General features: G+C 72.8%; 76 protein-coding genes, 1 tRNA gene and 1 other RNA gene (1 of these 78 cut by a window edge). 32 read left to right on the top strand and 46 right to left on the bottom strand.

From position 1 onward, the window contains the following. Positions 1-386: 386 nt before the first annotated feature. On the bottom strand, positions 387-731 hold the full coding sequence (locus AB0M79_RS21220) for a helix-turn-helix domain-containing protein (protein WP_357533601.1): 345 nt from the start codon (positions 729-731) through the stop codon (positions 387-389). A 105-nt stretch (positions 732-836) separates the two neighbouring features. On the opposite strand from AB0M79_RS21220, the gene AB0M79_RS21215 reads away from it, so the two are divergent. The 6 genes from AB0M79_RS21215 (at position 837) to AB0M79_RS21190 (ending at position 5,159) form a co-directional block, all read left to right on the top strand. Continuing rightward, on the top strand, positions 837-1,478 hold the full coding sequence (locus tag AB0M79_RS21215; RefSeq protein ID WP_364216199.1) for an NAD(P)H-dependent oxidoreductase: 642 nt from the start codon (positions 837-839) through the stop codon (positions 1,476-1,478). Positions 1,479-1,566: 88 nt separating this feature from the next. Beyond that, the gene (locus AB0M79_RS21210) at positions 1,567-1,869 is read left to right on the top strand and encodes a metalloregulator ArsR/SmtB family transcription factor (protein ID WP_364216196.1); all 303 of its coding nucleotides are present in this window, start codon (positions 1,567-1,569) and stop codon (positions 1,867-1,869) included. Then, positions 1,870-2,427 carry an SRPBCC family protein gene (locus AB0M79_RS21205; protein ID WP_364216193.1) on the top strand — a complete coding sequence of 186 codons (558 nt, stop codon included), beginning with the start codon at positions 1,870-1,872 and terminating at the stop codon, positions 2,425-2,427. A gap of 226 nt (positions 2,428-2,653) precedes the next feature. Continuing rightward, positions 2,654-2,959 (top strand): ankyrin repeat domain-containing protein, encoded by a 306-nt coding sequence (locus tag AB0M79_RS21200; RefSeq protein ID WP_364216190.1) that lies wholly within the window; start codon positions 2,654-2,656, stop codon positions 2,957-2,959. Positions 2,960-3,111: 152 nt separating this feature from the next. Then, entirely contained in the window at positions 3,112-3,768 is a 657-nt protein-coding gene (locus tag AB0M79_RS21195; RefSeq protein WP_364216187.1) for a response regulator transcription factor, read from the top strand. A gap of 5 nt (positions 3,769-3,773) precedes the next feature. After that, complete coding sequence (locus tag AB0M79_RS21190; protein WP_364216184.1) at positions 3,774-5,159, top strand: HAMP domain-containing sensor histidine kinase; 1,386 nt, start codon at positions 3,774-3,776, stop codon at positions 5,157-5,159. Here the strand turns inward: AB0M79_RS21190 and AB0M79_RS21185 are convergent. Together AB0M79_RS21185 and AB0M79_RS21180 are read right to left on the bottom strand one after the other, a co-directional pair. Continuing rightward, positions 5,149-6,120 (bottom strand): TAXI family TRAP transporter solute-binding subunit, encoded by a 972-nt coding sequence (locus AB0M79_RS21185; RefSeq protein ID WP_364216181.1) that lies wholly within the window; start codon positions 6,118-6,120, stop codon positions 5,149-5,151. The genes AB0M79_RS21190 and AB0M79_RS21185 overlap by 11 nt on opposite strands. 90 nt (positions 6,121-6,210) lie before the next feature. After that, a complete protein-coding gene (locus tag AB0M79_RS21180) occupies positions 6,211-6,918 on the bottom strand; it encodes a hypothetical protein (protein WP_364216178.1) in 708 nt (235 codons plus the stop codon). Between the two features lie 333 nt (positions 6,919-7,251). Here AB0M79_RS21180 and AB0M79_RS21175 point away from each other — a divergent pair, with 333 nt between their 5' ends. Next, entirely contained in the window at positions 7,252-8,220 is a 969-nt protein-coding gene (locus AB0M79_RS21175) for a hypothetical protein (protein ID WP_364216175.1), read from the top strand. Positions 8,221-8,276: 56 nt separating this feature from the next. On the opposite strand, the gene AB0M79_RS21170 is transcribed toward AB0M79_RS21175, so the two are convergent. Next, on the bottom strand, positions 8,277-10,751 hold the full coding sequence (locus AB0M79_RS21170; protein WP_364216172.1) for a hypothetical protein: 2,475 nt from the start codon (positions 10,749-10,751) through the stop codon (positions 8,277-8,279). Between the two features lie 112 nt (positions 10,752-10,863). Between AB0M79_RS21170 and AB0M79_RS21165 the strand changes: the two genes are divergently transcribed. Next, positions 10,864-12,099, top strand: coding sequence for a hypothetical protein (locus tag AB0M79_RS21165; RefSeq protein ID WP_364216170.1), 1,236 nt, complete (start codon positions 10,864-10,866; stop codon positions 12,097-12,099). Positions 12,100-12,106: 7 nt separating this feature from the next. Here AB0M79_RS21165 and AB0M79_RS21160 read toward each other — a convergent pair whose 3' ends face one another. The 5 genes from AB0M79_RS21160 to AB0M79_RS21140 all read right to left on the bottom strand — a co-directional run bounded on the left by AB0M79_RS21160 (position 12,107) and on the right by AB0M79_RS21140 (position 17,435). Continuing rightward, positions 12,107-12,994: a carbohydrate ABC transporter permease gene (locus tag AB0M79_RS21160; RefSeq protein ID WP_364216168.1), complete on the bottom strand. Its 888-nt coding sequence runs from the start codon at positions 12,992-12,994 to the stop codon at positions 12,107-12,109. Beyond that, entirely contained in the window at positions 12,991-13,914 is a 924-nt protein-coding gene (locus AB0M79_RS21155) for a sugar ABC transporter permease (RefSeq protein WP_364216166.1), read from the bottom strand. Before AB0M79_RS21155 ends, AB0M79_RS21160 begins: the two co-directional genes overlap by 4 nt. A 71-nt stretch (positions 13,915-13,985) precedes the next feature. After that, positions 13,986-15,242 (bottom strand): extracellular solute-binding protein, encoded by a 1,257-nt coding sequence (locus tag AB0M79_RS21150; RefSeq protein ID WP_364216164.1) that lies wholly within the window; start codon positions 15,240-15,242, stop codon positions 13,986-13,988. A gap of 94 nt (positions 15,243-15,336) precedes the next feature. Next, positions 15,337-16,359, bottom strand: a complete 1,023-nt coding sequence (locus AB0M79_RS21145; protein WP_364216161.1) for a dihydrodipicolinate synthase family protein — start codon at positions 16,357-16,359, stop codon at positions 15,337-15,339. A gap of 35 nt (positions 16,360-16,394) precedes the next feature. After that, entirely contained in the window at positions 16,395-17,435 is a 1,041-nt protein-coding gene (locus AB0M79_RS21140; RefSeq protein WP_364216158.1) for an NAD-dependent epimerase/dehydratase family protein, read from the bottom strand. 121 nt (positions 17,436-17,556) lie between these two features. On the opposite strand from AB0M79_RS21140, the gene AB0M79_RS21135 reads away from it, so the two are divergent. Beyond that, positions 17,557-18,330 (top strand): NAD(P)-dependent oxidoreductase, encoded by a 774-nt coding sequence (locus AB0M79_RS21135; protein WP_364216155.1) that lies wholly within the window; start codon positions 17,557-17,559, stop codon positions 18,328-18,330. After that, a complete protein-coding gene (locus AB0M79_RS21130; protein ID WP_364216152.1) occupies positions 18,327-19,310 on the top strand; it encodes an acetylxylan esterase in 984 nt (327 codons plus the stop codon). Before AB0M79_RS21135 ends, AB0M79_RS21130 begins: the two co-directional genes overlap by 4 nt. Here the strand turns inward: AB0M79_RS21130 and AB0M79_RS21125 are convergent. Further along, on the bottom strand, positions 19,273-20,217 hold the full coding sequence (locus AB0M79_RS21125; RefSeq protein WP_364216149.1) for a Gfo/Idh/MocA family oxidoreductase: 945 nt from the start codon (positions 20,215-20,217) through the stop codon (positions 19,273-19,275). The genes AB0M79_RS21130 and AB0M79_RS21125 overlap by 38 nt on opposite strands. Positions 20,218-20,543: 326 nt before the next feature. On the opposite strand from AB0M79_RS21125, the gene AB0M79_RS21120 reads away from it, so the two are divergent. The 3 genes from AB0M79_RS21120 to AB0M79_RS21110 are packed head-to-tail and all read left to right on the top strand — an operon-like array spanning position 20,544 to position 25,406. Continuing rightward, positions 20,544-22,139 (top strand): family 16 glycoside hydrolase, encoded by a 1,596-nt coding sequence (locus tag AB0M79_RS21120; RefSeq protein WP_364216146.1) that lies wholly within the window; start codon positions 20,544-20,546, stop codon positions 22,137-22,139. Then, positions 22,136-23,779, top strand: coding sequence for a pectate lyase (locus AB0M79_RS21115; RefSeq protein WP_364216143.1), 1,644 nt, complete (start codon positions 22,136-22,138; stop codon positions 23,777-23,779). Before AB0M79_RS21120 ends, AB0M79_RS21115 begins: the two co-directional genes overlap by 4 nt. Before the next feature lie 4 nt (positions 23,780-23,783). Beyond that, entirely contained in the window at positions 23,784-25,406 is a 1,623-nt protein-coding gene (locus AB0M79_RS21110; protein WP_364216140.1) for a LamG-like jellyroll fold domain-containing protein, read from the top strand. 102 nt (positions 25,407-25,508) lie between these two features. On the opposite strand, the gene AB0M79_RS21105 is transcribed toward AB0M79_RS21110, so the two are convergent. The 4 genes from AB0M79_RS21105 to AB0M79_RS21090 form a co-directional block, all read right to left on the bottom strand. Continuing rightward, the gene (locus AB0M79_RS21105) at positions 25,509-25,739 is read right to left on the bottom strand and encodes a hypothetical protein (RefSeq protein ID WP_364216137.1); all 231 of its coding nucleotides are present in this window, start codon (positions 25,737-25,739) and stop codon (positions 25,509-25,511) included. Next, positions 25,736-26,005 carry a hypothetical protein gene (locus AB0M79_RS21100; RefSeq protein ID WP_357533645.1) on the bottom strand — a complete coding sequence of 90 codons (270 nt, stop codon included), beginning with the start codon at positions 26,003-26,005 and terminating at the stop codon, positions 25,736-25,738. The genes AB0M79_RS21105 and AB0M79_RS21100 overlap by 4 nt, the downstream gene beginning before the upstream one ends. A gap of 244 nt (positions 26,006-26,249) precedes the next feature. Next, positions 26,250-26,322 (bottom strand) — tRNA-Ala (locus AB0M79_RS21095). Positions 26,323-26,532: 210 nt separating this feature from the next. Next, complete coding sequence (locus AB0M79_RS21090; RefSeq protein ID WP_364216133.1) at positions 26,533-27,123, bottom strand: YqgE/AlgH family protein; 591 nt, start codon at positions 27,121-27,123, stop codon at positions 26,533-26,535. Between the two features lie 173 nt (positions 27,124-27,296). On the opposite strand from AB0M79_RS21090, the gene AB0M79_RS21085 reads away from it, so the two are divergent. Beyond that, the gene (locus AB0M79_RS21085; RefSeq protein WP_364216130.1) at positions 27,297-28,100 is read left to right on the top strand and encodes an S-methyl-5'-thioadenosine phosphorylase; all 804 of its coding nucleotides are present in this window, start codon (positions 27,297-27,299) and stop codon (positions 28,098-28,100) included. Between the two features lie 42 nt (positions 28,101-28,142). On the opposite strand, the gene AB0M79_RS21080 is transcribed toward AB0M79_RS21085, so the two are convergent. From AB0M79_RS21080 to AB0M79_RS21040, 9 genes are all read right to left on the bottom strand, one after another. Next, a complete protein-coding gene (locus tag AB0M79_RS21080; RefSeq protein WP_364216127.1) occupies positions 28,143-29,078 on the bottom strand; it encodes a hypothetical protein in 936 nt (311 codons plus the stop codon). Positions 29,079-29,171: 93 nt separating this feature from the next. After that, positions 29,172-29,544: a transfer-messenger RNA gene (gene ssrA / locus AB0M79_RS21075) on the bottom strand. A 130-nt stretch (positions 29,545-29,674) separates the two neighbouring features. Then, positions 29,675-30,154, bottom strand: a complete 480-nt coding sequence (gene smpB, locus AB0M79_RS21070; protein ID WP_364216124.1) for an SsrA-binding protein SmpB — start codon at positions 30,152-30,154, stop codon at positions 29,675-29,677. Between the two features lie 166 nt (positions 30,155-30,320). Next, positions 30,321-31,589, bottom strand: coding sequence for a M23 family metallopeptidase (locus tag AB0M79_RS21065; RefSeq protein ID WP_364216121.1), 1,269 nt, complete (start codon positions 31,587-31,589; stop codon positions 30,321-30,323). A 304-nt stretch (positions 31,590-31,893) separates the two neighbouring features. Then, positions 31,894-32,769, bottom strand: coding sequence for a permease-like cell division protein FtsX (ftsX, locus tag AB0M79_RS21060; protein WP_357533698.1), 876 nt, complete (start codon positions 32,767-32,769; stop codon positions 31,894-31,896). A 74-nt stretch (positions 32,770-32,843) separates the two neighbouring features. Continuing rightward, complete coding sequence (gene ftsE, locus AB0M79_RS21055) at positions 32,844-33,524, bottom strand: cell division ATP-binding protein FtsE (RefSeq protein ID WP_364216118.1); 681 nt, start codon at positions 33,522-33,524, stop codon at positions 32,844-32,846. A gap of 105 nt (positions 33,525-33,629) precedes the next feature. Then, complete coding sequence (prfB, locus tag AB0M79_RS21050; RefSeq protein ID WP_357533702.1) at positions 33,630-34,751, bottom strand: peptide chain release factor 2; 1,122 nt, start codon at positions 34,749-34,751, stop codon at positions 33,630-33,632. Positions 34,752-34,817: 66 nt separating this feature from the next. Continuing rightward, the gene (locus AB0M79_RS21045) at positions 34,818-35,333 is read right to left on the bottom strand and encodes a PadR family transcriptional regulator (RefSeq protein WP_364216113.1); all 516 of its coding nucleotides are present in this window, start codon (positions 35,331-35,333) and stop codon (positions 34,818-34,820) included. A 166-nt stretch (positions 35,334-35,499) separates the two neighbouring features. After that, positions 35,500-37,077 carry a protein kinase gene (locus AB0M79_RS21040; RefSeq protein WP_364216110.1) on the bottom strand — a complete coding sequence of 526 codons (1,578 nt, stop codon included), beginning with the start codon at positions 37,075-37,077 and terminating at the stop codon, positions 35,500-35,502. Between the two features lie 163 nt (positions 37,078-37,240). Here AB0M79_RS21040 and AB0M79_RS21035 point away from each other — a divergent pair, with 163 nt between their 5' ends. Beyond that, a complete protein-coding gene (locus AB0M79_RS21035; protein WP_364216107.1) occupies positions 37,241-39,796 on the top strand; it encodes a helicase-associated domain-containing protein in 2,556 nt (851 codons plus the stop codon). A gap of 196 nt (positions 39,797-39,992) precedes the next feature. On the opposite strand, the gene pruA is transcribed toward AB0M79_RS21035, so the two are convergent. Next, positions 39,993-41,621: an L-glutamate gamma-semialdehyde dehydrogenase gene (pruA, locus tag AB0M79_RS21030; RefSeq protein WP_364216104.1), complete on the bottom strand. Its 1,629-nt coding sequence runs from the start codon at positions 41,619-41,621 to the stop codon at positions 39,993-39,995. A 330-nt stretch (positions 41,622-41,951) separates the two neighbouring features. On the opposite strand from pruA, the gene AB0M79_RS21025 reads away from it, so the two are divergent. Continuing rightward, entirely contained in the window at positions 41,952-43,058 is a 1,107-nt protein-coding gene (locus tag AB0M79_RS21025) for a hypothetical protein (protein ID WP_364216101.1), read from the top strand. Positions 43,059-43,076: 18 nt separating this feature from the next. Here the strand turns inward: AB0M79_RS21025 and AB0M79_RS21020 are convergent, their stop codons facing one another. Beyond that, the gene (locus AB0M79_RS21020; RefSeq protein WP_357533713.1) at positions 43,077-43,583 is read right to left on the bottom strand and encodes a hypothetical protein; all 507 of its coding nucleotides are present in this window, start codon (positions 43,581-43,583) and stop codon (positions 43,077-43,079) included. Between the two features lie 118 nt (positions 43,584-43,701). Then, positions 43,702-44,160, bottom strand: coding sequence for a rhodanese-like domain-containing protein (locus AB0M79_RS21015; RefSeq protein ID WP_364216098.1), 459 nt, complete (start codon positions 44,158-44,160; stop codon positions 43,702-43,704). A 92-nt stretch (positions 44,161-44,252) separates the two neighbouring features. On the opposite strand from AB0M79_RS21015, the gene AB0M79_RS21010 reads away from it, so the two are divergent. The 3 genes from AB0M79_RS21010 (at position 44,253) to AB0M79_RS21000 (ending at position 45,928) form a co-directional block, all read left to right on the top strand. After that, entirely contained in the window at positions 44,253-44,738 is a 486-nt protein-coding gene (locus AB0M79_RS21010) for an Lrp/AsnC family transcriptional regulator (protein WP_364216095.1), read from the top strand. A 66-nt stretch (positions 44,739-44,804) separates the two neighbouring features. Then, positions 44,805-45,032: a helix-turn-helix domain-containing protein gene (locus tag AB0M79_RS21005; RefSeq protein ID WP_357533719.1), complete on the top strand. Its 228-nt coding sequence runs from the start codon at positions 44,805-44,807 to the stop codon at positions 45,030-45,032. 155 nt (positions 45,033-45,187) lie between these two features. Further along, a complete protein-coding gene (locus tag AB0M79_RS21000; RefSeq protein ID WP_364216091.1) occupies positions 45,188-45,928 on the top strand; it encodes an Rv3235 family protein in 741 nt (246 codons plus the stop codon). 184 nt (positions 45,929-46,112) lie between these two features. Here AB0M79_RS21000 and secA read toward each other — a convergent pair whose 3' ends face one another. Next, complete coding sequence (gene secA / locus AB0M79_RS20995; protein WP_364216089.1) at positions 46,113-48,983, bottom strand: preprotein translocase subunit SecA; 2,871 nt, start codon at positions 48,981-48,983, stop codon at positions 46,113-46,115. A gap of 154 nt (positions 48,984-49,137) precedes the next feature. On the opposite strand from secA, the gene AB0M79_RS20990 reads away from it, so the two are divergent. Together AB0M79_RS20990 and AB0M79_RS20985 are read left to right on the top strand one after the other, a co-directional pair. Next, a complete protein-coding gene (locus AB0M79_RS20990; protein WP_364216086.1) occupies positions 49,138-50,304 on the top strand; it encodes a GNAT family N-acetyltransferase in 1,167 nt (388 codons plus the stop codon). Beyond that, positions 50,304-51,425 carry a GNAT family N-acetyltransferase gene (locus AB0M79_RS20985; protein WP_364216083.1) on the top strand — a complete coding sequence of 374 codons (1,122 nt, stop codon included), beginning with the start codon at positions 50,304-50,306 and terminating at the stop codon, positions 51,423-51,425. Before AB0M79_RS20990 ends, AB0M79_RS20985 begins: the two co-directional genes overlap by 1 nt. 96 nt (positions 51,426-51,521) lie before the next feature. Here the strand turns inward: AB0M79_RS20985 and raiA are convergent, their stop codons facing one another. The 5 genes from raiA to mtrA form a co-directional block, all read right to left on the bottom strand. Next, the gene (gene raiA, locus AB0M79_RS20980) at positions 51,522-52,139 is read right to left on the bottom strand and encodes a ribosome-associated translation inhibitor RaiA (RefSeq protein ID WP_357533726.1); all 618 of its coding nucleotides are present in this window, start codon (positions 52,137-52,139) and stop codon (positions 51,522-51,524) included. A gap of 295 nt (positions 52,140-52,434) precedes the next feature. Beyond that, entirely contained in the window at positions 52,435-53,136 is a 702-nt protein-coding gene (locus AB0M79_RS20975) for a phosphoribosyltransferase family protein (RefSeq protein ID WP_364216080.1), read from the bottom strand. 8 nt (positions 53,137-53,144) lie between these two features. Further along, positions 53,145-54,971 (bottom strand): hypothetical protein, encoded by a 1,827-nt coding sequence (locus AB0M79_RS20970; protein WP_364216077.1) that lies wholly within the window; start codon positions 54,969-54,971, stop codon positions 53,145-53,147. Beyond that, complete coding sequence (mtrB, locus tag AB0M79_RS20965) at positions 54,968-56,662, bottom strand: MtrAB system histidine kinase MtrB (RefSeq protein WP_364216226.1); 1,695 nt, start codon at positions 56,660-56,662, stop codon at positions 54,968-54,970. The genes AB0M79_RS20970 and mtrB overlap by 4 nt, the downstream gene beginning before the upstream one ends. Before the next feature lie 124 nt (positions 56,663-56,786). Next, positions 56,787-57,476, bottom strand: a complete 690-nt coding sequence (mtrA, locus tag AB0M79_RS20960; protein ID WP_212822558.1) for an MtrAB system response regulator MtrA — start codon at positions 57,474-57,476, stop codon at positions 56,787-56,789. A 199-nt stretch (positions 57,477-57,675) separates the two neighbouring features. Here mtrA and AB0M79_RS20955 point away from each other — a divergent pair, with 199 nt between their 5' ends. The 6 genes from AB0M79_RS20955 to AB0M79_RS20930 all read left to right on the top strand — a co-directional run bounded on the left by AB0M79_RS20955 (position 57,676) and on the right by AB0M79_RS20930 (position 64,068). Next, entirely contained in the window at positions 57,676-58,521 is an 846-nt protein-coding gene (locus AB0M79_RS20955) for a hypothetical protein (RefSeq protein ID WP_364216073.1), read from the top strand. Beyond that, the gene (locus AB0M79_RS20950) at positions 58,518-59,216 is read left to right on the top strand and encodes a DUF4129 domain-containing protein (RefSeq protein ID WP_364216071.1); all 699 of its coding nucleotides are present in this window, start codon (positions 58,518-58,520) and stop codon (positions 59,214-59,216) included. Before AB0M79_RS20955 ends, AB0M79_RS20950 begins: the two co-directional genes overlap by 4 nt. Beyond that, the gene (locus tag AB0M79_RS20945) at positions 59,213-60,694 is read left to right on the top strand and encodes a DUF4350 domain-containing protein (protein WP_364216069.1); all 1,482 of its coding nucleotides are present in this window, start codon (positions 59,213-59,215) and stop codon (positions 60,692-60,694) included. Before AB0M79_RS20950 ends, AB0M79_RS20945 begins: the two co-directional genes overlap by 4 nt. Next, positions 60,691-61,683 carry a MoxR family ATPase gene (locus AB0M79_RS20940; RefSeq protein WP_364216066.1) on the top strand — a complete coding sequence of 331 codons (993 nt, stop codon included), beginning with the start codon at positions 60,691-60,693 and terminating at the stop codon, positions 61,681-61,683. Before AB0M79_RS20945 ends, AB0M79_RS20940 begins: the two co-directional genes overlap by 4 nt. 5 nt (positions 61,684-61,688) lie before the next feature. Further along, positions 61,689-63,008 (top strand): DUF58 domain-containing protein, encoded by a 1,320-nt coding sequence (locus tag AB0M79_RS20935; RefSeq protein WP_364216063.1) that lies wholly within the window; start codon positions 61,689-61,691, stop codon positions 63,006-63,008. 202 nt (positions 63,009-63,210) lie between these two features. Continuing rightward, entirely contained in the window at positions 63,211-64,068 is an 858-nt protein-coding gene (locus tag AB0M79_RS20930) for a type IV toxin-antitoxin system AbiEi family antitoxin domain-containing protein (RefSeq protein WP_364216060.1), read from the top strand. A 70-nt stretch (positions 64,069-64,138) separates the two neighbouring features. Here the strand turns inward: AB0M79_RS20930 and AB0M79_RS20925 are convergent, their stop codons facing one another. Then, positions 64,139-65,125, bottom strand: coding sequence for a stage II sporulation protein M (locus tag AB0M79_RS20925; RefSeq protein WP_364216057.1), 987 nt, complete (start codon positions 65,123-65,125; stop codon positions 64,139-64,141). 16 nt (positions 65,126-65,141) lie between these two features. On the opposite strand from AB0M79_RS20925, the gene AB0M79_RS20920 reads away from it, so the two are divergent. After that, a complete protein-coding gene (locus tag AB0M79_RS20920; protein ID WP_364216054.1) occupies positions 65,142-66,251 on the top strand; it encodes an RDD family protein in 1,110 nt (369 codons plus the stop codon). Positions 66,252-66,311: 60 nt separating this feature from the next. Here the strand turns inward: AB0M79_RS20920 and AB0M79_RS20915 are convergent, their stop codons facing one another. Both AB0M79_RS20915 and AB0M79_RS20910 read right to left on the bottom strand, forming a co-directional pair. Then, complete coding sequence (locus AB0M79_RS20915; RefSeq protein WP_364216051.1) at positions 66,312-66,521, bottom strand: DUF397 domain-containing protein; 210 nt, start codon at positions 66,519-66,521, stop codon at positions 66,312-66,314. A gap of 31 nt (positions 66,522-66,552) precedes the next feature. After that, positions 66,553-67,410: a helix-turn-helix transcriptional regulator gene (locus AB0M79_RS20910; RefSeq protein ID WP_357533748.1), complete on the bottom strand. Its 858-nt coding sequence runs from the start codon at positions 67,408-67,410 to the stop codon at positions 66,553-66,555. A gap of 155 nt (positions 67,411-67,565) precedes the next feature. Here AB0M79_RS20910 and AB0M79_RS20905 point away from each other — a divergent pair, with 155 nt between their 5' ends. Both AB0M79_RS20905 and AB0M79_RS20900 read left to right on the top strand, forming a co-directional pair. Then, complete coding sequence (locus AB0M79_RS20905) at positions 67,566-67,880, top strand: hypothetical protein (RefSeq protein ID WP_364216048.1); 315 nt, start codon at positions 67,566-67,568, stop codon at positions 67,878-67,880. A 104-nt stretch (positions 67,881-67,984) separates the two neighbouring features. Next, positions 67,985-68,137 (top strand): hypothetical protein, encoded by a 153-nt coding sequence (locus AB0M79_RS20900; RefSeq protein WP_364216045.1) that lies wholly within the window; start codon positions 67,985-67,987, stop codon positions 68,135-68,137. A 66-nt stretch (positions 68,138-68,203) separates the two neighbouring features. Here the strand turns inward: AB0M79_RS20900 and ahcY are convergent, their stop codons facing one another. The 10 genes from ahcY to AB0M79_RS20850 all read right to left on the bottom strand — a co-directional run bounded on the left by ahcY (position 68,204) and on the right by AB0M79_RS20850 (position 80,338). Further along, positions 68,204-69,691 carry an adenosylhomocysteinase gene (ahcY, locus tag AB0M79_RS20895; RefSeq protein WP_357533755.1) on the bottom strand — a complete coding sequence of 496 codons (1,488 nt, stop codon included), beginning with the start codon at positions 69,689-69,691 and terminating at the stop codon, positions 68,204-68,206. Positions 69,692-70,048: 357 nt separating this feature from the next. After that, complete coding sequence (manA, locus tag AB0M79_RS20890; RefSeq protein ID WP_364216042.1) at positions 70,049-71,263, bottom strand: mannose-6-phosphate isomerase, class I; 1,215 nt, start codon at positions 71,261-71,263, stop codon at positions 70,049-70,051. Between the two features lie 360 nt (positions 71,264-71,623). After that, complete coding sequence (locus AB0M79_RS20885) at positions 71,624-72,826, bottom strand: SIS domain-containing protein (protein ID WP_364216039.1); 1,203 nt, start codon at positions 72,824-72,826, stop codon at positions 71,624-71,626. Further along, the gene (locus AB0M79_RS20880) at positions 72,826-73,017 is read right to left on the bottom strand and encodes a Trm112 family protein (protein ID WP_357513781.1); all 192 of its coding nucleotides are present in this window, start codon (positions 73,015-73,017) and stop codon (positions 72,826-72,828) included. The genes AB0M79_RS20885 and AB0M79_RS20880 overlap by 1 nt, the downstream gene beginning before the upstream one ends. Positions 73,018-73,109: 92 nt before the next feature. Continuing rightward, the gene (locus tag AB0M79_RS20875; protein ID WP_364216035.1) at positions 73,110-74,495 is read right to left on the bottom strand and encodes a phosphomannomutase/phosphoglucomutase; all 1,386 of its coding nucleotides are present in this window, start codon (positions 74,493-74,495) and stop codon (positions 73,110-73,112) included. 147 nt (positions 74,496-74,642) lie between these two features. Next, complete coding sequence (locus tag AB0M79_RS20870; protein ID WP_364216032.1) at positions 74,643-75,503, bottom strand: hypothetical protein; 861 nt, start codon at positions 75,501-75,503, stop codon at positions 74,643-74,645. Between the two features lie 208 nt (positions 75,504-75,711). Further along, positions 75,712-76,398, bottom strand: coding sequence for an endonuclease V (locus tag AB0M79_RS20865; protein ID WP_364216029.1), 687 nt, complete (start codon positions 76,396-76,398; stop codon positions 75,712-75,714). Then, the gene (locus AB0M79_RS20860) at positions 76,395-79,571 is read right to left on the bottom strand and encodes a toxin glutamine deamidase domain-containing protein (RefSeq protein WP_364216026.1); all 3,177 of its coding nucleotides are present in this window, start codon (positions 79,569-79,571) and stop codon (positions 76,395-76,397) included. Before AB0M79_RS20860 ends, AB0M79_RS20865 begins: the two co-directional genes overlap by 4 nt. 22 nt (positions 79,572-79,593) lie before the next feature. Further along, complete coding sequence (locus tag AB0M79_RS20855) at positions 79,594-79,923, bottom strand: hypothetical protein (protein ID WP_364216023.1); 330 nt, start codon at positions 79,921-79,923, stop codon at positions 79,594-79,596. Beyond that, positions 79,913-80,338, bottom strand: coding sequence for a YbaB/EbfC family nucleoid-associated protein (locus AB0M79_RS20850; RefSeq protein WP_364216020.1), 426 nt, complete (start codon positions 80,336-80,338; stop codon positions 79,913-79,915). Before AB0M79_RS20850 ends, AB0M79_RS20855 begins: the two co-directional genes overlap by 11 nt. A 173-nt stretch (positions 80,339-80,511) precedes the next feature. On the opposite strand from AB0M79_RS20850, the gene AB0M79_RS20845 reads away from it, so the two are divergent. Beyond that, the gene (locus AB0M79_RS20845; RefSeq protein ID WP_364216017.1) at positions 80,512-81,744 is read left to right on the top strand and encodes an SUKH-3 domain-containing protein; all 1,233 of its coding nucleotides are present in this window, start codon (positions 80,512-80,514) and stop codon (positions 81,742-81,744) included. 7 nt (positions 81,745-81,751) lie between these two features. Here the strand turns inward: AB0M79_RS20845 and AB0M79_RS20840 are convergent, their stop codons facing one another. Next, a complete protein-coding gene (locus AB0M79_RS20840; RefSeq protein WP_364216014.1) occupies positions 81,752-83,191 on the bottom strand; it encodes an aldehyde dehydrogenase family protein in 1,440 nt (479 codons plus the stop codon). A 144-nt stretch (positions 83,192-83,335) separates the two neighbouring features. On the opposite strand from AB0M79_RS20840, the gene AB0M79_RS20835 reads away from it, so the two are divergent. Next, positions 83,336-84,587: the 5' portion of a GAF domain-containing protein gene (locus AB0M79_RS20835; protein WP_364216011.1), read on the top strand. It continues 86 nt past the right edge of the window; the window shows 1,252 of its 1,338 coding nt (coding positions 1-1,252); its start codon is at positions 83,336-83,338; its stop codon lies beyond the right edge, outside the window.

Genomic DNA, 84,587 nt, shown 5'->3' with positions numbered 1-84,587 from the left:
GCCTCTCACGCGGGGCAAAACCTTCACGGACGTGGCGCGGGGGGTGCTGCTCACGTCCGGACCGGGTGTAACGCACCGCCGGCCCGGGCCATTCCAGCCCGCAGGCGGGGCGCCGGGCGGCTGGCAGAGTGCTGCCACCTCGGCCCCGGTCATGCACAACGCCCCCGACCCGGCGGCCATTCCACCCGGCAGCCGGCCGACAGACGTCACGATCGGCCCGCGAACCGCCCAGATGTCCGGATCGGCTGCTGCGGCCGAGGGGCAACCTCGTTGATCTGGGCGTCAGGGACGTTATCCGCCGGGGATAGGGTCTCTGACGCCCAGATCGTCGGAACGGGTGGCGTGGGCGCGGGCCAGATCGTCGAAGCGGGTGGCCTGGGCGCGGGTCAGGCGTCCGGCAGGTGCTCCTCGGCCCAGCCGGCAAGCTCGTCGAGCACGAGCACGAGCGCGTCACCGGCCGGGGTCAACGCGTAGCTGACGGCGGGTGGGCGGGTGTCGACCACCGTACGGATCACGAGGTCCACCCGGGCCAGCTCGCTGAGCCGGTCGGAGAGCACGGAGTCGCTGATGCCGGTGACCGAGCGGGCGATCTCGGAAAAGCTCGCCGGACCGGATTTCAGGGTGGCGAGGATGACGCCGTTCCAGCGTTTGCCAAGGATCTCGAAGACCCGGACCAGGGCGCCGGCACACCGCAACTCACCCTTTGCCGCATCGTGCTGCCCTGCCCGCATGTGTTCATGTTAACGGCCTGCGAACTAGCTCTTCCGAGGATGCTAGCTTTTAGCTAGTACCACGCGGGCGGCTAGTGCTCCCGCGTCCGTTACCTAAGGAGCGCCATGTCCCTGTTCCGCCTGGACGCCAGCATCCGGATCGACGGTTCGCACAGCCGCGAGATCGCCGACACCGTCGAGTCCGCCTGGCGCGAGACCAATCCGGACGCCCCGGTCACCCGCCGGCACATCGGACTCGAGCCGGTCCCGGCCACCGCATGGGCCGACGCGGTCAGCGCGGGACAGACCCCCACCGAGAAGTGGAGCGACGGCCAGCGTTCGGCCAAGGCGCTCGCCACGGCCATCGTCGACGAACTCGTCGCCGCCGACGCGCTGCTGTTCGCCGTACCGCTCTACAACTACGGGGTGTCCCAGCACTTCAAGACGTACACGGACCTGGCGATCACCGACCCCCGGCTGGCCGCCGGAGTTCCGCCGGCGATCGCCGGCAAGCCCGCGGTGCTGGTGACGGTCCGCGGCGGCGGGTACGGAGCCGGGACCCCGCGCGAGGGCTGGGACCACGCGACGCCGTACACCCGGCGGGTCCTCGCCGACCTGTGGCAGCTCGACCTGAAGGTGGTCGAGGCCGAACTCACCCTGGCCGGCGAGAACCCGGCGCTCGCCGACTTCCGCGACCTCGCCGCACAGCTGCGGGCCGACGCCGAGTCGTCGGCGCGCGAGCACGGCCGCGCGCTGAGCCGGGTCTGACGGCATTGGTGCCCCGCGGCGACCGTCCGGCCGCGGGGCACCAACACATGCCTTGAAATTCATATAACCTCTGAGGCATGATTCACTGGTGGACGGTTTCACCCTCATCGCGGACCCGACCCGGCGCCGCATCCTCGACCTGCTACGGGCCGAGGAGTACGACGTCGGCGGGCTCATCACCGCTCTCGGGCTGCCCCAGCCGCTGGTCTCCAAACACCTGCGGGTGCTGCGCGAGGCGGGCGCGGTGACCGCGACAGTCGCCGGCCGGCGCCGGGTCTACCGGCTGGCCGTCGACCCGCTTCCCGACGTGCTGGCCTGGGTGACGCCGTACCGCCGGATGTGGAGTGCCAGCTTCGACCGGCTGGCGCGCGACCTCGACGAGGAGAAGTAAGTGAGTGAACGCGAACGGCCCATGGCGCCCGCGACCGACCCGACGGTGACCGCACGGATCGACGACGACGCCACCGGCGCCACGCTGGCCGAGGTCGCCGGGCGCTGGGTGCTGACGATGACCAGGGCACTGCCGCACCCGGTCGACCGGGTCTGGCCGAAACTCACCGAGCCCGACCAGTTGCGCACCTGGTCGCCCGTCGGGCCGGACCGACCGCTCGACTCCGTCGGGCCGGCCACCAGCCGGGAGACGCCGCAGGACGACCCCGAGGACGCCGAGGTGCTGGTCTGCGACCCGCCGCGCGAACTCGTCCACCGCTGGGGCAGCCACCTGCTGCGCTGGACCCTCGCCCCGACCCCGGACGGATCGCTGCTGACCCTCGAGCACACCTTCGACGAGCACCCGGGCCGCGGAATGTACGCCGCCGGCTGGCACGTCGCGCTCGCCGTACTCGCCACGGTGTTCGACGGCCACGAGGTGGACCGGGTGGTCGGCGAGGCCGCCCGGGAGTACGGCTGGTCGACGCTGCGGCAGCGCTACGACGAGTCCCTGGGCTGATCCGCCCACGCGACCACCTGGCCGGGGCGTCCGGTGCCCGACGACCCGGGGGCCGCGTCTACGTATGCTCCCGGCATCGACAACAGGCGGCGGAAGAAGTACGCACGGCGGCTGGTCGAGGCGGCCCTGACCGCCGAGCCCCGGACCGTGGCGCGGCTCCTGCGTGCCGGCGCCGATCCGGACGCACCGGATCGGGACGGCACCACACCGCTGTACGCGGCCGCCGTTGCAGAATTCCGGCGAAGCTGTCCGCCTGCTCCTCATGGCCGGCGCCGCACCGGACCTGGAGAGCGGCCATGGGGATCAGGGCACTCCCCTGTGCGCCGCCGCGAGTTGGGGACATGCCGACGTCGTACGTGAACTCCTCGCCCACGGCGCCGACCCGGACCGGCGCGAGGACCACGGCACCGGCCGCTCTCCGCTGGACTGGGCGGTACGCGGCGGGCACACCGAGGTGGCCGACCTGCTGCTCGCCGCCCGTCCCGGAATGTCCGGCGCAACGGCCACCGACGGCCGGCCCGGCCACGGCTGATCAGCCTGCCGTCCGGGCCGCCGTTGCCGTCGGTGTTGACAATTGTCACCAGCGAGTGGCGATCATTGACGCTGGAGTGTGCTGTCCGGGTGCGGGCCGCGCCACGATCAAGGTCGCCCGTTGGCCCGGCGCACCGCCCGAGGAGTTGACGCATGCGGATTCTGCTGGTCGAGGACGACAGGCGGGTCGCCACCGCGTTGAACTCGGCGCTGACCCGCCGGGGCTACGACGTCGAGCACGCGGCGACCGCCGCCGCGGCGTTGAGTGCCGCGCCCTGCGACCTGGTGCTGCTCGACCTGTCGCTGCCCGACGGGGACGGCCTCGACGTGTGTCGTACCCTGCGGGGACGCAGTGCCCGGCTCGGGATCATCGCGGTGACGGCCCGGGGCGAGGAACGTGACCGGGTCGTCGGCCTGCGCGTCGGTGCCGACGACTACATGGTGAAGCCGTTCTCCATGGACGAGTTGCAGGCCCGGATCGAGGCGGTGCTGCGGCGCGCGTCGTACGCCGCTCCGGAACCGGAGGTGATCGCCACCGGCCGGCTGCGGATCGACGTCGCGGCCCGGACGGTGACGGTCGACGACCGCCCGGTCACGCTCACCCGCAAGGAGTTCGACATCCTGCTCTCCCTCGGCCGCCAGCCCGGACTGGTGATCACCCGCGACCGCATCCAACTCGACGTGTGGCAGACCACCTGGGTGGCCCGGCACACCGTCGAGGTGCACATCGGTTCGCTGCGTACGAAGCTCGGCGACGCCCGGCTGATCGAGTCGGTGCGGGGCGTCGGCTACCGGCTGCGCGGCGAATAGCCCCCGTGCGTCGCCGACTCGCGCTCAGCTATCTGCTGCTGCTCGCCCTGGTGCTGCTGGCGCTGGAGATCCCGCTGGCGTTCACGCTGGTCAGCCGGGAGACCCAACTGCTGCGGGCGGACCGGCTCGCCGACGCGACGAGGTTCGCCGCGCTGGCCCGGCCGGCGCTGCGTACGGAGGCGTTCGGCACCATCACCGCCGAGTTGCGCCGCTACGACGAGTTGTACGGGATCGGCGCGGCCGTCGTCGACCGGGAGGGCCGTACGGCGGTGCGGTCGGGCAGCCGGCGACCGCACACCGGGCAACTCGACGCCGCGATGCGGGTCACCCTGGCCGGGCAGCAGTACGCGTCCGAGGAGCAGCTGTGGCCGTGGAGCGACGACCCCCTGGTCGTCGCGGTGCCGATCAGCGACGGCGGCGAGGTGCTCGGCATGGTGATCACCGTGTCGCCGACCGACCGGCGCCGCGAGGCGGTGATGCTGTGGCTGCTGGTCTTCACCGGCTTCGGTCTGCTCGCCGCCGTGGCCTGCGTGGTCACCGCCTGGGGCATGGCCAACTGGGTGCTGCGGCCGGTGACGGTGCTCGACGCGATGACCCTGGAGATCGCGGCGGGTGACGGCCGGACCCAGATCTCCGACCGGGCCGGCCCGCCCGAGCTGCGCCGCCTGGCCCGCAGCTTCAACGACATGTCGGGCGCGGTGTCGGACGCGATGGAGCGCCAGCGGGCCTTCGTCGCCCACGCCAGCCACCAGCTCCGCAATCCGCTGACGGCGCTGCGGCTGCGGGTCGAGGAACTGGGGCCGAGCCTGACCGACGACTACGGCCGGCAGGAGCACCAGCTCGCGCTGGAGGAGACCGACCGGCTCGCCAAGGTGCTCGACGGGCTGCTGACGCTGGCCCGTGCCGAGCGCGGCCAGCGGCGGCTGGTCACCGTCGACGCGGTCGCCGTCGCCGAGTCGCGGGTGGCGGCCTGGGAGCCGCTGGCGCGTCGTACCGGGATCAGGTTGACGCTGCTTCCGGCGCCACCGGTGGCGCTGGTCCAGGCGGTGCCGACGGCGCTCGACCAGAGCCTGGACGCGCTCATCGACAACGCGGTCAAGTTCGGCGGCCCGGACGGGTCGATCGAGGTGTCGGTCGTCCCGACCGAGGGCGGGGTCGCGGTGCAGGTCCGCGACGACGGGCCGGGGCTCGGCGACGCGCAGCTCGAGCAGGCCACCGAACGGTTCTGGCGGGCACCGGACGCGCAGAACATCGACGGCTCGGGGTTGGGTCTGGCCATCGTCGCGGTGCTGGCCGACGCGTCCGGGGGGCGGCTCACCATGCGCCGGGCGGACGGTGGCGGGCTCGAGGCCCGGCTGTGGTTCCAGTCCGCCGAGCCGGTCAGGGCTTGACCGACTGGTAGTAGCGGGCCGCGCCCGGATGCAGCGCCAGTGGCGCGGTGGCGATCGCCGACTGCAGGTTCATCCGCCCGGCCGCCGGGTGGGCGATCCCGAGTTCGTCGCGGTGCTGCATCAGCAGCCGGGTCAGCTCGTACACCAGGTCTTCCGGGACGGACGGACCGACGACCAGGTAGTTGGGGTCGGCGACGGTGCTGATCGGCTCGATGCCGTACGCGGTCGCCGGGATGTCGCGCCCGACGTAGACCTCGCTGTAGCGCTCGCGCAGCGGCTCGGTCCACATCTCCAGGTCGACCAGGCGCACCGGCATGGCGGCGACGAGTTGCTCGACCGCCTTGACCGGTGGCCCGCCGGAGAAGAAGAACGCGTCGATCTCCCCGTCGCGCAGTGCCTCCGCCGACGCGTCGAGGTTGAGGTAGGCGAGCCGTACGGGCTGCCGGTCGCCCGGCCGGTCGGCCAGTCCGGCGACGTCGAGCAGGCGGTTGGCGGTGATCTCGGTGCCCGAGCCGGAGGCGCCGACGGAGACGCGCTGCCCACGCAGGTCCTCCAGCCGCCGGATCGGCCCGTCGGAGCGGGTCACCAGGTGCAGCAGGTCGTCGTAGACGCGGGCGACGGCGACGACCTCGTTTCCGGTCGGCGGCAGGATGTCGGCCTGGGTGAAGCCCAACTGGGCCCGGCCGCTGCCGACCAGCGCGACGTTCTCGGCCGAGGCGGTCGTCACGACGACGTCGGCCCGCACGTGCGGCAGTTCCCGGTTGATGACGGCCGCGAACGCCTGGCCGAACACGTAGTAGACGCCGGCCCGGCTGCCGGTGGCGATGTCCAGCCGGATCGGCTCGGTGGCGGCGTCGGTGCAGCCGGCCAGGCCGAGCAGGGTGGTGGCGGCGAGCACGGCGGCCAGGCCGGCGCGGCACCGGCCCGGCCGAGGCCGGCGCCGTGGCCAACATCGGCTCATCGGTCGCCCCTTCCCGCCTGGCCGACCGGGGTGTCGGCACGGCAGTGCTGCCGAACCTACGGCAGTTCGGCAAGCAGGGCGACCTCGGTCCTACGGCTGGCGGCCTCCGGCGGTCGATTCGGGCACCGTGGCGTCGCAGAGCTGGGCACCGCGCAGCAGCCGGCCGGCGGCGGGGCCGTTCGGCACGCTGATGAGGAAGGAGCCGCCCCGGCGGACGAGCGACGCGTGGGCGTCGAGCAGTTGCGCGCCGCGTACGAGGACCGTGGCGAGGTCCTGGTCGGTGACCCGTACGCCGAGGATGTGCTTGCGCATGTGCCGCCCGGCGGTGAGCAGGACGCCGCGCCAGGCCGCGCCGGCCATCCGCAGCCGCCAGGTGTTGGCGGGTGCGGTCGTACCGAGCGCGACGGTGCTCAGGATCGAGGTCCGGCCCTGCTGCCAGGCGACGCCGACGAGGGTGGAGTAGGCGGTCCGGTGCGCCTCCGGGACGATGATCCGGTACAGCTCGTAGCGCCGGCGCAGTCCGGCGACGGAGGCCTCCTGGTACGCCGGCACGTCGAGGTAGCGCAGCAGTTGGGCGGTACGGCGGGCGGCGGCCTCGACGTTGAACTCGACGACGCCCGGATCGGGCCCGAACCACGGCGAGCGGATCGTCCGGGTCGCCGACGGCCGGGTCAGCGCGGTGGCCCGGACCAGGCAGGCCAGTTCGAACGCGCCGGCCAGCCGGGGCCGGTCGAGCGGCACGGCGGCCGCCGGCGCCGTGCCCGGTGGCGCGGGTGGCGGTTCAAGGATCGCTCTCATGGCCAGCTCCCGGATGCCGCTCGACTGCGTGGTGGTGCCCATCACGGTGTCCCGCCGGCCGGCCGCAGCGGAACCCTCTCCGCCCAGCATTGAGAAGAAATTGCGTTTGCCGGCGGCCGATGCCGGGCCGGACCTTCGCGGGAGCGCTTTCCGGGGCCCGCTCGACACCGACGGCGACCGGACCGTGACGCTGGCGGACGCACCGGCGCCCCGGCGCCTCCGCCCGGCCGGCACCGGCTTGAGGAAGGCCGGCACGACCGTGGACAATTCCCCATCGTCCCAGGTCAGGGGGAGGATGGGTGGTTGACCGGTACGGTCGGCGGAGGCGGATCCATGTTGAACGATGATCAGACGAACGGTGGTTCCGGTGCGGGCGGCGGGACCGGCGCGCCGCCGGCCGGGTTTCCGGTACCCGCCCCGCTCATCGCGGCCGTGCTCACCCCGACGACGGCCCGCGGGGCGACCGACCCCGACGTGACCTCGGCGTACTTCCGTGGCGTGGTCGCCGACGGCGCCGACGGGCTGGCCGTCGCGGTCCACACCGGCCGGGGCGACCGGCTGCCGCTGCCGGCGCGGGCCGCGCTGGTCGGGGCGGCCCGGGCGCTCACCCCGACCGTGGTGACCGCCGTGTGGCCGCACGACGACCTGGACCGCTGGGGCCGGCTCGCCGCGGACGCGGGCGCGACGGCGCTGCTCGTCGCCCCGGCCGCCCGCGACGACCCCGGGGTGGAGTTGCGCCGGCTCGACCGGTTGAGCCGGGCGAGCGGGCTCGACCTGATCGCCTTCGACCTCTACACCGGCCCGTACGCCCCGGCGACGCTCGCGGCGGTGCTGGGCCACCCGGCGGTCACCGCGTACAAGCCGGCCCACCTCTCCGACGCCATCGCCTGCCAGGCGGGCATCTGGTCGGCGGTGGCGGCCGGGGTCACGGTGCTGACCGGCGAGGACCGGATGTTCGTGCCGTCGCTGCTGTGGGGTGCGCGGGGGGCGCTGGTCGGGCTGGCCGCCGCCGCGACGCCGTTGACCCGTACGGCGTTCCGGGCCGCGCACGAGCCGGGTGCCGAACTGTTCGCGCCGTCGCGGATTCTCGACGGGTTCGCGGCGGCCACCTTCCGCCCGCCCTACGACGGGTACGTGCAGCGGATGTCGTGGATCGCCGCCGACGAGGGGCGGATCCCCGTCGAGTTCGCGGTCGACCCGGGGCGGCCGGCCGGGCTGGGCGACGCCGAGCGGGCCCCACTGCTGGCGCTCACCCGGCGGCTGCTCGACGAGGTCGAGGCGGCCGGGATTCCGCCCCGCTGAACGGTCGGTCCGCCCCACCGCCCGGGGAGGGGCGGCGGGGCGGACTGACCGGTCGGTCACAGTGCCGCGCACTGCCCCGTACGCGGGCCGGACACCGTGTTGGCGACGCCGGCGTTGGCCGGTGTCGTCGTGTTCGCGGTGCAGGCGAGCGGGCCGCCGACCGTCGTGGCGGTCACGGTCACCTCGCCGCCACGGTTGGCGGTGAGGGTCACCGGGCCGCGTACGGTCGACGAGTCGACGCGTACCGGGCCGGTCGAGGCGCTGACGCTCAGCGGGCCGCGTACCTCGGTGTCGAAGGTGCTGAGGTGACTGGCGCCGGTCGCGGTGACCGGCCCGTCGACCCGGGCCCCGTCGAGGACGAGACCGGCACCGGGGCGGACCGTGACCGGCCCGCTGACCTGACCACCGATCACACAGGTGACGCCGCGCGACACCTGGAGCGGACCACGGTGCCCGCCGGTGATCGTCTCGGTGCACGCGGGCGGCGCCGCGACCGGGTCGAAGACCCAGCGGTAGAGGGTGAAGCCGCGGGTGTAGTACAGGCTGCCGTCGACCCCGGCCACCAGGTGCTCGGCCCCGGAACCGGCGAGCACCCGCGCCTTCCACGTCACCGGGTTGACCGACCAGAGCCGGCCGCCGTAGGTGGCGTAGATCATGCCGTCGCGGAACGCGAGCGCCCGGTCCTGCCCGTACATGGTGCGGGCGAGGCCGAACAGGTTCTCCGCCCGCAGTACGTCGATCGTGCCGGTGGCCGGGTCGACCTCGGCGGCGAAGAGCGTGCCGTCGGCGATGCCCCACAGGACACCCTCGTCGTCGAAGCGCAGTCCGTTGATCGACTGTGCGCCGGGGACCACGACCCGGGACCCGCGTACGGTCCCGGTCGTGACGTCGTAGACGAACAGTTCGGCCTGTGACGCGACCGGGTCGATCCCGAACCCGCCGTTGATCGAGGTGCCGCCGACGACGAGGTCGCCCCGGGCGGCGAGCGACACGACGCTCTGGTTCGCGACGATGTCGCGCCGCACGGTGATCTCGCCGGTGTCCGGCTTCCAGACGCTGAGCGCGCCGCCGAGCCGGCCGGAGATCGGCACGCTGCCGACGACGACCCGGTCACCGACCTGGACGAGTGCCTGCGGGCGGTCCTGTTCCTGGCCGATCGTCACCGGCTCGCCGGGGTTGGTCCCCATCGACCAGGCCCGGGCCGGGTCGTAGCGGTAGAGGGTGCCACCGGGGTAGCGGCCGTAGACGAGGTCGTCGCCGAACTGGCCGAAGCCCTCGACCTGGCCGCCGCCGTTCAGCAGGCGGAATGCCTTGGTGTCGGGGTTGTAGGCCGAGATGCCGGGCGGGGTGAGGAACCCTCCGGAGTAGACGGTGCCGGCCCGGTCGACGCCGAGCGCCTGCAGCGGGGTCGGCGCGCCCTGGAGTCCGGCCTCGCTGATGTACCTGTTCCTCTTGGTCTGCAGGTTGTAGACGTAGACGCGGCCGTTGTAGAACGTCATCGACAGCGACAGGCCCGGGAAGTCGGGTGACCGCATGTCGATCCAGGCCCAGGTGCCGGGGATGGCGTTGGGGCGCCAGCCGAGCGGCGTCTCCTCGAACGTCTCCAGGTTGAGCTGCACGATGCCCTGGCTGACCCGGCGGTAGTAGACGTACGGCCCGGTGGGGTCGAGTCCGGAGATGGCCCGGCCGTCGATCGCCGGCACCACGTGCACGAGCTGTGCGGTGGCGGTGTCGAAGACGAGCAGGTCGTTGACCTTCTGTACGCGGGCGAGCAGGTAGCCGCCGGCGAGCGTCATGTCGTAGACGGCTTCCTCGTTGGCGTACCTGGCCGGCAGCGGCATCTGGAGCACCTCGCCGGTCGCCCGGTCGAAGCGGGCCAGTTTGGCGCGCGGCTGGGTGCCGAAGTAGACGTGGTCGTCGTCGATGGCGAGTGCCCGGCCGTACGTCTCGCCGGGGATGATCTGGCCGTGGTCGGTGAACCGCGCGGTCGCCGGGTCGTAGGCGAACAGCCGGCCACCGGGGTACGTCCCGCCGTAGATGATCCCGTCGGGTGCCGCGGCCAGCCGCCAGATCCCCTCCCCGGGGTACGGGAACGGGATGGCGGTGACGCTCTGGTCGCCGGGCGTCCAGGTGTAGAAGAAGCCCTCGGTCGTGGCGAAGTAGACCGCGCCCTCGGCCGGCGAGAACGTGTTCGCCCAACTGTTGACGCCGCGGGGCAGCCGTTCGGCGAACACGATCCGGCCGGTGCGGACGTCGGTGGCCTGGAACATCGCGGTCGTCTCGTCGTTGCCGGCGGTCACCCAGTAGACCTGGGGGTTTCCGGCGGCGTCGACGCCCTGGGACTGGTCCTGGGAAAGGATCTTGTCGGGCATGGTCTGCCCGAGGTTCTCCTCGTGCCCCGGCTGGACGGAGGTGCGCGGCGGCGCGGGGGCCGGCGGCTCGGCCAGGGCGGGCGTGCCGGACAGCGTCATGGCGGCCACGGCGGTGAGTGCTGTGGCGAGAAGGAGCCGTCGGTGTCGGGAAAGTCTCATCGATTCTCCGCTCGACTTTAGGTCTGGACCGTAATTGACGCCCTAGGCTAGCGGGACCGGGGAACAGGCGCAATCGTGTGCGACGATGAATCCCCCGGCGGAAGGGAGCGGATTGTCCACCATCGTTGGCATCGTCGGCCCGGTCGACCTCGTCGACAGCGTCGCCGCACTCTGCGAGCAGTCCCCCGGCGTCAGCGTCGTCCGCTGCCCGTACGCCCACGAGACCGACGCCCCCGCCCTCGTACGCGACCACTCCGCACAGGTCGACGCGTGGCTCTTCACCGGCATCGTGCCCTACACGCTGGCCGGCAACGCCTCACCGCGACCGTCCGCCTTCGTCGACTACACCCGGGAGACGGTGCTCGAAGCCTGGGTCCGGCTGGCCAGCGCCGGCCGCGACATCGCCCGTACGTCGATCGACACGGTCCGCACCACCGAGATCCGCGACCTGTCGACCGCCGTCGGGATCGACCCGGCGGCGATCCGGTCCGTCGCCTACCGGCCCGACATCGACTCGGCCCAGCTCATCGCCTTCCACCGGGCCAACCCCGACCCGACCTGGTCGGCCATCACCTGCGTGTCGAGCGTCCACGAGGCCCTGCGCGACGAGATGACCATCATCCGGCTGGCACCGTCGCCGCACGCGGTCCGCACCGCCCTGCACCAACTCCTGCTCGCGACCACCAACCAGATCCACGAGGACGCCCAGGTCGTCCTCGGCCTGGTCGACGCGGCCGGGGCCGCCGACAGCGCCGTCACCGAACGGCTGGCGGCCGAGGTCTCCGCGCTCGCCGGCACGCTCTCGCGGACCGGTGACGGCACCTACCTGCTCGTCACGACACGCGGCGCGCTCGCGGGCGCCACCAACGACTTCACCGACGCGCCGTTCCTGCGCCGCTTCGAGGAGGCGTCGATCGACGCGTACGTCGGGTTCGGGCTCGGCCGCACCGCCGCCGAAGCCGAGCGGCTGGCCCGCCGGGCGCTCAACCGCGCGCACGCGCACAAGGGGCCGGCCGCCGTCGCCGCCTTCCGCAACGACATCGACCTGCTGCTCGCCTCCGGTGGCCGGCAGCCCGGCGGCGACGAGACCGGCCCGCCCGCCATCGGCGTCATCGCCGCCCGGGTCGGCCTGTCCGCCGCCACGCTGGGCCGGCTCCAGCAGCTCTGGGAGGGCGGCACCGGCGCCCCGATCACGTCCCGGGTCGTCGCCGCCGAGCTGGGCGTGCAACTGCGCACCGCGCGGCGGATGCTGCAACGGCTGGAGTACGCCGGTTACGCCGAGCGGGCCGGGATCGAGACGACCGGCAGCACCGGCCGTCCCCGCACGCAATACCTCCTGCGGTTGTGAGCCGCACTCACCCCTTGATCCCGCTCGACGCGACACTGCTGACGATGTAACGCTGCAACACCGCGAAGATCACCAGACACGGGATGACGGTGACGGCGGCGGCCGCCATCAGCCGTGCGTCGGAGACCGACTCCGAGTTGAGCGAGGCGAGGCCGACGGTGAGCGTACGCATCTCGTCGGTCTGCGCGATGATCAGCGGCCACAGGAAGTCGTTCCAGTGCCACAGGAACACGAATATGCCGAGCGTCGCCAGGATCGGCTTGGTCAGCGGCAGCACGATCTGCCAGAAGATCCGGGCCTCGCCCGCGCCGTCGACCTTCGCCGCCTCGAAAAGCTCGTCCGGCAGGCCACGGATGAACTGCCGCATCAGGAACACCGACTGCGAGTTCGCCAGCGTCGGCACGATGAGCCCCCAGAAGGTGTCGATGCCGTCCAGGTTGGACACCAGCACGAACATCGGGATCAGCGTCGCCTGCGCGGGAACCATCAGCGTGGCGAGGAACGACCAGAACAGCGCGTCCCGGCCGGGGAACCGCTTCTTCGCGAACGCGTAGCCGGCCATCGCCGCCGTGATCAGCACGAGCACGACGGAGACGAGCGAGTAGACCAGCGAGTTGAAGGTCCAGCGCAGGAAGCTCTGCGCCGACAGCACCGACACGATGTTGTCGAACGTCCACCTGTCCGGGAACTGGTACGGGATCGTCCGCGCGCCCTCGGGACTCAACGCGAGGACGAAGACGGCGAGGAACGGGATGGCCGTACCGAGGGCCAGCAGGCTCGCGAGCACGACGAGCCAGATCCGCGCCGTACGGCGCGGCCGTCGCGGGCGGCCGCCGGACTGCTGCTGGCCGCGCCCGGACTGGTGTGCGGTGCGGTCGCGGACGGCGATGCTCATGTTTCGTCCCGATCGAGGAAGCGGCGCTGGATGACGGAGATGACGAACACCAGCGCGAAGATGGCGACGCCGATGGTGGCCGCGTAGCCGAAGTCGAAGAACTTGAAGCCCTCGTCGTACAGCGCGTAGACCAGCGAGTACGAGGCACGGGCCGGGCCGCCGCCGGTCATGACGTAGACGGTGTCGAAGACCTGGAACGCGGCGATCGTCTCGATGACCACCACGAAGAAGACGACCGGCCGCAGCAGCGGCAGGGTCACCCGGAAGAAGCGTTGTACGGCGTTCGCCCCGTCGAGCTTCGCCGCCTCGGTGAGTTCGGTCGGAATGGTCTTCAGGCCGGCGAGCAGGATCAGCATCGAATAGCCGAACCCCCGCCACACCGAGACCACCGACAGCGACCCCAGCACCTGCCACTGGTTGCCGGACAGGAACGGGACGGCGTCGATCTCCCACCGTTGCAGGAGCCCGTTGACCAGACCGTCGGCCGAGTAGATCCAGTACCAGATCACACCGGCCAGGACGAACGAGGTGACGTACGGCAGGAACAGCGCGCCGCGGAAGAAGCCGACGCCCCAGACGAGCTTGTCGAGCACCACCGCGGTGAACATCGAGACGACCACGATCAGCGGCACGTAGAACGCGGCGTAGATCAGGGTCGTCACCAGGGCGTTGCGGAAGATCGGGTCGGACACCAGCCGGCTGTAGTTCTCGAAGCCGATGACCTCGAAGTCCCCGTTGAGCCGGTAGTCGGTGAAACTCATGCCGATCGCGCCGAAGCTGGGCACGAAGCGGAAGACGACGAAGAGTACGAGCATCGGCAGCACGAACAGGATCCCGGCCCACACGCCGGTCGTGTTCGCCGGCCGGCGGGTTCGTGGGCGGGACGCCGGCGGGCGTTTCGCCGCGGGGGTAGAGGTCATGGCTCTGCTTTCGGTCCGGTGGTGCCGCCGTGGAGGGCCGACCCGGTCGGCCCTCCACGGCACGGCGCCACTCAGCGCAGTCGGGAGAGGATGCCGCGGGCCTCGGTGGCCGCGTCGCCGAGCGCCTCCGCGGCCGTGCGCTTGCCCTGCAGTGCCCCCTGCAGGTGCGGGGCGAGGGCGGCCATCACCTGGCGGGCGCCGGGGTGGGCCTCGCCGGGGTTCGCGAACTTCAGCGCCTCCAGGTAGGCGGTGGTGATCTCATCGGTGCCCGGCGCCTGCACGTCGGTCCGCGACGGGTACGTGCCGGAGGCCACGTTGAGTTCGTGCTGGACCTCGGGCGAGGCGAGCCGGCGGGCGACGGCGAGCGCGGCCTCCTCGTTGTCGTCGGAGTTGATGGTCGTCAGCGTGATCAGGCCGGGCGTGCCGAACGAGCGCTGCTGGGCGCCGGTCAGCGGCTGGCCGACCACGACCTCGGCCGCGCCGACGCCGGCCTGCATCTGCTGGGCCTCGGGCTTGGAGACCGCGTAGCCCATGGCCACCTTGCCGAGCCCGAGCGGACCGCCCTCGACCTTGTTGGGCTTGGTGGCGGCATCGGCGGGCAGGCCGCTGACGGCCTGCAGGTCGAGCAGGAACTGCAGGGCGGCGACCCCGGCCGGACCGTCGAAGGCGACGTCCTTGCCGTCGGGGGTGAAGACGGTGCCGCCGGCCTGCCACAGCAGCGGGTAGAAGCTCTGGTTCAGGGTCACCTCGGGCGATCCGGAGTAGTCCATGACCGCGATGCCCTTGGCGGCCAGCGCGGGGGCGGCGGCGAGGACGTCGTCCCAGGTCTTCGGCAGGTCGGTGATCCCGGCCTCGGCGAAGGCGGCCTTGTTGTAGACCGTGGTCGTCGACGTCTGGTAGATCGGCAGGCCGTAGATCTCGCCGTCGATGGTGCCGCCGGCGAGCGCGCCCTCGAAGTATTTCGACTTGTCGTCGACGGCGGCACCGATCGGCTTGAGGCCGCGGGTCGAGTGGAAGTTCGCCGTCAGGTCGGGGGTCAGCAGGACGAGGTCGGGGCCCTTGCCGGCGGCGATCGCCGTACCGATCTTCTCCTCGCGGTTGTCCCACGGGAGCAGTTCGATGGTCAGTTTGGTGTCCGGGTTCTCGGCCTCGAAGTCGGCCTCGAAGTCGGCCCAGAACTTCTGGCTGGCGTCCTGGTCGGGGATGACCGGGTACATCCACAGGGTCACTTCCGATCCGCCGTCGCCGGATCCTCCGGAACCGCAGCCGGTAAGGGCGAGCGCGGCGGTGGCGGCGAGCGCCACGGCCGTCAGGAAACGGGATCTCACTTGGTCCTCCTCGTGCAATGGCGTGGTGCGTACTCGCAGCCACTGCGTGCCGGTGGTGCGGTACGGGGCGACCGCGCGCGGTGCCCCGTCGGCGTCACGCGAACCACCCGTGACGGTGCTCGTTGACGAAGTCGTCGTCCGACAGCCACGGGTAGCGCCGGAACGCGTCGTCGATCGCCTCGGCCTGCCCTGGGGAGAGCACCTCGCGATCGCTCAGGCAGCGGATGCTCGGCAGCAGGCCCTGGCGCCAGAGCACGTAGTTGACGCCGGCGATGCAGCCCCGGAAGGCGTTCGCGGCGTCGAAGACGGCGGCGTTGGCGACCGTGAGCTGTGGCGCCCGCCGGCTCAGCAGGTCGGCCTTCGCGGCGTCACCGGCCCGTACGGCCCGGACCAGTTCCATCAGTCGTACGGCGGCGTTGGTGCCGACCGCCCACTGCCCGAGCAGCCCGCCGTCGATCCAGCGGTCCCCGTCCGGGGTCTCGAACGGGGTGGTCAGGTCGTGGACGATGTTGTCGTCGTTGCCGGTGTAGAGGGCGATCCGGTCGGCCCGGCCGGACTCCAGTACGGCGGACACGACGTCGAGGGTGCGGTAACGGTCGAACGGCGCGATCTTGATCGCGACGACCCCCTCGATCTCGGCGAACCCGCGCCAGAACTCGGCCGAGAGCCGCCGGCCACCGACGGCTTCCTGGAGGTAGAAGCCGATCACCGGCAGCACCTCGGCGACGGCGCGGGCCCGGTCGAGCATCCCCGGCTCGTCCATCGCGCCGCCCATCGGGGGGCAGAGCAGGACCGCGTCGTACCCGAGGTGTTCGGCGAGCCGGGCCTCGGCGACCGCCTGGCCGGTCGGGCCGGCGACACCGGCGATCCGGATCAGGTCGCCGCCGGTGCGGGCGAGGGTGTCGGCCACCACCTCCAGCACCGGTTCGAGCAGGCGGGTGGCCGGATCGCGGATCTCGAACTGGGTGGTGTGCACGGCGACCGCGATGCCGCCGGCACCCGCCGCCGCGTAGTAGTTGGCCAGGGCCGCCTGGTAGTGCTCGTCGAACCGCCGGTCGTCGTCGAGGGCCAGTGGCATGGCCGGTACGACGAGCCCCGCCCGCAGGGTCGCGAGCATCCGGGAGGGCGCGATGCGGTCGCGCGGGGCGGCGCTCAAAACCGGCCGTCGCGGCGCTGGAACTTGGTCGGCTTGTCCCACAGGGTCCCGCCGGCGGCGATCCACTCGGCCTGCCAGCGGATCAGCGTGCCGGCCGCGACGTCGGGATAGCCGAAGAGTTCGTGGCAGCGGCGCGCGTCGGAGAGCAGCGCGCGGTCCGACTCCTGACCGGAGAAGCGCACGTCGCGACCGAGCAGCGCGGCGAGTTGCTCGGCGGTGGTCCGTACGGCGAGCGTCTCGGGCCCGGTGAGGTTGATCGTGAACGGCTCGCGGCCGGCGCGCCCGAGCGAGCGCAGGACGACCTCGTTGGCGTAGCGCTGCCAGACGATGTTGACGAAGCCGGTGGTCAGGTCGACGGGTTCGCCCGCGACGATGGTGCGGGCCAGGTCGGCCAGCACGCCGTAGCGCGGCTCGACCGCGTAGTTGAGCCGGACGAGCGAGACCCGGGTGCCCCGCGTCGCGGCGGCGGCCTCGAAGATCCGCTCCCGGCCGAGGCAGCTCATCGCGTACTCGCCCACCGGGCCGGTCGGCGACTGCTCGGTCGGCGACGGCGTGCGGACGTCGGTGAGGGGATACACGTTGCCGGTGGAGAGGGCGGCGATCCGGGCGTCGGGATAGCGCTGGGCGACCGTGTGCGGCAGGGCCGCGTTGGTCAGCCAGGCCCGGTATTCCTGGCCGGTCACCCCGAACTTGGCCCCGACCATGAAGACGACGTTGCCCGCGTCCGGCAGCTTTCCGGCGGCGGCCGGGTCGGCGAGGTCGGCGACGACCGTGGCGACCCCGCCGGTGTCGAGCCGGCCCCGTACGGCGCCGTCGCTCCAGCGCGACACGGCGTGTACGGCGACGTCGGCGCGGCCGGCCTCGTCGAGCGCCCGGCGGGCCATCAGGCACAGCGTCGGGCCCATCTTGCCGCCGGCGCCGAGCACGACCAGGTCGCCGTCGAGCTTGCTCAGGTCGTCGATGAGGTCGGCACCCGGGCCCGACAATCGGTGCTCAAGTGCCCGCTCGTCGGCCGGTGCCCCATGGTCCCCGGTCATCGTGGGTCTTCTCCTCGAAAGGCAGCGACGTCCGAGCGACGTCGGGTCACCTCATATTTACGGCCCGGACCGTTAATGTCAAGATAGCCTTCGGCCCCTGACCACCGGAAGGAACCCGACGATGCGAATCCTGCTGATCGGCGGCGCCGGCGCGGTCGGCACCGCGCTGACCGCGGCCTGGCGGGACCGGCACGAGCTCTCCGTCGCCGACCTGCGCCCGCCCCGGACCACCGGCATCCGGACGGTCACCCTCGACGCCACCGACGCCGAGGCGCTGCGCGCCGCCGTACCCGGGCACGACGCCGTCGTGCACCTCGCCGCCGTCGTCCCGCGCGGCGCGGCGGCCACCGACCCCCGCGTCGTCGACCTCGCCCTGCGGGTCAACGTCGGCAGTGTCGTCCAGTCCCTGTACGCCGCCCACGCCGCCGGGGTGCCACGGTTCGTCCACGTCAGCTCGCTGTCGGTGTTCCGCGACTACGGCCGGCGCCGCATCACCCGCGACGACCGGCCCGACTCGACCGAGCCGTACGGCCTCGGCAAGCGCCTGGCGGAGACCGCCTGCGCGGCCGTCGCCGACGAACGGCTCACCGTCACCTCGCTCCGGCTCGGCCACCCGACCACCACCGGCCTCTGGCCACTCTGGAAATCGCCGGCCGCCGCACCGACCGACCCCGCCGTCCGGCTCGCCCTCGACGGCGGCCCGGCCTTCGCCGCCCTGCACCCCGACGACCTGGCCGAGGCGACCGAACGCACGCTGCACCGGGGCGGACCGCCGTACGCCGCCATCGCGGTCACCGGCAACGCCGGTGGCACCACCATCGACGACGACTCGGCGCGGTCGCTGCTGGACTGGCGGCCGCTCCCCCGCGACCAGGAAGGAGCCGACCGGTCATGAGCTGGTTCGACCTGCCGCTCGACGTGCTGCGCGAACACCGGCCCGAGCGCGAGGAGCCCGCCGACTTCGACGGGTTCTGGCGGCGCACCCTCGACGAGCACGCCGGCACCCCCGACGTACGGCTGCACCCCGAGCCGGCCCTCTTTCCCGGCATCGCGGTCGACGACGTCGACTACGCCGGATTCGGCGGGCAGCGCGTCCGGGGCTGGCTGCTCACCCCGACCGCCGGCCCGCGCCGCGACGTCGGGGTGCTGCACCTGCCCGGGTACGGCCGTGGCCGTGGCTGGCCACACCAGTGGCTGCCGTTCGCCGCCGCCGGGTTCACCGTCCTCGTCATGGACGTACGCGGCCAGGGCGCCGAGTCCGACCACCCGGGCAGCACACCGGACCCCGGCGAGGCCACCGGGAGCGAGGTGCCGGGCTTCCTCACCCGCGGGATCGCGGCGCCGGAGACGTCCTACCTGCGCCGGCTCTACGTCGACGCGTACCGGGCGGTCGACGCGCTGACCGTCGCCGCCCCGCACGTCACCCGTACGGCGATCGTGGCCGGCAGCCAGGGCGCCGGGGTCGGGATCGCGCTGGCCGGGCTACGCGCCGACCTCGGCGTCGCGTTGCTCGACGTGCCCGCGTTCGCCGGGTTCCGGCGGGCGATCGAGATCGGGGCGGCCGGCTCGCGGGCCGAGATCGCCCGTTACCTGGGCGCCCGGCACGATGCCGTCGAGCAGGTGTTCCGCACACTGTCCTACTTCGACACGGTGAACTTCGCCGCGCGGGCCACCACGCCGGCGCACTTCTCCGTCGCCCTGATGGACCGGGTCTGTCCACCGTCGACGGTCTTCGCCGCCTACAACCACTACGCGGGCGAGAAGCGGATCACGGTGTGGCCGTACAACGGGCACGAGGGTGGCGGGAGCACGGCGACGCGGCAACGGCTCCAGGAACTCATCGACTGGAGCGAGACTCCAGCTCCACCGCGCTGATCAGCAGGTCGAGGATCGCGACGGTCTCCGGCCAGGCGACCGGCGAGGGGGCGCCGACCTCGACCATCGCCAGGAACTCCTCGACCGTACGCGCGTATCCGAAGGGGTCGGCGGACCCGTCGGGCAGGTCGAACCCGATCGGGCCGTCGGCCGTCTCGACGCTGACGCCGTAGCTCTCGGCCTCTGCGGCACCGACCACGTCGACCGTGCCCTGCACGCCGTCGGCCCAGTTCAGGAGCAGGGTGGCGGAGTCCGCGCTGCGCAGCGTGGGATAGATGCGGCGGGCACTGGTCGCCGCGACGGTCCGCGCCTGCCGGCCGAGCAGCGCGACGAGCAGTTCCACCCCGTGCAGGCCCATGGTGACGATCGCACCGCCACCGACCGACGGATCGTCCTGCCAGGGCGTCGACCCCTGCGCCCAGCGGCCGACGTCGTGGCGGACCACCGCCCGCGCCGACAGCACCCGGTCGCGGTCGAGCCGCCCCGCGAGGTGGGCCACCGGCGCCGCGAAACGCAGGACCGACGAGGTCAGGACGCGGTGCGCGACCGGCTCGCACCGCGCGGTCAGGTCCCGCAACTGCGACCGTGTCGCGGCCGCCGGCTTGTTGACGAACACCGGTATGCCGAGCGGGAGCAGGACGTCGAGCGCCGCCGCGACCTGATCCGGCCGTAGGGTCAGGATGATCCCGTCCGGCTTGCGGTCGACCAGGTCGGTGAGCCGGTCGTGGGCGTGGTGGCCGGGGTTGCGCCGCTCGAACTCGGCGACCCGGTCCGCGTCGGCGTCCCACACGTCGAAGGCGGCGCCGGGACGCAGCCGCCCGATGGTGGCCGCGTCGGAGAAGGGATGGCTGGTCGCGAGACCGGCGATCGCGATCCTCGGCTGCCGTTCGCCCGCTGGGTGCGCCATGGACCAAAGCCTCCCACAGCGCTGCGACCTGGCCGCACGGAGATCCCCGGCGGGCCGGCACGGCAACCGGACTGCAAACCGGGATGACTGCGAAAGGGTTGAGAGTCTACAAACCGGGCGGGCTCTCCGACCTTGGCGACAGCACCCATCGCCCCGCCTCGACGCGGTGCAACATTCTTGCACGTCTATGCCCTTGACTCAAGGAAAGCCCTTTCCTTACGTTTGGAAGTGCTGGTTACGGCCGTGTTAACACCAGCCCGTCCCACCCTTTCCGGAATCACCGTTCGCCCGCGCGCATCCGCTCGCGGCTAGAGAGGGGGATTTATATGATCTTTTCATCTTCTATCCGGCAGGCCGGTCTGGCCGTGGCGGTGGCCGGCGCGGTCACCGTGGCCCTGGCCGCCGCCGGCGTCACCTCCGCACACGCCGCGACCCTCTTCACCGACAGCTTCGAAAACGGCAACGCCGGCGCCTGGAGCAGGTCGGGCGGCAGTTGGTCGATCGACACCGACGGGTCGACCGTCTACCGGCAGTCGGGCACCGGTTCGGACGCCAAGGCCCGGGCCGGTGACACCTGGACCGACCAGACCGTCGAGGCCCGGGTGAAGCCGACCGCGTTCAACGGCGCGGGCCGCTTCGCCGGCGTGCTCGCCCGGGCGCAGAGCACGACCACCTACTACTACCTGGCGCTCGGCGGCGACGGGCAGGTGCTGCTCGGCCGGCGCGGATCGAGCGGGCACACCACGCTCGCCGCCGCCCCCGCGACCGTCACCACCGGCACGTGGTACACGCTGCGCCTGGAGGCGTTCGGCACCAGCCTGCGCGGCTTCGTCGACGGCCGCCCCGTCGTCAGCGCCACCGACGGCACGATCGGCTCCGGCCGCATCGGGCTGGCCACCTACTACGCCAGCGCCTCCTTCGACGACGTACGGGTGACCGACACCGCCGGGCCGACGCCGACCACCTCGCCGACCGGCACCCCCACCCCGTCCCCGACACCGACCGGCACCCCGCCCCCGCAGCCGCCGGCCGGACAGCCGGACGGCTACGCGAGCGTGCCCGCGCTCGGGCTCGACGGCACCACCGGCGGCGCGGGCGGCCCGACCGTCACCGTCACCACCGCCGCCGACCTCGCCACCTACGCGGGGGCGAACACCCCGTACGTCATCCTGGTCTCCGGCCGGATCCAGGTCTCCGGCATGGTGACCGTGGTCGCCAACAAGACCATCCTCGGTCTGGGCGGCACCGCCGAGATCACCGGTGGCGGCCTCCAGATGGGCACCACCACCCGGCCCGGCAACAACGTGATCATCCGCAACATCACGTTCCGGAACGCCTCCGACGACTCGATCAGCGTCCACAACGGCTCGCACCACGTGTGGATCGACCACAACGAGTTCCACCCGGGCTTCGACGGCTCGGTCGACGTCAAGCACCGGTCCAGCTACGTGACCGTCTCCTGGAACAGGTTCCACCAGACCGACAAGAGCATGCTGCTCGGCCACTCCGACTCCTACACCCAGGACATCGGATACCTGAAGGTCAGCTACCACCACAACTACTTCGACGGCTCCAACCAGCGCCACCCGCGCGTGCGGTTCGGCGACCCGGTGCACGTCTACAACAACTACTACAAGGGCGTCGGGCTCTACGGCGTCGTCTCGGTCGAGAACGCCGGTGTCCTCGTCGAGGGCAACTACTTCGAGGACGTCGCCTTCCCCTGCCACTCGGCCAGCGGGTACGCCGACTCCGGCCCCGGCCGGCTGGTCCAGCGCGGCAACGTCTTCCTCCGCTCCGGCACCTGCGAGGTCAACGGCTCGGTCGGCGAACCGGGCGCCCACTACTCGTACACATTGGACAACGCGGCCCAGGTCCCGCAGCTCGTCGCGGCCGGCGCCGGCGTGGGAAGGATCAACCCGTGAACATCCGACGCTGGCGCGTACCGGCCGCCGCCGGGCTGGCCGGAGCACTGACCGCCCTGGCACTGGCCGTCATGCCCCCGGCCCAGGCCGCCACCCTGTTCGCCGACGACTTCGGCGACGGCAACCACAACGACTGGAGCTCGTCCGGCGGCTCCTGGCGGGTCGAGCCGGTCGCCGGCGACCCGGCGCTCGTGCAGCGCGGCACCAGCGCCGACGCCCGGGTCCGCACCGGCCAGGTCGGCTGGTCCGACTACACGGTCACCGCAGAGGTACGTCCCACCACGTGGGGCGGCGCCGACGCGGGTGCCGGGGTCGCCGCCCGGGTCCAGGGCAGCGGCAACTACTACTACCTCGGCGTCACCGCCGGCGGTCTCGTGCTCGGCAAGCGGACCGGCGGCACGCTGACCCCGCTGGCCACCGCCGCGCTCGGCGTCACCACCGGTACGGCGTACACGCTGAGCCTGCAGGTCTCCGGCACCAGCCTCACCGGCCGGGTCACCGGCGGGCCGACGCTCACCGCCTCCGACGCCACCTACCTGACCGGTCAGGCAGGACTGGTGGCCCGGTACGCCGCCGCGGGCTTCGACGACGTGACGATCGAAACCGCTCCCCCGGGTCCACAACCGACGGTCAGCCCGACCCCCACCGTGAGCCCGACGACCAGCCCCACGCCCTCGCCGACCACGCCGGGTCCCGACCCCACGCCGCCGCCCGCCGGGCAGCCCGACGGGTGGGCCAGCGTGGCCGGACTCGGGCAGAACGGCACCACCGGCGGAGCCGGCGGACCGGTCGTCACCGTACGGGACACCGCCGGCTTCCTCGACTACATCGCCCGCCCCGGCCCGTACGTCATCCAGGTCGCCGGCACCATCAACCTGCCGACCGGCGCAAGCGACGGCATGTACGACGTGACCTCGGACAAGACGATCGTCGGCCTCGGCGGCAACGCCACGCTCAGCGGCGGCGGGCTCAACATCGGCCTGCCGGTCGACGACAACGTGACCGCGCCGCCGGCGAACGCCGTACACAACATCATCATCCGGAACCTGCACCTCACCGGCGCCACCGACGATCTGATCAACGTGCAGATGTTCTCGCACCACATCTGGATCGACCACAACTCGTTCTCCAACGGCGACGACGGCGCGGTCGACATCAAGCGCGGGTCGGACCATGTCACGGTCTCCTGGAACCACTTCTTCGACCACAACAAGACGCTGCTGCTCGGGCACGACGAGGACGCCGGGGCACAGGACACCGGCCGGCTGCGGGTCACCTACCACCACAACTTCTTCGACCGCTCCGACCAGCGCAACCCGCGGGTCCGGTTCTCCGCGTCGGCGCACGTCTACAACAACTACTACTTCGACAACAGCTACGGCGTCGCGTCGACGTACGACGCCGCCGTGCTGATGGAGAACAACTACTTCTACAGCGTCAACAACCCCGGCCGGGTGGTCTTCAGCGGCGACCAGGGCCGCATCGTCGAGCGCGGCAACATCCTCGTCGACTGCAACCACCCGATCGAGACCCGGGGCACGGTGCCCGAACCGAGCGGGTTCTACGCCTACCGCCTGGACCCGGCGGCCGACATCCCGACGATCGTCCCGGCCGGTGCCGGGGTGGGAAAGCTGGGCTGACCCGATGAGACGAACCTCCGTACGGCGCCGCGCCGCGCTGGCCGCCGGACTCGCGGCACTGCTCACCACCGCCATGCTCACGGTCGCCGGCAACGCCCAGGCGGCGACGCTGTTCACCGACGACTTCAACGACGGCAACCACACCGGCTGGACGACCTCCGGCGGCACCTGGTCGGTGGCCGCCGACGGCGGGCCGGTGCTGCGCCAGGCCGGCACCAGCTCCAACGCCAGGGCGCGGGCCGGCGCCGCGAACTGGACCGACTACACGGTCACCGCCCGGGTGAAGCCCACGGCGTTGGGCGGCAGCGACCGGTTCGCCGCCGTACTGGCCCGGGTCACCTCCACCACCAGCTACTACTACCTGGCGCTGCGCGGCAACAACACCGTCGAGCTGAAGCGGCTGGCCGGCGGGTCGAGCACGACGCTGGCCAGCGCCTCGGTGCCGGTATCCGCCGGCACCTGGTACGCCCTGAGCCTGCGGGTGTCCGGCACCACCCTGACCGGCCAGGTCGACGGCGGCACGCCGCTGGTCGCCACCGACACCCGGTATGCCTCGGGGGGCGTCGGCCTGGCCACCTTCAACGCCAGCGCCAACTTCGACGACGTGACCGTCTCCACGGTCACGCCGGGTCCGACGCCGACCGTGACACCGACGGTGGGGCCGACCACTCCGCCCCCGACCACCCCGCCGCCGACCACGCCCCCACCCACCACGCCACCACCCACCACGCCACCACCGGTCGCGGGTGACCGGCCGGGCGGCTTCGCGAGCCTGAACGCCCTCGGGCAGAACGGCACCACCGGCGGGGCCGGCGGCCCGGTGGTCACCGCCACCAACGCCACCGACTTCCTCGAGTACATCGACACCATCGGCCCGCTGGTCATCCAGGTCCAGGGCGTGATCCGGATCAGCAGCAAGAAGGGCGTACGGCCCAACAAGACCATCATCGGCATCGGCTCCACCGCCGAGATCACCGGTGGCGGGCTGGACTTCTACCGGTCGTACAACGTGATCGTCCGCAACATCCGGTTCACCGACGCCGACGACGACGCGATCAACGTCGGCCAGGAGTCGCACCACATCTGGATCGACCACAACACCTTCACCGGCGCGGTCGACGGCTCCATCGACGTGGTCCGCGGCGCCGACTACGTCACCATCTCCTGGAACCACTTCGACCACGCCGACAAGAGCATGCTGATCAGCCACTCCGACGGCGCCGGTTCGACCGACATCGGCAAGCTGAAGGTCAGCATCCACCACAACTTCTTCGACAACAGCCGGCAGCGCCACCCGCGGATCCGGTTCGCCGAACCCGTCCACGTCTACAACAACTACTTCCTGAACAACGACCTGTACGCGGTCGCGTCGACCGAGAACGCGGGCGTGGTGGTCGAGGGCAACTACTTCGAGAACGTGCCGTACCCGATCTTCTCCGCCAGCGGCTACGCCGACAGCGGGCCGGGCCGGGCGGTGCAGCGCGACAACATCTTCGTCAACTCGGGCGTACCGGAAACGGCCGGCTCGGTCATCGAACCGGGTACGTACTACGGCTACCGGCTCGACCCGGCGTCCAGCGTGCCGTCCCTCGTACGCGCCGGAGCCGGCGCCGGCAAGCTGGGCTGACCGGCGTACGGCGGCCGTGGTCGACGCGATCCGACCACGGCCGCCGTCGCGGCCGGTGGCCACCAGGACCCGCCACCCGGGCTGTGCCCCGGGTGGGTCGACTCACCGGCCGGTCTCGTCGGGGGTGAGTCGTCCGTTCGTCGGGTCGACCCGCATCCGGGTACAGATCACGTCGAGCCCTTCGCCGGCCATCTCGTCGGGCACGTCGACCTCGGCCGCGACCTGGCGAGGTCCGGCCAGCGGCGTCACCACGACGCTGTCGTCGCCCCGTTCCGGTACGGCGGCCGCGGCGACGATGCGCCCGCCCTCGTCGTAGACGACCCGAAGTCTCATCTGACCATCACCCCGGTGATGCGGATCAGTCCGCCGGACCCGACCGGCCCCTGATTGGGCGAGAGCCGCACGATCAGGTCGGTGCTCTGGTTGAGATTGTTGTCGGAGTGGGCGGCGACCCCGGTCAGGAGCGCCGAGTCTCTCGCCTGGAACGGGCGGACCGACCACCCGAAATAGTTGTCACGGTCACCCGCGACCACGTTCCAAGCCGCTTCGCCGTACGCCTGAAACACGGGGTTCGCCCGAATCAACGTAACCGTAGCCATGGCGTCAGTGTCCTCCGACCCACAGGTGCCCACGGCCGATATCAATGAGTTTCCGCACCAGGCGAGCAATGCGGCCGTACGGGAGTTCGGGTCGATCACCACGGCGCTTTCCGGGCATCATCCGGCCGATGGCGAACGCGCTGAAGGTGAATGCCGCCGACGGATCGAGTCGCCGACGACCACCGGACCTGGGAAAGACCGAAGGCGTCCGTCATGCCTGACGAACGCCTTCGATACTTACGGGTGGAGCCGAGGGGACTCGAACCCCTGACCCCCACACTGCCAGTGTGGTGCGCTACCAGCTGCGCCACGGCCCCCGGTTGTCCCCGATCTCTCGGGCACTGACGGAATAGTACACACCCCGGCCCGCCCGGTCACATCCGAGGGTCCCCCGCGTGCTGCCATGCCGACCGACCCGCGCCGTCACGCTGATCGACCCGCACTGCCGGGCTGATCGAGGAGAAACCGTGGGCGTTTCGTCCGCCTCTTCCCGCAACAAGCCCTTGATCAACGGGGAGCGCGACGGGTCAGTTGACGGCCACGTCCGAGGGGAAGTGGGCCATCGCGGCCATCATGCCGCCCTGGCGGCGCAGGACCATCGACCACAGGTCGTCGGGGCGGTTCACGAAGGCGTCGCCGGGCAGCCCGTCGAGCAGGAACCACGAGCCACCCGCGATCTCGTCCTCCAGTTGTCCGGGTGACCAGCCCGAGTAGCCGGCGAAGACCCGGATGCCGGTGATGCTCTCCCGCAGCCGTTCCGGGTCGGCGGACAGGTCGACGGTGCCGACCGCGCCGGACACCTGGTGGAAGCCCTTCAGCCGGCGGGTGGGGGTGCGCATCCGGGCCAGGCAGATCGCCGACTCGGGCTGCACCGGACCGCCCTCGAAGAGCACCGCCGGTTCGCCGGCGAGCGCGCCCCACGACGCCAGGACGTCGGCGACCGGCACCTCGGTCGCGCGGTTGAGCACCACGCCGAGCGCACCGCCGGGTTCGTGGGCGACGAGCAGGACCACGGTACGGTCGAAGTTCGGATCCTTCAGCGCGGGTGCCGCGACGAGCAGTTGCCCGGTCAGCGACTCCATCGACCGTCCGCCGATCGCCTGCCCCTCTCCGTGCACGGCCGTGACCCGCTACTCGGCGCCATGGACACGGGAGTTACCGACCTCGGACCGCTGCCACCTCAACGCCATGCCTCGCACCATAGCCTGCTGAACTGGCCCCCGATAAGGGCCACGGGGACCTGTCTCGCGGGAGCTTGCGGGCTTCTGGCGGGGCGGGAAAGCTAAGCCGGGTGAGCCCTCATGCGCAAATCGCCGTCATCGGCGGATCCGGCCTCTACGTGCTCCTCGACGGCGCCACCGAGCACATCGTCGGGACGCCGTACGGCGCACCGTCCGATCCGATCACGATCGCCGAGGTGGGCGGGCGGCCGGTCGCCTTCCTGCCCAGGCACGGGCGGGACCATCGCCACCCGCCGCACCTGATCCCCTACCGGGCCAACCTGTGGGCGTTGCGGTCGATCGGCGTACGGCAGGTCCTGGCGCCGTGCGCGGTCGGCGGGCTGCGGCCGGAGCTGGGGCCGGGCACGTTCGTCGTGCCGGACCAGTTGATCGACCGCACCACCGGTCGGGTGCAGACCTACTACGACCGGGGTGCGGTGCACGTCTCGTTCGCCGACCCGTACTGCCCCGTCGGCCGTACGGTGGTCCTCGACGCGGCCCGCGGTCACGACGTCGCGGCGACCGACGGCGGCACGATGGTCGTCGTGGAGGGTCCGCGGTTCTCGACCCGGGCCGAGTCGCGCTGGTACACCAGCATCGGCGGGGCCGTGGTCAACATGACCGGCCACCCGGAGGCGGTCCTGGCCCGGGAACTGGCGCTCTGCTACACCTCGGTGGCCCTGGTCACCGACCTCGACGCCGGGGTGGAGGGTGGCCACGGCGTCACGCAGGAGGAGGTCTTCCGGGTGTTCGCGGAGAACACCGCCCGGCTGCGTGAGGTCCTGCTCGACGCGGTCGCCGCGCTACCGGCCGAGCGCTCGTGCCCGTGTCCGAACGCGCTCGACGGCATCAAGCTCCCGTTCGACCTGCCCTGATCGGGCACCGTCCACATCCGGATCCCCTTCCTCCACACGGGATCAGCGGAACATCGGCAGCCGCATCGGCTGGCCGGTGACGGCGTCGAGGACGGGCCGGTCACCGAGCGGCGCGGCCAGCGTCACGGTGACCGGCTCGAACAGAAGCTGGTCGGTGCACGCGCCGGCGGTCGGCCTGGTCACCGTGCCGCTGACCACGACCGCGTCGTCGAACTCCTCGACGAACGGCTTCGGGTCGGTGTCGCAGGCCCCGATGCCGAGCCGGAAGGTGATCTGGCTGCCGTCGACGTCCGACAGGTCCTGGACGGTGACCAGTCCGGCCGGCGGCGCCCCGGTCGGCTCGGCCACCTGCGGCAGCGCGGCGGTGTCGGCCGGCGCGACCGCGACCCGCGCGACCGGAACGGGGAGTTCCGCGACCTGGAACAGCCAGGCCGGGACCCGCGCCTCGCCGCGACTGGTGAGCACGGCCACCTCGCCGAGTTCGACCCCGGTGACGGTGAGCACGCCGCACGGCGCGGCGGAGCTGACGGACTCGTCCGGGCCGCCGGTCGGCGTCGGTTGCGCGCCGCCCGGCTGCTGCGGGCACGGTGCCGGGTCGCCCTGGTCCAGTTCCCGGTACGCCTCGGCGGCGCCGACCAGTGCGGTCGGCAGCTCCCCGTCGGCGAACCGGACGACTCCCCCGGGCGGCGGGTCGGCCGGCAGCGTCGTCTTGAGGGTGTACCAGCCGGCGTTGAACGCCATCTCGGCGTCGGCGGTGAGCTTCGGGTTGCCGGCCAGCACGGTGGCGTTCTGCAGCGGCAGGTAGCCGGTGTGCCATGCGTCGGCGGGCCGGGCCCGCCAGTTCTCGGCGACGGCGGTGGCCCGCTCGGCGAACCCGTCCGGGTCCGGGGCGGGGTCGCCCGGGCCACCCGGGTTCTGCCCGCAGGCGGTCAGCGTGACGCACAGGGCGACGGCGAGGACACTGGCGAGACGGCGCATACCAGTCGGACGCCGGGCGGCGGCCACAGGTTCCACCCGGAGCGGCCCGGACAGCAAAGCGCCCCCGACCCGGTTCGGGTCGGGGGCGCTGCCTGGTGGAGGTGCCGGGAATCGAACCCGGGTCCTTCGGCGCCTTGACAGGGCTTCTCCGAGCGCAGCTCGCTGTGCCTTTCTCGGCCCCACCGATCACGCGAGCGAGTCGGTGTGACGGGCTCAGTCGCGATTAGTCTCACCGCACGGACCCCGCGACGAGGTCCGGTTGGCCAGCCTTCTAGCTGATGCCGGTTACTGGGCCGAAGGCGTGCTCAGACCGACAGACTTGCTACTCGCCTCAGGCGGCGAGAGCGAAGTCAGCGCGATTTTGCTTGGCGCTTATTGGTTTCCGACGAACGATTCTCGAGACGACGTCGGCTTCCTCGGCTCGCTTCCCCTGCCGCAACGTACGAAGTCGAAACCAGTCACCCCCTGGATGTGCCGCACCGGTTGCAGCCACGTAAGCGTAACGTCTCGCGCCACGGACTTCATTCCGGATACCGCCGGACCGGTCCGGCGCCGCCGCCCACGACCATCGGTCCGGGGTGGCGGCGGCCGGTGGTTCAGTCGTACATGCCCTTGCCCCGCCGGCCGGCGGCGCGCTGGATCTCGCGGTCGGCGTCGCGCTTGGCGAGGTCCTGCCGCTTGTCGTACGTCTTCTTGCCCTTGGCCAGGCCGATCTCGACCTTGGCCCAGCCGTCGGAGAAGTAGACCGACAGCGGCACCAGGGTCAGCCCGCTCTCCCGCAGCTTGCCGATCATGCGGCTGATCTCGAGCCGCTTGAGCAGCAACTTGCGGGTGCGGCGCGGCTCGTGGTTGGTCCACGTGCCCATCGCGTATTCCGGGATGTGCATCCCGTACAGGAAGATCTCTCCGTCCCGTTCCTGCGCGAACGCGTCGACGAGCGACGCCCGCCCGGCCCGGAGGGATTTGACCTCGGTGCCGGTCAACGACATGCCCGCCTCGTACGTGTCGAGGATCGCGTAGTCGTGTCGCGCCTTCTTGTTGGAGGCGACGACCTTGCGCCCCTTTTCCCGCGGCATCGGCACACCTCCTTCTGTTCTCCCCGGCGTCAAGCCGAGCCATGCTACCCGGATCAACGCACGACCCGCCCCGCCCTTTCCCGTCGATCTTGCACTTGTCGCCCGACAAACCGGACTTAAGGGGGAGATAACTGCAAGATCGCGGGGCGGGAGGCGCGGGCGAGGGTCAGCAGAGGCAGCCGGGGAGCCAGCTCAGCGGGTTGGTGGGGGAACCGTTGAGGCGCACCTCGAAGTGCAGGTGGTTGCCGGTCGAGGCACCGGTGGTGCCGACCCGGCCGATGACCTGGCCCCGGCGCACGTACTGGCCGGCCCGTACGCCGATACTGGACTGGTGGGCGTAGCAGGTGCTCAGTCCCTTGCCGCCGGACCTGCCGTGGCTGAGGCAGGTGTAGTTGCCGTAGCCGCCGTTCCAGCCGGCGCGGATCACGGTGCCGTCGGCGGCGGCGTGGATGGGCTGCCCGCCGCCGGCCGCGATGTCGACCCCGGCGTGCAGCTGCCAGACCCGGTAGTACGGGTCGAAGCGCATGCCGTAGTCGCTGGACTTCCAGCCGCGTACCGGCATCAGGAACCTGGCCCCGGGTTTGGACGGCGGCGGTGCGGCGTTGCCGCCCGGCCGGTTCCCCGCCTGCCGGGCCTCCCAGGCGGCGAGTTCCGCCTCGATCCGGGCGGCTTCCCGCTTCGCCTCCTCGTATTTGGCGAGGCTGGCACCACGCTCCTGTTCGGCGATGGCGAGCGCTTCGGTGCGCTGGGTGGTCAGCGCGACGACCTGGGCGGCGGCGGCCTCGGCCTGCGCCTGGGCGGCCCGGGCGTCGGCGAGGGCCCGGTCGGCCTCGATCCGGGCGGTCTCGGCGGCCTGGCGGGCAAGGGTGGCCTCGTTCTGACTCTGCTTGGCGTCGAGCCGGGCGTCGGTCAGCGCGTCGATGGCCGCCTTCTCGGTGCTCATGATCCGCTCGAAGTAGCCGTACCGGTCGGCGGCGTCGAGCAGGCCACGGGCGGCGAGGAGCATGTTGACGGTCGCCAGGTCGCTGCCCTTGTAGTTGGCGACGACGAAGCCGGCGGCCCGTGCCCGGGCGGCTTCGACCTGGCGTTCGGATTCGGCGTACCGGGCGGTGGCGGCCTTCAGCGCACCCTGCGCCTCGTCGGCCTTGCGCCGCGCGGTGCTGGCCGCCGTCTCGGCGGCGGCGACCTCACCCCGGCGCTGCGCGACGAGGTTCTGTGCGGCGGGCATGGCGCCGTTGGCGGCGGCGAGGAGCTTCGCCGCCTGCTGCGCCCGCTCGGTGGCTCCTTCAAGGATCGAACCGGCCCGGGCCATCTCCGCCTCGATGCGTTTCTGGTCGTCGCGAGGGTTGGCGTTGACCGGGCAGGCCGAGGCGAGCATGACCGCGAACACGGTCGCGACCAGGGCGACATGACGGAACATCCGATACGAGTCCACGGCACACCCTCCACTCGTACGTGAAGGTCACCGTACTTGGTCACATGCGACACATCAGCAAAATAGCCACCACTTTCCCCGAAAAGAACGATCGCCACCAACCCGGACATCCCGGGTGGCGGCGATCGTAGGTGTCAGCCGGATGCGCGCCGGCCGACCAAGACATGCGCTGGCACAGCCCGCCCTAGACCCGCAGCCTCGTCGGCAGAGCCGACTCGACCCGCAAGTAGGCCGGCAGAGCCGGCCAGCCCCGCAAGTAGGCCGGCAGAGCCGGCCAGACCCGCAGGTAGGCCGGCAGAGCCGGCTAGACCCGCAGGTAGAAGCGGAGCGTGACCCAGGCGGTGGCGGCGCTGACCAGGCCGCCGACGCCGGCCATGAGCGGGAACATCAGCAGCACGCTGTTCCACTCGATCGGGGTGAGCAGGTCGGTGAGTTCGCGCAGCGAGCCGTCGAGCAGGAAGAGCTTGGCCAGGACCAGGCCACCGAAGCCGATGATCGAGCCGATCAGACCCGCGACGACGGCCTCGAGCACGAACGGCGCCTGGATGAACCAGTTGGACGCGCCGACGAGCTTCATGACCGCGACTTCGCGACGCTTGCTGTAGGCGGCCACCTGGATCGTGTTACCGACGAGCAGCAGGGCCGCGATGGCCATGATCGAAGCGGCGATCAACGCCATGTTCTGCACCGAGTTGAGAATGCCGAAGATCTTGTCGAGCAGCCGGCGCTGGTCGACGATCTCGTCGATCCCCTCGTTCGCCTGGTACTTGTCGACGATCTGCCGGTATTGCTCGGGGTCGTTGAGCCGGACCCGGAACGACTCGGGCAGCGTGTCGGGCTTGACCGCGTTGACGAAGTCCGGGGCGTCCTGGTACATCGCCTTGAACTTCTCGTACGCCGCTTCCTTGGACTCGTAGATGACCTCGGCGACGAGCGGGTCGGCCTTCAGCGCGGCGTCCAGCGTGGAGCGCTGCTCCTCGGTGACGTCGCCCTTGAGGAAGATCGAGACCTCGATCTGGTCGTAGTAGAAGTCCTTCATCGAGTTGACCTGCATGTACATCAGGCCGCTGGCACCCAGCATGGTCAATGACACGGCCATGGTAATGATCATGGCGATGGTCATGGTCACGTTGCGCCACAGCCCGACCATTACTTCGGACAGGACGTATTTCGCGCGCATCGGGTGTTTCCTTCCGGGGGTCTTCCGCAGAGAGGGTGTCGCTCAGGTCGTGGAGCCGTACGGGGGCGCGGAACCTAGCCGTAGACGCCGCGGGCCTGGTCGCGGACGATCCGGCCGCTTTCGATCTCGATGACGCGGCGGCGCATCTGATTGACGATGTTTGAGTCGTGGGTGACCATCACGACGGTCGTGCCGGTGCGGTTGATCCGGTCCAGCAGGCGCATGATCTCGATCGAGGTGTCCGGGTCGAGGTTACCGGTCGGCTCGTCGGCCAGCAGGATGAGCGGGCGGTTGACGAACGCCCGGGCGACCGCGACCCGCTGCTGCTCACCACCGGACAGCTCGTGCGGGTAGCGGTGCTCCTTGCCACCGAGGCCGACCAGTTCGAGCACCTCGGGGACGACCCGGCGGGCGACCGCCTTGGTCTTGCCGATCACCTCGAGGGCGAACGCCACGTTCTCGTACGCGGTGCGGTTGGGCAACAGGCGGAAGTCCTGGAAGACACAGCCGATCGAGCGCCGGAAGTGAGGGATCTTCCAGGAGCGCATCGACGTGACGTCGCGGCTGTTCACGATGACCTTGCCCTTGCTGGGCTGCACCTCGTGCAGCAGCAACTTGATGATCGTGGACTTACCGGAGCCGGAGGGACCGATGAAGAAGACGAACTCGCCCTTCTCGATCGAGACCGATACGTCGTCCAGCGACGGCCGGGACGCCTTCGGGTACGTCTTCGTCACTTGCTCGAGCAGAATCACGGGTGGTGAGTCTACGCCGTGTAACGAAATCGCCAAGTCGCCATCGACCGACCGCACCCGTATTGTCCGAAAAGTGCCAGCGATCCCCCGGAGCCCCCGGCCGGCCTAGGCCGCCTCGCCCGCGAGCTGCCGCTGCTTACGCCACCTGATACCCGCCTCGATGAATCCGTCGAGGTCACCGTCGAAAACGGAGGACGGATTGCCCGTCTCCTGCTCCGTTCGGAGATCCTTCACCATCTGATACGGGTGCAGGACGTACGAGCGCATCTGGTCGCCCCACGAGCCGGCGGCGTCGGTCTTCAGCCCTTCGAGTTTTGCCTGTTCCTCCTGCCGCTTGCGCTCCAGCAGCCGGGCCTGGAGCACCCGCAGCGCGGACGCCTTGTTCTGCAACTGGGACTTCTCGTTCTGACACGTGACGACGATGCCGGTCGGGATGTGGGTGATCCGCACCGCCGAGTCGGTGGTGTTAACGCTCTGTCCACCAGGACCCGACGAACGGTAGACGTCGACCCGCATCTCGTTTTCCGGAATGTCGATGTGGTCGGTCTGTTCGGTGACCGGCAACACCTCTACGCCCGCGAAGCTCGTCTGCCGGCGCCCCTGGTTGTCGAACGGACTGATCCGCACCAGCCGGTGCGTGCCCGACTCGACGCTCAGCGTCCCGTACGCGTACGGGGCCTTGACGGCGAAGGTGGCCGACTTGAGGCCGGCCTCCTCGGCGTACGACGTCTCGTAGACCTCGGTGGGGTAGCCGTGCCGCTCCGCCCACCGCAGGTACATCCGCAGCAGCATCTCGGCGAAGTCGGCGGCGTCGACGCCACCCGCCCCGGCGCGGATGGCGACGAGCGCCTCACGGGAGTCGTATTCGCCACTGAGCAGGGTGCGGACCTCGAGCTCGTCGATCGCCTTGCCGAGCCCCTGGATCTCGGTGCCGACCTCCTCGAGCGACCCGGGATCGTCCTCGGCCTCGGCCAGTTCGAGGAGCACGTGGGCGTCGTCGAGCCGACCACGGAGGCGCTCCAGCTTGGTGATCTCGCCGTTGACGTACGACAGCTTCGAGGTCACCTGCTGGGCACGGGCCTGGTCGTCCCACAGGTCAGGGGCGGAGGCCGTCTCCTCCAACTCCACCTTCTCCCGGCGGAGCCGGTCGACATCGAGCACGGCCTCGATGTTCCGGAGTGTGGCGTCGAGTGTCTTGAGCTGGTCGGCGTAATCGGCAGCGGTCACGACATCCAAGAGTACGCCGCCCCGGCGAGCCGGGCGCGGCTCCCGTCCCACCACGCCCGCCGCGGCTCAGCCGGCCGGCACCGCCTTGAGCCAGTTGAGGGCCGCCTTGTGGTAGGCGACCGCGAACTCCAGCGCCGCGGCGCCGTAGCCGTCACCCGCCTTCTTGGCCTCTTTGACCTGCTCACGGGCATGGCTGAGGGCCTCGGAGTGGTAGTCGCTCGCACCGGAGTAGAGGTTGGTCAACTGGTTGCCGGAGTGCTGCTCGCCGAACGCCACCCGAAGCGCGATCGGGTTGCGCACGGCGTCGCGACCGGGAGCCTCGGTCAGCCAGCGGGAGAACGCCCGCTTGCCCGCCGCGGTGATCGCGTAGGGCTGGCTGGACCGGGGGCCGGGCTTACCGAGCCGGACGTAGCCCAGGTCGGCCAGGGCCGGTAGTTCCCGGTAGACCTGGCTGCGTGTCATCGACCAGTAGGGCGCGAGCCGCCGCTCGGCCGCGGCCATGAGCTGACCGCCGGTCATCGGTCCTTCGTGGAGGAGGCCCAACAGAGCGGCCGCCGTGGGGTTGATCTGAGAATCCGCCATACCCTCTACGCTGCCACTTTGTCGCCTCCACGTCCAGGATTTGGCATGATCCAAAACGCCGAGTGCTCCACTGTGCACTGTCGGTGGCAGACAGTCTGGTGAGGACCATCGATGCGTGGGCGATTCTTGTGGGCGCGGTGTCCATCGGACGGCAAGTTTGTCCCTTTTAACCGGCCATTCCGGGCGCCCCGAACCCCGGGATCGTCGGCATCGGCTCACCGATACCCGGCAGGCCGCTCGTACCCGGTCGGGGGACCGTCGTCAGCCCCGGACCCGGCGTACCGGGCACCAACGGCCCACCCGGTCCACCCGGCCCGCCAGCCTCCGGCCCCGACGGCGGCGCGGACGGTCCACCGTCCGCCGGGTCCGGTCCACCGGACGGCCCAGCCTCCGGCTCGGACGAGGGGCCACCCGACGGCCCGCCCGGCGTCGCCGACGGGTCGGTGCCCGGCGGCGGGGAGACCGGGTCAGCGGCCGGCACGGTGGGTGCCGGCACCACCGGACCGCCGGTCCGCACCGGACCACCGTCGGCGGCCCGCAGCGCCAGCCCGCCGGCCAGGGCCGCCAGCAGCACCGCCGCCGCACCCACCCCGGCCACGACCAGCGGTGCCCGACCACGTCGGACGGTCTTGCCCGTGCCAGCCGTCGGCAGCGCCTCGGTCACCGCACCCGGCCACGGGCTCGCCGTGCCGTACGCGGCACCGAGCACCACCGGGGCGGCCGGCGTTACCTGCGCCGCCTCGAACCCGGCGACCGGGATCGCGACCATCCGCCCCGAGTACGCCGACGCGGGCGAGACCGGGGCCGCCCGCAGCGGCACCCACGTCACCGGCTGGGCGACCTTGGCCAGCCCGGTCGTCGCCCCGGCCGGCCGCGGCCACCAGGTCACCGTGCCGGCGGTCAGGGCGGGCACCGCGGCCGTACCGTCGAGTTCCGACCGGACCGCGCGCAGCCGGACCGCCAGCAGCGACGCCCTCGGCCGCGCGGCCGGGTCGACCGCCAGGCAGTCCTCGATGATCGGCCAGAGCACCGACGGCAGCCCCGGCGGCGGCACCGGCGTGCAGGTCGCGTGCCGGTTGATGACCTCGGTCGGCGGACCGCCCCGGAACGGGCTGCGGCCGCAGAGCAACTCGAAGAGCACGATACCCAGCGCGTAGACGTCGGCGGCCGGAGTCGGTGGCGCACCGGCGACGACCTCCGGCGCCACGTATTCCGGGGTGGCGTGGGTGGCTCGCGCCGGCACCCCCTCGACCGCCCGGGCCACCCCGAAGTCGACCAGCCGGACCGGGCCGCCGTCCGCCGGCACCAGCAGGTTGCCCGGCTTCACGTCGCCGTGCACGATCCCGCGCCCGTGCAGGTAGGACAGGGCGTCCGCGACCTGGGCCACCACGTCCGCGGCGATCGCCGCCGGCACCGGCCCGTCGCGGCGGACCCGCCGCCGCAGGTCCTCACCCTCCACCAGGTCCATCACCAGGGCCAGCTCGCCGTCGGCACCGTCCGGCCCGGTCGCGGAGTCGACGAAGTCCCGACGGCGTACGACAGACGGATGGTCGAGCAAGGCCAGCAGCTCCGCCTCGACGATGAACGCCTCGACGAGGTCGGGCTGCTCGGCGGCCTCCGGCCGCAGCAGTTTGACCGCGACCGCGGTGTCGTCGCGGGTGTCGACCGCCCGCCACACGGCGCCGATCGCGCCGCGGGCGATCTCCCGCTCGAGTCGGTACCGGCCGTCGAGCAGAGTGTCCATGACTGTCCTCCCCGGAACCGCACGCTATGCGCGTCGGCACCCCCGCCCGGGGCCGGCGGGGCCAGGTTGGCACGAACCCGGGACACCTCCGGGTGCCGGAGTTTGACCTGGCCGCGGGGGTACGGGAGATTGGGCCGGACCGGACGAGAGGACTGAGTGCGCCGTGGCCTCACCGCTGACCCGCTGGCTCGCCGGCCGCTCCCCCGACGAACTGGCCGCCATCCTCGTCCGCCGGCCCGACGCCCTGGCCGCGCCGGCCGTCACCGACCTCGGCTCGCTCGCCGCCCGCCTGCAACGACACGAGTCGGTCGCCGCCGCGCTGGCCCGGCTGCCGGCGCCGGCCGTACAACTCGTCGAGGCGATGCAGGCGCTGGGCGGGCCGGCGGTGCCCCGTACCCGGTTGGCCGAACTGATCGGCCGCGCCCCGGACGACGCCGAACTCGCCGCCACCCTGGAGATCCTCGGCCAGCGGGCGCTGGTCTGGGCGGACGGCGACGAGCTGCGGATGGCCGGCGCGCTGTGGTCGGCGTTCACGTTCCCGCTCGGCCTCGGCCTGCCCGCCGCCGAACTGGCGCCCGCCCTGTTCCCGCCGGAACTGGACGACATGGCCCGGTTGTGGCGGCTGCCGTCCGCCACACCCGACGCCCTCGTCGCCGCCCTCGCCGACCCGGACCGGGTCCGCGCGATGGTCGCCGCCGCCCCGGCCGAGGTACGCCTGCTGCTCGACCGCGTCGCGCACGACGGCCCGCTCACCGAGGCACCCGACGACTTCGAGTCCGCCCGGCCCGACGGCGCCGCCCTGGAGTGGGCGATCCGCCGGGGCCTGCTGGTCTGGGACGGCTGGCGGCACGCCCAACTGCCCCGCGAGGTCGGCCTGGCACTGCGTGGTCCGCACTGGCGGGCCCCGTTCGCCCCGCACCCGCCCCGGCTGGCGCTCGGCGACACGCCCACCGGCGCCGTCGACCGGGAGACCGTCGCCGCCGCCAGCACCGCCGTGGAACGGGTCGCCGCCGTCGTCGAGGCCGCGGCCGTCACCCCGGTCGCGCTGCTCAAGGCCGGCGGCGTCGGCAGCCGGGAACTGCGCCGGCTGGCCCGCGCCGTCGGCTGCGACGAGCCCGAGGTACGGCTGTGGCTCGAACTCGCGTACGCCGCCGGGCTGCTCGGTGTCGCCCGCGAGGAGGTGCTGCCGACCGACGCGTACGACGACTGGGCCCAGGCCGAACCGGGCGCCCGGCTGCCGGTGCTGCTGCGCGGGTGGCAGCGGCTGCCCGCCGTACCGCTGGCGGCCGCGACCGGCGACACCGGGCGGCCACCGGCGGCCCTGCTCCGCGACGGCTCCGGGCTGGCCGCCCTCGACCTGCGGCCGGCGCTGCTGCGCACCCTGGACGAACTGCCGCCCGGTCGGGGAATCACCGACTCGCACCGGCTCGCCGACACGCTCACCTGGCAACTGCCACTGCTCTCCGGCCAGCGCGACGGCGCCCTGGTGGCCGGCCTGTGGCGGGAGGCGCAACTCGTCGGGGTGGCGGCGCACGGCGTGCTGACCCCGCTCGGCCGGGCGCTGCTGCACGCCCCCGACACCCTGGAGGACGTGGCGGCGGGCCTGCTGCCGGCATCGGTCGGCTCGGCCGTCTTCCAGAACGACCTGACCGTCGTCGTACCCGGCCTGCCGGCCGCCGCGCTCGCCGAACTGCTCGACGCGGCCGCTCGCCGGGAATCGCGGGGCGGCGCCGCCACCTGGCGGTTCAGCGCCGCCTCCGTACGCGCCGCTCTCGACGCCGGCCACGAACCGTCCGCGCTGCTGGCCGCGCTACGCCGCGCCGCCGCCGGCGGCGACCTGCCGCAGACGCTGGAATACCTGGTCAACGATGTCGGCCGGCAGCACGGCCGGGTCCGGGTACGCGCCGTCGGCTGCGTCCTGCACGCCGACGACCCGGCCCTGGTCACCGAGATCGCGGCCGCCCGGGCCCTGCGGGCGCTCGAACTGCGGGTCCTCGCCCCGACCGTGCTGGCCAGCGCCCAGCCGATGGCGAAGACCCTGAACGCGCTGCGGGCCGCCGGATTCGCCCCGATCGGCGAGGACGGCGACGGCGAGGTCCGTGTCGAGCGGCCGACCCGCCGACGCGCCCCGGCGCTGCGGGGTGGTCGCGCCGCGTCGTCGCCGGTTCACGGCGCGTCGGCTCACGGCGCGGCTCCGGGGCGCGACCCGTCGGCTCCGGGGCGCGACCCGTCGGCTCCGGGGCGCGTCGCTTCGGCGCCGGGCGGCGGTGCGCCGGCACCGGGCCGCGCGGGCCGGGCCGACGGCAGCGGTGACGGGCCGGCCGGGGGTGGGTCCGGCACCGGCCGGGCGGCGGCCGAACTCGCCGAACGGCTGCTCGCCACCGCGGCGGCCGGGCTTGCCGACGATCCCGGCGGCCGGGAGTTCGACCTGCTCACGTCACCCGGCGTCGAACAGCCGGCCCTGACGACGGAACTGGTCCGGCCGCTGGTCGAGCGGCACGCCGCCCACCTGCGGGCCGACGAGCGGGCGCTGCTGGTCGACGCGACCGTCGGGGACGGCCGGGTGAAGATCGACTACTGCGACTCGTCGGGTGAACTGACCACCCGGGTCATCGAGCCGCTGGACGTCGACCGGCACCTGCTCGCCGCCTGGTGCCACCTACGCGACGACGAACGGATGTTCGCCCTGGACCGGATCGAGTCCGTCTCCCCCGCCTGACGCCCCCGGCCCCACCCACCCCCTCCCCGCGCCCGCCCCACCCAGACGCGTTGATCAAGGACTTGTTGCCAAGATCATGCCCCGTTTTGTTTGCATACATCCCCAAGATCGACGCTCGGGGAGGGCTCGGGGAGGACGCGCGGCGGGACAGGGGCGGGCTGGGGCGGCGGGACGGGTGGGCCGGACTAGCGAACGGTCAGGACATGTGGGGGTAGGTGTGGTCGGTCGGCGGAACGAAGGTCTCCTTCAGCGTGCGGGGAGACGTCCAGCGCAGCAGGTTGTGCCACGAGCCGGCCTTGTCGTTGGTGCCGCTGGCCCGCGCGCCGCCGAACGGCTGCTGCCCCACCACGGCTCCGGTCGGCTTGTCGTTGATGTAGAAGTTGCCGGCGGCGTACCGCAGCTTCTCGGTCACCCGGTCGACCACCCGGCGGTCGTCGGCGAAGATCGCCCCGGTCAGCGCGTACGGCGCCGCCGACTCGGCCTGCGTCACCACCTCGTCGAAGCGGGCGTCGTCGAAGACGTGTACGCCGAGGATCGGCCCGAAGTACTCGGTGGTGAAGACCTCGTTGGTCGGGTCGGTGCACTCGACGACGGTCGGCCGGACGAAGTAGCCCTCGGAGTCGTCGGCGGTGCCACCGGCCAGGACGGTGCTCTCCGGCGAGTTCTTGATCCGGTCGAGCGCGGCGGCGAGCCGGCCGAAGGAGCGGGCGTCGATCACGGCGCCGCCGAAGTTGGCGAAGTCGGTCACGTCGCCGTACGTCAGTGACTCGGCGGTGGCGGCGAGCCGGTCGCGCAGGCCGCCCTCCCACAGCGACCGCGGGACGTACGCCCGCGACGCGGCCGAGCACTTCTGTCCCTGGTATTCGAAGGCGCCCCGGATCAGGGCGGTGTGCAGGGCGTCGACGTCGGCGCTGGAGTGCGCGACGACGAAGTCCTTGCCGCCGGTCTCGCCGACCAGGCGCGGGTAGCCCCGGTACTTCGCGATGTTCTCGCCGACGCTGCGCCACAGGTGCTGGAAGACGGCGGTGGAGCCGGTGAAGTGGATGCCGGCCAGGTCGGGGTCGGCGAGCGCCGCCTCGGAGACGGCGATGCCGTCGCCGGTCACCATGTTGATCACACCGGGCGGCAGGCCGGCGGCTTCGAACAGCCGCATCGTGAAGTGCGCCGAGAACTGCTGGGTCGGCGACGGCTTCCACACCACGGTGTTGCCGAGCAGGGCCGGCGCGGCCGGCAGGTTGCCGGCGATCGCGGTGAAGTTGAACGGCGTGATCGCGTAGACGAAGCCTTCCAGCGGCCGGTGGTCGAACCGGTTCCAGACGCCGGCGGACGAGATCGGCTGCTCGGCGATCAGCCGGCGGGCGAAGTGCACATTGAACCGCAGGAAGTCGACCAGTTCGCAGGCGGAGTCGATTTCGGCCTGCTGGATCGTCTTCGACTGGCCGAGCATGGTCGCGCCGTTGAGGGTGTCCCGCCACGGTCCGGCGAGCAGGTCGGCGGCGCGCAGGAACACCGCGGCCCGGTCTTCGAACGAGAGCCGCTGCCAGTCGTACGACGCGTCCTTCGCGGCGGTGACCGCGGCCCGGGCGTCGTCGACGGTGGCGTTGTTGGTGACCCCGAGCACATGCGAGTGCCGGTGCGGCTGGACGACGTCGATCGGCGTGCCGGCTCCCATCCGCCGTTCACCGCCGATGGTCATCGGCAGTTCGAGGCGCTCGGCGGCAAGTTCGCCGAGGCGGCGCGCGATGGCGTCACGCTCGGGGCTACCGGGTGCGTAGCCGCGGACCGGTTCGTTGTGCGGTTCGGGTACGGAGAAGACAGCGTCCATGGGTGGGCTCCCGCAAGATCTCGACAGGGTAGACGAAACCGGACCCGCCAACGCCGCCGTTCTGACGAAACGCGTGACGACTCCGGGGGTGCCAATGCCACGGTGTCGGGTCCATCCCAATACTCGCACGTCGAAGGCCGTCCACCCCGAGCCCGGCCGCCGCCGGCCCTGGTCCGGGGGCTGCCGGTCGCCTCGGCCGCCGGGCCGGCAGCCGCCGCCCGCCGGAAGGCCCAGCCGGGCCGCGTACCCTGATGAGCCGGTGCCGTAGCGGCGCCGCGCCCGATCCCGCGCCGCCCGACCGGCGCGGCCGGTCGCCCGGGAGGGGAGAAGATGACCGACAAGTCCGGCGCCACCGCGCCACCGAAGGCCGGCGACCCCACCGCGGCGCCGGCCACGGAGACGCCCGGCGGCGCCGCTCCCCCGGCCGCCGAGACCGGCCCGCCCGGGTCCGCCGACGCCGACCTGGACGCCGCGGCGGCCGGGCCGGTCGGCAGTGACGACGACGGGGACGACGACACCGACGGCGACGTCGACCCGGACGGCGAGGACGGGCGCCTGGGCGTGCTGGCGCCGGGTGCCGCACTGGTGGCCCTGCTCGCCGTCGGCTGGCTGGCCGCCTCGCTCTGGCTGCTCCGCGACGCGATCGCGACCTCGGTGACCGACGCGATCGCGCTGGCCTCGACCGCGATCGCGCTGCCCAACGTCGTCTCGGCCAGCGTGGTCGCCGGTGCCGCCGTCGGGCTGACGGCGGCCAACCTGGCCGCCCGCCGGTGGCCCGGCACGGCCGTACGGTTCACCGCCGCGATTGGCGCGAGCATGGTGATCGGGCTCGCCGCCGCGTTCGCCGGCAGCGTCTGGTACGGCGGCGCGGCCGGCACGATCCTCGCCGGCACGGTCGCCGCCGCGGTGATCGTCGGCGGGGCGGCCGCCGCCACGGCCGTGAGTCGCGCCGCCGCGCCGGCGCTGGCCGGGGTGGCCGCCGCCACGCTCGCGCTGTTCGCGGTCGTCCTGCTCCTCAACGTCTTCCGGGGGGCGCTGCTGCCGCTGTTGGGCGCCGGTGAGAGCGGCGCCTCGCAGCAGAGTGCCGCCGGCCGGCTCACGCTCGCGTCGACGGTGCTGAGCGGCCTGGTCGCCGGGTTCGTCGTCTTCGGCTACCTGCGGCTGGTGGGCCGGCGGTCGTCGGGTGTGCCGGCCCCCCGCTGGCCGGCGTACATGCTCGGCGGGGCCGGTTCCGGCCTGCTGCTGCTGGTCAGCGAGGTGGTCACCCGGGTCGGCGGGGCACGGGTGCTCGAAGCGGTCAGCTCGATCAGCGAGGTGGACCGGCTGGTCCGCGCCCAGGCGGACAGCGACCGGATCATGTTCGCCCTGATGGTGCTCTTCATCGGCGCGCTCACCGCGACGATCGCGTTCGGCCGCACCCTCAAGCCCGCCCGGTAGCCGAGCCTCCGGTCCGGCTCAGGCGTCGAGCAGGACGGGCAGTTCGGAGGCGTCGTACCACTCGAGTTCGTGGTCCTCGGTCCCGTCGACGGTGAACTGCGCGTCGTCGTCACCGGCCAGGGCCTGCTCGACGACGGCGGCCGCCGCGGCGACGTCGTCGGTCGCGTCGGTGCTGTCGACGTGGATCGCGGCGACCGCCCGCAGCGGAACGGGTCCGGCCAGCCCGACGCTGCTGGAGCCGAGTTCGTACGCGCCGTTGCGCACCGCCGAGGCCGGCAGGTCGGCCGAGACGACCACCCGGCGGCGGGGCGCGTCCGGGTCGGCGTGCAGCAGCGGAAGCGCTGCCTGGGCGGCGCGGGTGAAGGCGACGTACTCGAGTTCCTCCTCGTCGCCCTCGGCGTACCACTCACGCAGTGCCGGGGTGACGGCGTGCGCCTCGGGGCCGGGCAGGGCGCCCTCGGCCCGCAGCATCGCCAGCATCGGCACGGTGGCCGGGACGTACACCCTGATCAGTTCGTCTGGCACCGCGAGGTCTCCGTTTCCGCGACCGGCGCGCGGGCCGGTGGCCGCGCGGACTCCGATCTGGCGCGGCGCCGCCCATTGTCCTACACCGAGCGGCGACCGGCCGGGGAAGGGCGGGGCGTCAGCGCGCCACCGGTGCGGTCAGCGGGTCGGCGGGCCGCTCGTGGATCTCGTCGCCGACCTGGACCGGAAAGCCCTCCCGGATCCAGTACTCGATGCCGCCGATCATCTCCTTGACCAGGTAGCCGCGTCGGGCCAGGGCGAGTGCGGCCCGGGTGGCGCCGTCGCAGCCCGGTCCCCAGCAGTAGGTGACCACCGGCCGGTGGGGGTCGAGCAGCCGGTGGCCACGGACCGGGATCATCGCGGTCGGCAGATGCACCGCGCCGGGGATGTGGCCCTGCCGCCAGGCGGCGAGCGAACGGCTGTCGACGAGGGTGAAGCCGGGGTCGGCCAGCAGGAGCGCGGCCCGCACGTCGGCGACGTCGGTCTGCGCGGCCAGCTTGGCGGCGAACCAGGCGGCGGCCTGGTCGGGCGCTGCCGGCGGCACGGCCAGCACCGGGTTCGCGGTGGTTGTCGTCATGATCAGACGGTACGGCGCACCGTCGGCCCCGGGAACGCCCGGTCAACGGCGCATCGGCGCAGAAGCCACCGGTTCCACGGTAGGTTTGCTGGATGACCACGGAATCACCGGCACTTGACCAGACCGACTGGCGGATTCTCACGGCGTTGCAGGCCGATGGCCGGGCCAGCTACGCGGAGTTGGCCCGCACCGTGGCCATGTCGCCGAGCGCCGTCGCCGAACGGGTGCGCCGGCTCGAGGAGTGCGGTGTCATCGCCGGCTACCGGGCGGTGGTCCGGCCGGAACGGGTCGGCCTGGAGATCCTCGCGTTCGTCCGGTTGCGCTACCCGACGGGCAACTACCGGCCGTTCCACGCGCTGCTCGACTCCACCCCGGAGATCGTCGAGGCCCACCACGTGACCGGGGAGGACTGCTTCGTGCTCAAGGTGGTGGCCCGTTCGATGCGGCACCTGGAGTCGGTGACCGGCCGGATCTCGGGGCTGGGCGGGGTCACCACCAGCGTCGTCTATTCGAGTCCGCTACCCGAGCGTGACCTGGCTGTCGGGGCGGTCGACGGGCCGGCCGGACCGCATGGGTAGCGGCATCGCAGGCCACCGGTGGCAAACTGAGGCAACCAGGAGTCACCCCCACCGCCGGGAGTCGCCGTGCCGCCCAGGTTCCTGCAACTGTCCGACGTCGCCGCCGAGCTGAACGTCTCGGATTCGCAGGTCTACCACATGGTCCGCAGCGGCGAGCTGCCCGCGATCAAGATCGGTGGACGGGGTCAGTGGCGGGTCGAGCGGGCCCGGTTGGAGGAGTACATCCAGCGCAAGTACGCCGAGACCGCCGAGTGGGTGCAGGAGAACCCGCTCGTCGACCGCGAGCCTGACTGATACGCCTTTCGACCGTTTCGCAGCCATCCGCGCCTTGTCGCGGGTGGCTTTTTTCAGCTCGCAAGCGTTGACCGACACATTGGAACCCATCTACAAATTAGTGCTGTCGGAGGCAAACGAAAGCAAACGCAAGATCAACTCAGGAGAGGAACGCCGTGCGAGCGACCCTGACCCGGCCCCCTGCCCGACAGTCCGTACGGGTGCGCGCCGTTCCGCCCCTCGATCCGCCGTACGACGACGAGTCGCCCCGCGACCCGTGGAGCCAGCTGACCGGTGCCGGCCAGCTCACCCTGGACCTGGCCGGCACCCGCCCGCCGCGTGGCCGGCGGCGCGAGTCACCGCCCGCCCTGCCCGTCCCCCGGCCGGGCGTTCGGCCCGCCCACGGTCCGGGCCAGCCCGGTGCGTACGCCGCGGGTCCGGCGGCCATGACCACCGCGCATCCGGAGCTCGCCGCCCCGGCCGGCGCGTTCCCGGCGTCGTCGTCGCCGGCCGGTCGGGTACCGGCGGACGGGTCCGTGGCCGGGCCGCCGGCGGGTCCCGGGACGGCATCGCCGGAGGCACGGCAGGCGGCCCGCCGGTTCCTCGGCACCTGCCTGGAGGTCTTCAACGGATACCGGCCGGTCTCCCATCTGCGCCGGCTCTGTGTCCCCGGCGACGCGGAGGCGGTCGTGGAGCGGATCACGGCGGCCAACCGGCGCTTCGCCGGGCCGCGGTCGCCCGTGCGCGGCCGGTCCGGGCAACTGCTGCGCCCCCGGTTGCTGCGGGTGTCCGAGCCGCTGCCCGGCATCGCCGAGGCGACCGCGGTGCTCGACCGGGCGGGCCGGGTCCGGGCGATGGCCTACCGGCTGGAGCGCCGCCGGGGTGTCTGGCTCGGCACGACCGCCCAACTGATCTGAGCCCACGACCGCTCGGGGTCTGCGACCAGCCGACTCCCGGGGCGCCCATCCGGCGGTGACGGTGGGCGTCCCGGGCGCCAGACCGGCCACACGGGGGCGCCGGTACGGCAAACGGGCTCCCCCGCCGACTTGGCGGGGGAGCCCGTTTCAGACCTCGCTGACGATGGGCCGGCGGCAGCCTGTCTCAGGCGCCGGGGCCACCGTGGCAGCGCTTGTACTTCTTCCCGGAGCCGCAGGGGCAGGGCGCGTTACGCGACGGGCTGTTGCCGCCGACGGCCTGGCCGGGCGCCGGACGGCGGGCCGGTCGCGACGGTGCCGGACGGCCACCGACCCCCAGAGCCGGGGCGGACGGGGCCGGCGGCTGCGTCGGGGCCGCCTTCTCGATCTGCACCCCACCGGAGCCGGCGGCACCGTCGATGGTCGGCGACGAGTACTGCAGGCCCTGGTTGCGCGGCGCCCGCCCGAGCCCCTTGGCCCGGATCTCGACGGGGGTCTCGTCGAGCACCGGGGCGGCGCCCTCCTCGGCCGGCGCCTGCTGGGGGGCCTCCTCGACCTGGACCTCCAGGTTGAACAGGAAGCCGACCGTCTCTTCCTTGATCCCGTCCATCATGTTGGCGAACATGTCGAAGCCCTCCCGCTGGTACTCCACCACCGGGTCACGCTGGGCGTACGCCCGCAGGCTGATGCCCTCCTGCAGGTAGTCCATCTCGTAGAGGTGCTCACGCCACTTGCGGTCGATGACCTGGAGCAGCACCATCCGCTCCAGCTGGCGTACCGCCTCCTCGCCCAGTTCCTCCTCGCGCCGCTCGTACGCCGCGTGGGCGTCCTCCTTCAGGCGGGTGAGCAGGAAGTCCGGGTCGAGGTTGTTGCGCTCGCCGCCGACCTCCTCTTCGAGGTCCTCGACGGTCACCGCGATCGGGTAGAGCTGCTTGAGGCTGGACCACAACTGGTCGAGGTCCCAGTCCTCGGCGTAACCCTCGGCGGTCGCCCCCCGGACGTACGCGTCGACGACGTCATCGATCATGTGGGTCACCTGGTCGTTGAGGTCTTCGCCGTTGAGCACCCGGAGGCGCTCGGCGTAGACGACCTGGCGCTGCTTGTTGAGGACCTCGTCGTATTTCAGGACGTTCTTGCGGATCTCGGCGTTCTGGCCCTCGATCTGGGCCTGGGCGCTCTTGATCTGCCGGGTGACCATCTTCGACTCGATGGGCACGTCCTCGGGGATGTTGAAGCGCTCCATGACCGCTTCGACCGCGCCCGCCCGGAACCGCTTCATCAGCTCGTCCTGGAGCGACAGGTAGAAGCGGGACTCACCGGGGTCACCCTGCCGGCCGGACCGGCCACGCAGCTGGTTGTCGATCCGGCGCGACTCGTGGCGCTCGGTGCCCAGGACGTAGAGGCCACCGGCGGCGGCGACCTCCTCGGCCTCCTCGTCGCAGGCCCGCTTCCAGTTGGGCAGGATCTCCTCAAGCGCCTTGGCGTATTCCTCCGCGTGCTCCACCGGGTCGATCCCCCGCTGGTGCAGCTCGGCCTCGGCCAGGTGCTGGGCGCTGCCGCCGAGCAGGATGTCGGTGCCACGACCGGCCATGTTGGTCGCCACGGTGACCGCGCCCTTACGGCCGGCCTGGGCAACGATCTCGGCCTCCTTGGCGTGGAACTTCGCGTTCAGTACGGCGTGCGGGATGCCCCGCCGGCGCAGCAGCTGCGACAGGATCTCGGAGTTCTCGACCGAGACCGTGCCGACCAGGACCGGCTGGCCGAGGACGTGCCGCTCGGCGATGTCCTCGACGACGGCGTTGAACTTGGCCTTCTCGGTCTTGTAGATGACGTCGGGCCGGTCGAGGCGGACCATCGCCCGGTGGGTCGGGATGGTCACCACGCCGACCTTGTAGACCTTGTTGAACTCGCCGGCCTCGGTCTGGGCGGTACCGGTCATACCGGACAGCTTGCCGTAGAGGCGGAAGTAGTTCTGGAGGGTGATCGTGGCGAGGGTCTGGTTCTCCTGCTTGATCTCCACGCCCTCTTTGGCCTCGATGGCCTGGTGCATGCCCTCGTTGTAGCGACGGCCGTGCAGGATGCGACCGGTGAACTCGTCGACGATGAGGACCTCGCCCTCGTTGACGATGTAGTCCTTGTCGCGCTTGTAGAGCTCCTTGGCCTTGATCGCGTTGTTGAGGTAGCCGACCAGCGGGGTGTTGACCGACTCGTAGAGGTTGTCGATGCCGAGCCGGTCCTCGACCTTGGCCACGCCCCGCTCGGTCACCGCGATGGTCCGCTTGGCGTAGTCGACCTCGTAGTCGCCCTCGCCGTCCTTGCCGGACTGCAGGCGGGCGACGACCCGGGCGAACTCGCCGTACCAGCGGGCCGAGTGCTCGGCCGGACCGGAGATGATCAGCGGGGTGCGGGCCTCGTCGATCAGGATGGAGTCGACCTCGTCGACGATCGCGAAGTTGTGGCCGCGCTGCACCAGTTCGTCCTTCGACCAGGACATGTTGTCGCGCAGGTAGTCGAAGCCGAACTCGTTGTTGGTGCCGTACGTGATGTCGCACTCGTAGGCGGCGCGGTGCTCGGCGGACGGCCGGTTGGGCAGGATCACGCCCACGCTGAGGCCGAGGAACTGGTGCACCCGGCCCATCCAGGCCGCGTCACGCTCGGCGAGGTAGTCGTTGACGGTGACGATGTGCACGCCCTTGCCGGACAGGGCGTTGAGGTAGGCGGGCAGCACCGAGGTCAGGGTCTTGCCCTCACCGGTCTTCATCTCGGCGATGTTGCCGAAGTGCAACGCCGCGCCGCCCATGATCTGGACGTCGTAGTGGCGCTGACCGAGCACCCGCGACGCCGCCTCACGGGCGGTCGCGAACGCCTCCGGCAGCAGGTCGTCGAGGCTCTCGCCGTCGGCGATGCGCTCCCGGTACTGGTCGGTCAACTCCCGCAGCTCGGCGTCGGTAAGGTCGACGTAGTCGTCCTCGATCGAGTTGACGGCGTTGGCAACGGCCTTGAGCCGGCGCACCATGCGGCCTTCGCCGGCACGCAGTACCTTTTCCAGAATCGACACGGATCAACGCTCCCCTAGGCTGTCTGCCGAACCATCGTAGGCGCATCACTGGGGCAAACGGCAGCCGCGCCCACTAGGGAAATGCAGGTAAGCGAACATTACGCCCAGATACTGACGACGAATCCCGTTGGTGAGCCCCGGAACATCCGGCAGGATGGCGCCGGTGGAGCCGCCGACGATCACCGAAGCCGGTCTGACGCTGCGGCCGTGGCGCCCCGACGACGCCGACGCGGTGCTCCGCGCCTGCCAGGATCCCGCGATCTCCCGGTGGACCACGGTCCCGTCGCCCTACCTGCCGGAGCACGCCGTGGGGTTCGTCGCCGAACACGCCCCCGCCGGCTGGGCCGCGGGCACCCGGGCGCCGTTCGCGGTCTGCGACGCGGCCACCGGAGAACTCCTCGGTTCCTGTGGGCTGGTCAGCCTCGACCGGGCTGGCGGGCAGGGTGAGATCGGCTACTGGACCGCGCCGTGGGCGCGCGGCCGGGGCGTCGCCGTACGGGCGACCCGGATCGTGGCGCGGTGGGCCTTCGAGTCCGTCGGGCTACGCCGGCTGGTCTGGCGTGCCGAGGTCGGCAACCACGCCTCCCGCCTGGTCGCGCTGCGGGCCGGTTTCGCCATGGAGGGCATCCTGCGCCGGGACGCGCCCGCAGGCGCCGGGGAGACCGACAGCTGGATCGGTTCCCTCCTGCCGGACGACCCGATCCCGGCACCCGGTCGGGAACCGGCCCGCCCCGGCTCGGTAGAGGCCCGCCGGGCGGCCGTCTTCGCCGGCGACCAGCCGACCATGACGGCCGACGCCCCGGGCGGCCGGATCCGGCTGCGCCGCCCCGGACCGGCCGACGTCGACCGCATCGCGGCAACCTGCCGCGACGATGCGGCGATCCGCTGGACCTCCGTACCCGACCCCTACCACCGACGCGACGCCGAACACTTCCTCGCCGACGCCGAACAGCGGTGGGCACGCGGCGCCGGGGCGGTCTTCGCCATCGCCGGGCCGGCCGGGACGTTCGACGGCTCGATGGCGCTGCGACTGTCCGCCGCCGACCCGGCCGTCGCCGACGTGGGATTCCTGATCAGCCCGGCCGCCCGGAACCGGGGATACGCGTCCGCCGCGCTGGCCGTGGTGTGCGCCTGGGCCTTCGACGCTCTCATCGTGCACCGGGTCGAGTGGCGGGCACACGTCGGGAACACCGCCTCGCGCCGGGTCGCGGAGAAGGCCGGGTTCACCGTCGAGGGCGTCACCCGCGGCGGCCTGGCCCACCGGGGTGCCCGCGTCGACGTCTGGGTCGGCGCGCTGCTCGTTGACGACAGGAGCACATGATGCCTCTCACCGGCCTGCCGCAGGTACCGATCGACGGCGACGGGGTACGGCTGCGGCCGTACCGGGAAGGTGACGTCGAGGACATCGCGACGGCCTGCGCCGACCCGCTGACCCAACGTTTCCTGTCGCTGCTGCCGCATCCATACACCACGACCGACGCCCGGTGGTGGATCACCGAGGGATCCGGGGCGGCGTGGGCGGCCGGCGGTGCGGCGTACGCGGTCGCCGACCCGGCCACCGACCGGCTGATCGGCGCGGTCGGCCTGGACCGGATCAACCGGCCGAGGGCATCGGGCGAGATCGGTTACTGGGTCGCGCCCTGGGCCCGGGGGCGTGGCGTGGCGACGGCCGCGACCCGGGCGCTCACCGACGTGGCCTTCGCCGCCGGGCTGGCCCGCATCGAGATCCTCACCGAATGGGAGAACACCCCGAGCCAACGGGTCGCGCTGGCCGCCGGATACCGGCGCGAGGGCGTACGCCGGTCGGCCGGTGCCGGCCGGACCGGGCGGCACGACCTGATCGCCTGGGTACGTCTCGCCGGGGATCCGGCCGGACCGACGGCCCGGCTGCTGCCCGACCTGCCGGACGGCCGGCTCGACGACGGCGTGGTGGCCCTGCGGCCGTTGCGGCCCGACGATGCCGATTTCCTCTTCGCCCTGCTCTCGGTGCCGGACGTGGTCGCGACCAGCGTGCCGCCGGTGCCGCCGGAGCGGGCCGGAATCGAGGAGCGCTGCCGCCAGGCCGAGGCCCGCTGGCTGGCCGGCGAGCGCGCCGACCTGGTGATCACCGACTCGGCTACCGGCGAGCCGGCCGGCGACATCGGCCTGTTCTACCACGAGCCGCCGACCGGGCTGGCCATGATCGGCTACTCGATGCTGCCGGCCTGGCGGGGCCGGGGCTATCCGGCCCGGGCGGCGCGACTGCTGACCGGATGGGCCTTCACGGTCGGCGTCGCCCGGATGATCGCCGGGACGCTGCCGGACAACCTCGGCTCGCAGCGGGTGCTGGAGAAGGCCGGGTTCCGCCGGGAGGGCTACCAGCGCGGCCGGTTGCCCGGGGTGGAGGGCACCCGGCACGACGACGTGCTGTTCGCGCGGCTACCGGGCGACGACGCCGGCTGATCCGGGCAGCGACGGTCGATGCCGGACCGGGTCGATCCCGCACCGGGCGAACGCGACGGTACGGGATCGACGGGTGTTCCGGGGGATTGTCCGGGCTCAGTTGGCGAGCGAGATGATCCCGTAGTCGTAGCCCTTGCGGCGGTAGACGACGCTGGGCAGGCCCGACTCCTTGTCGTTGAAGAGATAGAAGTCGTGGCCGACGAGTTCCATCTGGAAGAGCGCGTCGTCCACGGTCATCGGCTGGCCGGAGTGCTCCTTGTGCCGCACGATGTGCCACGGCTGGTCGTCGGCCTCGGCGTAGCCGTCCTCCGCCGGCGCCTCGGTCATCGTCGCGACCGGCGCGGTGCCGAAGTCGGCAACCGGCAGGTCCGCGGTCGCGGCCGCCACGGACACCGGTGTCTGCCGGCCGTGGTGCACCCGACGGCGGTCGGCGGCGCGACGCATCCGGGTCTCCAGCTTGCTGATCGCGGCGTCCAGCGCGCTGTAGAAGTCCTTCGCGCACGCTTCGGCTCGCACCACCGGACCTCGGGACACGCAGGTGATTTCGACGCGCTGGCAGTGGTCGGCCTGTCGAGGGTTGCGTTCGTGGAAGAGTTCCACGTCGACCCGGATGAGCTTGTGGTCGTAGCGCTCGATCTTGGCGAGCTTCTCGCCTACATGAACCCGGTAGTGATCGGGCACCTCAACGTTGCGGCCTTTGACGACAATGTCCACGCGTGACCTCCCCGACGATCGGATGGTCGTAGTTGCAGAGACTTTCCCGGTCGGCCTGTCCGCCCTTGTCGCTCGACCCCTGACAGCGACCGGAATGTGTTTTTGAGGGCTACGCCTCCTTTCCGGGTGCGGGGCGCCGGGGCTGATCAAGTCATACCCCTGGTGACAACGACGCTAACGCTTGTTGGCCCTTGCGTCACCCCTAGTTCGAAAGGCGTTTCGAGATGATTCGCCCGATCAAGCAAGAACGGGCAGCGTACGAGGCATCGACCGGCACCCAGGGGGTGGTGTGACGTTACCGACGGTCACGCTTTCGGGTGGCGGCGAGCACGGCCGCGGCGTCGACGCGCATGCCCGCGCTGTCGAGCAACCCCGTCACCGCGGCCAGCGTCGCCCCGGTGGTCACGATGTCGTCGAGCACGACGACCCGGTGCCCGGCCGCCGCCCGAACCGACGACCGCAACCGGAAGGCTTCCCCGGCCGCCTGCGCCCGCTGCGCGCTGGTCAGCTCCGCCGAGTCCGGCCGCGGCAGCGCACGCAGCGGCCGGGCCACCGCCACCCGCCAGCCGGCGCCACGCAACCGGCGCGCCGCGTGCCGGGTCAACCGCCCCAGGTGGTCGCCGTGCCGGGCCCGGACGGCCCGGGCCGTCGACGGCACCGGCACCAGGAGTACGGGCCGGTCCGGCCGCACCGCCGTCGCCACCACCTCGGCCAGCAACCGGCCGAGCGGCCGGGCCAGGCCGTGCCGTCCCCGCTCCTTGTAGGACAGCAGCGACTCGCGCAACACCCCGGCGTACGGCCCCAGAGCGACACAGTCGGGCAGGCCGGGCGGGGCCGGGGTAGGGCGTACCGGGCCGGCCCGCAGGGCCTCCAGGTCGGCCGCGCAGGCGGCGCACGCCCCGGCCCGCAGCGGTACGCGGTCGGCCCGGCAGCCGGCGCAGGACGCGGGCAGGACGAGATCGGTCAGCGCGTCCCAGAGCCCGGCCGCGGCCACCACGCCCCCGCTCAGTAGACGAAGAACGGGGCGGTCGGGACGGTCGCCTCCGGCGCCGGATCGCCCGACCCGACGCCGGCCACCTCGGTGGAGTCGATCTGCTGCGCGCCGGTCAGCGTGAGCCGGTACCAGGCGACCCCGCTGGCCTCGTACATCAGGCGGGCGAAGCCGGGCCGGGTGACCGGGTTGTCCGGCACGGCGGAGATGTGGGTGACCTGGGCGGCCGGCAGGTCCTCGTCCAGCCACGACTCCAGCAGGCCATCGACGGTGATGTCGACCAGCGCCAGCCGGGTGCTCTTCAGCCCCGCCGCCACCAGCCGGTTCTCGTCGGTCCAGGCGACCGCCGACACGTCGGCCAGCGAGGTGGTCAGCTGGCGCTGGCCGGCGACCTCGACCAGCCCGCCGGTGACCATCAGGGTCGCCACGTGCAGCCGGTCGCCCGCGGTGTAGGCGATCCGGTGGCCGTCGAGGGCGGGCGCGACCCCGGTCACCGGGCCGCTCGTGCCCGGCAACTCGAGCTCGGTCAGCCCGGCGGTCACCCCGAACTGGTAGAGGCGGCCGTCGGCGACCACCAGCCCGACCGGCCCGCGCGGGTCGGTCGTACGCAGCCACACCGGCCGGCCCATCGAGGCGAAGCTCGGCCCGCTCGGCCGGAAGCCCCGGACCGCCCCGGTGCTCGCCCCCACCTGCAACTGGCTGCGGTCGCCGACCGCGGTGACCAGGGCGACCGAGGCCATCTCCCCGGTGCGGATGATGGCCGCCGAGACGATGCCCGTGTTCGCCTCCGGTGCGATCGGAGCCGGGCTGCCCGGCGGCTCACCGAGATCGTTGAGGCGGCGCACCTGCCCGGCGTAGACGGTGTAACGCTCGGCCACCGGGGCCACGTCGTAGACCGGGTGCTTCTGGAACTGGTCCTCGGCCGCGAGGGTCGTCCGGGTCTGGTTCTGGATCTTCAGTTCGAGTTCCTCGTTCTCGACGAGGTTGGGTCGCAGCGACCAGACGAGCTGGGTGGCGAGCCGGTCCAGTTCGGCGTCGTCGCCGGTCGGTACGGCCTGCGCCGACAGGTTGACCACCAGCCGGCCGTCGGTCGCCGGGGCGTTGCCGATCGGGGCGGTGCCGTCGGGCAGCCCCTTGGCGATCGACCTGATCGAGCCGGACGGGCCGGCCGTCAGCCAGCCGAGCACCTCGGTGGCCTGTAGCTCGCGGGGCACCGACAGTGGCAGGTAACGCAGATCGGGGATGAGCCCGGACTGGTCGGCGTTCCAGAAGTAGATCGTGCGCGGCTGGTAGTACTTGCCGAACGCCTCGGTGCTGAGCAGCAGCACCGGCGGCGGCTTGAGGACGAACAGGCCGGTGTTGCCGGCGAGCCGTCCGACCGTGAACGAGTACTGGGTGGCGGTCGCCATCGGTGGATCGATGGCGCCGCTACGGGTCAGGATCCCGATCTGCTGCACCGACACGTCCACCTTGCTGGTGCCGTCGGCGTTCGCCGTGACCCGCGGCAACTCGGTCAACCGGACCACGTTCACCTGCGCGTCCGGGCCGGGCTTGTCCCGCAGCTCGGGCTGGCCGGCGGGTGCGATGAACTCACGCACCCGCTCGACCGCGCCGCCCAGTTCGCCGGCCGCCGCCTCCAGGTAGGCCACCGCGAACGTCTGCGGCTCGCTGCCGGCCACCGACCGCTGCGGCGGCACCTGCCCCAGGCCGGTGCCACTGCCGTAGTTGGGAGCCGGGCCGGGCCCGTCGACGCGTACGCCACTGCTCTCCGGAATGCCACAACCGGCGAGCCCGGCGACCAGCGCGGTCACCACGGCGACGGCGGCCAGCCGGCGCCTCACCGGGTCACCTCCGCCGGCGCGCCGCCCCCGGCGTCGGGGGCCTTCGCGGGTCCTTCGCCGGCCACGGCCGGGTCGGCCGGCTGCACCGCGGGCCGGACCGGCAGCAGCGGCAGGTCGGCGGAGACCCGCAGGTCGATCGGGGTCATCACCTCGGACGGCACCAGCCGCAGCGGGGACGAGGTGAGCCGGTCGCCGGACCGTACCGGCAGCGTCAGCCGGAACTGGGCACCCTTGCCGAGTGCCCCCCACGCCTCCAGCCAGCCGCCGTGCAGCCGGGCGTCCTCCAGGCTGATCGACAGGCCCAGCCCGGTCCCGCCGGTCTGCCGGGCCCGGGACGGGTCGGCCCGCCAGAACCGGTTGAACACCAGCTTCTCCTCGCCCGGGCGCAGCCCGATCCCGTGGTCGCGTACGGTGACCGCCACCGCCGAGGAGTCGATGCCGAGGGTCACCTCGACCGGCCTGCCCTCGCCGTGCTCGACGGCGTTGCCGACCAGGTTGCGCAGGATCCGCTCGACCCGCCGCGGATCGACTTCGGCGATCACGGCCCCGTCCGGCAGATTCGCCTCCAGCGGCACCCCGCACCGCTGCGCCAGCCCGCCGAGCCGGTCGACCACCCGCTGCACCACCGGCACCAGGTCGGTCGCCTCGGCGTCCAGCATCGCGAAGCCGGCGTCGAAGCGGCTGATCTCCAGCAGGTCGGTGAGCAGGTCTTCGAAGCGATCCAGTTCGGCCTGGAGCAGTTCGGCGCTGCGGGCGACCGCCGGGTCGAACTCGTCGCGCTCGGCGAAGATCAGGTCGGCCGCCATCCGGACCGTGGTCAGCGGCGTACGCAGTTCGTGCGAGACGTCGGAGGTGAACCGGCGCTGCAGCCGGGACATCTCCTCCAGCCGGACGATCTGCCGTTGCAGGTTGGTGGCCATCTGGTTGAACGAGGCAGCGAGCAGGGCCAGGTCGTCCTCGCCGTTGACCGCCATCCGCTGGTCGAGCAGGCCCGCGGAGAGCCGCTGGGCGGTGCGGGCCGCGTCCCGTACCGGGTTGACGACCAGCCGGGTGACCAGGGCGGCGAGCAGCGCCAGCAGCAGGACCAGCGCGATACCGGTGGCCAGCACGGTGGTGCGGGCCTGGACCGCGGTCTGCTCCTGGGTGGCCAGCGGCACCAGGCGGTAGATCTCGACCTGACCGAAGCCGGTCGGGACCGGAGAGCCGTAGACCAGGTATCTGGTCCTCCCGCCGCCGAGGTCGCCGGTCTGGATCTGGTGCGCCACCGCACCGCCGGCGACCGTCCGCTCGAGTTCGGGGCTGATCAGCGCACTGGCCTCGACCGCGGGTGAGGTCGCCGTCTCGATGGTCGGATAGCCGCTCGCGGTCAGCACCACCACGACGCCGGCCTCGTCCGGATCACCGCCGGCCAGCGCCACCACCGTGTTCTCGAAGGTGCGTTGCAGCCTCGGCTCGATCCGGGGGTGCACGCTCAGCTGGTCGTAGGCGTAGTCACGGCTGGTCTCCAGGCGCTCGTGGGCGTCGGCGACCGCGTTGTCGAGCAGGTTGTCGGTGATCTGGGTGACCACCATGTAGGCGAACCCGCCGACCAGCAGACCGGACGAGACCAGGGTGATGGTGACGATCCGGACCTGCAACGACTGACGCCACGTCTGGCGCACGCCGGCGACGCCGACGCCGGCCCGGCGCAGGACGACCCGCCAGACCACCGCCCCGCGCCGCGTGCCGGTGCGCCAAGCCGCCCGGGCCGCGGTCGCGGCCCGGGCGGCAAGCACGTTGAAGGAGGTCAGGAGGCGAGCCACAGTGCTCTCAAGGCTAGCCGGTGCCCGCCTTGTAACCCACGCCCCGAACCGTCAGGATGATTTCCGGACGCTCCGGATCAGGCTCGATCTTGGCCCGCAGCCGCTGCACGTGCACGTTGACCAAGCGGGTGTCGGCGGCGTGCCGATAGCCCCAGACCTGCTCCAGCAGCACCTCACGGGTGAAGACCTGGCGCGGCTTGCGGGCCAGCGCGACCAGCAGGTCGAACTCCAGCGGGGTCAGCTTCACCTCGTCGCCGTCGCGGCTGACCGTGTGGGCCGGCACGTCGATGGTGATCTGGTTGCCGGGCGGGCCGATCGTCAGCATCTCGGGCGCGGCGTCCTCGCCCCGGCGCAGCCGGGCCCGCATCCGGGCGACCAGTTCCTTGGGCTTGAACGGCTTGACGACGTAGTCGTCGGCACCGGACTCCAGGCCGAGGACCACGTCGACGGTGTCGCTCTTCGCGGTCAGCATGACGATCGGCACGCCGGACTCGGACCGGATCGCCCGGGCCACGTCGATGCCGCTCATTCCGGGCAGCATCAGGTCGAGCAGGACGATGTCTGGACGGCTGTCGCGGAACGCGGCCAGCGCCCGCTCGCCGTCGGCGACGAAGGACGGAAGGAACCCCTCGCTGCGCAACACGATGCCGAGCATCTCGGCCAGCGCGGGATCGTCGTCGACCACCAGTACCCGGGCTCTCATGCGACCAATATTCCATCCCCGTTCACATTGACGGAGCCGGCTCCACCCGTGTCTCGCCCGAACCCCGGCCGACCGGCCGACATTTCAGACACCCGTCACCGTACGTCAGGACGGGCGTACGCACGGCAGTGCCGGTTCGCCGTCGACGCGTGGACATGCCACGATGGCCGCTGACTCGTACCGCGCCCCTGGAGACCGTGTGGACCACGCCGGCCGGCCCGCCGTGCTGCCGCTGCGCCCGCTGACCGTCGGTGAGCTGCTCGACGCCGCCGTTGCGCTGCTGCGCGCGTACGCCCCGGTGCTGATGCCGGTCGCCGCCGTGCTGGCCCTGGGCGAACAGCTCCTGCTGGCGCCACTGCGGACGGCCGCCCACGTCGCGCCACCGGCCTACCTGCCGAACTTCGACCACGCCAGCGCGTACTGGATGCTGCTGTGCGTCGGGGCGGCCACCGAAGTGGCGATCATCGCCGCGCTGGGCGGCCTCACCGGTCGGGCCGCCACGGCCGAACTGCTCGGCCACCGGGCCACCGCCCGCGACCTGCTGCGCCCGGCCGGCAGCCGGTTCGGTCTGGTCGCCGTACTCGCCCTGTGCGCCGGCGGGATCGTGTTCCTCGTGTCGCTGACCGGGCCGACCTGGGTCATCGGATACACGCTGGTCGGGCTCGCCGTACCGGCCCTGGTGATCGACCGGACCGGCCCGCTCCAGGCCCTGGGGCGGGGTGCCCTCCTGACCATCCGGTCCGGGCTGCGCGGCGCCGGGATCCGGCTCATTGGCTACCTGGCCTGGTTCGCGGTCCGGCTCGCGCTGAGCCTGGGCGCGCTGGCCGCGCTCAACGCGGTCGGGATCGACGACCCGGGCTGGGCGGTGCCGGTCGCCGCCGTCGTCTGGCTACTCGTCAACAGCCTCGCCTACCCGACGCTGGCCTGTCTCGACGCGGTGCTGCTGCTGGAGACCCGGATGCGGACCGAGGGACTGGACATCGCGCTCACCCGGGCCCGGCACACCGGCCGGTCCGCGGCCGCGATCCTGGCGGGCGGACCGTGACCGCCGCGACGTCGGCCGCCCCGCTGCCGGCCGGCGGAATGCCGACCGGCCGGGCGTCGCTCACCGGCGGTGCGGACTTCAGCCGGTGGTGGACCGAGACGGTGGCGTCGGTCGGCGACGTGCTACCGCTGCCGCTGGCCGCCCTGCTGCTGGTCGCCGCCGCGGCCCTGGTCGCCGCCGGCTGGTACTGGTGGCCGGCGTGGGTGCCGCGACGGCTGCCCCGGCTGCCCCGCTGGCGCTGGCGGCCACGCCGGCCCCGGTGGCCCTGGCGGCGCGGGAAGAAGCCGGCCGCCACCGAGGTGCCGGAACAGACGGACCCCGACGCCCTGCCCGACCTGCCGGTGGCCGCGTTCGTCTCGCTCGCCGACCGCTACGCGGCACAGGGCCGGTACGCCGAGGCGGTCCGCGAGCGCCTGCGCGCCATGGTCCGCGAACTCGCCGACCGGCAGGTGATCGAACACCGTCCGGGGTGGACGGTCACCGAGCTGGCCGGGGCGGCCGGCCGGGCCCTGCCGGCCGTCGACGCCCCGCTGGCCGCCGCCGGCCGGCTTTTCTCCGACCTCTGGTACGGCCAGCGGCCCGCGCGGGCCGAACACGACGCCCGGATGCGCCAGCTCGCCGCCGAACTGCACCGGGCGCTGGCCGACAACGCCGACCAGCCGCGTACCGGCACCGGCGGGCGGGGCGACCGGTGACCGCCGGCGCACCCCGGCCACCGGCCACGAGACCCGTACGGCGCCGCCGGCGGATCGCCATCCCCTTCGGCCTCGTGCTGCTGCTGTTCCTCATCACCGGCGTGACGTACGCGATCGAGGAACCCGATCCGACCGACGGCGACTTCCTGTCCCCGGTCAGCACCGCCCCGGTCGGCGCCCGGCAGCTCGCCGACCGGCTGCGCGCGCAGGGAACGTCGGTCGAGCGGCAGACCCGCACCCCGGAGGCACTGGCGTCGGCGTACCGGGGAAACGCGACACTGTTCGTCCCGACGCCGTCGATGGTGCATCCGGCCTACCTGGAAATGCTCCGCCTGCTTCCGGCGCGGACCCGGATCGTGCTCGTCGACCCGGCACCGGGGGCGTTGCGGGCCGCCGGAATCCCGCTCCGGACCGGTGCCCGGCGCTGGACCACCCGGGCGACCGCCCCCGGCGCCGGCTGCGACCGGCCGGAGGCCGTCGGGGCGGGCGCCGCGGCGGCCCTGCGGCAGCGGTACGACCACACGTCGCCGTCCGGGCCGGCTGCCGGCGGGCGGTTCGACCGCTGCTACGACGGCGGGCTCGTCGGGCTGGCATGGCAGTCGATCGACGTGCTCGTGATCGGCACCGCCGACCCGTTCCGCAACGACCGGATCGACGAACACCGCAACGCCGCCCTGGCGACCGCCCTGCTCGCCGCCGCCCCCCGCGTCGTCTGGCTCGACCTGCACCGGCCCGAACCGCGCCCGACGGTTCCCGCCGAAACCTCGGACGACGGCGGCCCCGCGTCGACACCGGTTCCCGATCCGGACCGCGGGAGCGGGCTGCCCGGCGGCCCGGCGTCCGGGGACGGCGGCCGGCCACGCCCCGGCGGAGACGCACCCGGCGGCGACGGGCCACCGGGTGCCGACGGGCCGAACCCGGTGTGGAGCGCCTTCCCGCCCTGGTTCTGGGCACTGTTGGCGCAACTCGCGCTGGCCCTGCTGATCGTGGCGCTGTGGCGGGCCCGGCGCCTCGGGCCGCCGGCGACCGAGCCGCTGGCCGTCTCGGTCCGCTCCGCCGAGACGGTCCTCGGGCGGGCCCGGCTCTACCGCCGGGCGAGGGCGCGCGGCCCGGCCGCCGAGATCCTGCGGTCCGCCGCCCTGGACCGCGTCGTGCCGCTGCTCGACCTGCCCGCCGATCCCGGCCCCGCCGACGTGGTCACGGCGGTCGCCGCGCAGACCGGCCAGCCGCCCGACGAGGTCGACGCACTGCTCTACGGCCCCGCACCGGCGACCGACGCGGAACTGCTCGACCTGGCCCGGCAACTGGACGCGCTGCCGCACGCCGTCGCCACCCCGGGTGCCGCCGGCGCGTCGTGGCCGTCCGGATCCGCCGGCCTGCCCCCACCACCCCGCCCGCCCGCCGCCGGTGCCGGCGGCGGCGGGCCCGCCGGGCACCATGGTCCGGCGTACCGAACCGACGAAGGAGAGACCCGGTGACCCGACCCGCCGGACCGGCCGACCGGTCCGCCATCCCGGCCGACGACGCCCGGGCCGCGCTGCACCGCCTGCGCGCCGAGGTCGCCAAGGCCGTGGTCGGCCAGGACGCGGTCGTCACCGGCCTGGTCATCGCCCTGCTGTGCCGCGGGCACATCCTGCTCGAAGGGGTCCCCGGCGTCGCCAAGACCCTGCTGGTACGTACCTTCGCCGCCGCTCTCGACCTGGACGCCAAGCGGCTGCAGTTCACTCCGGACCTGATGCCCGGCGACGTCACCGGGTCGCTGGTCTTCGACCCCCGGACCGCCGAGTTCACCTTCCGCGAGGGGCCCGTCTTCACCAACCTGCTGCTCGCCGACGAGGCCAACCGGACCCCGCCGAAGACCCAGTCGGCGCTGCTGGAGGTGATGGAGGAACGGCAGGTGTCGGTCGAGGGCACACCCCGGCCGTTGCCGCAGCCGTTCATCGTCGTGGCCACCCAGAACCCGGTCGAGTACGAGGGCACCTACCCGCTGCCCGAGGCCCAGCTCGACCGGTTCCTGCTGAAGCTGACCGTGCCGCTGCCGACCCGCGACGAGGAGCTCGGCGTGCTGCGCGCCCACCACGCCGGGTTCGACCCGCGTGACCTCGCCGCCGCCGGCGTACGGCGGGTCGCCACCGCCACCGACCTGGCCGTCGGCCGGGAGGCGGTCGGCGCGGTCGGCGTCGCCGAGCCGGTCCTCGGCTACGTCGTCGACCTGTGCCGGGCCACCCGGGTCTCGCCGTCGCTGGAGCTGGGCGCCTCGCCGCGCGGCGCCACCGCCCTGCTGCTGACCGCCAAGGCGTGGGCCTGGCTCGCCGGCCGCGACCACGTCACCCCCGACGACGTCAAGGCGGTGGCGCGGGCCGCGCTGCGCCACCGGGTACGGCTGCGCCCGGAGGCCGAACTCGAGGGCGTCACCGCCGACGCGGTCCTCGACGCGGTGCTCGGCACCGTGCCGACGCCGAGGTAGCGACCGTGCTCACCTGGCGGGCCGCCGCACTGCTCGGGCTCGGCGCGCTGACCCTGCCGCTGTGGTCGCCGGCCTGGCTGGGCCTGGCGATGCTGACCGGCGCCGTACTCCTGCTGGCCCTGCTCGACCTCGCCCTGGCCGCCTCGCCCCGGCACCTCACCGCCGCGCGGGCCGGGGACCGGACCGTCCGGCTGGGCGGAACCGCCACCGTCACGCTGTCGCTGCACAACGGCTCACCCCGCCGGTTCGTCGGCGACGTACGGGACTCGTGGGTGCCGTCGGCGGGAGCGCGCAGCGGCCCGGTGGCAGGACGTGCGTGCCGGGTCGCCGCCGACCCGGGCACGACCGCGACCGTGGTCACCACCTTGACCCCGACCCGGCGCGGCGACCGCGCCGCGGTACGGCTCGGGGTGCGCTCGTACGGGCCGATGCGGCTGGCGTTCCGGCAGCGCGCCGAACGGCCGACGACCCCACAGTGGACACTACGGGTGCTGCCGCGCTTCGAGTCGCGGCGCTTCCTGCCCGAGAAGACCGCCCGGCTGCGGGTGCTCGACGGCGCGACCACCACCCGTGGCCGTGGCCAGGGCACCGAGTTCGACACACTGCGCGAGTACGTGACCGGCGACGACGTCCGCTCCATCGACTGGCGGGCCAGCGCGCGCCGGCGGGACGTACTGGTGCGCACCTGGCGCCCCGAACGTGACCGGCGGGTGGTGTGCGTGCTCGACAGCGGCCGTACGTCCGCCGTCCGGCTCGGTGCCGAACCCCGCCTCGACGCGTCGATCGACGCCGCACTGCTGCTCGCCGCCCTCGCGTCCCGCGCCGGTGACCGGGTCGACCTGCTCGCCGTCGACACCGCCGTACGCGCCGTCGTCTCCGGCGCCGGCCGGCAGGTGCTGCTCACCCGGCTGGTCGACGCACTCGCGCCGCTGCAACCGACGCTGGTGGAGACCGACTTCGAACTGATCGTCGGCGAGGTGCTGCGCCGCGAACGCAAGCGGTCCCTGGTGGTGCTCTTCACCGCGCTGGAGCCGGGCGCGCTCGGCGAGGGCCTGCTGCCGGTGCTGCCCCGGCTGGTGGCCCGGCACCGGGTGGTCGTCGCCGCCACCCACGACCCGGTGCTGTCCGTTCTGACGTCGACGCCACCGGCGCGGGCCGCCGACGTCTACTCGGCCGCGGCGGCATGGCGGGCGCTCGGTGAGCGGGACCGGGTACGCGCCGCACTGGCCCGGCAGGGCGTGCGGGTGGTCGACTCCCCGCCACACCTGTTCGCCTCGCAGGTCGCCGACACCTACCTGGCCCTGAAGGCCCAGGGCCGCCTCTGACCCCTGCTCCTTCCTCTGCTCCTTCCTCGCGATCTTGCACTTATCTCCCCCTTTTGTCGCCTCTGCCCGGCGACAAGTGCAAGATCGGGGAGACGTCGGGATGCGAACAGGCGTTCGGGGGTTGTCCACAGTCGCACCCTTATCCACAGATCTTGACGAGGACGGATGCGCGGCCGAGCCGGGCGTCGCATCGTGGACGCCCATGGAAGAGGCATGGCGCTTCGCCGATCTGCGCGCGTCCGGACTGTCCAAGACCCAGATCAGGAGGCGGGCCGACGGCGGCCGCTGGATCCGCCCGTACCACGGCGTCTATCTCGATGCCGCACTGCGCGCGGACGAACTCGCCCGGCTGCGCGCCCTCTTCCTGCGCCTGCCATCGGAGGCGGTCATCTGCCGACAGACGGCCGCCCGGCTGCACGGATTCGGCGAGTTCGCGCCGATGTCACGGACGGTCCACGTGCTCCTGCCGGCCGGCGTACACCGGCCACGGCTACGTGGTGTGACGATCCACGAGACCGCCACACCACTCGAGCCGGTGACCCTCAACGGCATTCCGAGTACGTCCGCGGCACGCTGCGCCGTCGACCTGGCCCGCACCTCGCGCCGGCTCGACGCCCTCCCCGTCCTCGATGGCGCGCTACGGGCTGGCTGCAACCCCGACGACCTCGCCATGGAGGCCATCTCGCACGGTGGTCTGCGAGGCATCCGTCAGGTCCGCGAACTGCTCCAGTTCGCCGACGCCGGGGCGCAATGCCGCCAGGAGAGCCAACTGCGGCTCGTGGTGATCGACGGCGGCCTTCCCCGCCCGCAGCCGCAACTACCGGTCGTCGACGGGTTCGGGCGGCTCCGGTACGTACTCGACCTCGGCTGGGAGGAGCGCCGGGTGGGTGCCGAGTACGACGGCGTGAGCCACCTCGACCGCACCAGGGCACGCCGCGACCGCGAGCGGCACAACTGGCTGGCCGCACAGGGCTGGCGGATGCGCTACTTCACCGATCTGGACCTCTACCGGCGCCCGCGCCACGTGGTGGACGTGCTCCGCGACACCCTGACCGGGTAATCCCGCGATCTTGCACTTGTCACCACCCATAAGGGACGAAAGGGGGAGACAACTGCAAGATCGCGGGGAGTCAGGGCGATACGTCGGTGGACGCGCCGGCCGCCGCGGCGCGCGAGCCGAAGTGCAGCACGTAGGCCAGGAAGGCGCCCCACGCCAGCGCCCCGATCCCGATCCGGAAGGCGGTCGGCAGCGGCGCCGGGGTCACGAACGCCTCGATCAGCCCCGACACGGCGAACACCGCGACCAGGCCGAGCGCCACCAGCATCCCGGACCGGGCCGCCTCGCCGAGTGCCCGTCCCCGGCCCACGTCGGCCGGTGGCGCGATCCACGCCCACCCGATCCGCAGCCCGACGCCGGCCGCGACGAACACCCCGGTCAGCTCCAGCAGGCCGTGCGGGGTGATCAGACCGAAGAACACGTCGGCCCGGCCATGGTCGATCATGATCCCGCCGACGGCGCCGATGTTGACCGCGTTGACCCACAACAGCCACACCGTCGGTACGACGAGGATGCCCGCCGCCAGGCACTGCGCCGCCAGCCACGCGTTGTGCGTCCACAACTGGAACGCGAACGTCGGCGCGGTGAACTCGGTGTAGTAGGCGGCGAACCCGGTGTCGGCCAACTCCCGGGCCTCGTCCGCGCCGACGAACGCCTCGGCACTCTCCGGGTGCCCGGCCACCCACCACATGATGTACGCGGTCAGCCCGCTGAACGCCACGGCCACCCCCGACCACCACGGCCAGGCCCGGTAGACCGCCAGCGGGAAGCCGACGGTGCAGAACCGGCCGACGTCGCGCCAGGTGAAGGTGCTGCCGCCGGTGACCTTCGCCCGGGCGGTCAGCACCAGCCGGGACAGCCGCGCGACGAGCGCCGGGTCGGGCGACCGGCTGCGTACGACCGACAGATGGGTGGCGGCACGCTGGTAGAGGGCGACGAGTTCGTCCGCCTCGGCCGCCGACAGCCGGCGCCCGCGGGACAACTGTTCGAGCCGTCGCCATTCACCCTCGTGCTCGGCGACGTACGCGTCGAGATCCACGTCGCCCAGTGTCGCCGACATGGTGTTGACTGGGCGAGTGAGTCTCCGTCCGCCGTCGCCGGCCCAGCCCCGGACGGCGGAAGCCGGCCTGGTCAGCGGCGAGGCGGTGGAGGTCGACGTACGGGTGGCCCGGGTCGGTTCACGGGTCGTGGCGCTGCTGATCGACGTGGTGATGCAGGCGCAGATCGCCCTGGCCCTCGCCCTCGTGGGCATGATCGGGCTCGCGGCGGTCGCCAACCGTTTTACCGTCGACAAGGCGTTCGAGCGCGGATTGTTCACGGTCGGCGTGATCGTCGTACTGGTGTTGTATCCGACGCTGTTCGAGACGTTCGCCGGCGGCCGTACGATCGGCAAGGCCGCGCTCGGCCTGCGGGTCGTACGCGAGGACGGCGGCCCGGTCCGGTTCCGGCACGCGCTGACCCGCAGCCTCGTGGGCGTCGCCGTGGAGTGGCCCGGCCTGGTGCTGCCGCTCGTCACCTGGCTGGCGAGCCTCGGCGCGATGCTGTCGAATCCCCGCGCCCGGCGGCTCGGTGACCTCGCGGCCGGCACTCTCGTCGTGCACGACCGCACCCCCGCGGCGTGGGGCTGGATACCCGGGATGCCGGCGCCGCTGGCCGGCTGGGCCCGCCGGCTCGACCTGACCGGGCTGCCCGACGACCTGGCCCTGGCGATCCGCCACTACCTGGCCCGCGGGCACCGGCTGGTCGAGCCGGCCCGCAGCCGGCTCGGACAGCAACTCGCGAACGAGGTCGCCGCGACGACCGCTCCCCCGCCGCCACCGGGCGTACCGGCCTGGGCCTACCTGGCCGCGGTCCTGGCCGAGCGGCACCGGCGGGCGGCGCTACGGCTGAGCCGGGCCCGGGCGGCCAGCGCCGCGCTGTGGCCGGACCTGGCGGCGTCGCCGCTGATCGGACGGCCGGTCCCGGTGGCGAGGCTGGAACCGAAGGCGGAGTCGTGGACACCGGACGTCGTACGCCCGCCTGCGCCGGTGCAGCCCGGTCCGGACTGGCCGAGCCAGCGCTGGCCGACCCCGCCGTGGCTGGGGCCGACGGCCGAGTTGCCGGACTGGACCGGAATGCGTCCGCCGCCGGTGGCGAGCACGCTGCGCCCGTCGACCCCGCCGGACGAGGCGGCCCCGCCCGGTTGAGGCCGGTCCGCGCCGTCGTCTTGGAGGGGCGGCCGGGAGGTGGCCCGACCGCCCGGAAAATCAGCCGTCGGCGAGGTCGCCGCTTCGTACGGAGGTGACGAAGTTCTGCCACGTGCCGGCGTCGAATCGCAGGATCGGGCTGTGCGGGTCCTTCGAGTCGCGCACGGCGACCACTCCGGGTACGACCGCGACCTCGACACACTGGCCGTTGCCAGCGCTCCGGCTGCTCGTGAACCAGCGCAGCTCGTCGTTTTCAGGCGCAGAGAACACCGCGCCACTTCCTCTCTTTTGGTTACTGGTGTCAGTTGTTGTCGTGCGCGGTCGCGGTGATGAACTCGACCGATTCCCTCGGCGAGAGGGCAGCCGCACGCAACGCCTCGAAGCTCATCCAATAGCTCCGAAGTTCTTCCGGTCTGGCCCGGATCACCCCGCCCGTCATGCCTTCGCTGTGGACGAGTGGCGCGTCGGAGCGGCCGGCGAATTCGAGGATCACGAACGATCCGGCCAGTGCCCGATGTGCACCGACCGCGAACGGAAGCACCTGGATGGTGACCATCGGTCGTTCGCTCGCCTCGACCAGCCGGAGCAGTTGGCGGCGCAGCACGTCGGGGCCGCCAATCTGGCGACGCAGAACCGCCTCGTCGAGGATCACCCAGAGTTGCGGCGGTGGCTCGCGGGTCAAGACGGCCTGTCGGGCCATCCGTACGGCTACCCGCTGACCGAGGACGTCGGGGTCGTCGTAGACCCCGTCGGCCTGGATGACCGCGCTCGCGTACTCCGCTGTCTGGAGCAGGCCGGGCACGATCTGGCACTCGTAGTTGAAGATGCTGGTGGCTTCGGCCTCGAAGCCGATGTAGGTCTCGTATGCGTTCGGCAGGACGTCGCCGTACGCCTCCCACCAGGCTTTTTGGCGTGATTGGCTGGCCATTGCCCGGATCTTCGCCGCGATGTCCTCCTTGACACCGTAGTGGTTCAGGAGGCGGTCGAGGTCGCCGTTGCGGATACCGGTGTGCGCCGTCTCGATCCGGCTGATCTTCGAATCGGACCAGCCGAGCGTTTCCGCGACCTCACTGACGGTGCTGCCGGCTTGCTCGCGCAACTTGCGCAGCTCGGCGCCGAGTTGCCGTCGCAGCGTGGTCGGGCTGGGCTTCACTGCCATCCTGCAAAGCATAAGGGCAACTTGTTGCTGAGCAATGCAACATCCTGACATCAATCTGCACTTGCATCTGAGCAGGCTCTCATGCAGGCTGGAAGTGCGCTGAGCGACGGCGACATCACACATGCGCCGCCGCCACCCGACACGGGGAGGCTGCCGTGATCAACGAGCGAGTCACCGCTGGCGACGTAGCCGAACTGCCCTGGCAGCTCAGTCTCGGACTGGTGCTCGTCGACGAGAAGCCCTCCCTCTACGCGCTCTACGACCGCGGCGGGATGGACGACCCTGGTCGGGTCGCGGCCTGGGTCGTCGCGTTACCCGACGGCGCGGCCGTGCTGCTGCCGACCGAGGACGGGCCCCAGGCCCGCCCCATCCTCACCACGCTCCACCAGGTGCGCCGCCGCTGGAGCCGGCTGCTCCAGGCAGAACTCGTCCAGGTGGCGGGCCGGAGGGCACAGCACCTGGCGGCCTGACCCGGGGGGGTCGAGCCGGGGGTGGGTCGGCGGCGGCAAACGCCGGCCCACCCCTCCCCCGCCGGAGCTGTCCGTTCCAGGCCCGGATCTGCTGCAATGACGGGGTGAAAGCCTTCGTACCCTGGCTGGTCGTCCTGGCGGTCATCCTCGCCCTGAACGCGCTGCGGCTGCGCCCGCTGGCCACGGCCGTAGCGGTCGCCTGGCTCGTCTACTGCATCTGGACCTGGATACGTCCCCGCCGGCGCTCCGACAACTGAGGCCCCGAGACGCCGAACGGGCCGGCTGGAGGCTCCAGCCGGCCCGTTCGTTCGTACCTGGGGAAATCAGTAGCGGTAGTGGTCGGACTTGTACGGGCCCTCGATCGGGATACCCAGGTATTTCGCCTGCGCCGAGGTCAGCTCGGTCAGCTTGACACCGAGCGCGTCGAGGTGCAGCCGGGCCACCTTCTCGTCGAGGTACTTCGGCAGGGTGTAGACCCCGACCGGGTATTCGTCGGTCTTGGTGAACAGCTCGATCTGGGCGATCGTCTGGTTGGCGAACGAGTTCGACATGACGAAGCTCGGGTGCCCGGTCGCGTTGCCGAGGTTGAGCAGCCGTCCCTCGGACAGCACGAGCACCGAGTGGCCGTCGTCGAACCGCCACTCGTCGACCTGCGGCTTGATGTTGATCCGCTGCACGTCGGGGCGCTTGGCCAGGGCGGCCATCCCGATCTCGTTGTCGAAGTGGCCGATGTTGCCGACGATGGCCTGGTGCTTCATCCGGGCCATGTGCTCGTCGGTGATGACGTCGTAGCAGCCGGTCGCCGTGATGAAGATGTCGGCGGTCTCGACGACATCCTCCATCGTGGCCACCTGGTAACCGTCCATCGCCGCCTGCAGCGCGCAGATCGGGTCGATCTCGGTCACGATGACCCGGGCACCCTGGCCGCGCAGCGACTCCGCGCAGCCCTTGCCGACGTCGCCGTAGCCGAAGACGACCGCGACCTTGCCGCCGATGAGGACGTCGGTGGCGCGGTTGATGCCGTCGATCAGCGAGTGGCGGCAGCCGTACTTGTTGTCGAACTTGCTCTTGGTCACCGAGTCGTTGACGTTGATGGCCGGGAAGAGCAGCGAACCGGCCTGCTGCATCTCGTAGAGCCGGTGGACACCGGTGGTGGTCTCCTCGGTCACGCCCTTGATGCCGGCCGCGACGCGGGTCCAGCGCCGGTTGTCCTCCGCGAGCGACCGGTGCAGGAGGCCCAGGATGACGGCGTATTCCTCGGAGTCGGCGGTCTCGACCGCCGGTACGGCGCCGACGCCCTCGAACTCGGCGCCCTTGTGCACCAGCAGCGTCGCGTCGCCACCGTCGTCGAGGATCATGTTGGGGCCCTGGCCGTCCGGCCAGACCAGCACCTGCTCGGTGCACCACCAGTATTCCTCGAGCGTCTCGCCCTTCCAGGCGTAGACCGGCACGCCGGCCGGCGCCTCGGGGGTGCCGTCCGGGCCGACCACGATCGCCGCGGCGGCGTGGTCCTGAGTGGAGAAGATGTTGCAGGACGCCCAACGGACCTGCGCGCCGAGCGCCACGAGGGTCTCGATCAGCACGGCGGTCTGGATCGTCATGTGCAGCGATCCGGTGATCCGGGCACCCCGCAGCGGCTGGCTCGCGGCGTACTCCCGGCGGATCGCCATCAGCCCCGGCATCTCGTGCTCGGCGAGCTGGATCTCCTTGCGCCCGAACGCCGCCAGGGACAGGTCGGCCACTTTGAAGTCGCCCTCGGCGAGGGTTTGCGGGCGGGTCCCGTCAGCGGTCGCCGGAAGGGTGCTGGTCATAAAAGCTCCTGTCGTACGAGTCTGCTGCGCGACGGTCAAGCTTACGCTGGGCAGTTGACCATCAGCGCGGACCTGTCGGTCCCGCGCCAGTTCGCGGTCGGCGGGCACCAACACCCGTACGCGGACAGCGCGCGGGGCGGGCGAGCTGATGAACGGTTTCCCCGCTCACTGCCCGACCGCCCCGCGCATCCCCCCGGTTTGGTTCCTCGCGCGTGTCTCGGACCTTCGTCGCGATAACGCTGCGTACCTATAGAGTCACACTCAGCAACTGTCCTGTCAAGGGATTTCGGAAAAATCCAGAAATGGTCAATTGCGCACCCTTGCCGGCACGCCTGCCGGCGGCGGTCGAGGTAGGGGTCAGCGCACGCCGACGGAGGCGACGTACGCCGTACCGGCGCCGGTGAACGTCAGCGCGCCACCCGCCGCCGCGCCGATCGCCGCCCGCCCGGGCGGCACCGTCAACACCTCGGCCGGTCCGGGGGCCGGCCGGCCATCCGGATCGACCGCTCCGGGGCCGTCCGTGACGGCCACCTGCCCCGCCGTGCAGAGCACGACCCGCGGCCCGTCGACCGGGAGCGTCACCCGAGGACTTTCCCCGTCGAGGGTCACCCGGTGGATCACGAAGTCGGGAACCGGCACCGGCCAGGTGACCACCCCGGGCGAGACCGGGACCGGCGGCAGCGCCACCTCGTCGAGCACCTCGAAGCGCAGCACCCGCAACAGCTCCGCGACGTCCACGTGCTTGGGGGTCAGGCCACCGCGCAGCACGTTGTCGCTGGCCGCCATGATCTCCACGCCGGCACCCCGCAGGTAGGCGTGCAGGTTGCCGGCCGGCATCCAGACCGCCTCGCCGGGTTCGAGCCAGACGTGGTTGAGCAGCAGGGCGACCAGCACGCCCGGATCACCCGGATAGTGGCCGGCGAGCCGGCGGGCCAATGCCTGCTCGGCCGCGAACCGTTCGGGCAGCTCGGCCGCGGCGACCGCCGCCACGAGACCGGACCGCTCGGCCGGCGGCCAGCACAGCAGGAGCCGTACGGCCTCGCGCAGCCCGTCGACGCCCGCGCGCAGCGACGCGATCACCGGGTCGAGGGCGGCGATCCCGAACCCGGCCAGCACGTCGGCCGACAGGTCCGGCCGCTGGAAGCCGCAGAGCGCCTCGAACGGGGTGAGCGCCACCAGCAGTTCCGGCTTGTGGTTGCCGTCGGCGTAGTTGCGGTGACCGGCACCGGCCACGGCCTGCGCCGCGTAGCCGGCCCGGGCCTGGTCGAGATCGGGATGGGCCTGCAACGACAGCGGGGCGTCGGCGGCCAGGACCTTCATCAGGTATGGCAGCTGCGGACCGAACCGTGACACCACCGCGGACCCGAGCCAGTGCCCGGGCGCGGCGGCGATCACGTCGACGAGGCTCGGTGTCCCGTCGGCCAACTCGACCAGTGACGGTGCCCCCGGATGGGCCCCCAGCCACAGCTCGGCCTCCGGGCCGTCACTCGGCACCGGGCGCCCCTGCAGTTCCGCGATCATGGAACGGGATCCCCAGGCGTAGTCGCGGATCGGGCTGCGCAGCAGTCGCACGGTCACTCCACGGGTCGTGGCCGGCCCTGGCCGGCACGCGGCCGGCCGCGGTGTGGTGGATGTCGGCCCAAGGTAGGTCAACCGGGCGACCGCCGCTGTCGGCGGCAGCCGGTCCCGGACGACCGCTCCCGGGCCGCGATCCCGGCCGCGCGTCGGCCGGGCGGCCGGTTTCACCGGGAGGATATCCACGACGGTGTCCGACGGTGGGCCGAATCCCACGGCGGCCGGCGCCCGGGACACGGCGGGCCGCCGGGGAACGCCAGCGGTGGCCGCCGGGCCGAACGTCGGCGGTGGCCGCCGGGCACGCCGACGGCCACCGCCGAGCCGGGTCCGGGCCGCCAACGGGGCGGCCCGCGAAGGTCACTGGTTGGACAGTTCCTTCATCTCCTGCACCGCCGGCACGGCCATCGGGTCGAGCCCGTGCGCGAGAGAGAGGTAGATGGAGGCGAAGTCCGGTACGGCGATCAGGGAAGCCAGCCGTTCGAGGGCCGAGCCGCCCTCGGCGGTGACCACGTCGCACCGTACGCCACGGCGTTCGGCGAGGGTCTGGACGGCGTCGGCCCGGCGCTCCTCCACGGCCAGCGGCTCGTCGGTGTCCTCGTCGGCGTTGAGTCCGCCGTCGCGCAGCAGCACCAGCCGCAACCGCGTCGCGTCGGACTGGTCCTCGGGATCCGCGAAGATGTCCCGGGTCGACTCGACCAGCCCGCCGAACACGCCGTCGAGCAGGCCGACCCGGCCCCGTCCGGCCTCGCCGAGCGCGCCCGTGACGACCGGGTAACGGGCGTTGGCGGACAGCGTGTCGCCGAACCGCCGCGCCGCGACGGTGGCCAGCGGCGAGGAGCCCCAGACGATCGGGACGGAGCCGCTGAGCCCCAGCGCGAGCGCCTTGGCCGGGTTGACGAACGACTCGGCGGCGGGCCGGCACCGGTCGGCGTCGGCGTCGAGCCGGGCGGCGGTCTCCGCCAGGTCGGCCTCGTTGACCTTGACCAACCCGAGGGTGCGGGCCGCCAGCAGCACCGGCACGGTCAGCGCCCACAGGCTGGCCCGGGCCGGGGCCCGCCGGGGCACCGGGATGAACGGGGCCCGGACTCCCTCGGCCACCGACTGCAACTGCGAGTCGGGCGCGCCGACCGCGACCAGCCGGGCGCCGCGCCGGGCGGCGGCCTCGGCCGCGCCGAGCGCCTCCGGGCTACGGCCGGACGCGCTGACCGCGATGACCACGTCGGCGGCACCCACCCAGCCCGGCACCCCCGCGCTGCGGTGGGCGATCACCGGCACCGGGCAGCGCGGGCCGGCGACCGTGGCGAGCACGTCGCCGGTGCGGCCGGCGGTGCCGATGCCGGCGATGACCACGGCCCGGGGACGCCCCTCGTCGGCCAGCACCGACAGGTTGGCCTCGGCGGCCAGGCTGGCCGACTCGCGTACCTGGGCGCCCGCCGAGGCGGTGAAGCGCAGCATGCCGCCCGGGTCGTTGTCGGCCAGCGCGTCGGGGTCGTCGAGCAGTGCCTCGTCGGCGATCCGGCTGCCGCGTACGCCGGCGGCGCCCTCGATCGGACCGGCCATCAGTGCGCCTCCACCTGTTCGTTTCCGCCGCGCGCCTCGTCGAGCAGCAGCACCGGGATGTCGTCGCGCACCTCGAACACCCGCCGGCACTCGGTGCAGGTCAGGGTCTGCGCGACCGGATCGTGGTCGAGCGGTGCGTGATGCGTGTCCGGACAGGCGAGGATCTCCAGCAACTGCGGATCCAGGGCCATGACGCGACTCCCCTTATGGTCGTGGGCGGTCGGGGTCGGCGTCGCCCGGTCCGTACCGGGCCGATCATGCGCCGCCGACCGGCGGACGGATCTTATCCGCGTACGAGGGTGAGTACCTCGTCGCGCAACGCGGACATGCGCTCGGCGGTGGGTGCCTCGACGTTGAGCCGCAGCAGCGGTTCGGTGTTGGAGGCACGCAGGTTGAGCCACGCCCCGTCGGCGAAGCGGACGGTGAGACCGTCGAGTTCGTCGGTGTCGGCGTCGGCGTAGTTGCGCTTGATCTCGTCGAGCTTCGCCTGCTGGTCGTCGACCGTCGAGTTGATCTCGCCGGAGGCGACGTACCGCTCGTAGTCCCGGCCGACCTCCGACAGCGGGCGGTCCTGCTCGCCGAGGGCGGCCAGGACGTGCATCGCGGCGAGCATGCCGGTGTCGGCGAACCAGAAGTCGCGGAAGTAGTAGTGCGCGGAGTGCTCACCGCCGAACACCGCGTTGGTGCGGGCCATCTCGGCCTTGATGAACGAGTGGCCGACCCGGCTGCGTACCGGCTCGCCACCGTGCTCCCGGACGATCTCCGACACGGCGGTGGAGGTGATCAGGTTGTGGATGACCGTGGAGCCGGGGTGCTTGCCCAGTTCGCGGGTGGCGACCAGGGCGGTGATCGCCGACGGCGAGACCGGTTCGCCCCGCTCGTCCACGACGAAGCAGCGGTCGGCGTCGCCGTCGAACGCGAGACCGAGGTCGGCGCCGTGCTCGACGACGGCGCGCTGGAGGTCGACGATGTTGGCCGGGTCCAGCGGGTTGGCCTCGTGGTTGGGGAACGAACCGTCGAGTTCGAAGTAGAGCGGCACGATCGTCAGCGGCAGGGCCGGCAGTGCCGCGTCACCGAGGACGGCCGGCACGGTGTAGCCGCCCATGCCGTTGCCGGCGTCGACGACCACCTTGAGCGGCCGGATGTTCGACAGGTCGACGAGGGTGCGCAGGTGGGCGGCGTAGTCGGGGAGCAGGTTGCGGCGCTCCGCCGCCTCCTTGGCCGGGCCGGCCGGGTGCTGCGCGGGGCGGTCGAGAAGGGCCTCGGCCCGCTCCCGGATCTCGGCCAGGCCGGAGTCCTGCCCGATCGGCCGGGCACCGGCCCGGCACATCTTGATCCCGTTGTACTGCGCCGGGTTGTGGCTCGCGGTGAACATCGCACCGGGCATGTCCAGCGCACCGGACGCGTAGTAGAGCATGTCGGTGGAACCGAGACCGGCCTCGACGACCCCGAACCCCTCGGCCCGGACACCGGTGGCGAAGGCGGCGGCGAGACCGGGCGACGAGTCACGCATGTCGTGGGCGATGACGACCGTGTCGCCGCCGTCTTCGGACCCGCGCAGCAGTTGGGCGAACGCCGCCCCGAGTGCTTCGGCGACCCGCTCGTCCCACTGGTCCGGCACGGTGCCGCGGATGTCGTAGGCCTTGACGATCCGGGACAAGTCAGACAATTGTCTCGCTCCTCAGCCGATCAGTATCCAACCGTCTGAGCGTATCGGAGCCGAGGCCGTCAACCGTGCCGAGGCGCGGTTGCGCCCCGGCCGGTGTGCGGTCGGGTTCCGGTCGGTGTGGAGTCGGGTTCCCGGCCGGCGCGGGGTTCAGTACGGAACGCGCGGCAGGATCGCCGTCGCGTCGCCGTCGCCTCCACCGCGCGGCCCGGGCGGCGGGGAACCGAACCCGTAGCCGCCGCCCGGGCCGGGATCGTCACCGCCCCGGCCGCGACGCAGCAGGAAGATGAGCAGCACGACGCCGGCGACGACCATCCCCACACCAGCCGTCATGACCATGGTGCCGACACCGAAGAAGCCGCCGCCACCGCCCGACGGCGGCGCGGCCGCGGCGGGCGAGCCCTCGGCGACCGGCACCGTCTCCTCCGACGGTTCGACCGCCGACTCCGACGGGGACGGGCTCGCCGACGGCGACGGGGTGGGCGACTTCGACGGCCGTGCCGGCGTGGGACTCACCCCGCCGGTGACCCGCCGGGTGCCGGCGGCCCGGTCCAGCACCCCGCCGGGGTTGCCGTACGCCTCCGCGACGACGTTCACCGTGCCGCTCGGTGCGCCCGCCAGGAACTGCACCCGGTAGCGCATGGACACGCTCTTGCGCTCGCACAACCGCGACTTCTCCGGTGCCGTGCGCTCGGTGACGATCAGGCCGCCACCGCCGTCGGAGGTGATCACCCGACGCCATTCGCCGTCGTCGGCGACCTGCACCTCGACCTGGTCGGGCGAGAGTTGGGGAAGGTTGAAGGCCAGTGCGGTCCGTACCGTGACGCAGCCCTCGGTCCGCTTCGCCACGGTGACCGTGACGCCGCTCGGCGAACCGACCTTGAAGCTGCCGGGGAGCTTGACCGACACCCGGTCCTCGTCGGCCATCGCCGGGCTCGCGCCGACCGCGACGAGGCCGCCCACGAGCGCCAGCACCGTCGCGAGCCGGATCGCGCCGCGCCGTACTGTCATGATCACCTCGCTGCTCGGGCCGGACCTGGTACGGCGGACAGGCTACCCCGCACCTGACCTGCGGGCCGAGACGCCCAAACTACTCAAGATCGCCCCGAACCGCCGCCAACCACTCGTCGTGCCACTCCCCCGGACGGCCCGTACGCCCTGGCCGGACCCACCTCGCCCGACCGAGGTATCGATCTTGATACGTACCCGCCGCCCCGCCTCACCCGAGCTGGCCCGCCAGTGCCTCCCGGCACCTCCGGTCGGCCGCCCGGGTCGTTTCCGGCAGCCGGAAATTCGGCGACAACGCGAGCACCTGGGCCGTGGCGTTGTCCAGGCTCATCCGGTGCCCGACCGAGACGAAGACGGGCTTGACCCCGTCCCGGGTACGCAGCACCCGCCCCACGGTGTCCGTACCGTCCCGCAGGTCGGACCACGACCCGCGGCGCGGCGCCGGCGGATCCCAGGTGCCGACCAGCGGGGTCTTGCCGACCCCGACCGCCGGCAGCCCGGTGAGCACGCCGAGGTGGCAGGCGAGGCCGAAGCGGCGCGGATGCGCCAGCCCGTGCCCGTCGCAGACCAGCAGCTCCGGTGCGGCCGTCAACCGGTCGAGCGCGTCCAGCAGCGCCGGCAGCTCGCGGAACGCGAACAGCCCGGGGACGTAACCGAACGCCGCCCGCCCCACGGCCACGGCGGCGTCGACCACGGTCAGGCCGGACGTCTCGAGCACCACCACGGCCGCCGCGAGCCGGTCGCCGCTCTCCGCGTACGCCACGTCCAGCCCCGCCACCAGTCGCGGCGCCGCCGGCCCCGGTCCGGTCACGTCCACCAGCGGACGCAGCCGGTCCTGTTCGGCCCGGGCCGCTTCCGCGCTCGCCGGCCAGTCGGCCGGTACGCGTACCTCGGTCACCGGAGCATGCTGCCCGAGTGGGCGCCGGGGCCCGGCGGCGGGGGCGGCACGGAGTGTGTCGTGGAACCCTCCAGCAGGTGTACCCGGTTGAAGTCCGGGGTGTCCCCGTCCACCCGCGGGACCGGCACCGGGCGCTCCTCGGGGGCCGGTGGGGCCGGCTGCGGCTCGTCGGTGCTCGGCGGCACGGGCGGGTCGTCCGCCGTCAGCGGTGGGCGGGCACTGAAGGTGCCCGGTGGACGGTCCGGCAGCGGCATCGGCGTGGCGTCGCCGCCGAGTACGAGGACGTCGAGCGCGGTGACGTTGCCGTCGTTGCGGGTCCCGTCGTGGCCGTACAGCGGTTGCCCAACCGAGACATGTCCACTTTGCGGATCAAGGAACAGAATGGTGCCGCCCTGGTTGATCGCCACCCAGGCGTGCGACGCGCCGGTCGCCCAGGTGTTGATGACGAAGGCGTAGGAGCCGTGCCCGCCGGCCCGCAACTGCCCGGCTAGTTCGGCGTACGCCGCCCCGACCCGCTCCTGTCCGACCGCCGGCGGCAGCCCGCGTACGTCCGGACACAACTGCTGGAAACGGCCGCCGGTGACGTCCTCGACCCGGCCCGGACCGTCGAGTTCACCGTCGACCGGAAAGTCGATGTTGCCGTGGGCGTAGCCGTCGAAGGTGCGGGGCGCCGACACCCGTGGCCGCCCGTGCACCCACGTCTCGTAGAACGACAGCGTGCAGTCCACGCAGTTGATCGCCCGGGTGGGGTCGGCCAGCGGACCGCCGTCGTTGGCGAACCGGAACCACCCGCCGGAGCGCGGATCGGCCGTACGGACGACGGCGCCGTCGCGGTCCCGTGGCATCCGCTCGTCGAGGTCCCGCTGGTGCAGTGCCAGCGGCCGGCGCAGCCCGCCCCGCCGGCCGTAGGCGCGCGTGTTGTCGACCGGCGGCGGACGGTCGGTGCCGGTCAGCACCGAATGGTCACCGGCCCGGGTCGGGCCGGTGAAGAGACTGCCGGCGTCGCGGTTGAGCCGCCGGAAGTCGAGTCCGTCGGGGACGTCGTGCCGGTCGGGGGTGATCGTCCCGGCGAGCACCGCGTTCGCCCGGTCGGCCCGCAGGTCGGCTCGGTGGATCTCCCGCCGGGCGGCCGCCGACAGCCGCTGGGCGAGTTCCGTCTCACCGATGGCGCGCATCCGGTCGCTCTCGGCGGCGAAGGTGGTGTGGCGCCGCAGGTTCTCACGCGACTCGGCACGCAGCCGGGCCGCTTCGTCCTCGCGGCGGTTCCGCTCGTAGCTTTCCCGCTGCCGGCGGGCGTACTCGCGATAGCGGAGGCGCTCCCGTTGGTCGAGCATGGCCTGCTGGAAGGGTGGTGTCCGGGGTGGCCGGGCCGGCCCGGGCACCGGCGCCGGATCGGTCGCCGGGGTCGGATCGGTCGCCGGGGCCGGTGGCTTCGGCGGGGCGGGCGGATCCGGCGGCTGCGGCGGGGCGGGGGCGGCCGGGGATGCCGGTGGCCGGGGGCCGGGAATCGCGCTGCCGACCCGCGGCTCGGTGGCCGGGGCCGGGAGCGGGGCCGGCGCCAGCGGACCGGACGTGACCGGTGGCCCGGGCGACGACGGCGGCCCGGGCGACGACGGCGGCGCGGACGGCAACGGCGCGTCGGCGACCGGCGCGGGCACCGTCGCGATCATGGGGCCGACGGTCCCGGTCACCGGTGCGAAGGCCGCTTCGGCGGCCGGGACGGTAGCCCCACCGACGAAACCGTCCCGGCCGTTCGAATTTCCGATATGGAGGGTCTGGTCGGCCGGCGAGGTCGCCGCTTCGCGCGGCTCGGCGGCCGGCGGCTGCTGCTGCCCCCCACGTGACGGGTCCGGCGCGACGTCGGCGGCCCGGTCGACGTCGGCCGCCCGGTCGACGTCGGTCAGCGGGACCGTCGGCGACAGTGCGACGTCCGGCGCCGGGAGGACACCCGACCGGGCAACGTCCGGCAGCCCGCTCTCCCCGACCGCGACCGGCGTCGGCGCCACGGATCCCACGGTCGTCGCCGCCGAAACCGTCGCCGCCGGCAAGCCCGTACCCGGCAGGGCCGTCGCCGCGTCGCCGGCCGGCGCCGTCCCGGTCAGCCCCCGCGCTTCGGCGGTGCCGGCCGCCGGTGGGAGGTCGGGCGTCGACGACAGGCCGGCGAGGCGGGTGTCCAGGTCCCGGTCGAGGCCGGTCGTGGTGCGGTTGACTCCGGCGCTGACCGCGCCCGAGGTCGCGGCGCGGCCGGCGTCGTCGAGCGCGACGAGGCCGTTGCCGGTGGCTAGGCTCGCCGCCTGTTCGGCAAGCACCTCGCCGGCCGCGCCCCGGACGGTGTCCTCGCCGAACCTGGCGGCCCGGCCGCCCGCGTGCGGGCCGAGGGTGGCCAGGCTCGCCGCCGCTCCGCCGGCGAAGCCGCCCACCGCCGACAGGCCCAGCGAACGGGCGTCGAGGCCGTCCCGTCGGCCGCTGTCGTTCTGGTGCAGTTGGATGCCGAGGTCGACTGCGACCTCTTCGCCGGCCTCCTTGCCACCCTGCGTCGCGGCGTATCGGGCAAAGTTCTTCAGGCCGCGCCCGGTGACGTCCCTGGCGGCCCGTTCGGCGGCCTCCCGTACGCCTTCCTTGATCGCCTTTTTCGCCAGTTGGGCGGCGAGGCGCCGGAAGATCTGCCGCACGACGAGCCGGGTCGCGGCCATGGCAGCGGCGGCCGCCGGCGAGGCGGCGCCGAGGGTGAGCGCGGCCACGACGGTCAGGGCGATCAGCTCGACGACCAGGATGCCGAGCTGGATCCAGACCTCGATCTTGGCGCCTTCGATGTCGCAGCCGCGCTCCTCGACGATGCGGCCGAGTTCGCCGCTGACCGTCTGGAGGACCGGCAGGGGCGCGTCGTCGCCCTGGCTGAAGTCGCGCCACGCGGCGCCGAACGCCGTACCGGCGGCACCGCCCGCACCGAACCCGGCGAGGACCTCGCCGGCGGCGAGGTGGGCGTCGTCGCGCGGCCCGGCGAGCGCGGCGGCGACGGCGTACCACTGGTCGGCGAGGTCCCAGACGGCCTTCTCGTCGCCCTCGGGCCACTCGGCCCCGACGACCCAGTCAAGGCCCTCGTACGCCCAGCCGGGCAGGTCCCAGGGCAGCAGGTCGAGCGGGTGCGGGATCGGGCTCGGCAGGATCGTCACGGGTGCCGTGCTCCCTCCACGGTCAGGTCGCGGCGGCGGCGACCCGCCGGGCGGTGCCGGCGTCGTTGCGGACGTGGGCGTCGACGGCCCTGACGACGCGGTCGCCGAGCCCTTCGACGTGGCGGCCGGAGCCGCGCCATCCCTTCAGGACGGTCGTCTCCGCGGTGCGGTAGACCCGGTCGAAGGCGGCGCCGATGTCGTCGCGGCCCCAGGGCCGGTCGGCGCTGCGGGCGGCGAGGTCGGCACCGAGCCGGTCGCGTTGTGCGGTGATCGCCCGCCCGGCGGCGGCGAGGTCGCGGCCGGCGCGGCGGGCCAGGGCCGGGTCGAGCCAGAGGTCGCCGTCAGGCGCCACGGGCCGCCTCCTCGCGCAGGGCCGCGTCACCGCGCCGCAGCAGCGCGCCGAAGTCGCCGCCGTCGAGGAAGTCGACCGCGCCGGAGCCGGGTGGGAGGTAGCCGGCGACCAGTTCCCGTACGACGGTGGTGGCCCGCGCGGCGGCCCGCTGCACGGTGCCGGTGATCCGGGCGGCGAGCGCCTCGGTGTCGTGGGTGCGGTGGACGCGCGGGTCGAGCACGAGCCTGACGAGCTGGCCGCGCGGCCCGACGGTGGCGGCGATGTGGCCGTCGTCGGAGGTCGCGGTCACCTCGACCGCCGCCAGCCGGTGCCGCAACTCGTCGAGTCCGCTGCGGAGCCGCTCGTACTGGTCGTGCACCTCGTCGAAGCGCGCCCTCAGCGCACGGTTGGCGTCACGATCCACGGACTGTGTCACCGGCGTCCCTCCCCCATGCCAACCTCGATCAAGATCGATGGTTGATCGACTCTCGGTAACGCCGCACCATACCGGGCGCCACGAAACAGCGTTGTCCGGTAGTTTCTGCGCAGCAGAGCCGAGCCGGCCCGACCGCTTCCGCGGCGGCGACCGGATGACGGGGAGGCGAAGGCATGATCAGTCGACCGGAGGCGGAACGGATCGCCGCCGAGTGGGCCCGGCGGGAGACCCTTCGGCTGGGCTACGAGTGCACGCCGATGCTCAGCGAGTTCGATGTCGGCTACGTGGTGTGGTCCAAACTCCCGCCGGACGTGGTGAGCGTGCCCGGCAGCGGCGCGACGACGGTCATCGACAAGGAGACCGGCGAGGTGTCGAGCTGGCCGGCCCTGCCGCCGACGGTCGTGCAGGACATGTACCGGCGTGGGCGGGCCGCCCGGCTCGGTGGCCTGCGCACCGTCGACCCGACCCTGGAGTTGCGGCGCAACACCGGCCGGGCCGTGACGCCCGGCGCGGCCGCGCACCTGACCGTGCAGTACGACCAGCACATCGCGCACGGCGCCAAGGGCGAGGTGGAGTTACGGCACCACCCGCTGGTCCGCGACTACCTGGACGACCTGCCCCCCGGGCACCTGGTCCGGGGCGGCGAACGGCACGCCGAACTGATCGTGGTGTCCGACGTGCTGCACGAATACGACCGGCGGCAGGCCGCGGCCGGTCAGCCGCCGCTGACCGAGGAGACCGCACGGGAGCTGCTGGGCAGTTCCTACCTGGAGCTGTTCCGGATCCGCGAGCCGGGCGACCCGGCCGGCGGCCCGGCGGAGCGGCCGTGCGACTCGTGCGTCAAGGCGTTGGTCTACTTCGGAGTGTTGCCGTGGTCGCACCTGGCGTTCGCCCAGGAGTGGCACCCCGCCCCGCAACCGGTGCCGGTGCCGGGGCGGTTCCCGGCGGAGGTGGCGCACGCGCTGGTCGAGGCGGGCTGGCGGCCCGGGACCGGTGACGACGTGCTGGCGGACGCCGCCATCGCCCGGGTCGCCGCGGTGCCCGGCCGGGAGTTCCGGCACGAGGCGTTCCCGGCGGCGAAGGTGGCGCTGACTGCGTTTCCGGGGCTGGTCAGCGGCCGGCGCGGGCCGGGCGAGCAGGTGTGGGTCCGCCGGTTCGAGATCAACCCGGGCAGCGTCGCGCACACCGCCGACACCCTCGGCGACCTGGCCCGGCTGATCGGCTGCCGGCTCTTCCCGATCGGCAGCGAGGGCGGCGACAGCATCCTCGCCGTCGACGAGCGGGGCCGGGTGTTCGCGCTCGACCAGGGCGGCGAGTGGTTCGTCGGGTTCGACATCGACACCGCCCTGACCAACCTGCTGCTCGGGCGGGCGCCGGCCCGCCTCCACGACGACGGGACCTGGTGAGCCGCCCCTACAGGTCGATGCCGGTCAGCACCATCACCCGCGGCTCGGTGTAGTCGTCCATGGCGCTGCGCAGCCCCTCCCGGCCGACCCCGCTGGCCTTGGTGCCGCCGTACGGCATCTGGTCGGCCCGGTACGACGGCACGTCGCCGACGACGACCCCGCCGACCTGGAGCGTACGGTGGGCGCTGAACGCGGTCCGGAGGTCGTGCGTGAAGATCCCGGCCTGGAGCCCGTACATCGAGTCGTTGATCGCGGCGAATCCCGCCTCGTCGTCGGCGACCGGGGCGATGACCAGCACCGGGCCGAAGACCTCCTCGGTGCAGACCTTCGCGTCGGCCGGCGCACCGGTCAGGACCGTCGGCGGGTAGGTCGCGCCCTCCCGCCGGCCGCCGGCCGCGATCTCGGCACCGGCGGCGACGGCCTCGTCGACCCACGCCTCGACCCGGCGGGCGGCCTCCTCGTTGATCAGCGGCCCGACGTCGACGGTCTCGTCGGTGGGGTCGCCGACCCGCAGCGCCTCGACGGCGGTGACCAGCCGGGGCAGGAAGCCGTCGTAGAGCCATTCGTGCACGTAGACCCGTTGGACGGCGATGCAGCTCTGCCCGGCCTGGTAGTTGGCGAACGTGGCGATCCGCTGGGCGGCGTAGGTGAAGTCGGCGTCGGCGGCGTAGTCCTCGCAGATCAGCGCCGCGGCGTTGCCGCCGAGTTCGAGCGTGACGTGCTTGCCGGGTACGGCGGCCTGGATCGCCGCGCCGACCGGCCCCGAGCCGGTGAACGACACCACCGGCAGCCGGGGGTCCTCGACCAGGTCGGCGGCCCGGTCGTTGGGCAGCGGAAGCACCGAGAACATGCCGGCGGGCAGGTCGGTCTCGGCGAGCAGTTCGCCGAGGAGGAGGGCGGACAGCGGTGTCGCGGGCGCCGGTTTGACGATGATCGGGGCGCCGACCGCGATCGCCGGGGCGACCTTGTGGGCGACCAGGTTGAGCGGGAAGTTGAACGGCGTGATGCCCAGGACCGGCCCCTTGGGCACCCGGCGGACCACGGCGAGCCGGCCGCCCGACGCCGGGTCGGTGTCGAGTCGCTGGAGGTCGCCGGAGAAGCGGCGGGCCTCCTCGGCGGCCCACCGGAAGGTGGCGACGGCCCGGCCGACCTCGGCCCGCGCCCACTTGACCGGCTTGCCGTTCTCGGCGGTGATCAGGCGGGCGACCTCGTCGGCGCGTTCGGCGAGCCGGCGCGACACGTGGTCGAGCGCGGCCGCCCGCCGGAACGCCGGGAGCGCCGCCGCCACCGCGGTGATCCCGGCGGCGGCCGAGATCGCGGCTTCGACCTGGTCCGGGGTGGCGTACGCGGTATGCCCGGCCGGGCGCCCGTCGTAGGGGTGCCGCACGGTCAGCGTGTCGTCGCTGACGGCGGGCTGCCCGGCGACGTAGAACGGGATCGGTTCCACGTACCGCAGCCTAGTGGCGCCCGGCCGGTCCGGCCGCCGGCCGGGCCGACCCGGGCCGCGCCGGCGGTCTGCCCGGCGGCCCGCTCGGCGCCTTGTCGTCCGCGGTGACGTCGGTCACGATTGGGTACGAGGAGGACGACGCCGATGTCCAACCCGTGGCTCGCCCTGCGGTCCGGGGCCGATCCCAGCGAGCGGATCGGTCAGGTGGGACGCGCCCACGAGCGGTTCGTCACCGGCGACACCGGCGACCCGGTGCCCGACCAGGTGCGGGGCGTCGTCGCCGACTCGTGGCGACGGTCGGCGGGTGCCCTCGTCGACCCGGACGCCACCGCCCCGATCGACCTCAGCGACGACGAGTTGGACAGCTACCGGGCCGGGCATCCGCTGGCGGCCGTGCTGCCGGTCTTCCGGGACCTGCTCGGCGGCATCGCCGACGACGGCGAGCACATCATGGCGGTCTGCGACGCGCACGGCCGGATGCTCTGGGTCGAGGGCCATCCCCGGGTGCTGCGCCAGGCCGAGGCGATGAACTTCGTCGCCGGGGCCCGCTGGGACGAGCGGCACGCCGGCACCAACGCGCCCGGGGTCGCGCTCGCCGTCGACCACTCGGTGCAGATCTTCGCCACCGAGCACTTCAGCCGGTTGGTGCAGCCGTGGACGTGTGCGGCGGCACCGATCCACGACCCGCTGACCGGGCGGCTGCTCGGCGCCATCGACGTCACCGGGGGCGACCATCTGGCGAACCCGCACAGCCTGGCGCTGGTGCGGGCGACCGCGCGGGCGGCCGAGGCGCATCTCGCCGGGCTGGCGCGGGCGGCCGGGGCGCGGCCGGGCGCGGCACTGACCGCGCTGGGCCGGGACGAGGCGGTGCTGACCGTCGACGGGCGCCGGGTCCGGCTGGGTCGCCGGCACAGCGAGCTGGTGGTGCTGCTCGCCTGCCATCCGGAGGGGCGCAGCGGCGACCAGCTCGGGCTCGACCTCTACGGCGACGCGATGCTCAACCCGGTCACCGTACGGGCCGAGCTGTCCCGGTTGCGGCGGATTCTCGGGCCGGCCCTGGTCGACTCCCGGCCCTACCGGCTGCTGGTCGGTCTGGACGCCGACTTCACGGCGGTAACCCGACTCCTCGATCAAGGACGGGTCGCCGAGGCGCTCGACGCGTACCGCGGTCCGCTCCTGCCCGGGTCGGACGCGCCCGGCGTGGTCCGGCTCCGCCGGTTGCTCGACGGCCAGCTCCGGGCCGGGGTGCTCGCCACCCGCGATCCGGCGCTGCTGTCGGCCTGGACCCGGGCCCCGTGGGGCGGCGACGACCTGGAGATGTGGGAGGCCCTCGCCACGCTGCTGCCACCCGGGTCGCCGCGCCGGCCACTCACCCTCGACCGGGTACGCCACCTGC

The sequence above is a fragment of the Polymorphospora sp. NPDC051019 genome (assembly GCF_040683055.1).
GTDB classification, from domain to species: domain Bacteria; phylum Actinomycetota; class Actinomycetes; order Mycobacteriales; family Micromonosporaceae; genus Polymorphospora; species Polymorphospora lycopeni.
Note: the sequence above shows the minus strand (reverse complement) of the source record. Positions and strands in the feature narration are given on the sequence as shown.

Bases quoted from the DNA above. Each gene is read 5' to 3' on its own strand.
- AB0M79_RS21220 (WP_357533601.1), bottom strand. From the start codon at position 731: ATGCGGGCAGGGCAGCACGATGCGGCAAAGGGTGAGTTGCGGTGTGCC.
- pruA (WP_364216104.1), bottom strand. From the start codon at position 41,621: ATGGACGCTGTCTTCTCCGTACCCGAACCGCACAACGAACCGGTCCGC.
- ahcY (WP_357533755.1), bottom strand. From the start codon at position 69,691: ATGACCAGCACCCTTCCGGCGACCGCTGACGGGACCCGCCCGCAAACC.
- ftsX (WP_357533698.1), bottom strand. From the start codon at position 32,769: ATGCGCGCGAAATACGTCCTGTCCGAAGTAATGGTCGGGCTGTGGCGC.
- AB0M79_RS20845 (WP_364216017.1), top strand. From the start codon at position 80,512: ATGATCAGTCGACCGGAGGCGGAACGGATCGCCGCCGAGTGGGCCCGG.
- AB0M79_RS21130 (WP_364216152.1), top strand. From the start codon at position 18,327: ATGAGCTGGTTCGACCTGCCGCTCGACGTGCTGCGCGAACACCGGCCC.
- smpB (WP_364216124.1), bottom strand. From the start codon at position 30,154: ATGCCGCGGGAAAAGGGGCGCAAGGTCGTCGCCTCCAACAAGAAGGCG.
- mtrA (WP_212822558.1), bottom strand. From the start codon at position 57,476: ATGAGAGCCCGGGTACTGGTGGTCGACGACGATCCCGCGCTGGCCGAG.
- AB0M79_RS21185 (WP_364216181.1), bottom strand. From the start codon at position 6,120: ATGAGCCGATGTTGGCCACGGCGCCGGCCTCGGCCGGGCCGGTGCCGC.
- AB0M79_RS21160 (WP_364216168.1), bottom strand. From the start codon at position 12,994: ATGAGCATCGCCGTCCGCGACCGCACCGCACACCAGTCCGGGCGCGGC.
- AB0M79_RS21145 (WP_364216161.1), bottom strand. From the start codon at position 16,359: ATGCTCGCGACCCTGCGGGCGGGGCTCGTCGTACCGGCCATGCCACTG.
- AB0M79_RS20990 (WP_364216086.1), top strand. From the start codon at position 49,138: ATGGCGCCGGTGGAGCCGCCGACGATCACCGAAGCCGGTCTGACGCTG.
- AB0M79_RS21135 (WP_364216155.1), top strand. From the start codon at position 17,557: ATGCGAATCCTGCTGATCGGCGGCGCCGGCGCGGTCGGCACCGCGCTG.
- AB0M79_RS21120 (WP_364216146.1), top strand. From the start codon at position 20,544: ATGATCTTTTCATCTTCTATCCGGCAGGCCGGTCTGGCCGTGGCGGTG.
- AB0M79_RS21180 (WP_364216178.1), bottom strand. From the start codon at position 6,918: ATGAGAGCGATCCTTGAACCGCCACCCGCGCCACCGGGCACGGCGCCG.
- AB0M79_RS20870 (WP_364216032.1), bottom strand. From the start codon at position 75,503: ATGACAGTACGGCGCGGCGCGATCCGGCTCGCGACGGTGCTGGCGCTC.
- AB0M79_RS21080 (WP_364216127.1), bottom strand. From the start codon at position 29,078: ATGCGCCGTCTCGCCAGTGTCCTCGCCGTCGCCCTGTGCGTCACGCTG.
- AB0M79_RS21110 (WP_364216140.1), top strand. From the start codon at position 23,784: ATGAGACGAACCTCCGTACGGCGCCGCGCCGCGCTGGCCGCCGGACTC.
- AB0M79_RS21175 (WP_364216175.1), top strand. From the start codon at position 7,252: ATGTTGAACGATGATCAGACGAACGGTGGTTCCGGTGCGGGCGGCGGG.
- AB0M79_RS21140 (WP_364216158.1), bottom strand. From the start codon at position 17,435: ATGACCGGGGACCATGGGGCACCGGCCGACGAGCGGGCACTTGAGCAC.
- AB0M79_RS20985 (WP_364216083.1), top strand. From the start codon at position 50,304: ATGCCTCTCACCGGCCTGCCGCAGGTACCGATCGACGGCGACGGGGTA.
- AB0M79_RS20885 (WP_364216039.1), bottom strand. From the start codon at position 72,826: ATGGCCGGTCCGATCGAGGGCGCCGCCGGCGTACGCGGCAGCCGGATC.
- AB0M79_RS21155 (WP_364216166.1), bottom strand. From the start codon at position 13,914: ATGACCTCTACCCCCGCGGCGAAACGCCCGCCGGCGTCCCGCCCACGA.
- AB0M79_RS20930 (WP_364216060.1), top strand. From the start codon at position 63,211: ATGGAAGAGGCATGGCGCTTCGCCGATCTGCGCGCGTCCGGACTGTCC.
- AB0M79_RS21170 (WP_364216172.1), bottom strand. From the start codon at position 10,751: ATGAGACTTTCCCGACACCGACGGCTCCTTCTCGCCACAGCACTCACC.
- AB0M79_RS20910 (WP_357533748.1), bottom strand. From the start codon at position 67,410: ATGGCAGTGAAGCCCAGCCCGACCACGCTGCGACGGCAACTCGGCGCC.
- AB0M79_RS21125 (WP_364216149.1), bottom strand. From the start codon at position 20,217: ATGGCGCACCCAGCGGGCGAACGGCAGCCGAGGATCGCGATCGCCGGT.
- AB0M79_RS20925 (WP_364216057.1), bottom strand. From the start codon at position 65,125: ATGTCGGCGACACTGGGCGACGTGGATCTCGACGCGTACGTCGCCGAG.
- AB0M79_RS21105 (WP_364216137.1), bottom strand. From the start codon at position 25,739: ATGAGACTTCGGGTCGTCTACGACGAGGGCGGGCGCATCGTCGCCGCG.
- AB0M79_RS21025 (WP_364216101.1), top strand. From the start codon at position 41,952: ATGACCGACAAGTCCGGCGCCACCGCGCCACCGAAGGCCGGCGACCCC.
- AB0M79_RS21040 (WP_364216110.1), bottom strand. From the start codon at position 37,077: ATGGACACTCTGCTCGACGGCCGGTACCGACTCGAGCGGGAGATCGCC.
- AB0M79_RS21010 (WP_364216095.1), top strand. From the start codon at position 44,253: ATGACCACGGAATCACCGGCACTTGACCAGACCGACTGGCGGATTCTC.
- AB0M79_RS21195 (WP_364216187.1), top strand. From the start codon at position 3,112: ATGCGGATTCTGCTGGTCGAGGACGACAGGCGGGTCGCCACCGCGTTG.
- AB0M79_RS21100 (WP_357533645.1), bottom strand. From the start codon at position 26,005: ATGGCTACGGTTACGTTGATTCGGGCGAACCCCGTGTTTCAGGCGTAC.
- AB0M79_RS21015 (WP_364216098.1), bottom strand. From the start codon at position 44,160: ATGACGACAACCACCGCGAACCCGGTGCTGGCCGTGCCGCCGGCAGCG.
- AB0M79_RS21045 (WP_364216113.1), bottom strand. From the start codon at position 35,333: ATGGCGGATTCTCAGATCAACCCCACGGCGGCCGCTCTGTTGGGCCTC.
- AB0M79_RS21215 (WP_364216199.1), top strand. From the start codon at position 837: ATGTCCCTGTTCCGCCTGGACGCCAGCATCCGGATCGACGGTTCGCAC.
- AB0M79_RS20880 (WP_357513781.1), bottom strand. From the start codon at position 73,017: ATGGCCCTGGATCCGCAGTTGCTGGAGATCCTCGCCTGTCCGGACACG.